Below are 115343 nucleotides of genomic sequence, written 5' to 3'. Positions count from 1 at the left end.
CTGCGTCGGCGGCGAACGGTCCGACGAGCAGGCGGCCCGCGAACTGCGCGACGCCATCGTGGCCGCGGTCGTCTCCGGTGAGCTGCCCGAGGAACGCCTGGCCGAGGCGGCCAAGCGCGTCGGCCAACTCGCCGCCTGGACGATGGCCGCCCGCACCACCGGCCTGGCCGGAGCACGCGACGCCGCCGACGTCGGGCTCGTCGCCGCCCGTCGGGCCGTCCGGATCACCGCCACCGGGACCGCGCCGGACGCGCTGCCGTTGACCCGCGCGGCGCACGTCGTCGAGTTCGAGCCGATGCGCAACATCGCCATCGGCGCGGAGACCCCGTGGGGCATCGGCGCACCGCTGGGCGAGCTGCTGCCCGGCACGAGCACGGTCCGCTACGCCGAACCCGACGTGCCGGCCGACCCGGCTGCCGGGGCGGGGACCCGCCCGCTGGTCCTGGTGGTCCGTGATCTGCACCGGCACGAGTGGATGCGATCCGCCGTGCAACGCGCCCTCGCCGCCCGGCCGGACGCGGTCGTGGTCGAGCTGGGCGTGCCCGAGGTGGTCACCGGGGCGGTGCACCTGGCCACCCACGGCGCCACCCGGGCCAGTGGCCGGGCCGCCGCCGAGGTGTTGACCGGAGCCCGCTGAGCCGACCGGCCCGCCTACGGCAGGTCGGCGACCAGGTCGGCGTACTCGGGGTGCTTGTCGATGAACGCGGCCATGAACGGGCACTGCGGCACCACCGTGCCGCCTCGGGCGCGGACCTGGTCCAGGGTGCCCCGGATCAACGCGCCGCCCACGCCCCTGCCCTGGAAGCCCCGGTCCACCTCGGTGTGCGTGAAGACCAGGACCTCCCCGCGCATCAGGTACGCGGTGAAGCCGGCCAGCGCGTCGTCGACCAGGATCTCGAAGCGGTGCTTCGCCGGGTTGTCCTCGACCAGGGTGCTCATCCGGCCATTCTCCCCGCGCCGGCGGCCACCGCGTCCAGTTCGCCGAGCAACAGGTCCACCTCGTCGGCGGTGTTGTAGTGGTAGATGCTGGCCCGCACCGCGCCGCCGCTGTCGCGCAGGCCCATCAGCTGGAAGTACTCGTAGGCGTAGTAGTCGCCGACGGAGAGGCAGAACCCGGCGGCGCCCAGCGCCTCCTGGGTGGCCGCCGGTGACACCCCGGCGACGCGGAACGACACCGTCGGGCAGCGCCGGGCCGGCGAGCCGTAGACGGTGATCGCCGGGCGTTGCGCCAGCCCGGCGAGCAGCCGGTCCAGCAGCGCCTCCTCGTGCGCCTGGGCGGCGGCCAGCCCGGCGCGCAGCCGCGCCCGCCGGTCGCCGACCGCGTCCGGGTCCAGCCCCGCCAGGTGGTCCACCGCGGCGGTCACGCCGGCCAGCAGCGGGAAGCTGGGGGTGCCGTACTCGAACCGGTCCGGCACCGCGTCGGAGGACGGCACCAGCTTCGCCGGGCGCAGCGCCGCCCACCGGGCCGGGTCGGCCACCATCGCCGCCAGGTGCGGACCGGACCACTTGTACGCGCTGGTGACCAGCACGTCGGCGCCGAGCGAGGCCAGGTCGGTCGGCCCGTGCGGAACCGAGTGCACCCCGTCGACGCAGACCAGCGCGCCGACCGCGTGCGCGATCTTGGCGATCGCCGGCACGTCCGGCACGGTGCCGATGGCGTTGCTGCCGGCGGTCACCGCGACCAGCCGGGTCCGCTCGCCGACCAGGTCGGTGTACTGGGCGGCGGGCAGCTCGCCGGTGTGCCGGTCGACCTCGGCCCAGCGCACGGTCGCGCCGGCCGCCTCGGCCGCCTGCACCCACGGCCGGACGTTCGCGTCGTGGTCGAGCCGGGAGACCACCACCTCGTCACCGGGGCGCCAGGTCGCGCCGAGCGTGCGGGCCAGCGTGTACGTCAGCGCGGTGGCACTCGGGCCGAGCACCACCCCGGCCGGGTCGGCGCCGAGCAGGTCGGCCACCGCCGAGCGGGCCTCGGCCACCAGCTCCAACGACCGGCGACCCGCTACGTTGGCGGCAGTGCGGTTGCCGACCGCCGTCCGCATGGCGTCGGTGACCGCGTCGATCACACCGATCGCGGTCTGGGTGCCCCCGGCACCGTCGAAGTGGACGAAGCCCTCGGTCAGGGCGGGGTACGCGGCCCGGGTACGGGCGATGTCGAACGGCATGTCCCGGACCCTAGCCGGTGCTCCCGCTGCCCCCCTCGGCCGGCGGGTGGATCACCAGGGGGCGGGGCGTCGCGGATGTCTCGTACTCTTGGCGAGGTGACGAACCGACCCGCCACCATGCCCATTCCCCCCGTCCGTCGCGTCGCCGGTCTCTTCGCCGGTCTGGCGCTCGGCCTCGCCGTGCTCGCCGGGTGCAGCTCCCAGGGCGCCTCCACCGACTGCGGACTGGACGCCTGCACGGTCACCTTCGAGCGGGGCGTCGACGCGAGCGCCACCATCTTCGGCATCGAGGCCAAGCTGGTCGGCGCCGAGGGTGACCAGGTGACCGTCGAGGTCGCCGGTGAGCAGCTCACCCTCACCACCGGCCAGCAGGCCGCCGAGGCCGGTGGCTTCGCGGTCACCCTGGACAGCGTGACCGACCAGCAGGTCAAGATTCGCGTGTCGCGCAACCCGGGTAGCTGACCTGGCGGGTGGCGGTGGCCGACGTTTGGGAATCTTCGAAATCGGAGATTGTGACGCCATGTCACTCACCCGTAGCGCCGAAGCCACCGCCTCCCGTACGGCGGACAGCCGGTGGCTGGAAGTCCTCGCCCGGGCCGGCTTCGTCGGCTACGGCATCGTCCACCTCCTCTTCGCCTGGCTGGCGTTGCAGATCGCGTTCGGCACGTCGTCCGACGACGGCGACCAGTCCGGCGCGCTGCGCACCCTCTCCGAACAGCCCCTGGGCAAGTTCCTGGTGATCGCCGTCGCGGTCGGCCTGCTCGCCATGGCGATCTGGCAGGCGCTGGAGGCGGCGGTCGGGCACCGCGCCGAGCGTGGCAAGGAGCGGGTCACCGAGCGACTCGCCTCGGCCGGCCGGACGATCGTCTACCTCTACTTCGCCTGGACCGCCTTCAAGGTCTTCAAGGATGTCGGGTCGAACAGCGCCGACCAGCAGGAGGCGTTGACCGGCAAGTTGATGACCTCCAGCGGCGGCCGTTGGCTGGTCGGCCTGGCCGGGCTGGTGCTCGCCGCGATCGGTGTCGGACTGGTGATCTACGGGGCGGTCAAGCGGTTCGAGAAGCACCTGAAGACCGGCGAGATGAGCGCCAAGACCCGTACGCTGGCCCGTCGGCTGGGCATGGCCGGCTACATCGCCAAGGGCGTCGCGTACGGCATCGCCGGTCTGCTGATCATCGTGGCGGCGGTCAACTACGACCCGGAGAAGGCCCGTGGTCTGGACGCCGCCCTGCACCTGCTGCGCGAGCAGTCGTACGGCGTGTTCCTGCTGACCCTCGTCGCCTTGGGCATCGCCGCCTTCGGCGTCTTCTGCTTCCTCCAGTCCCGGTACCGCAAGGTCTGAGCTGGTCGATATCCGGGTTGTCGGGCACTCTTGGGCTTTTGCCCGGAGTGCCCGACGCCTGGTCGAAGGGAAGCATCCAAGCCGTGCAGAACTATCTCGAAACGGCCGTCGCCGCGCTCGTCGCGGCGGCGGTCGCCCTGTTCCTGGTGGAGATCGTCCACCGACTCACCCGGCGGTTCGGCCGCCGGTCACTGCTGTTGACCGAGTTGACCGATCACTCGCACCGCCCGTTCCAGGTCGCCGGCGTGGTCGTCGCCGTGCAGTTCGCCGTCCGCTTCAGCACCGGGTACGCGGTCGGCGAGAGCTGGCGGCGGCTGCTGCTGCACCTGCTCATCCTCGGCGTCATCGCCACCACGGCGTGGCTCGTCGCCTCCTTGCTGGTCGTCGTGGAGGACACCGCGCTGGCCCGGTTCCGGGTCGACGTACCGGACAATCGGCACGCCCGGCGGGTCCGGACCCAGGTGGTGATGCTGCGCCGGCTGACCATCGCGGTGATCGTCATCCTGACCGTCGGCGTGATGCTGATGACCTTCCCCGCCGTGCGGGGCATCGGCGCCGGTGTGCTGACCTCCGCCGGGGTGGTGGGTGTGGTGGCCGCGCTCGCCGCGCAGAGCCTGCTCGGCAACGTCTTCGCCGGCCTCCAACTCGCCTTCAGCGACGCCGTCCGGCTCGACGACGTGGTCGTCGTCGAGGGGGAGTGGGGTCGGATCGAGGAGTTGACCCTCAGCTACGTCGTGGTGCAGATCTGGGACGACCGCCGGTTGATCCTGCCCACCTCGTACTTCACCAGCAAGCCCTTCCAGAACTGGACCCGTACCGAGGCGGCGGTGCTCGGCACCGCCGAGTTCGACGTCGACTGGGCGGTGCCGGTGCAGACCATGCGCGAGGAACTGCGCCGGCTGGTCGAGGGCACCGACCTGTGGGACGGGCGGGTCTGCGTCCTGCAGGTCACCGACGCCACCGGCGGGATGGTCCGGATGCGGGCTCTGGTCAGCGCCGCCGACGCGGGCAGTCTGTGGGACCTGCGCTGCCTCGTCCGGGAGCACCTGGTCGGCTGGATCCGGGACAACCGCCCGACGGCCATGCCCCGGGTACGCACCGAGCTGGGCGACGCCACCAGCAACCTGCCCTGGCAGTGGGTGCAGCCGAGGCGACCGGCACGCCGCCCGGCCGACACCGAGGCGCCTGACGACGCCCGCGTCTTCGGCGGCAGCGACGACGGCGACGCCCGCAGCGAGGCCTTCGTGGGTCCCGAGGAAGCCCGCACCTGACCGCGAGGTTTGGTCGGGCTTGGGCGGGGGATGTGCTGCCGGACGTCTCTGGCGTGATCGGTTGAGCCGACTCTTCGGCGCGGCGTCCGGACAACGGGAACGGTGGGCCGCTCGTCGCGTTTTAGGATTGACGGGCGGCAACTCCGGGCATACAGCGCGGTGATAGGGAAAGGAGGACAGCATGGCTGACGTGGCGAACGCCCGCACATCCCACAACGGGAGCGAGCCCTCCACCGCCGAGTTGGTGCAGCGGGCCACCGAGCAGATCTCCCGTCTGGTACGGGACGAACTGACGCTGGCCCGGGCGGAGTTGACCCAGAAGGGCAAACACGCGGGCATCGGGATCGGCCTGTTCGGCGGCGGTGGCGCGCTGGCGTTCTTCGGCCTGGGCGCGCTTGTCGCCACGGCGATCCTGCTGCTCGACCTGGTGCTGCCCGCCTGGGCCGCCGCGCTGATCGTGGCGGTGGCCTGCTTCCTGGTGGCCGGCATTCTCGCCCTGGTGGGCAAGAAGCAGGTCAGTCGGGCCGTTCCGCCGATGCCGGCGGCCACGGTCCGCAGCCTCCGGGCCGACGTGGACACCGTCACCGCCGCGGTGAAGGACAGGGGGCGGCAATGACGGGCAACGGGACCGGGGACACGGAGGCCCTCCGCGAGGAGATCCGTCGTACCCGGGTCGAGTTGGGCGAGACGATGGAGGCGTTGGCCGCCAAGGCCGACGTCAAGGCCCGCCTGAAGGAGTCCGCCGAGCAGGCGAAGGAGCGGATGCGCGAGCAGGCGGCGCAGACCGTCGCCCGGGTTCGCGGGCAGGCCGTGCGGGGCGCCGGGATGGCGCGGGCACAGGCCTACGAGAAGGGCGGGTTGGTGCGCGCGCAGGCGTACGACAAGGGCGAGTTGGTACGCCGCAACCCGATGCCGTGGGCGGTCGTCGCCGCGGGTGCGGTGGCCACCGTGGTGGTGTTGATGATCGTGCGGGGGAGGCGTCGGTGAGCAAGAAAATCGGCAGGGTCGCGTACCGGCCGGTCGGCGTGCTGTTGGGTATCGCCGCGGGCACGGTGGCCGGGGCGATCTTCCGGCAGGTCTGGAAGGTCACCGCGGGCGATGGTGAGGCGCCCAACGCCACCGACGAGGATCGCGGCTGGGGCGAGATCCTCGCAGCCGCGGCGTTGCAGGGGGCCATCTTCGCGGTCGTCCGGGCCGCTGTGGACCGGGGCGGTGCGGTCGGCGTCCGCCGGATGACCGGCAGCTGGCCGGACTGACCACCCGGTGACGTCAGCCCTCTTCCCGCATCGATGGGAAGGGGGCTTTCGCATGGCTTCGGACGCCGCCCAGCGCAACTGAGGCATCCGTCAGGTCACATGTCGGAGAAATTCGTCGGAGAGGTCGTGACAGACTTTTTGCCTCCGTGATTTGCTGGTCCACGCTGTTGCGAGATGGCGTGGGTTGAGAGAAGTCTCCTTCGTGGGGCCGCCTCAGACGCCGCTGCTCGAAAACGGCCAAATGGCCGGACGGCGTGCACGGCCACCAGTTTTTAGAAGGAGATACACATGGCTCAGGGAACCGTGAAGTGGTTCAACGCTGACAAGGGCTTCGGCTTCATCACCGTCGATGGTGGGGGTGCTGACGTGTTCGTCCACTTCTCGGCCATCCAGACCAGCGGCTACCGCTCGCTGGAGGAGAACCAGCGGGTGGAGTTCGAGATTGCACAGGGTCAGAAGGGCCCGCAGGCCGAGCAGGTCCGTCCCATCTGAGTGAGCTGGTCGGCTCCGGCCGGCCAGGGGGACGATCCGGTCCGGGTCGTTTGCGAAGCCCCGTATCCCGTCCGGGATACGGGGCTTCGTCCTTGCTGCGGTCGGACGCCAGTGTGGACCGGTGGGTCAGTTCCGGCGGCGTGAGCGCAGGCCGAGCCAGAGCACCACCAGCCCGGCCAACGTCACCAGCGGACCGATCACCGCCCAGATCTTCTCGTCGGTCATGACGCTGCCGCTGACGTAGCCGAGGCCCTGCACCGTCCACACCGCACCGATCACCACGGCCAACAGGCCGAGGGTGAGCGGAAGCCAACCCCTCATCGCATCCCCTCTCCGCCGCCCGGAGCGGCGCGTCGTCCTCCAGCATCGCCGCTCGGACTGCGCGGCGCGAGCCCGGGCGTGCCAGTCACCAGCGGTCGTGCACCTGCGGGCGGATCAGCTCGTCGTAGATCTCGCGGACGGCGGCCAGTTGGCCGTCGGTGAGCGGCGACAGGGCCGCCGTCTGGGCGTTGCGCCGGGCCTGCTCCGCGTCGCGGGCGCCGGGGATGACGACGGTGACGCCCGGCTGGTCCAGCACCCAGCGCAGGGCGAACTGCGCCATCGTGCGGTCCGCGTCGACGAGCGGCGCCAGCCGGCGTACGGCGGCCAGGCCCCGCTCGTAGTCGACCCCGGAGAACGTCTCCCCGACGTCGAAGGCCGCGCCGTGCCGGTTGTAGTTGCGGTGGTCGTCGGCGGGGAACTCGGTGTGCTCGTCGTAGCGGCCGGAGAGCAGGCCGCTGGCCAGCGGCACCCGGGCGATGATGCCCACGCCGGCCGCGGCGGCCGCCGGGAGGACACGCTCCAGGGGCTTGTGGCGGACCGCGTTGAGGATGATCTGCACGCTCGCCACCCCTGGCCGGGCGATCGCGGTGAGGGCCTGGTCGCAGGTCTCGACGCTGACGCCGTACCCGGCGATGGCCTTCTCGGCGACGAGGGTGTCCAGGCCGTCGAAGACCTCGTCGGAGGAGAAGACGGCGGTGGGTGGGCAGTGCAGCTGGACCAGGTCCAGGGTGTCCACGCCCAGGTTGGCTCGGGACCGGTCGGTCCACTGCCGGAAGTTGTCCAGGGTGTACGCCTCCGGCCGCTGCTCGACGCGACGGCCCATCTTGGTGGCGACGGTCAGCCCGGCGTCGGGTCGGGTGCGCAGGAAGCGGCCGATCAGCTGCTCGCTGCGGCCGTCGCCGTACACGTCGGCGGTGTCGAGGAAGGTGACCCCGTCGTCCACGGCGGCGGCGAGCACCGCCATCGCGTCGGCCTCGCTGACGGTGCCCCAGTCTGCGCCGAGTTGCCAGGCGCCCAGGCCGACCGCTCCGACGGTCCGGCCGAGCCGGTTGAAGCTGCGCTGTTCCATACCCCGAGCCTAGTGATCGGGTTGCCGGCCTGCCACGGGAGCCGTACGCTAACAAGACGGACGTACGGTTTGGGAGGCAGTGATGTGGGACCCGACGACCTACCTGCGCTACGGCGACGAGCGATCCCGGCCGTTCCACGACCTGGTCGCGCGGATCCCGGCCGACCGGCCCCGGACGATCGTCGACCTCGGCTGCGGCCCCGGCCAGCTCACCGCCACCCTCGCCGAACGCTGGCCGGCGAGCCGGGTACGCGGCCTGGACTCCTCGCCCGAGATGATCGACCGAGCCGCCGCCCTCGGCGCCCCCGTCGACTTCGCCGTCGCCGACCTGCGCGACTGGCGGCCCACCGGTGACGAGGACGTGGTGGTCAGCAACGCGGCGCTCCAGTGGGTGCCCGGCCACCAGGAGCTGCTGCGTCGCTGGGCCACCGAGCTGCCCGCCGGCGCGTGGCTCGCCATGCAGGTCCCCGGCAACTTCACCGCCGCCTCCCACCGGGCGTTGCGCCAGGTCGCCGACGGGCCGGCCTGGCGGGCCGAGATCGCCCCGCTGCTGCGCGCCGACCCGGTCGACGACCCGGCCGACTACGCGGCACTGCTGACCGCCGCCGGGTGCGCGGTGGACGCCTGGGAGACTACCTACGTGCACCTGCTGCCCGCCCGGCCCGCCGCCGACCACCCGGTGCTGGCCTGGATGGAAGGCACCGCGCTGCGTCCGGTCCGGGCCGCGCTGGACGCCGCCGGCTGGTCGGCCTTCCGGGCCGAGCTGGGGGTACGCCTCGCCGCCGCCTACCCGGTCCGGCAGGGTCAGGTGTACTTCCCGTTCCGCCGCGTCTTCGTCGTCGCCCGCACCGGCGACCGTGCAGAGGAGAGTCCGTGACCGACCCGTCCGCCTTCATCGCCGGCCTGCCCAAGGTGGAGCTGCACGTGCACCACGTCGGCTCCGCCTCGCCCCGGATCGTCGCCGAGCTGGCCGCCCGCCACGAGGGACGCACCCCCGTGCCGGCCGACCCGGAGGCGCTCGCCGACTACTTCAAGTTCCGCGACTTCGCGCACTTCATCGAGGTCTACCTGAGCGTCGTGGACCTCATCCGGGACCCGGAGGACGTCTGGATCCTCACCCACGAGGTGGCCCGGGAGCTGGCCCGCCAACAGGTCCGCTACGCGGAGCTGACGATCACCCCGTACTCGCACGTGCGGCGGGGCATCCCCGCGCCGGCGTTCTGCGAGGCGATCGAGGACGCCCGCAAGCGCGCGACGGCCGACTTCGGCATCGAGCTGCGCTGGTGCTTCGACATCCCGGGCGAGGCGGGCCTGCCCGCGGCCGAGGAGACGCTGCGCATCGCCCTTCAGGAGCGCCCGGACGGGCTGGTCAGCTTCGGTCTGGGTGGCCCGGAGATCGGGGTACCCCGGCCGCAGTTCCGGCCCTACTTCGACCAGGCCCGCGCCGCCGGGCTGCGTTCGGTGCCGCACGCGGGGGAGACCACCGGCCCGCAGACCGTCTGGGACGCGCTGCACGAGCTGGGCGCCGAGCGGATCGGGCACGGCATCTCCGCCGCGCAGGACCCGGAGCTGCTCGCGTACCTGGCCGAGCGGCAGATCGGCATGGAGATCTGTCCGACGTCGAACGTCCGGACCCGCGCGGTGGCCACCCTCGACGAGCACCCCCTGCCAAAGCTGGTCGAGGCGGGGCTGCTGGTCACCATCAACTCCGACGACCCGCCGATGTTCGGCACCACCCTGAACGACGAGTACGCGGTGGCGGCCCGCCTGCTCGGGGTCGGCCCCGAGGGGCTGGCCGGACTGGCCCGCAACGCGGTGACCGCGTCCTTCCTCGACCCCGACGGCAAGCAGCGGATCACGGCCGAGATCGACGCGTACCTCGCCGCCGGCTGAGCGAGGGGGCGGGTCGGGAGGAGCGGGGCGCGCGGCGGGAGCGTGGGTGTGGGGGGACCTGAGACTCCCGCCGCGCGCGCGGCTTCACCGGTCGTGGGTGCACGGAGGCGCGCTACGACCGGTGAAACTGGTGGGTTCGTGTACTGATCCTGTCAGCTGGTGGCCGGTCCAGCCCGGTCGTTAACCGCGATCTAAGGAAGACTTGCGACGGCCCACAACCCGGTCAGTCGTCGGTGGGACGCTGACGCGGCCAGCGCCGTCCCGCACCCTTGGTGTCCCGGGCGTCGCGGGCCATCCGTCCGACCAGACCGAAGCGGCTGACCTGCCGCGGCGTCGCCTCCGGATCGGCGAGGAGCATCACCACGCTGGCCCCGCCCAGCCGGGCCCGGTCGATGCTCACCGACCCGTTGGCCTGCAACGCCACCCGCTTGGCGATGTCCAGGCCGAGCCCGGTCGAGCCCTGGTCACTGGTGCCCCGTCGCAGCGCCCGGTCCGGGTTGGCGATGCCGGGGCCGGCGTCGTCGATCCGGATCGCCACGTAACCGTCGCGCCGCGACACGGCCACCTCGAACGCCGTGCCCTGCGGGGTGTACCGGAAGACGTTGCCGATCACCGCGTCCAGCGCGGCGGCCAACTCGGCCCGGGGCACCGGCGCGGGGATGCGCAGTTGCGCGCCGTTCACCCGGTGTGGTCGGTTCTGGTCGCCAGCGAGGGCCGCCCAGAACACCATCCGGTCCCGGACCACCTCGCTGACGTCACACATCGCCGGCCCGGCCTCGTGCGCCACCGACTTGCGGGTCGTCTTGATCAGCACGTCGATCTCACCCTCCAGGGTGACGATCGCCTGCCGGATCCGCCGGATGCCGCGCAGCCGGTCCAGCTCCGCCGGGCTGAACGACCCCACGCTCGTGTCGTCGGACTCCAACGCCTCCGCGTCCAGGCGCAGCACGGTCAACGGGGTACGCAGACGATGCGACAGATCAGCCACCAGCTCCCGCTCGTCGGTGCGGGCCGCGTCCAGCCGGTCGGCCATCCGGTTGAAGGCGTACCCGGCCTCGGCCAGCTCGCGCGGACCGGTCGGCTCGACGCGCACCCCCAGGTCGCCGTCGCCGATGGACAGCGCGGCCCGGACCAGACCTCGGGTCGAGTCCACCGCGCGGGCGGCGACCCGGTCGACCACCAGCACCGCCGCGCCGGCCATCGCCGCGCCGACCGCGAACAGCAGCAGCCAGGTGCCACCGGCACCCTCGCCCAGCGTCGACTCCGGAAGGAACACCTCGACCACGGCCGTGCGGTCACCGAGAACGACCGGGTCGAGCCGGATCACGCCCCCGTCCACGTCGACGACCCGCGACCGTCGGTCGGCCCGGGCCCGGTCCAGGTCGCCGCCGGTGGCTCGACCGGCCGACTCGTCCAGACCCAGACCGTGCACCACGGGCCGGGTCGGCGCGCCCTCGGCGCTCGCCACCACGGCCCGCTCGACGACCGCCGGGTCGGTGCTCACCGCCAGCGCGCCGGTGACCAACGCGCTGCGTCGGGCCGCGTCGGCGATCGCCTCGTCCCGGCTCTGCTCCCGCAGGCTGAGCCCGAGCGGGATCAGGAACGCGAGCGCGACGAGACTGCACATGCTGGCCGTGAGCAGGGCCAGCGCCGTCCTCAGTCCGGTGCCACCAGCCGGAATCCGACCCCCCGCACGGTGCGCAGGTAGCGCGGCTTCGCCGCGGACTCGCCCATCTTTCTGCGGAGCCAGTACAGGTGAACGTCGATGGTCTGATCCTCGCCGACCGATGGCTGCCGCCATACCTCCTCCAAGAGTTCCCGGCGGGACACTACCCGCCCAGGTCGTGCGGCGAGATACGCCAACAGGTCGAATTCCTTGCGGGTCAGCGCCAGCGGCTCCCCGTCGAGTTGGGCGCTGCGCTCGCCCACGTCCACCCGCAGCCCGCCGACGCTGTGCACCGCGGGCTGCACCGTCCGGCTGGCCCGTCCGGCCCGCCGCAGCACGGTGGTGATCCGCGCGTCCAGGTGCGCCCCGGTGAACGGCTTGACCATGTAGTCGTCGGCACCGGCACGCAGCAGTTTGACCACCGACTGCTCGTCGTCGCGGGCGGTCGCGATGATGATCGGGACGTCGGTGATGCCGCGCAGCATCCGCAGCGCGTCCGAGCCGTCCAGATCGGGCAGGCCGAGGTCGAGCACCACCAGGTCGGGTGTCTCCGCGGCGACCCGACGCAGAGCGTCCAACGCCGTGCCCACGGCGTGCACGGCGTGCCCCCGGTCGGTGAGGGACCGCAGCATCGCGCCGCGTACGACGTGATCGTCTTCGACCAGGAGCACGGAGGCCACGACAAGACCGTACTTGGCCTGGCAAGTTGATCGCATTGCGGCGTGCCCGGCGAGCGGGCAAGCTGGTACGACGATGTCGTTCACCCTGTTCGTCGATGCCCGTCTGGCGCTCGCCCGGGACAGCCTCGCCGGTCTCTCGACCGGCGACGCGCTCGGCGCGCAGTACTTCGCGCCGGGGGCGGCGCCCTCGGACATCACCGCGGACGCGCTGCCGCCGGCCCCCTGGGAGTGGACCGACGACACCGAGATGGCCTGCTCGGTCCTCGCCGAGCTGGACCACTCCGGTGGCGTCGACCGCGACCGACTGGCCCTGTCCTTCGCCGAGCGGTGTGCTCCACGCCGGGGCTACGGGGTTGGCGCGATGGCGATCCTGGAGCTGATCCGCACCGGCACCCCCTGGCCACTGGCCGCCGCGTCCGCCTTCGACGGCCAGGGCTCCTGCGGCAACGGCGCGGCGATGCGCGTCGGTCCGCTGGGCGCGTACTTCGCCGACTCCACCGCTCGTGCCGCGGCGCAGGCCCGCGCCTCGGCCGAGGTGACCCACGCGCACCCCGAGGGCATCGCCGGCGCCGTCGCGGTGGCCGTGGCCGCCGCGCTGGCCGCCCGGGGCCGCCTCGACGGGCACCGGCCGGCACCGGACCGCCTGCTCGCCGGGATCGCCGCCGCGCTGGACCCGGGCACCGAGGTGCACCGGAGCGTGAGCCGGGCGGCTGGGCTGCTCGGCCGACCGGCGGAACGGGTGGTGGCGGAACTCGGCAACGGCTCCCGGGTGACGGCGCAGGACACCGTCGGATTCACCCTCTGGGTCGCCGCGACCCACCTCGACGACTACCCGACGGCGATCCGGACGTGTGTCCGGGCCGGCGGTGACATGGACACCACGGCCGCCATCGTCGGAGCGATCGTGGCCGCGTACACGGGTGTCGGCACCCCGGGCGGGGTGCCCGAGTCGTGGCTGGCCGCCCGCGAGCCGCTACCTACCTGGCTTCCCTGACAAAGGGGGTCGCTCCGCGCCTGGTGGGCGGCCTGCGCCTGGTGGGCGGCCTGCGCCTGGTGGGCGGCCTGCGCCTGCGGGTTGGCCTGCCGCCCTGCGGGCTGGCCTGCGTCGGCGCGGGCTGCCCTGGCCACGATCAACTCGGCTTCCTGCAACTCGGTGCTTCCGCGCGGCGTGGATGGCACGGTTTCCGGAAAGCCGAGTGGATCACCGCTAAATCGGGCTGTCCGTGCGGCCTGGATGCCGCGGTTTTCGGTAACCGGAGTGGATCACCGCGCCGCTGCGGGCACAGCGGCCTGGGGATCGGCGGGCTGGGGACCAGCGGGCTGGAGATCGCCGGGCTGGGGGTCGGTGGGCGCGGCGATGTCGTTCGCGCGGCCGGTGACCTCGGTGGGCGCGGCGATGTTGTCCGCGCGGTCGGTGATCTCGGCGGGTGCGGCGGTCTCGTTCGTGCGGCCGGTGATCTCGGCCAGGGTCGCGGCCTCGTCGGGCTTCGCGGCCTCGTCGGGCTTCGCGGCCTCGTCCGGGTCGCCGGTCACCTCGGCGAGCGCCGTGGCCTCGTCCGGGTCGCGTCGGCGCCACCGGCTGACCAGCCAACCGATCGCCGCGCCGCCACCCAGCCCGGCCAGCAGACCGGCGGCCAACATCCCGTCGGCGCTGCCCTCGTCGGCACCGCCCGACCGGGCCGGCGGCGCGGCGTCGGCACCGTTGTCCGCGGCAGCCGGACCGCCCGCCGCCGGACCGCCGTGCCCGCCGTGTGCGGCCGGACCCGCCGCGCCGGGCGCCGCCGGCAGCAGGGTGAGCGCCGGCGCCCGGTGCGGGCCGGCGGCGTCCGCCCACCGGACCACCGTGCCGTCGGCGTACGTCTGGACGACCTCGAAGGTGAGCCGCTCCGCCTGCGGCATCGGCCCCATCGACAGCGCCAGCCGGGCCGGGCCGGGCCCGCTCTCGCCCACCCGGACCCAGGTCACCGCCGTGGTCACCGTGCTCACTCCGGAGGAGTGGATGCCGGCCACCGGCTTGTCCAGGGTGCGGGAGCTGATCCGGGGCGCCCAACCGTTCACCGACATGGGGTAGACCTCGGCGATCGGCGCGTCGGCCGGCAACCGGACCTCGATCTGGTTGGTCTTCGTGCCGGCCCGCTCCTCGGGGACGGTGAACTCCAGGCGTACGGCGTCGCCCTGTCGGGCCTCGCTCGGAGTGGTCGTCACGTCCACCGCGCGTGCCGCGCCGGGCCAGAGCAGCAGCCCGGCGGCGGTCACCGCGGTCACCGCCGCGATCCGCCGCCGACGTCCACCACCGTGCGTGCTCGCCATCTCGTGTCCCCATCCCTGTCGACGCGACCGGCACCGGTTTCCGGCCACACCTTCTAGTTCGGCTCCGGGGCGCGAAAGGTTCAACGCCGGCGGTAAGGAAGGTGCCGTTCCCGGTCGGGGGCGGGCCGACCGATAGCATCGGCAGGAGCCGAGGATCGGCACCGTTTCGTACCACTTGGAGGAGTCACCGTGTCCGCACCCCGTACCCCCGCCGTGGCCGACCCCGTCGTCGTCGCCGCCGGGACCACGGCGGCCGACGCGGTGGCCGCGGCCGGACTGCCCGCGAACGGCCCCAAGGCGATCGTCGTGGTCCGCGACCCGCAGGGTCAGCTCCGCGACCTGGACTGGGCGCCGGCCGAGGAGACCGTCGTCGAGCCGGTCAGCCTGGACTCGCCCGACGGGCTGAACGTGCTGCGCCACTCCACCGCGCACGTGCTCGCCCAGGCCGTGCAGGACATCTTCCCCGAGGCCAAGCTGGGCATCGGCCCGCCCATCGAGAACGGCTTCTACTACGACTTCGACGTCGACAAGCCGTTCCAGCCCGATGACCTCAGCAAGCTCGAGAAGCGCATGCAGGAGATCATCAAGTCCGGGCAGCGGTTCCGTCGCCGCCGCTTCGGCAGCCTGGACGAGGCGCGCTCCGAGCTGGCCGACGAGCCGTTCAAGCTGGAGCTGATCGAGGTCAAGGGCGAGGGCCTGGACACCGACGAGGTGATGGAGGTGGGCGGCGGCGAGCTGACCATCTACGACAACCTCGACGCCAAGGAGGACAAGGTCTGCTGGTCGGACCTGTGCCGGGGCCCGCACCTGCCGACCACCCGCCTGATCGGCGCGTTCAAGCTGATGCGCTCGGCCGCCGCGTACTGGCGGGGGTCGGAGAAGAACCCCCAACTACAGCGGGTGTACGGCACGGCGTGGCCGACCCGCGACGAGCTCAAGGCGTACCTGAAGCTGTTGGAGGAGGCCGCCCGGCGCGACCACCGCAAGCTCGGCGCGGACCTCGACCTGTTCAGCTTCCCCGACGAGATCGGCTCCGGCCTGGCGGTCTTCCACCCCAAGGGCGGCATCATCCGCCGCGAGATGGAGCACTACTCGCGCCAGCGGCACGAGGCGGCGGGGTACGAGTTCGTCAACACCCCACACATCACCAAGGCGCAGCTGTTCCAGACGTCCGGTCACCTGCCGTACTACGCGGACACCATGTTCCCGCCCATGCAGCTGGAGGGCGCGGACTACTACCTCAAGGCGATGAACTGCCCGATGCACAACCTGATCTTCAGGTCGCGCGGGCGGTCGTACCGGGAGTTGCCGCTGCGGATGTTCGAGTTCGGCACGGTCTACCGGTACGAGAAGTCCGGCGTCGTGCACGGCCTCACCCGGGTCCGCGGTCTGACCCAGGACGACTCGCACATCTACTGCACCCGCGAGCAGATGGCCGGGGAGCTGTCCGCGCTGCTCAGCTTCGTGCTGGACCTGCTGCGCGACTACGGCCTGGACGACTTCTACCTGGAGCTGTCAACCCGCGACGACTCGCCCAAGTTCATCGGGGCCGAGGAGGACTGGGCGGAGGCGACCGAGGCGCTGCGGACCGCCGCCGCGACCTCCGGCCTGGACCTGGTGCCCGACCCGGGCGGCGCGGCGTTCTACGGGCCGAAGATCTCCGTGCAGGCCCGCGACGCGATCGGCCGGACGTGGCAGATGTCGACCATCCAGGTCGACTTCAACCAGCCGGAGCGGTTCGGGTTGGAGTACCAGGCCGCCGACGGCACCCGCCAGCGGCCCGTGATGATCCACCGGGCGCTGTTCGGGTCGATCGAGCGGTTCTTCGGGGTGCTCACCGAGCACTACGCGGGCGCGTTCCCGGCCTGGCTGGCCCCGGTGCAGGTGGTCGGCATCCCGATCCGCGAGGACCACACCGACTACCTGCACGGCTTCGTCGCGGCGCTGCGCGCCGAGGGCATCCGGGCGCAGGTGGACGCGGGCGACGACCGGATGCAGAAGAAGATCCGTACGGCGCAGCAGCAGAAGATCCCGTTCATGGTGATCGCCGGCGACGACGACGTGGCCGCCGGCACGGTCTCCTTCCGTTACCGCGACGGCTCCCAGCGCAACGGGGTGCCGGTCGCCGAGGCGGTGACCCACATCCTGGACGTGGTCAGCTCGCGGACGAACATCGGCCCGTCCGCCGCCGCCGCCGAGTAACGGAACCGCCGCGGCCCGCGTCCCGCTCGCGGCCCGCCCGCGTCCCGCATGATCGCGCTCGATCCGGGATGTAGTGGCCTCCTCGCCGAGGGAGGCCACTACATCCACGTTCGAGCGCGATCTTCCCCGGGACGTAGCGCCCGGACGCGGCGTGGGTGTCAGATACCGCAGGTCGGTGCGGACCAGCCGCCGACGGCCGCTACGTGGGTGTGGTCGTTGTGGTCCGGGTAGCCGGGGCCGAGGATCTGCCCGAAGCCGTGGTAGCGGGCCTGCTGGGCCAGTCGGCAGAGCGACGGTGACCCGACGAGGTCCACCGCGTCTCCGTACAGGTGCCGGCTGTTGGACGCCCCGCCGACCGCGCTGTTGCAGGCGTAGCTGCGGAAGCTGCTGCTGATCGAGATGGCCACGCCGCCGAGGGCGTGCCGCAGGGCTTGGAGCTTCCACATCGAGACGAGCGCGTTGGCTCGCGCGGTGCTCGCCGCGACCGCACCGCCGGACCAGTCGCTGTTGCACCTGTTCAGCTCGGGATAGCTGAAGTTGGCGGGTGTGCAGTCGTCGTCCTGGAGGGCGTAGAGCCGGTTGAACGTCTGTGGGCCGGCGATGCCGTCCGCGGGCAGCCCGTACGCCTGCTGGAAGCGGATCACCGCCGACCGGGTGGCCGGGCCGAACGCGCCGTCGATGGTGAGCACCGCACCGTAGCCGGGGTAGCCGGCGACCCGGATCTGGAGTTGCCGGACGTCGTCGCCGGACGCCCCCTGGGACAGGGTGCGACCCCAGGTGTAACAGCCGTCCGCCTGTGCGGCGCCGGCGGTGAGGGTGATGCCGGCCACTGTGGTGGCGGCGGTCAGGGCGAGTGCCGCGAGGAGCCGGCCGAGCCGTCGGATCATGGGTGACCCTCCATCGATACATGCACGGGTCTGGATGTATGGAATCTTCAGGGCTTGGCATTGATCCGTCAAGAATGTGCAGCACCCGGGTTTCCCGGCGACGGGTGTCGCGGTCCGACGGGACGGCTCCGTAGGATCGGCTCGTGACAGGGGCGGAACGGCACACGGACATCGACGGCATGGCGGACGGTCTGGATCGGCTCTGGACGCCGCACCGGATGACCTACATCTCCGGCGAGGACCGCCCGGCCGAGGGCTACGAGAAGCCCACCGGCTGCCCCTTCTGCCGGGCACCCAAGCTGCCGCCGGAGGACAGCCTGGTGGTGGCCCGTGGTGAGCACGTGTTCGTGGTGCTCAACCTCTATCCGTACAATCCAGGGCACCTGCTGGTCTGCCCCTACCGGCACGTCGCCGACTACACCGACCTGGACCTGCCGGAGACCACCGAGCTGGCGTCGTACACCCAGACCGCCATGCGGGTGATCCGCAAGGTGAGCAACGCGCACGGCTTCAACCTGGGCATGAACCAGGGCGGGGTGGCCGGCGCCGGCATCGCCGCGCACCTGCACCAGCACGTGGTGCCGCGCTGGGGCGGCGACGCCAACTTCATGCCGGTGATCGGCCGTACCAAGGTCCTGCCGCAACTGCTCGGCGACACCCGCGACCTCCTCGCCCGCGCCTGGCCGTCCTGACCGCCGGCCGCGCGACGGCCGGGCACGCGGCCGTCCGCCCCGGGCGCGGTCAGTCGCCGCGCCGATCATGCCGCACCCGGACCGTCTCCGTGGGCCCGCGTATCCGCCCGCGGATCTGCTCGTCCCGACCAGGTGAAGGTGGCACGATCGGCCGATGGCAGTCACGACGCGGACGTTGGGACGCAGCGGCATCGAGGTCAGCGCCCTCGGCATGGGGTGCTGGGCGATCGGCGGCCCCTGGGCGGAGGGCACGCAACCGCTGGGCTGGGGCGCGGTCGACGACGACGAGTCCGTGCGGGCGGTCCGCCGGGCGCTCGAGGAGGGCATCACCCTCTTCGACACCGCCGACACGTACGGCGCCGGGCACGGCGAGCGGGTCCTCGGCCGCGCGCTCGCGGGCCGCCGGGACGAGGCGGTGATCGCCACCAAGTGGGGTTACACCTTCGACGAGGCGAGCCGGCAGGCCACCGGGGAGGACGCGTCGCCGACGTACCTGCGCCGGGCCGTGACGGACTCGCTGCGGCGGTTGGGCACCGACCGGATCGACCTCTACCAGTTGCACCTGGCCGACCTGTCGGTGCCGCGGGCGCAGGCGCTGGTCGGCACCTGCGAGGACCTGGTCGCCGAGGGCCTGATCCGGGCATACGGGTGGAGCACCGACCGGGTCGACCGGGCCACCGCCTTCGGTCACGGCGCCGCCGGTGCCACCGCCGTGCAGCACACCCTGTCGGTGCTGCGGGACGCCCCCGAGTTGCTCGCGGTCTGCGACAAGTACGACCTGGCCAGCGTCAACCGGGGACCGCTGGGGATGGGCCTGCTCACCGGCAAGTACTCGGCCGGGTCGGTGCTGCCCCGCGACGACGTACGCGGGTTGACCCCCGGGTGGTTGGAGTGGTTCCGCGGTGGCCGGCCCGCACCGGAGTGGCTGCGCCGGGTCGGGGCGGTCCGCGCGGCGCTCACCGCCGATGGGCGCACCCTCGCCCAGGGGGCGCTGGGCTGGATCTGGGCGCGCAGCGGCCGCACCATCCCGATCCCCGGCTGCCGTACGGTCGCCCAGGTCGAGGAGAACGCCGCCGCGCTGCACCGGGGTCCGTTGCCGGCGGACCAGTTCGTCGAGGTGGAGCGCCAGTTGGCGGCCCTGCGCACCGCCGCCCTGCTGGACGCCGACCGCCCCCACCGGCCCCCTCCCGCGCACCCCACCGTCCACCCCTGAGGCGGGGCGAGGGTCAGGGGGTGTGTTCCTTGCGGATCTGGTCGGCCAGGTGGGCGGGCATGGGGTCGTGGCGGACGTACTGACGGCGGAAGGTGCCGGTGCCAGCCGTCAGGGAGCGCAACTCGACGGCGTAGCGCAGCAACTCGGTGGCCGGCACCTCGGCGCGCACGAGGGTGCGGCCCTCGGTGTCCGGGTCCGGTTCGGTGCCGAGCACCCGACCGCGCCGGCTGGACAGGTCGCCCAGCACCGCGCCCACCGAGCCGTCCGGCACCCGGATGGTGACCTCGTCGATCGGCTCCAGTAGCGCGGGCTGACCACGGTCGGCGGCGTCCCGCAGGGCCAGCGCGCCGGCGGTCTGGAAGGCCGCGTCGGAGGAGTCGACGCTGTGCGCCTTGCCGTCGACCAGGGTCACCCGCAGGTCCACCACCGGGTGGCCGGCGACCAGGCCGCGCTCCAGTTGGGCGCGGACGCCCTTCTCCACCGACGGGATGTAGTTGTGCGGCACCGCGCCGCCGACGACCCGGTCGACGAACTCGACGCCGCTGCCCGGGGGCAGGGGCTCGACCTCGATGTCGCAGACCGCGTACTGGCCGTGCCCACCGGACTGCTTGACGTGCCGGCCGTGCCCCGTCGCGGGCACGGTGAGCGTCTCGCGCAGCGACACCGTGACCGGCTCGGTGTCCAGCTCGACACCGCCGGCGCGCAGCCGGTCGAGCACCACGTCGGCGTGGGCCTCGCCCATGCACCAGAGCACCAGCTGGTGGGTCTCCGGGTTGCGCTCCAGCCGCAGCGTGGGGTCGCCGGCGACCAGGCGGGCGAGGTTGCGGGCCAGGGCGTCCTCGTCGGCGCGGCGGTGGGCGACGACCGCCACCGGCAGCAGCGGCTCCGGCATCTCCCAGGGGGCGATCAGCAGCGGTTCGTCCCGGGCGGAGATGGTGTCGCCGGTCTCGGCGCTGCCCGACTTGGTGATCGCGCAGATGTCGCCGGCCACGCAGAGCGGCACCTCCCGCAGGGTGGCGCCCAGCGGGGTGAAGATGTGCCCGACCCGCTCGTCGGCGTCGTGGTCGGGGTGCCCGCGTTCGGCCATGCCGTGACCGGACACGTGCATGGTCTGGTCGGGGCGCAGCGTGCCGGAGAAGACCCGGACCAGCGAGACCCGGCCGACGTGGCGGTCGATGGTGGTCTTGACGACCTCCGCGACGAGCGGCCCGGCCGGGTCGCAGGTCAGCGGCGGACGCGGCGAGCCGTCGACGCCGGTCACCGCCGGCAACTCGTGCTCCAACGGCGACGGGAACGCGGCGGTGAGCACCTCCAGCAGCACGTCCAGCCCCACCCCGGTCTCGGCGCAGACCGGTACCACCGGGTAGAAGTGCCCCCGCGCGACGGCCTTCTCCAGGTCGTCGATGAGCACCTCGGTGCTGATCTCCTCGCCGTCGAGGTAGCGGTCCATGAGGGTCTCGTCCTCGCTCTCGGCGATGATCCCCTCGATCAGCTCGTCGCGGGACTCGTCGATGGCCCGCTGGTGCTCCGGGTCTGGGTCGCGGACGTCGGCGGGCAGTCCGGCGGAGTAGTCGAATACCCGGCGGGTGATCAGGCCGAGCAGACCCTCGGTGGACACGCCGTCGTCGCCGAGCATCGGCAGGTAGAGGGGCATCACGTTGTCGCCGAAGAGGCGCTGGCAGAGCGCCACCGTCTCGTCGACGTCGGCGCGGGGCTGGTCCAGTCGGGAGACCGCGACCGCGCGGGGCAGGTCGACCGCCGCGCACTCCTCCCACAGCGCGACGGTGGCCGCGTCCATGCCGCCCGCCGCGGAGACGACGAAGAGGGCGGCGTCGGCGGCCCGCAGCCCGGCGCGCAGTTCGCCCACGAAGTCGGCGTACCCGGGGGTGTCCAGCAGGTTGACCTTGATGCCGTTGTGCAGCAGCGGCGCGCAGGACAGGCTGACCGACCGCTGTTGGCGGACCGCGGCGGGGTCGTGGTCGCCGACCGTCGTGCCGTCGACCACGGCGCCGGCCCGGCCGATCGTGCCGGTGGCCGCGAGCAGGGCCTCGACAAGCGTCGTCTTGCCCGCGCCGGAATGCCCGACGAGCACCACGTTGCGAACCCGCGCGGGCTCGGTCACCACCGGCGCGCCGCCGGTGGAACCCTTCTCATGCTTCTGCGCCATGGGGCGCACCTCCCTCAGCCGGTGGTGGGTGGCGACCGCCGCGCGACGGTAAGCGGCCCGGGGCGAGTGCGCGGCAGTATCCTCCGGTGGTCTCGTGCACAGCGGGAACGGGACGGGTGGGCGGGTGAGCTGGCTCACCCTCCGCCTCGATCTCACACCCGTTGCCGGGTAGGCACAAGCCTCTCCCGGGCGGGTCGGAGGGGCGGCCGTATCGGCGGACCTGGGCGGACCGTTATCGTGGGGACCGCCATGGCGAAGATCTTCCAAGTGTCGGCCCGCGCGGGGATGACCCGCGTCGTCGAGCCGATTGCCCGTGCCCTGCTGCGCGCGGGCGTCACCCCCAATGCCGTCACCGTCGCGGGCACCGTTGGTGTGCTCGTCGGCGCGCTCGGCCTCGGTGCCCGCGGCCATCTGGTCGCGGGCGCGTTGATCGTCACCCTGTTCGCGCTCACCGACCTGCTCGACGGGACGATGGCCCGGATGAGCGGCGGCTCCACCAGGTTCGGCGCGTTCCTCGACTCAAGCATGGACCGGGTCGCCGACAGCGCCGTCTTCGGTGCCGTCGCGTACTGGCTGGCCACCCAGGGCAACTACTCCGGGGTGGCCGCCGCGTTGGTCTGCCTGGCCGCCGGCAGCCTGGTCTCCTACGTCAAGGCACGCGCCGAGGGGCTCGGCATGACCTGCAACGTGGGCATCGCCGAGCGCACCGAGCGGCTGCTGATCGTCGGGGTCGGCGGCATCCTCACCGGCCTGGACGTGAAGCCGGCGCTGGAGATCGCGCTCTGGCTGCTCGCCGCCGTGTCGATCTTCACGGTGGGGCAGCGGATGGCGCACGTCTACCGCCAGGCCCAGCAGCTTCAGCCGGACGGCCAGGCGTGAGCGGCGCGTCCACGGCCCCGCGCCGGGCGACCGGCGGCCGGGCCGCGTGAACCTCACCGAGCTGGGCTACGTCGCCGGCTGGCGGGTGGTCCGCGCGCTACCCCGGCCGCTGGTGGCGGCGGCGTTCCAGGCGGGCGCGGACCGCGCCCACCGCCGCGGCGGAGGGGGTACGGCCCGACTGCGCGCGAACCTGCGCCGGGTGGTCGGCCCGGAGCTGCCCGAGGCCGAGCTGGACGATCTCGTGAAGCGGGGGCTCCGCTCGTACGCCAGGTACTGGATGGAGGCGTTCCGGCTGCCCGCGTTGAGTCGGGCGCAGATCCTGTCCGGCTTCCGACTCGACGGCGCCGAGCTGCTCGCCGCCGACGTGGCCGCGGGCCGGGGCGCCGTGGTGGCCCTTCCCCACGCCGGCAACTACGACGCCGCGGGCGCCTGGGTGGCGGCCACCGGCTGGCCGATCACCACGGTGATGGAACGGCTCAAGCCGGAGGGCGTGTACAAGCGTTTCGTGGCCTTCCGGGGGAGCGTGGGCATGGAGATCCTGCCCACCCACGGGGGGTCGCGTCCGGCGTTCGACGTGCTGCTGGACCGGGTGCGTGCCGGTGCCGTGGTGCCGTTGCTCGCCGACCGGGACCTCTCCGCCCGGGGGGTGGAGGTGGACTTCTTCGGCGGTAGGACCCGGATGCCGGCCGGGCCGGCGCTGCTCGCGTTGCACACCGGAGCGCCGCTGTACGTGGCCTCGATGTGGTACGAATCGGATGCGGCGTGCGCGTCGCTCGCCGGCCCGCTGCCGGTGCCGGGGCCCGAGGCGGGGCCCCTGGACCAGCGGGTCCGGTCGCTGACCCAGCTGATCGCCGACGGTCTGGCGGCGGGTATCGCCCGGCATCCGGAAGACTGGCACATGTTGCAGCGGATGTGGCTGGACCAGCGGGGGTCGGGGGACGGCACGGCGCTGCCCTCCTCGGCCGCCGGTCCGGCCTGAGGAGGTGGTGGGCACGGTGGGACGGTGTGCCGCGGTCGTGGGCGGGGGGCGCTGACGCATGCGGATCGGCATCGTGTGCCCGTACTCCTTCGACGTCCCCGGCGGGGTGCAGAACCACGTGATGGACCTGGCCGAGGCGTTGATCGCGCTCGGCCACGAGGTCAGCGTGCTCGCCCCGGCCGACGAGGATTCGCCGCTGCCGGCGTACGTGGTGTCCGCCGGTCGTGCCGTGCCGCTGCCGTACAACGGTTCGGTGGCCCGGATCGCGTTCGGCCCGGTCTCCACCGCCCGGGTCCGGCGTTGGATCATCAACGGCGACTTCGACGTGCTGCACGTGCACGAGCCGCTCACGCTGAGCCTGTCGCTGCTGGCCGTGCTCTCCGCGCGCGGCCCGGTGGTGGCGACCTTCCACACCGCGATGACCCGGTCCCGGGTGCTGGCCGCCGCGCAGGGTGTGTTGCAGATCGTGTTGGAGCGGATCACCGCCCGGATCGCGGTCAGTGCGCTGGCCCGCAAGGTGCAGGTCGAGCACATGGACGGCGGGGCGGTGGAGATCCCCAACGGGGTGGCCGTGGCGAAGTTCGCCGACGTCGAGCCGTTGCCGGGCTGGCCGGGGGAGTGCGCCCCGGGCACCGGCGGCACCCTGGGCTTCCTGGGCCGGTTCACCGAGGCGCGCAAGGGCTTCCCGGTGCTGCGCGACGCGTTCGTGGCGTTGGCCGCGACCCGGCCGGGGCTGCGGTTGCTGGTCGCCGGCCCGGGCGACCCCGACGACCTGTACGACCAGTTCCCGGCCGACCTGCACGAGCGGGTCACGTTCCTGGGGCTGGTCACCGAACCGGACAAGGCGCGGATGTTGCGCAGTGTGCACCTCTACGTGGCACCGAACACCGGCGGCGAGTCGTTCGGCATGATCCTCACCGAGGCGTTGGCCGCGGGTACCACGGTGGTGGCCAGCGACCTGGACGCGTTCCGGCGGGTGCTCGACGGCGGGCGGGCCGGTCGGCTCTTTCCCACGGGCGACCCGGTGGGGTTGCGCGACGCGGTGACCGAGTTGCTGGACGACCAGGCCGCACGGGCCGCGTTGAGCGCGTGCGGCGATCAGGTCGTGGCGAATTTCGACTGGCCGGTGGTTGCTCGCCGCGTTGTGGAGGTATACGCAGCGGCGATCGAGGCAACCGACGGGCGGGTCATCGACCAGGAATGGGTGGGGCTGGGCTGAGCCGGTGGGACGGATGGTGCGGACGACGACCGGGGTGACCGGTGTGGCCGCGCCCAATCGGAGGCGAAACGGAGCAGCACTACGATGCCGCACATGTGGTGGGTGGTGGCCGCGATCGTGGTCCTGGGGCTGGTCGTGGCGTACCTCGTCTGGACCGCCGGTCGGGTGCAGCGGTTGCAGGGCCGCGCGGAACTGGCGGCGCGGGCACTCGACGCCCACCTGCTGCGCCGGGCCGCGGCGGCCGCCGTGTTGGCCGAGCGGCGCTTCGGTGTCGAGTTGTACGCGGCGGCCCGGATCGCCCTGGACGCCAGCCCGGACGAGCGGGAGGCGGCGGAGAACGACCTGACCCGGCAGTTGCGGGGTGTCCAGTTGGATCCGGGTGATCCGGACTGTGGGTCGGTCATCGCCGCCAGTCGCCGGCTCGCGCTGTCCCGGCAGGTGCACACGGACCTGGTCCGGGACGCCCGCTCGGCGCGGAGTCGCCCGTTGGTGCGGTTGTTGCGGATGGGACGGGGCCGGGAGTGGCCGCGTTACTTCGACATCGACGACCCGACCCTCACCGTCCCGGCGGACGTTCCCGCGAGCTGACCCGGGCGGTCGCCGGGGAGCCGGTGACCAGGGCCACAGGGCAGGCCACCGGGGGTCTGATTGGCTGTCGGTACGGCGTTGACCCGCGCGTAGCATTTTTGCTGCCCCCGCCAGAGCCCGTCCAAGGAGCGATGACCCGTGCCCGAGAACACCGCGTCGAACGCCGGTACCGCCCCCGTCGTCGGAACGGCCCGCGTGAAGCGTGGCATGGCCGAGATGCTCAAGGGCGGCGTGATCATGGATGTGGTCAACGCCGAGCAGGCCAAGATCGCTGAGGACGCGGGCGCGGTCGCGGTGATGGCCCTGGAGCGGGTGCCCGCCGACATCCGCGCGCAGGGCGGGGTGTCCCGGATGAGCGACCCCGACATGATCGACGGGATCATCGGGGCGGTCTCCATCCCGGTGATGGCCAAGGCCCGCATCGGCCACTTCGTGGAGGCGCGGATCCTCCAGTCGCTCGGGGTGGACTACGTCGACGAGTCCGAGGTGCTGACCCCGGCCGACTACGCCAACCACATCGACAAGTGGGCGTTCACGGTGCCCTTCGTCTGTGGCGCGACCAACCTGGGCGAGGCGCTGCGGCGGATCACCGAGGGGGCGGCCATGATCCGCTCCAAGGGTGAGGCGGGCACCGGCGACGTCTCCAACGCCACCACCCACATGCGGAAGATCCGTCAGGAGATCGCCCGGCTGTCGTCGCTGCCGGCCGACGAGCTGTACGTCGCGGCCAAGGAGTTGCAGGCCCCGTACGAGCTGGTCAAGGAGGTCGCCGAGAGCGGCAAGCTGCCGGTGGTGCTGTTCACCGCCGGCGGGATCGCCACCCCGGCCGACGCGGCGATGATGATGCAGCTCGGCGCGGAGGGCGTGTTCGTCGGTTCCGGCATCTTCAAGGCGGGCAACCCGGCTCAGCGGGCCGCCGCGATCGTCAAGGCCACCACCTTCCACGACGACCCGGACGTGCTGGCGAAGGTCTCCCGTGGTCTGGGCGAGGCCATGGTCGGCATCAACGTCGACGAGATCCCGCAGCCGCACCGCCTGGCCGAGCGGGGTTGGTAGGCATGGGCGCACCCACCATCGGTGTGCTCGCGCTCCAGGGCGATGTCCGGGAGCACCTGGCGGCGTTGGCCGCGGCGGGCGCGGACGCCCGCGCGGTCCGCCGTCCGACGGAACTGGACGCGGTGGACGGCCTGGTCGTCCCCGGCGGTGAGTCCACCACCATCAGCAAACTCGCCGACATCTTCGAGATGCGCGAGCCGATCGACAAGCGCGTCGCCGACGGCATGCCGGTCTACGGCTCCTGCGCGGGCATGATCATGTTGGCGACCGAGGTGCTCGACGGTCGACCCGACCAGCGGGGCTTCGCCGGTATCGACATGACCGTGCGGCGCAACGCGTTCGGCCGGCAGGTCGACTCGTTCGAGGCGCCGGTGACCATCACCGGGGTGGCGGGTGAGCCGTTCCACGCGGTCTTCATCCGGGCGCCGTGGGTCGAGCGGGTCGGCGCCGGGGTGCAGGTGATCGGGTCGGTGACCGGTGGGCCGGCGGCCGACCGGATCGTGGCGGTCCGCCAGGGCAACCTGCTGGCCACCTCGTTCCACCCGGAGCTGACCGGTGACCTGCGCGTGCACGCGTACTTCGTGGATCTGGTCCGCACCGCTTCGGCGTGACCCGTCGCTCAGCCGGCGACCGCGCGCAGGTGCCCCGGGCGGCGGCCCGCCAACTCGTCGAGCGCGGTCGCCGTGGCGGCGTCGGCGGGCAACTGCACCACCAGTCGCTGCGGGTCGGCCTCGGCCAGCTCCAGCGTCTCGACGTCGAGGCGGAGCAGCCCCGCGTCCGGGTGGCGCACCGTCAGCAGGCCGGCCCGTGCGGCGGTCACCGGTCGCCGCCGCCAGCGGTCGGTGAACGGCGCTCCCACGGTCCGGGCCAGCCGCTCGGCGAACGCGTCGCTGGCCGGGTCGCCGCGGCGCAGCAGGTGCAGCTGCGCGACCTGCTGGTCGGCCACCGCCGACCACTGCGGGTAGTGCTCGCGGGCCCGCTCGTCGGTCAGCACGAACCACACCAGGTTCGGTTGCGATCCGTCCAGCAGGCCGAGCGGGCGGGCCAGCCGGTCGAACGGTTCGTTCCAGGCCAGCACGTCGCCGAGTCGGTTGAGCACGTACGCCGGGGTGTCGCGTAGCGCGTCGAGCATGGCGCGGACCGTTGGCCGTACGGTGCGGGACACCGTCGGCCGGTCGCCCGAGCAGAGGTGCCGGGCGTGCTGGGCCGAGGCGAGCTGCCGCAGGTGTTCCCGGTCGGCGCTGTCCAGGCGCAGCGCGTCGGCGAGCGCGGCGAGGATCTCCGGCGACGGCCGGGTGTCGCGGCCCTGCTCCAGCCGGGTCAGGTACTCCACACTGACCTGCGCCAACGTCGCCAGCTCGGCCCGGCGCAGCCCCGGGGTGCGTCGGCGCGGCCCCTCGGCGAGACCGACCTCGGCCGGTTGCCGCGCCTCGCGGCGACTGCGCAGGAACGCGCCCAGCTCTCCGTCCATCACCGACCCAGTCTGGCAGCCGGCGCTGGCCGATGGGTGTCCCTGGCAGGGCCATCCTCGCGGCGGTCTCCCCGGCCCGTCCCGTCGCGCACAGGATCGTGGTCATGACAAACGCACAGAGCCCAGGACCGCTGCGGATCGGTCTGATCGTGGGCAGCACCCGTCCCGGCCGGCGCGGCGCGGCGATCGCCCGGTGGGCCATGGAGGTCACCGAGCGGCACGAGGCGGTCCGCGCCGGGGACGCCGTCTGCACGCTCGTCGACCTCGCGGAGCAGGAGTTGCCACTGCTCGACGAGCCGGTGCCGGCACTGTTCGGCGACTACCGGCACCCGCACACCCGGCGGTGGGCGGCGGTGGTGGACGCCTGCGACGCCTTCGTCTTCGTCACCCCGGACTACAACCGCTCGATCCCGGCCGCACTCAAGAACGGCATCGACTACCTGTACGCGGAGTGGACCGACAAGGTGGCCGGGGTGCTGAGCTACGGCGTGCAGGGCGGTAACCGGGCAGCCGACCACCTGCGGGCGATTCTGACCGAGGTACGGACGGTGGTGGTGCCGACCGGAGTGGCCCTGTCGATCTTCACCGACTTCGACTCCACGGGGGCCGACCCGGGTGACCCGACCGCCGGTCGGTTCGCGCCGGGTGACGGCCGGGAGGCAGAGTTGTCCGCCATGCTCGCCGAGGTCGTGACCTGGTCCCGAGCGCGGCGTTCGGTCGACCCGGCACGGGTGGCGGCCGGTGCCGCGGAGCTGGTGGGCTGAGATGGAGACCATGCTGATCCGGTACCGGGTGCGTCCCGAGCACCTGGCCGAACATCTGCGGCTGCTCGGGGCCGTCCACGAGGAGTTGGCCCGGACCAACCCCGCCGGCCTGCGCTACCTGACGTTGCGGCTCGACGGTGGCCGGAGTTTCGTCGAGGTCGTGCTGGGTCCGGACCTGCCCGGTCCGCTGCCCGCAATGGAGTCGTTCCGGCGCTACCGGGCCGGGCTGGATGATCGGTGCGACGAACGGTCGATGGTCGAGTGCACGGTGACGGGGTCGTACGGATTCGGGATGTGACTCCGTTTTCCCCACGTCTGCCCGATTCGGGCGGGCGTGGGGAGGTCGCCGCGCGCGGTGCATGACAGCGACCCGGGGGACGTCGGTAGGATTGCGGAGATTCGGCAGGGCCATCTGCCCGCCACGGCTTCCACCAGAGCTGACCGGCACCTCCGCGTGCGCCGGCGGGAGCGGGGCGTGAGCGGTGCGGTCGATGCAGCCGGCGGCTAGCAACGGAGGTAGAAGATGTCCGGCCACTCAAAGTGGGCGACGACCAAGCACAAGAAGGCCGTCATCGACGCCAAGCGCGGCAAGATGTTCGCCAAGCTGATCAAGAACGTCGAGGTGGCCGCACGGATCGGCGGCGGCGACCCCACCGGCAACCCGACGCTCTTCGACGCCATCCAGAAGGCGAAGAAGAGTTCGGTCCCGAACGACAACATCGACCGCGCGGTCAAGCGGGGCTCCGGCCTGGAGGCAGGCGGCGCCGACTGGCAGACGATCATGTATGAGGGCTACGGGCCCAACGGCGTCGCCCTGCTGATCGAGTGCCTCACCGACAACCGCAACCGGGCGGCGACCGAGGTGCGTACCGCGCTGACCCGCAACGGCGGCTCGCTCGCCGACGCCGGCTCGGTGTCGTACATGTTCTCCCGCAAGGGCGTGGTGATCGTGCCGAAGGAGGCCACGTCCGAGGAGGACGTGATGATGGCCGTCCTCGACGCCGGCGCCGAGGAGGTCAACGACCTCGGTGAGGCGTACGAGGTGGTCTCCGAGCCGACCGACCTCGTCGGAGTGCGCACCGCGTTGCAGGACGCCGGCATCGAGTACGAGTCGGCCGAGTCCTCTCTCGTCCCCAGCATGAACGTGCCGCTGGACGAGGACGGCGCCCGCAAGATCTTCAAGCTGATCGACGTCCTGGAAGACTGCGACGACGTGCAGAACGTCTACGCGAACTTCGACGTCAGCGACGACGTGATGGCCGCGGTCGACGCCTGACCCACGTACGGTCGCGCTGATTCCCGCCGGGCCACCCGTCGCCCGGCGGGAGTCAGCGGCCCGACCTGCTCCGCCGTCGACCCGGGCGGAGCGTCCGCGCCGCCCGGCGCCCCGCGACTCGGTACGATCCGTCGGTGAGCGAGGACGTGCTGGCGGAGTTGGTGCTGGACCGGTTCGCGCCGGGCGACGTGGTCGTGCGGCGTGAGATCCTGCGCGGCGAGGTGTGGTTCGGCTGCCCGACGATCGTCGTCGAGGATTCGCCCGACCTGCTCGCCCTCTACCTTCCGCCGGGCGCCGAGTTCGGCTTCCCCACCGCTGGCGTCTTCCCGTGTGGGCGTCACCCGTGGGAGACCGCCGGGCACCGCTCCTGGTCGGGGCACGGCAAGCTGATGCTGCAACGCCCCGGTGAGGCGCACTCCGTCGACGTCTTCTGGACCGGCCCCGGGCGCGACTTCGCCGGTTGGTACTTCAACCTCCAGGACCCGGTCCGGCGTACGCCGATCGGGGTGGACACGCTGGACCACGAGTTGGACCTGTGGTGGGGCGCGGACGCCGACTCCTACGTCTGGAAGGACGTGGAGATCTTCGCCCAGCGTCTCGTCGAGGGCCGCTATCCGGGCATGGGGGATGCCATCCAGGCCGAGGGTGACCGGATCGCGGCGCTGCTCGACGCGGGGCAGCGCTGGTGGGATCCGGCGTGGGCGGCGTGGCAGCCCGACCCGGCCTGGTCGGCGTCGCCGCTGCCCGCCGGCTGGGATCGGGTGCCGCCGGCCCGCTGAGCGGCCGTCGATCCACCGGAGTCGTCAGCCTCCCGGCAGGCCGTCGACCAGGAACATCTGGTCCGCGCCGTTGGTGCACCGCTCGACGAGCGCCTCGGCCGACACCTCGGTGTCGTCGTCGCGGAGCCCGACGCACAGGTCCGAACTGGTCAGCCGGATGCGGTACGAGGCCGGCGCGGCCGCGGTCGGCTCGAAGCGGAACAGTTGGAACGGGTCGGTCGTGCTGCACCTCTGCGTTGGTTCGAGCAGGTTCTGGCCGGGGTTGCCGTCGATGACGCTCAGGCAGCCCGTCCCGTGCTCCGGGTGGTCCCACTTGATGAAGTACAGCCCGCCGGCCGCCGGCTCCAGGTAGGTGTCGGGTGGGGTGGCGTCCGCGCAGGGACGCTGCACCATCACCTCGCTCCGATAGCGGCCGGTGCGGTCGTGCCCCTCGCTGAGGCAGAGCTGCGGGCTGCGGGCTGGGCGGATCTGGCTCAGGCGTGCGTTCGGCCCGATCGTCGGACTGGTGTCGACGTCCGGGGTGGCCGAGGGACCGTCGGATGTCGAACTGGCCGGTGCGCCGCGCTGGCCGGTGTCCTGGTCGTCGTCGGGGCGCTGGATCCAGAAGCCCAGACCGAGCACCGCCAGCAGGGCCCCGACGACGACGAGCGTCAGCGGCGTACGCCGGGCGAACCAGCGCGCCCGGTCCGGGGTTTCGCGCTCCACCACGGGTGCGGTGCTGCCGCTCGGCCGGCCCTCGGCAGTGCTGCTGGTCGACGGCGACGGGTCCGAGGTGGTGTCGTCGTCGGTCGGCTGCTGGTCCGGCCCGGTCGGTGTGTACGCACCCACCGCGAGACGGTGCCGCGCCCGTAGCCATGTCTCGACCTGATCCTCGGCACCGCAGGCGCGAACGAACGCGGCCACCACCTCCGGTCGCGGCAATGTGGAGCGGCGCAGGATGTCCGCCGCGGTGCTGCGAGCCAGCACGTCACCCGCCGCCGAGGCGCGCTGCTCCAGTTGCCGGTACGTGAGTCGCGACCGGTCCTTGAGCTGACGCAGCATCTCGATGAACTCGGTCGGGTCGGCCGCCTCGTCCGGTCGAAGTTCCCCCGTGGTCATCGTCCAATTCTCCTGATATCGGCGGGTCGGTGGCAAGTCAACGTCGAGCGACTGTCCGAGATGGTCGGACAAGACCCGGACAAGCCGCCCTGAGCTGCCTGGACATCGCAGCCCCTCGAGCAGGGCATTGTTCTCGTGGAAGGGCTTATCTAGCGTCTTTTCTCGATGGCCGTGCCGCTGGTCGCGGATGGCCGGTGGGCTCGGACCCGCACCGGTCCGAGCCGGACGAATCGACAACACGGGGGGACTTGATGGATGACGCTGCCCGGGATCCGGTGCCACAGGTGGCCACGGCGAGCGAGTACGTGGCGTTGCTCAGGGACGTGCGACGGCGCTCCGGCCTGACCTATCGGGAGATCGCCCGACGCGCCTCGGCGGCGGGACACTGGCTGCCGCCGAGCACCCTCGCCTCGATGCTGGGGCGGACAACGCTGCCTCGGGAGCGTATCGTCCTGTCGCTGCTGGTGGCCTGCGGCATGACGGCGGCCGAGGTCGACCGATGGGTGGAGATGCGGAGGGGCCTCGAGGCGCGCCTCAGCGAGCGGGATCGGTCAGAGAGCCACGCGGCACCGACCGACGTCGCCCCGTCCGCGACCGCCCAGGTGGGCGTCGGCCCCAGCGTCGGACCGGCAACGCCGCGACCCGGGGCGCCCTGGCCGTCCCGTCGCTGGCTCCGTCTGGCGACGCTCGCGGTGCTCGGCGTGCTGACGGTCGGGATCTCCGGTGCGCTGCTACCCGGTGCGGCGGGCTGGAGGTGCCGGCGGACGGCTGGTTCGGCTCGGACACCACCAGCCGGGTGATCGCCTTCCAGGCGCTGGGTGGCCTGCCGGTGAGTGGGACAGTGGATGGGCGGGTGCTGGACGCATTGTCGGGCGAGCCGATCGTGCCGGCGACCTGGCCGGAGGACCGGATCGGCAAGCACCTACGGCGGGTGGGTGACGCTCCCCGTTCGGCCCGTGGACCGGACGGGGAGCGTCCCCCCGTTCACACCGACTGACGGCTCACGGCCGCAGGCGGTTGGCGTAGACGTACGCCCCGACGGCGTCGCCGGTGGCGATCCCGGCTTCGGCGTCGAATCGGTAGTGCACGCCCAGGTAGATCCGGCTTAGCGCGTTCTCCTCGGCGGCATGACCGAAGCCGCTCATACGCCGGACGACGCCCTCTGCGTGCGGATCGTCGGTGGTGGCGTCGAAGGCGATCGCGTCGGTGCCGAAGAACCTGCGCATCACCGCCGCCCAGGCCCCGGCGAAGGTGGCGTGCCCGGAGACGTAGGCCGGGAAGGCCGGCGAGAACGAGACGCCGTTCGTGTCCTGCGACAGCGGCTGCCATCCGCCGCCGATCGCGCTCTCCGGCCGCCACAGGTCGATCTCGGTCAGGTACTTGGCGTCCCAGGCGGCGATGGCGGCGTCGGCGAGTGCCAGGGCGACCAGCCCGAAGAGCCGAGCGTTGGCCAGGATGCCGAGTTTCCGCTGCTTGGCAACGATCTGGGTGTGCTCGAAGAGTTGGCCCGGTGGCCGGTAGGTGGCCGCGAGGTCGTTGGCCCAGAAGAACGCGATCTGCGTCTGGTCGGAGGTGCGCAGAGACTGTCCCTTGGCGCCGTATGCGCGGACCTCCTCGACCTGGTCGACGTACTCCTGCTTGCCGAGCAGGTCCTCGTAGTCGACGGCGTCGGCGGGTAGGTCCGGCCGGAACTGGTCGCCGGAGGTCAGCGCGAACGGGGTGACCAGGCCCCACTTCGGGCTGATCGCGTCCTCGCCGTCGGTGGGTCGCCACGACCCCGGCACCCCCTCCACCTGGTACGGATCCTCGTTGTCGGAGCCGTCGTTGGTGCGGGCCTGAAGGTTCGCGGCGGCGGCTGCGGCGCCGACCGTGTTGCCTCGCGTGACCTCTGCGCCATTCACGCCGGACGGCCGGCGGGCAACGGCCCGATCCATGGCCGAGGAGAAGGAGCGGTCGTACAGAGCGGTCAGCACGTCGTGCGCCGCCTGGTCGATGGCCGCGTGCAGGGACGGTGCCACGACGTTGTCCATGGTGCCCGGGTAGCTGACCGGCACCCGTACCCGGTAGGGATTGCCGACCCCGGTGACCGAGACGGCGGCGTCGTGCATCGCCGCGTGCAGGATGGCCGCCTGTCGGGACAGGGCGGTGGGCGGTAAAGGCAGACCCTTGAAGGTGTCCAGCAGGATGCCGTTCCAGTACAGGACAGGGTCGGTGTTCGGGTCGACGGCCAACGGTGTGAGCGAGATGTTGTCCAACCGGACCGTCGAGGCGGCATGCCCGCCGAAGTGGAACAGGAGCACCGCTCTGGGGTCACCGAACGGCGAGGCGAAGTCGAAGGTGAACCGGCGCATCGTGGACGTCAGCGTGACGTTCTGGTCGACCGCGGAGGTGAAGGGCGTGTTCGCCCGGGAGACCGAGACGCGCAGCGGGCGGCTGACGTCGGCGGAGGCGTCAAACTGCAGCCGGTACGGCTGCGCGGCCGTCACCCCGAACTCGAAGTGGCCGACCAGGTCCTCGTAGGTGGGGTCGTCGACTGTCGCGCTGGTGCGGATGCGCAGCTGCCCGGCGTTGACCGTCGTGCTGGTCGAGGCGAGGCGGGTCCACCAGGGCTGGGTGCTGCCGTTGTCGAACGTGCCGTTGAGGATGAGGTCGCCCGGGGCGGCGGCGGCCGGCGCGGGCCGGACGAGGGCCGCGAGGGTGCTGGCGAGGACGACTGCGAGCAGCATGCTGAGCAGGCGACGGAGTTGCCGTCCGTGGTTGTGGTGCCGCGGGTCGATCGGTGGGTTCATCGAGAGCCTTTCCGGTCCGGGACCGGCGACGACGAGGTCGTTGCCGTGAGGATCGGCTCACCGTAGGAGCGTTCGCCCTGTTCACGGCCTGCGAACAACGGTCGGAACGCTGCCGCACACAGCGGGCGCCGGTGTCCCTTGAGGACACCGACGCCCGCTGGGCGAACCCAAGACTCAGCCGATCGTCTCCCGCTCCCGCCACGCGGTCCGCAGGGAGGTGCGGCCGTTGGTGCGCAGCAGCGATCCCTCGTACACCCGGGCGCCGGCGAGCAGGAACGCGCCGGTGGCGAGCAGCAGGACGACAAGCGAGACGAACGGCTCCCAACCGGCCGCGTCGCCGGTGAACAGCCGCAACGGCATGGCCGTGGGCGACGAGAACGGCAGGTACGACAGCACCCGCATCGCTGTCGCGTTGTCGTTCAGGAAGATCACCGCGAAGAACGGCAGCATGACGGCGAGCTGCACGGGTGTCGACACGGCGGCGAGGTCCTCCTGCCGGTTGGCGAGCGCTCCGGCTGCCGCCCACATCGCGGCGAGCAGCACGAAACCGAACAGGAAGAACGGCACGAACCAGCCGATCGCCGGGGCGAGCAGGCTGAGCAGGTCGCCGCTGTCGCCGATCTGCATGCCGATCACCGCCACCACGGCGATGAGCGCGATCTGTGCGAACGCCAGGATGCCGCCGGCCACCACCTTGCCGGCCAGCAACGCCCGTACCGGCACCGCCGCGACGAGGATCTCCACGATGCGGGTCTGCTTCTCCTCGGTGACGCTCTGCGCGATCTGCAGGCCGAAGGTCTGCGAGGTGATGAAGAAGACGAACGCGAAGACGAACGGCACCAGGAACGCCACCACCGGGTCGACCGCGTCCGGGTCGAGCAACTGCACCGGCGGCGAGCTGCTCAGCGCCTGGACCACGTCGGTGGGGGACTCGTCCATCGCGAGAACCTTCGGACCGGCGACCACCGCCGCGTCCACGTCACCGTCGCGGACGGCCTGCTCGGCGGCCCGGTCGTCGGCCACCACCCGGACGTCGAGTCCGGCGTCCCGCAGCGGCCCGGCCGCCTTCTGGGTGACGGCCACCGTGTCCGGACCGCCGGAGAGCAGCGGCGGCAGGATGGTGCCCGCCGCGGCGATCAGCAGGAAGAAGAGCGTGCCGAACAGGAAGGTACGGTCGCGCAGCTTGACGCGGATCTCCCGTTCGGCGACCAGCCGGGTGGCCTGGGTGATGTTCACTGGGTGACCTCTCGGAAGATCTCGGTGAGCGAGGGGCTGACCGGGCGGAAGGCGCGCACCGGGCCGCGCGCGAGGGCCGCCTGCAACACGGGCTGTTCGTCGGCGTCGGCCGGCAGGTCGAAGACCACCCGCGGGCCGTCCAGCTCGACCAGGGTCACCCCGGGTTGGTCGCGTACCCAACCGGCGTCGGTCGCCACCACCAACTCGTAGCGGGGCACGGTGTAGGACTCGCGCAGCTGCTGTCGGCTGCCGGCGGCCCGGATCGTCCCGTCCCCGATGATCACCAGGTCGTCGCAGAGGCGTTCCACGACGTCGAGCTGGTGGCTGGAGAACAGCACCGGCACGCCGGCCGAGGCCCGTTCCCGCAGCACGGTGACGACGGTGTCGACGGCGAGGGGGTCGAGGCCGGAGAACGGCTCGTCGAGCACCAGCACCTCGGGGTCGTGCACCAGGGCGGCCGCGATCTGCGCGCGTTGCTGGTTGCCCAGCGACAGCGTCTCCAGCAGGTCGTCACCGCGTTCACCGAGGCCGACCCGGTCCAGCAGCGCGTCGGTGGCCCGCCGGGCGGCGGGCGCGTCCAGGCCGTGCAGCCGGCCCAGGTACGTCACCTGCTCCCGGGTGGTCATCTTGGGGTAGAGGCCCCGCTCCTCCGGCATGTAGCCGAAGCGCCGCCGGTCCCGCGGGGTCAACGTGCTGCCGCCCCAGCTCACCTCACCGGCGTCGGGGGCGAGCACACCCAGGATGATGCGCATGGTGGTGGTCTTGCCGGCGCCGTTGGCGCCCACGAAGCCGGTCATCCGGCCGGCGGCCACCTCGAAGGACACGTTCTTGAGCACCTGCCGGTCGCCGAAGCTACGGTCGACGCCGTCGAGGCGAAGCGTTCTGGTCACCAGTCCACGCTAGATCGAACACCCCGCCCCGCCGTCCGCCCGGTGGGTGAGCGGGCGGTCCGTCGCGCGGCGGATGGCGGTCACCCGCCGGGCCGGACCACCCCGTTCTCGTACGCGAACACCACCGCCTGCACCCGGTCGCGCAGGCCGAGTTTGGCCAGCACCCGACTGACGTGGGTCTTCACGGTCGCCTCGCCCAGGTGGATGGCAGCGGCGATCTCCGCGTTGCTCGATCCGGCGGCGAGCAGCACCAGCACCTCCCGTTCCCGTGGGGTCAGCCCGGCCAGCGCGGCGTCCGCCTCCGGCCCCCGGTGGGCGGTGCCCGCCGGGTCTCCCGGACGGGCGAACGTGGAGATCACCCGGCGGGTGATCTCCGGGGCGAGCAGGCCGTCGCCCCTGGCCAGCACCTGGATCGCCTCGATCAGCTCCTCCGGTGTGCCGTTCTTCAACAGGAAACCGCTGGCCCCGGCACGCAGCGCGGCGAACAGGTAGTCGTCGCGGTCGAAGGTCGTGAGGATCAGCACGGCCGGCCCACCGGGTCCGTCGGCGGTGATCTGCCGGGTGGCCTCCAGGCCGTCCATCCCGGGCATCTCCACGTCCATGAGTACGACGTCGGGGCGGGTGGCCCGGGTCATGGCGACGGCCCGTTCGCCGTCGGCGGCCTCGCCGACCACCTCGATGTCGTCCTCCACCTCCAGGATGACCCGGAAGCCGGTGCGGACGAGGTGCTGGTCGTCGGCGAGCAGCACCCGGATGGTCCGATCCGGTCCCGACCTCTCGTGGGCTGGCGCGGCACTCATGCCGTCACCTCCGTGTCGACGGCCGGCTGGTGTTCGTCGTGCGGCTCCCGCTGCGCGCCGACCGGTGGGTCGGTCGCCGCCAGCGGGAAGCGGGCGCGTACCCGCCATCCGCCGCCGGCACGCGGTCCGGCCTCCAGGTCGCCGTCGTGCGCGGTGACCCGTTCGCGCATCCCGATCAGGCCCAGCCCGACGGCGTCGACCCGGCCGCCGGCTCGCCCGTTGTCGGTCACGTCGACCTCCACCTCCCGGGCCAGGTAGCGGACCCGCACGTCCAGCAGGTCCGCACCGGCGTGCTTCAGGGTGTTGGTCACCGCCTCCTGCGTCACCCGATACAGCGCCTGCGATACCGATTCGGGCAGCGCGACCGGGTCGCCGTACACCCCGAGGGTTGCCGTCAGGCCCGCGGCCCGAGCCCGCTCGACCAGCTCACCGATCCGGTCGACGTCGCCGCCGGCCGGCGGCGCGGCGTCGGCCGTGCCGGTGGTCCGCAGCACCCCCAGCATCCGGCGTAGCTCGTCGACCGCGGTGCGGGCGCTCTGCTCGATGGCGGTGAGCGCGGTGCGGGCCTTGGCGGGGTCACGGTCGAACACCCGGCGGCAGGCGGACGCCTGCACTCCCATCACCGACACGTGGTGGGCGACCACGTCGTGCAGTTCCCGGGCGATCCGGACCCGTTCGCCGAGCACCGCCCGTTCCCGGGACTCGGTCTGCGACCGGCGCAGGTCCTCGGCCTGGGTCCGCAGCTCGTGTTCGCGACGAGCGGCCACCCAGGCGGTCTCACCGAAGAAGTACGCGAAGCCGAAGACCAGCACGTTGAGCAGGACACCGGTGACCATCGCGGCGAGCACGGGTGGCACCGGCCCGGCCGCGTCGTCGAAGGCCCCGGGTGGAATCTGGTCGATCGTGATCGCGTAGTAGATCCCCAGCCAGGCGAACATCGTGGTGATCACGCCGATGCGCAGCCGCCGGGCGAGGCGACGGTCCTGCCCCCAGGCGCCGACGGTGTAGAGGGCGCAGAACAACGCCCAGGAGGAGAACTGGGTCTCCGGGGCCGATCGGGCCTGCGCGGCGATGAACCCCACCGAGACGATCAGCAGGGTCGTCACCGGCCAGCGCCGCCGCCAGATCAGCGGCACCGTCACCGCGACGGTCCAGAACAGTTGCTCCGCCCCGGACGGCGGCGAGCCCAGCAGGAACGCCCCGGTGCTGTGGGCCAGGGTGAGGCTGACCAGCGCCAGCACGGTCATCCCCAGGCCGAGCCACAGGTCCTTGCGGCGCTGCTGGGTGGTCGGACCCGGTCGGCGCCATTCGTCTCGCGGTGCCACGGTCATCCGGGAACGATGCCACGTCGCCCGCCACGCCCGTCCAGTGGGCGGACCGGTGCCGTCGGACCCGGGCCACGGGCGGCGGCCCGACGCGAGGTACGCGCCGGGCCGCCGGAGATGGGCTCTCACTCACGCCGTCTGACGGCGCGTCTTCAGAGCGGTGTCGATCAGGTCCCAGACCAGGATCGCCGCCGTGCCCACCGCGATGGCGACCCCGATGGTGTTGCGGTTGTCCGCGTCCGCCAGCCAGCTCAGCCGCTCGCCGAGGGCGGGGTTGAGCAGCCGGTCGGACAGCGCCAGCGATACCACCGGCACCGAGAACGCGAGGTTGACAAGCGCCTTGGTCCCGAACAGCGCCCAGGTCCAATGCCCGATCCGGTACTTGACGATCTCGAACACCAGGCTGCCGAGCAGGACGACGATCAGTGCCGGCAGCCAGAAGGACCACAGCGCCGGGTCGAGGACCGGGATGTTGTCGCCGTCGGTGTCGCGGACCCAGGAGTGGTAGTGCTGCAACGGCAGGTAACCGATCGTGGCCACCAGAAAGACCGCCGACGCGATGGTGTCGGCGAGGGACACGTCACGGTGCGCCGGGACGTCGGGCAGTTGGTCGACAGTCCACTCCGGCACGTGCACGGCCGTCTGGGTGCGCTCGATGATGGCGAAGGTCAGGGTGAGCCAGAAGGCGATCTGCACGGCCACCTGCATGGCCACGACGATGCCCGGCCCGATGGCCCCGAAACCCTTTCCTTCGGCCGCGTCGACCACGGTGACGATCGTGCCGACGAGCGCCGGGATGAAGCTGAGCAGCAGCTTCAACAGCCGCAGCCAGAGCAGGTAGTAGGTCGGGCCGATCAGCTGGAGCCGACGGTCGGCGTACCGGGCGGCCAGCACGTCCGGGTTGCCCAGCTCGGTGAGCACCGCCCGCTCGGCGGTGACCGGGTCCGCGCCACCGTCGGTCCGGCCCTCGATCATGTCGTCGATGGAGGCCCGCAGCTCGGTGGCGATCTCGTCACGACGCGGGGCGGGCACCGAGCGCAGGGTGGCGGCGAGGTAGCGGTTGGTCAGGGTGTTCATCGGTCCACTCCTTGGATCAGCCCGGTGATGGAGGCCTGCACGGCGGCGAGGTCGTCGAGCAGCCGGTTCAGCATCGACTCGCCCTCGTCGCTGGTTCGGTAGAACTTGCGCGGTCGGCTCTCCTCGGTGTTCCACTCGCTGGTCAGCAGCCCCTGGTCCTCCAGGCGGCGCAGCAGCGGGTAGAGCGTGTTGGCGTCCACCGGGAAGCCGTGGTCGGTGAGCCGTTGCAGCAGTGCGTAGCCGTAGTCCGGTCGGCGCAGCGCGACCAGGCTGGCCACCACGACGGTGCCTCGACGCAACTCCTGTAGGTGCGTCCGTAGAACGTCCTCGCTAACCATGTGTCACACCATACTGTGTGCCACACAGTGTTGTCTACCGGGACATCATCGTGTCGCTCGCAGACTGGTGTGCCGGGCAGCACGCGGGGCGCCCGGCAGAAACCGGGCGCCCCGACGGTTGACGCAGTTCAGCAGGCCGGACCCGCCCGGAAGTTCCGCTCGACGAAGCTGGCCGGACCGACCTGGAAGTAGCCCACGCCCGGCCGGATCGGGTGCCCGGTGAATAGCTCCACCCGCGAGCCGACCCGCACGAGGTACGCCTCGGCGGCCCCCGCGTCGTTGCGGATCAACGAACCCCGCCGGCCGTAGATCGCCTCCAACTCGTCGAACGACATACCGACCGTGGCGCCGGCGGGAGACTGCGGCGGTGCGGTGGCCGTACCGACCTCCACCAGTCGCCCGTCGCGGAAGGCCAGCACGAACACGCCGGCCCAGGAACCGGTCGATCCCGCGTGCACCACCCCGCCGCAGGCAGGAGCGGTCCAGCCGATGTGCCCGTTCGCGGTCAGCGTGCTCAGGCTGGCGCCGATCCGGTACACACCGGCGCCGGCGACGCTGAGCACCTGCGGGTGGCTGTGCTCGACAGCGGCGGCGAGCGGGCCGCGCGCCGAGGCGGATGCGGTGCCGCCGGTCCGGGGCGCTGCCGCCGCCGGGCCGGCGACGGCCACCGGGACGAGCGTGCCGAACGCCAGCGCGGCGGTGGTGAGGAGGATCGTGGGACGGTTCATGGTGGCTCCTTCGGTGATGGGTCTCCTGCCCTGTTAGTCACCGCGCCGGGGCCAACGGTTCGTCGGGTTTGCGACCGACCCGGTCTACTCTCCAAGGAAACGCCGGCCGGGGGTGACGCGGTGACGGCTCCACTGCGGATCGGGCCCTACGCCATCGAGCGACTGCTCGGCGTCGGATCGTTCGCGACCGTCTGGCTGGGCTACGACCGGGCGCTCGACGCGCACGTGGCGATCAAGGTGCTGGCCGAGAACTGGAGCCACGACCTGCGGGTCCGGGAACGCTTCCGCGACGAGGCCCGGCTGCTGCGCCGGCTGGAGCACGAGCGGCTGATCCGGGTGCACGCCGTCGGTGAGTTGCCCGACGGCCGGCCGTACGCGGTCCTGGCCTGGGCGGACGGGGGGAGCCTGCGGGACCGCCTGGCCGCCGGTGAGATCCCCACGCCCACGGCGTTGCGGCTGCTCGGCGAGATCTGCGCGGGGGTTGCCGTGCTGCACCGGCACGGCGTCGTGCACCGTGATCTCACCCCGGGCAACATCCTGTTCCACTCCGCCGGTCCGGACGACCCCGACACCGAGAAGGTGCTGATCGCCGACCTCGGCCTGGCCAAGGCGCTCGCCGCCGCCTCCGGGCTGACCGCCCGAGCCGGTACCCCGGGTTACATGGCCCCCGAGCAGGACAACCCGGGGGCGGTGATCGACACCCGCGCCGACGTGTACGGGCTCGGCCGGCTCGGCATCCGGCTGCTGGGCGCCGACCCGCCCGGGTACGCCCCGGAGATCCGACTGCGGGCAGACGTGCCGCCAGCGGTCGCGGCGGTGCTCGCCCAGGCCACCGCCCACCACCCTGCCGACCGCTATCCCGACGCCGCGGCCCTGCACACCGCGCTGACCCGCGTGAGCGACCAGGTGGGGCTGGCTGTGGCGACCGGTCCCGTGCGCCGTCGGTACTGGCTGCTGCGGGTGGCCGGGGCCGCTGTCGTGGCAGTCCTGGTGGGTGCGGTGGGTGCCGAGCCGGGTGGAGTCGGGTCGGCGCGGCCGGTCGGCGGCACGTACACGACCGGGCCGCTGACCGTGGTGTTGCCACCCGGCTGGTCCGCCACCGGGGCGACCTGGGCCGGTCAGTACGGTGCCGACGGCCAACCCGAACCGGCGCTGGTGATGTCACCCCAACCCCGCCGGTGGGCCGCCGACCCTCGTCTGCCCGGCGCGTTCGTGGGCCTCTCCGCCACCACGGCGGCACGCGCCACGCCGGCCGGGTTCCTGGCCGAGCGCACCCACGGTGACTGCGCGCCCGCGCCGTCCCGGCTCATCCGGCCGGCGGGTGTCGAGTGGACGGTGGTGGCGTACCGCTGCGACCGAGGTCGGCCGCAGATCATCGAGTCGGCCGCCACGCACCCGGGCCGGCCCGCCTTGGTGTACGTGCAGATAAGCCCGCCCGCGGGCAGCGGACCCGACTTCGTGGACACCCTGCTCGCTGGCGTACGCCTGCGGTAGGCGCGCTAGCGGACCACCACGGTGATGGTGTGCTCCCGGCCGTCCTTGGGGATCGTCACAGCGACGGTGCCGGGGCGGACGAAGCGGATGTCCACCACGCCCGCCTCGTACTGCTGCGAGACCAACTCTGGACGGTCCACGGTGACGAGCCCCGGCCCGATGCCCTGGATCCGCAACACCGCACCGGTGGCGAAGCAGAGCGATCGCAGCAACTCGATCTCGGTCTCGGCGAGCGGCAGGTCGTAGCGGACCGCGCCCTGGCAGGCCGGCGTCGCGTCGACCGGCGGGGGAGTCGTGCGGGGCGTACCCCTTGTCCGGGTGGGTGCGGGCGGTGCCGGGACCGGGCGCGCGCTGGTCGGCGGCGGTCGCGTCGGCGACCCGGCGGTCGCGGGGGTCGCGGGGGTCGCGAGGGTCGTGGCGGGCATGGTGGTCGCGGCGGGGGTGGCGGGTGTCGGCGTCGAACGGCTCGGGCCCGGCGGTTGGACGGGCAGGGGCGAGACGGCGTCGGCGCCGCAGGCGGCGACCCCCGCGGTGGCCGCGAGGACGACGACGAGCCGGCGCAACGACGCCGCGTTCACTCGGCGCCGAGCCGTTGCCGGACCTGTCGGCGGGCCAGGTGCAGACGGGACTTCACGGTGCCCACCGGCATGTCGAGCAGGGCCGCGATCTCGGGATAACTCAGCCCGAGGACGTCGCGCAGGGCCACCACCTCGGCGAGGTCGGGATGGACCGAGTCGAAGGCGTCCAGCAGGTCGAGGCGGGTGCCCGCGACCACGCTGGTCCGCCGCGGGTCGGCCCGGTCGGGCAGCGGTACGCCGCCGGCCTCCAGCCGCCAGCGGCGGCGCAGCGTGCGGTAGGTCGAGCGGGACCGGTTGGCGGTCAGCCGGTGCAGCCAGGTGCGGAACGAGGAGCGCCCCTCGAACCGGGCGATGCCGTTGGCCAGCGCCAGCAGCGTGTCCTGGCAGGCCTCCTCGGCGTCCTCCCGGTTGGGCAGGAACCGGGCGCACAGCCGCAGCACCTCGGGGCGCACCGCCACCAGCAGGGCGTCCAGCGCCGCCGGGTCGCCGTGCGCGGCGGACCGGGCCAGGGCGTCGATGTCGTCCGCGTCGGGCATGCCGGGTGTCCAATGCTCGCCGGTGCCGATCCCCGAGCGTACGACCGGCGACACCGGCGTGGCCCGGTACGGTCCGGCACCCGACGCGTTTACTCGAAGCGCGACACGTCCCCGGCACCCCGACGCAGGATCTCCGGCTCGGGGCCGGACAGGTCGATCACGGTCGTCGGCTCCTTACCGCAGTCGCCGGCGTCGAGGACCGCGTCGAGCTGGTGGTCGAGCCGTTCCTTGATCTCCCACCCCTGGGTCATCGGCTCGTCGTCGCCGGGCAGGACCAGGGTGCTCGACACCAGTGGTTCGGCCAGCTCGGCCAGCAGCGCCTGGGTGACGGTGTGCCGGGGTACGCGGACACCGACGGTGCGCTTCTTCGGGTGCAACATCCGGCGCGGCACCTCCTTGGTGGCCGGCAGGATGAAGGTGTAGCTGCCCGGGGTGGACGCCTTCACCAGACGGAAGACCGAGTTGCTGATCTGCACGAACTGGCCGAGCTGCGCGAAGTCCCGGCAGACCAGCGTGAAGTGGTGCCGGTCGTCGAGGTGGCGGATCTGGCGGATCCGGTCCAGCCCGTCCGCGTTGCCCAGCTGGACGCCGAGCGCGTAGCAGGAGTCCGTCGGGTAGGCGACCAGCCCACCACCTCGGATCAGGTCGGCGACCTGGCCGATGATTCGGGGCTGGGGGTTCTCCGGGTGCACGTCGTAGTACCTCGCCATGCTGATGAGCCTAGGCGCTCCCACTCGCCGGCCCGGTCTGCGCCGTCACCTTGTCCGCGATCCTGGGCCAACGCGTATTCCTTGATCGGTAGGTGAACCGGAGCCGTCGGCCGGGGCGTCGATCGGGCGGTCTGGGCAGGTGCGCCGACGCCGTCGTGGTGGCCCGGGTTCGACTGAGAGGCAGGTGTGCCCGATGCTTGGTTGCTGGCGGAGCGGCGGATTAATTGTTGCGTGCGTAGCGGTGTCAAAGCTGTCAATAATGCGTCGAGTTGCTTCCGGGTAACGAATTGGTGCGCTCGGCCATTATCCGCAACAAGATCCGAGAATCGCGGAAAGTGACGGGCTCGCGACGCTTCCATCGCCCCCGGCCGGTCTTGTTGGTGGTAACGGTGGGTGCCGGCGGGCGGAAAGCGCCCTGTTCAGGCCCCTTTCAGGGATTACCCAAAGTAGCGCTGGGTGGTGCGTTTGACACAGCCCGTCAGCGGTCCTTACCTTCATCCCACTTGGAGGACGGGGGAGGACGTGCTGGGTAACGCTGTGCAGATAGCCATCTACCAGCGACTTAGGCGCACTGGTGATGATCAGGTCGGGCGGGATGTGAGCCGTCGGGCTTCGTCGTCAGCTAATGGGCGGACCGGCAAGCTGCCATTCCACTGAGTTTCTCGGCGGTGGTGCGCCCGGCTTTGGTCGGCCGCGTTGTCATTCGGAACGCCTCAATTCTGAAATGCTGTGGTCGGCTCGTGTCGAAAAGCTGCGCCCGCGCCGCCTCAGCCACGTAATCGTCTGACTGTTCCGACGCGCCGACCGGCGTCGTCGGCAGTCCAGCCGCCGTCGAAGGCGGCCTTTTCTTCGTGCCTCCACGCAATTTCTCCGTGGGTGAACCCTGCGGCGAGCCCTCATCACTTTTACTCAGGAGAATTCGAGTGCAAGAACCGCACACAGCCGCTGTCGCCCCTTGGCGCCGGCTGGGGATCACGGTGGTGGCCACCGCTTTGGCCATGTCCACCGTCTCCCTCCTGCCTCCGCCGGCCGGCGCGCAGGAACCCACCCCGCCGGGGGCCGACAGTGCGATCACCGGCCTCTCCGAGCCTGACGCGATCGCGGCTGCCGCGCGGTCGGGTCGAGCCGTCGAAGCGTCCCGGTCGAGGTCGGAGAGTTCCCGTGTGGTGGCGACGCCCCAGGGAACGCTGATCCTGGAGTCGTACGCCACTCCGCGCTGGACAAAGAAGCCCGATGGCGGTGGGTGGCGGGACATCGACACCCACCTGCGGCAGAACGCGGACGGGACGGTCGCCCCGGTGGCGACGTTGGCCGACGTGCGGTTCTCGGCGGGCGGTGCGGCTCCCGCGGTTCGCCTGCCGGTCGGCCCCGGCGAGGTCTCGCTGACGTGGCCGGGCGCGCTGCCGGCACCCCGGATCGAGGGCGACACCGCGATCTACGAGTCGGTGCTGCCGGAGGTGGACCTCCGGCTACGGGCGCTGGTCGACGGATTCACCTGGGTGCTGGTGGTGAGGTCACCGCAGGCGGCGGCGAACCCGGCCCTGGAAGCGTTGCGGTTCCGCCTCGACACGCCGGGGCTGACCAAGCGGGAGCGCGCCGGCGGGGGCTTCGAGGTCGTGGACGGCTCGGGCCAGCTCCGGCTCTCCGCCGGTAGCGCCCTGATGTGGGACTCCTCCGGTGTCACCTCATCGAAAGCGGCGGCGAAGGCGGGCGGCACGGCGTCGGCGCTTCAGGCGAACCGGGACGTCGTACGGTCGGCACCGGATCTGGCGCGCAAGGCGGAGCTGCCGGCGAGGATCCAGGGCAGCGATCTCGTGATCCGGCCGGATCTGTCGCTGCTGCGCAACAAGAACGCCGTGTTCCCCGTCGTGATCGACCCGTGGTCGACGATCAACAAGCTGCGCTGGGGTTACACCGGTTCGGAGAACGCGACCCGGGACGACGGCGTCGCTCGGGTCGGAGCCGATCCAGCAGGCAGTGGAACCTTCCGATCCTTCTTCGCCTTCAACCTCTCCTCCCTCGCGGGGAAGACCGTCCGGTCGGCGAAGTTCCTGACCGAGATGACCCACTCCTGGGACTGCGCGAACACGCCGGTCAACCTCTGGCGGTCGGCCGACCTGACCAGCGCCGGCAAGCAGAGCTGGGACGGTCCCAACCTGGCGCTGTGGCTGGAGGAGCGGTCCGGGCACGCGCACAAGCCGTCGGGCGGGGCGGGCTGCTCCAACGATCCGCAGCCGGACCTGCCCATGGAGTTCTCGGGCAGCAAGCTGGGCACGGACGTGTCCGCCGCGCGCGGCGAGAGCAACTACACGCTGGCCCTGTCCACCCGGCAGTCGGACGGTTCCTCGGAGTCGACGAGCAACTGGTGGAAGAAGTTCGACCCGGGTGTCACCAAGCTGTCGGTCGAGTACAACACCAACCCGAACACGCCCACCGCGGCCCAGTTGTCGACGCACGCCGACTTCACCGCCCCCGCGCAGGCCTGCGTCACGGGAACCTCGCGGCCCATGGTGCGCTCGGACTATCCGTGGCTGAAGGCGATCCTCACCGATCCCGATGGCAGCAACGGCGGGTCGCTGAGTGGGGCCTTCACCCTGCAGAAGCTGGTCAGTGGGGCCTGGACCGGCGTGTCCGGTTGGCCGAAGACGGATTCCGGCGTGGCCACGGGGGCGAGGGCGGAGGTGCAGCTGACCACCAAGACCGCCGACGGTGAGGTCTACCGGTGGCAGGTGCAGACCAAGGACACCCTCGGGGGCGCGTCCCTGGGCTCACCGTGGTGCGAGTTCTACATCGACTATTCGGCCCCGGCACAGAAGCCCAAGGTGACGGTGGCCGGTGACGTCCCCTACCTCGAGTCGCCCCCCTTCGGCACCAACCAGGACTTCCACGGGTCGATCGGCCTGTCCGGCAAGTTCACCCTCTCCGCGAACGGTGTCGCCGACGTCTACGACTACGTCTACCAGCTCCAGGGCGGACAGCAGATGACGGTGAGGGCGGCCACGCTGGGCGGCCAGGCCGAGGTGTGGGTGACGCCGAAGGTAATGGGCGAGAACGTGCTCAGCGTGCGCAGTCGGGACCAGGCCGGCAACTCGTCGGCCCCCTACGACTACACGTTCCTGGTCGACAACTACTCGGCGCCGAAGGCCATCTGGAAGATGGACGAGGGGGCGGGCACCACGGCCGCCACCACCCCGGCAGGTGGCCCCAACCTCACCCTCACCAGCAATGTGGGCTGGACGGGAAGTTGGACGTACGGCACCCGGAAGAACACGACACCCGATCGCGCGTTGGGTTTCGGTACCAACAAGGGCTGGGCGGCGACCTCAACGGCACCTCCGATCGATTCGTCGCGCAGCTTCAGCGTGGCGGCGTGGGCGCGCATCACCAGCACGAGCACCTTCGGTTCGGTGGTGGCCGTGAGCGGCACCAACAACGGCGCCTGGCAGTTGCAGCGGGACAAGGGCGGCAGTTGGTACTTCCACACCTTCTCCGGCGACAGCCCCACCCACACCCGTACCTCGGTCGTCTCGAAGGAATGGGCGCCGATCGGCACCTGGCAGCACATCGCCGGGGTGTACGACGCAGGCGCGAAGGAGATCCGGATCTTCGTCAACGGTGAGAAGGTCGGCACCCAGCCGTTGAGTTCCCTCTGGAAGTCCACCGGCATCATGCAGATCGGCCGGGTGCGCTACAACGCCGTCGAGGGCAACTACTTCGACGGCGACATCGACGACGTCCGGCTGTGGGACCGGGTCGTCGACGAGAGGGACCTCGAGGAGATCGTCACGCCCAAACTCACCGGCGAGTGGCTCCTGGATGACCCGGACCTGGCCACGATCCAGCAGCAGGGCGACTCCTCGGGCTACAACCGGCCGGTCGGCCTCACCGCTGCCCCGAGCGCGACCGTCTGTGAGAACGCCGGCCCGAACGGCGCCTACGCACTCTGCCTGGACGGGATCAGCGGCACCGCGAAGACGCAGGGTCAGGTGCTGCGCACCGAGGGGTCGTGGACCGTCTCGGCGTGGGTGAAGCCGTCGGCGTTCACCGGCTTCCACACGGTGGTCTCCCAGTGCGGGACGTTGCGCTGTGCCTTCTACCTGCAACGCCAGGCCGGGTCCACGCCAGGTTGGGCCATCGTGGTGCCGGACCGGGACCAATCCGAGCCGAACGTTGCCTACACCACGGTCAAGTGGAGCGGCACGCCGGTCCTCAACCAGGGGGTCCACCTCGCCGCGACCTACGAGTCGGGCACCAGGACGCTCAGGCTCTACGTCGACGGTGCTCTCGTCGGTGAGAAGAAGACCATCCCGCCGCCCTTCGCCACCACCGGGTCGCTTCGCATCGGCTCGTCCGACTCCGGGGACTACGTGAAGGGCGCCATCAGCCGGGTCAGGGTGTGGCAGGGCGCCCTCTCCTCTGCGGAGATCCTCTCCCTCGCCAATGAGGTGTAGCGCTCCCTGAATGAAACCGCTCCGGGGCCGGCGGCCTGCCCGCCGGCCCCGGAACAGGCCCCTCGTCATCCCCCTGAACCGCAGAACAGGAGTCCGCAGTGACCTTCTCTCGTGCGCATATCCGCACCCGTTCGCGAAAATGGGGGTACGCACTCCTGGCGGCGGCGATCGCCGTGGCTGGCGTCGCCTCCGCTCCGCATCGGGTGCGAGCCGAACCGGCGGAACCCGGGCCTGATGCTCGCCCGACGACCGCCGCACTGTCCGAAGCCGAGGCTCTCGCCGCCGCGAAACGATCCGGTCGCGCCGTCGAGGTCACGACGCTGAAGTCGGAGAACTCCCGTGTCCTGGCATCCCCGAAGGGGTCCCTGGTCATGGAGTCGTACCCCGTTCCGCAGTGGGTGAACCGGCGGGACGGAGGTGGCTGGCGGACCATCGACACGTCGCTGGTGACGGGGGCGGACGGGTCTGTCGCGCCGGTGGCGACGGTGGCGGACGTGTCGTTCTCCGCTGGCGGCACCGCCGCGGTCGTGCGCCTTCCGGTCGAGGGTGGGGAGGTGTCCCTCTCCTGGCCCAGCACTTTGCCCGCCCCCCGTCTTGAGGGCGACACGGCGATCTACGAGTCGGTGTTACCTGACGTCGACCTGCGGATGCGTGCGCTGCGCGACGGGTTCAGCTGGGTGCTCGTGGTGAAGTCGGCAAGCGCGGCGACGAACCCCGCGTTGGAGACTCTGCGGTTCCGCCTCGACACCCCCGGTCTGTCCAGCAGAGCGCGCGCCGGCGGCGGCTTCCAGGTCGTCAACGGCGCGGGACGGGAAGTCCTCTCCGCCGGGAACGCGTTGATGTGGGACTCGTCCGGCCTCACGACGACGGCCCAGGCGAAGAGCAGCAAGGCATTGTCGGCCTTCGCGGCCCAGGAGAAGCGCGACGCGCTGCGGATGGTGCCGGACCGGGCGCGCACGGCCGAGTTGGCGACCGACGTGCGGGACGGTGACCTCGTCATCCGTCCGGATCTCACGCTGCTCCGTGGCCCGAAGACCGCGTATCCGGTGGCCATCGACCCGTGGACGACGGTCAACAAGGCGCTGTGGGGATACGCCGGCTCGACGGACGCGACCCGCGACGACGGGGTGGCCCGGGTGGGCAGGAACCCGGACGGTTCCGGGAACTTCCGCTCGTTCTTCCGGTTCAACCTCTCGGCGCTGTCGGGCAAGACGATCCGCTCGGCCAAGTTCCTGACCGAGATGACCCACTCCTGGTCGTGTGCCTCCACGCCGGTGAACCTCTACCGGACCGCCGAGCTGGGCAGCTCCGGCAAGCAGACGTGGGACGGCAGCCCGAAGCTCATCACCTGGTTGGAGGAGCGGTCCGGGCACGCGCACAAGCCGCCGGCCGCGCCGAACTGCTCGAACGACCCGCAGCCGGACCTGCCGATGGAGTTCGCCAAGCTGAAGGACGACGTTTCCAGCAACCGCGGGAATGCCAAATACACCCTCGCCCTGGCCGCCCGACAGGCCGACGGTACGTCGGAATCCGAGTCGACCTGGTGGAAGAAGTTCGACCCGGCGATGACCAAGCTGTCGGTCGAGTACAACAGCAACCCGAACACCCCGACGGCGGCCCAGTTGTCCACCCACGCCGACTACACCGCCGGGGCACAGGCGTGCGTGAGCGGCGCGACCCGCCCGATGGTGCGGTCGGACTACCCGTGGTTGAAGGCGACCCTGAGCGATCCCGACGGCAGTAACGGCGGCAGCCTGTCCGGCGTGTTCACCCTGCAGAAGCAGGTGAACGGCACCTGGACCACGGCGACCGGCTTTCCCAAGACCGATGCCGGGGTCGCACCGGGGGCCAGGGCCGAGGTGCAGCTGACCACCAAGACCGCAAGCGGCGACGTGTACCGGTGGCAGGTGCAGACCAAGGACGGCCTCGATGGCATCTCGGGCCTGTCGCCCTGGTGCGAGTTCTACGTCGACTACGCCGCGCCCACGTCGAAGCCGAAGGTGACGCCGGAAGACGCTCTCTACCTGGAGTCGCCGCCGCTGGGCACGAACCAGGACGTGCGCGGCTCGGTCGGCTACTCCGGACGGTTCACCTTCTCCGCCAACGGCGCCGCCGACGTCTACGACTACCTCTACCGGGTCGATGGCGGCGCGGAGCAGGTGGTGCGGGCAGCGACGCTGGGTGGCACGGCCACGGTCTGGGTCACCCCGAACTCGATCGGCGAGAACGTGCTGAGCGTCAAGAGCCGCGACCAGGCCGGCAACACCACCGAGGCGTACGACTACGTCTTCCTCGTCGACAGCCCCTCGGCACCGAGGGCACACTGGGCGATCGACGAGGGCACCGGCACCACCCTGACGAACCGGATCGACGGCGGGCAGTCCGCCACCCTGACCCCCAACCCCTCCTGGTCCGACTCCCGCCTGCGCGGTACGCACAAGAACCGGGGCAAGGACTGGGCGGTCAAGTTCCGCGGCGCCTCGGACTACGCAGGCACCTCCAGTGCGGTGGTCGACACCGCGCGCAGTTTCTCGATCTCTGCCTGGGTTCGCGCCGACGCGGTCGGCGGAGTCGTCGTGTCGCAGCCGGGCACCAAGAAGAGCCCCTTTGAGCTGCAGTATTTCCCGGCGAAGGAACGCTGGTGCTTCGTCACCTACGTGGCGGACCTCTCGAACGCGGGCGCGACGGCAGCCCCCGCCTGCACGGCCGAACCCGTTCAGGTCGGAGTCTGGGTGCACCTGACCGGCGTGTACGACGCCGGCTCGGCCAACCAGCTGTCCCTCTACGTGAACGGGGTCCGCAAGGGCACCGGATCCACCGCGCCGGTGTGGTCCTCCGGCGGTCCGCTGCTGATCGGCGTCGCCCGCGCCGGCATCCTCACCGGCTGGTTCAACGGCCTGGTCAGCGAGGTCCGGATCTGGGACCGCGTCGTGGACCCGGAAATCGATCTTCGACCGCTGGTCGAGCCCGTGCTGGTGGGCCAGTGGGAGATGGAGGACTTCGACTACGACGCGCCACGACAGGAGGCGGACGGCTCCGGCTACCAGCGCCCCCTCACGCTGACCAACGCTCCCGCGGCCGACTGGTCGGCCAACGCCGGCTACAACTTCTCCAGCGGTCTGGCCGTGGACGGAGTTTCGGGCCACGCGGCTACCGACGCTCCGGTCCTGCGCACCGACCAGTCGTACACGGTGTCCGGGTGGGCGCGCTGGAATGGTGGGGCCGGCCCGCGCACGGTGTTCGCCCAGGATGGCGGCCAGATCTCCGGCTTCTTCCTGACGTGTCGAAACGACCCGACCGGCCGTCCCAAGTGGTCACTGATGAACCGGACGGCCGACTCGACGTCGAGCTCCTCCCGAACGGTCTACGGCAGCGACTGCGTCGCGAACAACTGGGCCCATCTCACCGCCGTGCAGGACGTCACGGCCCAGAAACTCAGCCTCTACGTCAACGGCCAACTGTCCGGCGCCGTCAGTGTCCCGGCGCCGTGGAGCGCCGAGGGCGCCTTCACCGTCGGCCGCGGGAAGTACGTGGTGCTCGCGGACCACTTCCCGGGCGACATCGACCGGGTCCGTGCCTGGCAGGGCGCCCTCTCCGACGCCGACATCGCGGCGTTGTTCGCGGAGGCGTAACCGCAGCCGGTGGGTCGGGGTGCCGTGGCGTCGCCGCCATCCCGACCCACCCCCTCGTCCACCACGCCGCACAACCCCCTGGCGGCGTGTTGTCACCCCCTGGAAAGGAAACGATGAACACGGTCAGATCCAGTCGATCACGCCGCCCCTGGCGGCCCAGACCGACATTCGGCGCCGCGGATGCGAAGGGCCGGAAGATCATCGCTGCCGGCCTGCTCGCGGTGCTCGCCAGCACGCTCATCGGGCAGGTGCCCGCACAGGCACAGCAGGTCGCGGAGGCCAAGCGGCTCGAGGCGCAGCGCTACGAATCCGTACCCGTGCAGCCCGTCAAGGCCACGAAGCCCGGCCCCGAGCCGGAGGAGGAGGCGGCCAAGGTCCGGCGCCCGGCGCCGGCGTGGCCGGCCGCCGGTGCCGCCGAGGTGAGCCTGCCCGCCGCCACGGGTGCCCGCACCACCGGGGACGCCGCAGCCGTCCGCGCCGGCGCACTGCCGGTGACGGTACGGCCGGTGACCACAGCGGCTTCCGCCCGGGCCGGGGCGACCCCACCGGGCAAGGTACGCGTCGAGGTGCTGCCGAGGGCAGAGGCGGAGGCGGCCGGTGTGCGCGGCGGTCTGCTGCTGCGCGTCGGGCGTACGGACGGGGAGACGTCGGCCGGTCCGGTCGAGGTGGGCGTGGACTACTCCGGGTTCGCCTCGGCGTACGGCGCGGACTGGTCGTCGCGCCTGCGCCTCGTGCAGGTGCCGGAGTGTGCCCTGACCACGCCCGGCACGAAGGGTTGTGAGCTGTCGCCGTTGGAGTCGCGCAACGATGTGCGAACCCAGACGGCATCAGCCTCGGTGGCGGCGGCGGCATTCAGGCCGGCGATGTCGACGACGGACGCGAAGCGACTGGGTCTGGGGTCCGCCACGGCCATGGCCGGCACCATGGTCGCCCTGGTCGCGGGCAGTCAGGGTGGTGCGGGCAACTACTCCGCCTCCAGTCTCGCTCCCGCCTCGTCCTGGGAGCACAGTGGCTCCACCGGCAGCTTCCAGTGGTCCTATCCGATGAGCGTGCCCCCTGGTCCGGGAGGTCCCTCTCCGAGCCTCGGCCTCTCCTACTCGTCGCAGTCGGTGGACGGTCGGCAGGCGGCGACGAACAACCAGCCCGGCGCCATCGGCGAAGGCTTCGACTACCAGCCGGGCTTCGTCGAGCGTCGGTACAAGACCTGCCTCGACGACATGGGCGGAAACGCCAACAACACCACCGAGACGAGCGATCTCTGCTGGGGTCCGGAGAACGCGGTTCTCTCCCTGGGCGGCTCGTCCATGGAACTGCTCAAGGACAGCGACGGGAGGTGGCACCCTCGCAAGGAGGACGGCTCGAAGATCGAGTTGTTGAAGTCGCCCGCCTACGGCAATGGCGACGACGACAACGAGTACTGGAAGGTCACCAGCGTCGACGGGACGCAGTACTGGTTCGGACGGCACCAACTGCCCGGTTGGAGCACCGACCGTCCGGTCACCAACTCCACCCTGACCGTGCCGGTGTTTGGCAACAACCCCAACGAACCGTGCCACGCCGCGAGCTTCGCGTCGTCCGACTGCGGCGGCAAGAAGCAGGCGTGGCGGTGGAATCTGGACTACGTCCAGGACGTCCACGGCAACACGATGTCTCTCTGGTGGACCAAGGAGACCAACTACTACGCCAAGAACCAGAACCGAACGTCACCCGTGTCGTACGACCGGGCGGGATACCTCACGAGAATCGACTACGGCACCGACAGCCGGGACGGCACCGAGTACTCCTCGACCAGCCCGTACGTCCAGAACGCCCCGGGTCGAGTGGAGTTCACAAACGTCGATCGGTGTCTGTCCAACTGCACCACGAAGGACGCCACCACCTGGCCCGATACTCCCTGGGACCAGGAGTGCACGGCGACGACCAACCCCTGCCTGTTCGGGGCTCCCACCTTCTGGTCGGCGAAGCGGACGACGGTGGTCACCACCAAGGCGTGGAAGGCCGCCACCTCGTCGTACCAGCCCGTTGACTCGTGGACGTTGCGACAGAGCTTCCCCGACCCGGGCGACGGCACCCGTGCCGGCCTCTGGTTGGACGGGATCACGCACCGGGGTCTCAACGGAACGACGGTGACGGCTCCGGAGGTCACCTTCAGCGGTAAGCAGATGCAGAACCGGGTCGACGCCACCGGTAGTGACTGGGCGCTCGCCATGAACTGGTGGCGTGTCAACTCCATCAGGTTGGAGACCGGCGGCGAGATCTACGTGACCTACAGCCCGCCGCAGTGCGCCAAGGGCGGCACGATGCCAACCGCCCTCGACAACAACGGCCTGCGCTGCTACCCGGTCAGGTGGATCCCGCAGGGCAAGGTCGACCCGCTCACCGACTACTTCCACAAGTACGTGGTGACCGAGGTCCAGCAGATCGACCACACCGGTGGCGCCCGCCCGCTGCGGACCGCCTACGAGTACGACACCAAGAGCCAGCCGCTGTGGCACTACGACGACGATGACGGGCTCAGCCCGGACGACCGGAAGACCTGGTCCCAGTGGCGGGGCTATCCCACGGTGATCACCTACATTGGCGAGGGTGCCGAGCGGGTCAAGTCCGAGACGCTCTACTTCCGCGGCATGTACGGCGACAAGCTCGCCGCCGGCGGCACTCGTACCACCCAGGTCGAAGGCCTGGAGGGTGGTAAGGCCAACGACTACGACCACTATTCGGGCACGCCACGGGAGCAGATCACCTGGCTCGGCTCGACGGTCCTCGCCGCCTCGGTCAACGAGATGTGGCGCTCTGACCCGCCGACCGCGACCCGCGCCGGAACGCCGGTCGCGGAGGCCCGCTACGCACGGGTCGCGGTTGTCAAGAGCCGTACCAAGACCGACACCGGAACTCGCCGGTCCACCACCACCACGACCTTCGACGGCTACGGCATGCCGACGAGCGTGCAGGATGGCGGCGACGACGCCACGACCGGCGACGAGGGGTGCGTGCAGACCGAGTACGCCCGCAACACCGCCGACTGGTTGTTGACCCCGGTCAAGCGGACGCACGGCTGGGCGGGGCCGTGTGCCACTGCCCCGACCGCGGAGAACCAGATCACCGCCGACACGAGGTTCAGCTTCGACTCACTCGGCTACGGCAGCGCCCCGACCGACGGTCTGATAACCGCGATTGAGACGATCAAGAGCTTCACCGGCGGCGTCCGTGGTTACCAGCAGGTCTCCACTGCCAAGTACGACGCCTTCGGCCGGGTCATCGAGTCCACGGACATCGCCGGTGAGAAGTCGACGACGGCATACACGCCGGCTACCGGCGGCCCGGTCACCAAGGTTGTCTCGACCAACCCGTTGCTCTGGACCGACACCGCCGAGATCGACCCGGCCACCGGGCTGACGATCAAGAGCACCGACGCCAACAGCCGGGTCACCGAGGTGGCCTACGACGCCATGGGGCGGACCACGGCGGTGTGGATCCCGGGACGGGACAGGGCGACCTTCCCGTTGGACCCGTCCTCCAGCTTCAGCTACGACCTGTCCAAGTCGGCACCCTCGTCGGTCACGTCCCGGTCGGTGAACGCCAGAGGCGGGTACAACACCTCGTACGAGCTGATGGACGCGCTCGGCCGTCCCCGGCAGACGCAGGAGGCCGGTTATGGTGGCGGTCGCATCCTGACCGACACCTTCTACGACGCGGCGGGCCGGATCTACAAGGCCAATGCCGCCTATCACAACAGCGCGGCACCGGGTACGACGCTCTACTCCGGGCTGGACCGGGACGTCCCGAGCCAGACCAGGACGCTGTTCGACGGTGCGGGCCGTCCCGCGCACTCGCTGCTGTTGGCGTCCGAGTCGAGCGTGCAGGTGGAGAAGGCGCGAACGTCGACCACCTTCCACGGCGATCACACGACCGTCGTGCCCTCGGCCGGTGAGTCGGCGACGACCGCGTGGACCGACCCGCACGGCCGGATGGAGAAGCTGTGGCAGTACCACGGCCGAACTGCGACCGGCACGTACGACGAGACCAAGTACACCTACCACCCGGTGGGCCAGTTGGCATCGGTGCAGGACGCCTCGGGCAACTCCTGGTCGTACACCTACGACATCCAGGGTCGAATGACCTCGTCGACGGACCCGGACGCCGGGACCACGACTCTCACCTACAACAGCCGGGGTGAGGTGGAGCAGACCAGCGATTCTCGGCCGACCACCCCTGACCTGTACTACACCTACGACCGTCTGGGTCGCCCGGAGACCGTCCGCGAGACCAGTCTGACGGGCCAGAAGCGCATCGAGAACACCTACGACCTGCCGCTCAAGGGTCTGACCAAGTCGTCTTCCCGCTGGATCGGCACGGACGAGTACCGCACCGAGACGGTCACCGTGGACGCCCTGTACCGGCCGACGCAGACCAAACTGACCCTGCCGCCCTCGCAGGCGAGCTTCTGTGGTGCCGCCGCTACCACCTGCAGTTTCACCGCAAAGGCCAGCTACCTGGCCGACGGTTCGCCCAATACGGTCACTCTTCCGGCGGTCGGTGGACTCGACCAGGAGGTGTTGACCTACAAGTACGACCAGACATACGCGATGGCCGACCAGTTGGCAACCAACTACGGCGACGTCAGCTACTACGCCATCCAGTCGGGCTATACCAACCTGTACGAGCTGAGCACTCTGACCCGGTCGACGGAGCTGACCGGGGCCAAGTTCGTGCAGACGACCGACCGTTACGACGAGGCCACCGGCCGGGTCAAGAGCAGCGCCATCCTCCGGTCGGCATCGCCCTCGTACATCGCCAACGTCTTCTACGACTACGACGAGAGCGGCAACCTTCTCAAGATCGACGACAACTCGGGTGCCCGGCCGCGGGACACCCAGTGCTTCACCTACGACCACCAGCGGCGGCTCACCGAGGCGTGGACTCCATCGTCCTCGAGCTGCAACAGCGCTCCGGCTGCGGAGTCTGAGCTGGGTGGTCCGGCGCCGTACTGGCAGAAGTGGTCGTTCGGCGCGCCGGACGACCCCAAGGGTCGGATCGGTAACCGGCTGACGCAGACCGAGCGGGGCACCCCGACCGGCACGGTGACCACCAGCTACTCGTACCCCGCCGCGAAAGCTGCCCAGCCGCACCGTCTGGACGGCTGGAGCAGGACCGACAACGCGGGCACGACCACCGGTTCCTACACCTACGACGAGGCCGGCAACACGAAGACGCGGCCCGGCCCGGCTGGCCAGCAGGCGTTGGCCTGGGACGTCGAGGGGCGGTTGGCGACGCTCACCGACAGCGCCGGCACGAACTCCTACATCTACGACGCTTCCGGCAACCGGCTCATCGCCAAGGATGCGACCGGCAGCACGCTGTTCCTCGGAGACCAGGAGCTGCGGCGCAACAACAACGGCCAGCTCGACGCCACCCGGTACTACTCCTTCAACGGTGAGGCGATCGCCCAGCGGAAGACCACCGGGATCACCTGGCTCGCGAGCGACCACCAGGGGACAGCGCAGGTCAGCGTTGCCACGGACGCCAACCAGACGATCACCCAACGGCGGCAGACACCGTACGGGGCGTCGCGTGGCGCGGCGGTCTCGTGGCCGAACAAGCAGGGTTTCCTGGGCGGTTACCAGGACCCGACGGGGCTGACCCACCTGGGTGCCCGAGAGTACGACCCGACGGCTGGTCGGTTCATCTCGGTCGACCCCGTCAACGATCCCGGTAATCCACAGCAGATGCCGGCCTATACGTACGCGGCGAACAACCCGACCACGTACAGCGATCCCAGTGGCAGGATCATCGCCGAATACGCCGGAGTCGACGTCCCCACTACTCCGGGGTGGAACTACGACTGCGCCCACGGCATCAGTGGATACCAGTGCCAGCAGATCATCGAGGGTGGGGAGAAGCCGCTCTCGACCCGCCGCGACAAGGGCATGTTCAACAACAAGGTCATCCACGACACGCTGGATGGCGCCGCGGTTATTCCTGGTCTGGGATCCGCAGCCGATGGCCTGAACACTGCCTTCTACATCTATGAAGAAGATTACGGCAGTGCCGCCGAGGCGTTGATGCCCGGCCCGTCGGTCTGCGCGGCAGCCCGGAACACGTGCAAGAAGGCGCGCAAGGAACTCGCCGACAAGGCCCAGAAGGCGATCGGTCGGGCGACCAAGGGCGGCACGCCGAAGATCAACCCGGCCCGGGAAGCCCAAGAGATGGCCCAGATCAAGGCCGAGGCACGGGCCAAGGACCTGTCGCCGAAACCGAAGCCGGCCACCCCGCCCGGTAAGAAGCCGGACCCGGGCACCAAGGGCAAGCCGAACAAGAACAGCAGTGGCACGACGACGAAGAAGGAGGGCTGCCTCCACAGCTTCGACCCGGCGACCCAGGTCCTCATGGCCGACGGGTCCGCTCGGCCGATCGCCGAGGTGGCCGAGGGCGACGAGGTCCTGGCGCATGACCCGGAGACGGGGGTCACCTCTGCCGAGTCGGTGGAGGCGCTGCACGTCAACCAGGACGAGGACCTGACGGACCTGTCCGTCCGGACCGAGGATGGCACGTTCACCACCCTCAAGACGACTCAGCACCACCCGTTCTGGAGCGAGAGTCGGCAGAAGTGGGTCGACGCCGCAGATCTCCAGCTGACGGAGTGGCTCAAGAGCGCATCGGGCGAGTTGGTGACCGTTGCGAAGGTGCTCAACTTCAGCGGCAGCAAGGTCATGCGTGACCTCACGGTCTCGAAAGTGCACACGTACTATGTGCTTGCAGGCATCACTCCGGTCCTTGTGCATAACTGTGATCCAATCGTCATCTACAGAACACCGAAGTCCGCCGACAAAGATTTCGAGTTGAAGCACGGTCCAAACCCGGAAATGCAGAACCAAGAGGGCAGTAACGGATATTTCTACCTCGGCGAAAAGAGCGTGGCGGCCGAGTATCAGGGCCGTGGTCCTTACGCACCCGGAATGATTAGGTACGAGATGGAAGCTTCATTCCTGGAAAGCTTCTTCGGTACTGGCAAACGTTATGACTGGCAGGGGCCCGGTGGTACCGCGCGTATCGAGTTCGAGATACCGTTCGGGCGACTCGAGGAATTCAATTCGCTTACTCGGGGCAGGACTTGGGTGCCCATGAAGAAAGAGTGACAGGCGTGCATCATCTTCTGCATCAGGAATACGACGTAACGGTAATCGCGGGTCGGCCCTGGGGGTTGGAGGTTGAGTTCGAGGACGGGACGCGAGGGCTGATCGACAACACTAAGGATCCCGCCTGGACTGCTGATGACCGTTCGTCTGCCGTCGGCGACGTGCTTCACGTCGTCGTGATCGATGACCAGCGCGAGCCACTTCGGCTCAGTGGACTCGATGTCGACCTAAAGATTGCCCGGAAGAAGAGGTCCACGATGGGCGGGTAGTCAGCCTATCGAGCCGGGAGGCCCCGCCGAGATCGTTACCGTTCTCTGCGGGGCCTCCTGGTGCTCCGGAGGCACCTCGATGATTCGCCTGGCGAGGTGAGTTGGCGGCGATGTCGTGCTTGACCCAAGGTCATCGCGGATCGGTTCGGTGGGGCGCGGGGTGTCTGCCCCCGGCGAGGCGCCAATGGCTGCCGCGCGACGAGACGCGGGCCACGGCCGCCGGCGCGGACGGTGGAGCCGTCGAGATCACCTCGGTAGGGTAGGTCCCGGTCGGCTCCGACCAACAAGATCCACACCGCCGGGGGGCGCCAGGCATGGCCGATTCGTTCGCGCATCTGCACGTGCACACCGAATACTCGATGCTCGACGGAGCGGCCCGGCTGAAGGACCTGTTCGCCGAGGCCAACCGGCTGGGCATGCCGGCGGTGGCGATCACCGACCACGGCAACATGCACGGGGCGAACGACTTCTACAACCAGGCGATGGCCGCCGGGATCACCCCGATCCTGGGCGTCGAGGCGTACGTGGCGCCGGAGTCGCGCTACCACAAGGCGCGGGTCAAGTGGGGTCGGCCGGAGCAGAAGAGCGACGACGTCTCGGGTAACGGCGCGATCACCCACAAGACGATGTGGGCGAAGAACGCGCAGGGCCTGAAGAACCTGTTCACGCTCAACTCGCGCGCGTCCATGGAGGGGCACTACGTCAAGTGGCCCCGGATGGACATGGAGTTGATCGCCGAGCACGCCGAGGGGATCATGGCCACCACCGGCTGCCCGTCCGGCGCGGTGCAGACCCGGCTGCGGCTGGGCCAGTTCGACGAGGCGCTCAAGGTCGCGGCGAGCTACCAGGACATCTTCGGCAAGGACAACTACTTCCTGGAGATCATGGATCACGGCCTCTCCATCGAGAGCCGGGTCCGCGAGGGGCTCACCGAGATCGCCCGCAAGCTGGACATCCCGCCGGTGGTCACCAACGACTCGCACTACACCCACGAGGCGCAGGCCACCGCCCACGACGTGCTGCTCTGCGTGCAGACCGGCAGCAACATCGACGACCCCAACCGGTTCCGCTTCGAGGGTGGCGGCTACTTCGTCAAGAGCGCCGACCAGATGCGCGCGGTGGACTCGTCCGAGCTGTGGCAGCAGGGGTGCCGCAACACGCTGCTGGTCGCCGAGAAGGTCGACCCGAAGGGCATGTTCGAGTTCCACAACCTGATGCCGCGCTTCCCGGTGCCCGACGGGGAGACCGAGGAGTCCTGGTTCCGCAAGGAGACGTTCGCCGGCCTGGGCCGCCGCTACCCGAACGGCATCCCGGAGGGGCACGTCGTCCAGGCCGAGTACGAGCTGGGCGTCATCAACCAGATGGGCTTCCCGTCGTACTTCCTCGTGGTCGCCGACTTCATCCAGTGGGCCAAGAGCCAGGGCATCTCGGTCGGTCCGGGTCGTGGTTCGGCCGCCGGCTCGCTCGTCGCGTACGCGCTGGGCATCACCGACCTGGACCCGATCCAGCACGGCCTGATCTTCGAGCGGTTCCTCAACCCCGAGCGCGTGTCGATGCCGGATGTCGACATCGACTTCGACGAGCGTCGGCGCGGTGAGGTGATCAAGTACGTCACCGACAAGTGGGGTGAGGACAAGGTCGCCCAGATCGCCACGTTCGGCACGATCAAGGCGAAGGCCGCGATCAAGGACTCGGCCCGGGTGCTTGGTTTCCCGTACGCGGTCGGCGACCGGATCACCAAGGCGATGCCGCCGGCAGTGATGGGCAAGGACATCCCGCTCACCGGCATCTTCGACACCAAGCACCCCCGCTACGCCGAGGCCGGCGAGATCCGCGGCCTGTACGACTCCGACCCGGACGTCCGCAAGGTGATCGACACCGCGAAGGGCATCGAGGGGCTGATCCGGCAGACCGGTGTGCACGCCGCCGGCGTCATCATGTCCGCCGAGCCGATCATCGAGCACATCCCGTTGACGCGCCGCGACGCCGACGGGGCGATCATCACGCAGTTCGACTACCCGACCTGCGAGTCGCTCGGGCTGCTGAAGATGGACTTCCTCGGCCTGCGCAACCTGACGATCATCGACGACGCCGTCAAGAACATCGAACTCAACCACGGCCTCAAGCTCGACCTGCTGGCCCTGCCGCTGGACGACCCGGCCGCGTACGAGCTGCTGGCCCGCGGTGACACCCTGGGCGTGTTCCAGCTCGACGGTGGGCCGATGCGGTCCCTGCTGCGGTTGATGAAGCCGGACAACTTCGAGGACATCTCCGCGGTCCTGGCCCTGTACCGACCCGGCCCGATGGGCGTCGACTCGCACACCAACTACGCGCTGCGCAAGAACGGCCTCCAGGAGATCACCCCGATCCACCCGGAGCTGGAGGAGCCGCTGCGGGAGATCCTGGCACCCACCCACGGCCTGATCGTCTACCAGGAGCAGGTGCAGCGCGCCGCGCAGATCCTCGCCGGCTACACCCTCGGTCAGGCGGACCTGCTGCGCCGGGCCATGGGTAAGAAGAAGAAGGAGATCCTCGACAAGGAGTTCATCCCGTTCCGGGACGGCTGCCGCGAGCGCGGCTACTCCGACGAGGCGATCCAGGCCGTGTGGGACGTCCTGGTGCCGTTCGCCGGGTACGCCTTCAACAAGGCGCACTCCGCCGCGTACGGCCTGGTGTCCTACTGGACCGCGTACCTCAAGGCGCACTACCCGGCCGAGTACATGGCCGGGCTGCTGACGTCCGTCGGTGACGACAAGGACAAGATGGCGCTCTACCTGTCCGAGTGTCGCCGGATGCGGATCCAGGTGCTGCCACCGGACGTGAACACCTCGGCCGGACCGTTCACCCCGGTCGGCAAGGACATCCGCTTCGGTCTGGCCGCGGTGCGCAACGTCGGCGCGAACGTGGTCGCCTCGATCATGCGGTGCCGGGAGGAGAAGGGCGACTACGCCGACTTCTACGACTTCCTGTCCAAGGTGGACGCGGTGGTCTGCAACAAGAAGACAATCGAATCGCTGATCAAGGCCGGCGCGTTCGACTCCCTCGAGCACCCCCGCAAGGGCCTGCTCGCGGTGCACGCGGACGCCATCGACGCGTACGCCGACGTGAAGCGCAAGGAGGCGGTCGGCCAGTACGACCTGTTCGGCGCCGGCTTCGGCGACGCCGACACCGGCAGCACGACGGTGATGCCGGTCATCAGCGAGAGCGAGTGGGACAAGCGCGACAAGCTGGCGTTCGAGCGCGAGATGCTCGGCCTGTACGTCTCCGACCACCCACTGTTCGGCCTGGAGCACGTCCTCGGCGCGGCGGCGGACACCACGATCGCCTCCCTGGCCGAGGAGGGCGCGGTGCCCGACGGCGCGGTGGTCACCCTCGCCGGCATCCTGTCCGGAGTGCAGCGCCGGGTCACCAAGCAGGGCCGGGCCTGGGCCTCGGCCACCCTGGAGGACCTGGCCGGTGGGGTCGAGACGCTGTTCTTCCCCAACACCTACGAGGTGATCGGGCAGTACATCGCCGAGGACGCCATCGTGGTGGTCAAGGGTCGGGTGGACCGCCGCGACGACACCCCACGGATCATGGCGATGGACATGTCCATGCCGGACGTCAGCACCAGCGCCACCAACAAGCCGGTCACCCTCACCATTCCGGTGCACCGCTGCACACCGCCGCTGGTGGAGAAACTGAAGGAGACCCTGGTGCTGCATCCCGGCGACACCGAGGTGCACGTCAAACTCCAGAACGGCGGCCGCACCACCACCCTGCGGCTGGGTCCGTTCCGGGTGGCGGCGACGACCGCGCTGATGGGTGACCTGAAGAGCGTCCTCGGCCCGGCCAACGTGAGCTGACGGGTCCGCGGCCCGGCCGGCGTACATCCGGCCGGGCCGCGGACGGCCGGGCTCAGTCCCGGTCGGGGGCCGCGATCTCCCGCAGCTGGCCGTCGGCCAGCCGCAACCACCGCTGCACGCCGACCTCGGCGAGGAACCGTTCGTCGTGGCTGACCACGACAAACGCCCCCTGGTACGCGGACAGCGCACTCTCCAACTGGGCGACGCTGACCAGGTCCAGGTTGTTCGTCGGCTCGTCGAGCAGCAGCAGTTGCGGCGCCGGCTCGGCGCAGAGCACACACGCGAGGGTGGCGCGCAGCCGCTCACCGCCGGAGAGCACCCCGACGGGCAGGTTCACCCGGGAGCCCCGGAACAGGAACCGGGCCAGCAGGTTCATCCGCCGGGCATCCGGCAGGCTCGGCGCGTACGCGGCGAAGTTCTCCGCCACCGTGCGGTCGAGGTCCAGCAGGTCCAGCCGCTGCGACAGGTACGCGATCCGCCCGTCGCCGCGCTTCAGCTCGCCGCCCGTCGGTTCCAGGTCGCCGTTGACGAGGCGCAGCAGGGTCGACTTGCCGACGCCGTTCGCCCCGGTGAGCGCGATCCGCTCCGGCCCCCGGATCACCAGGTCGGCGCCGTCGCCGCCGAACAGTTCCCGATCGTCGAAGCGGGCCCGCATCCCCTGGCCGGAGAAGACGGTGCGCCCGCCGGGGACGGTGGTGTCCGGCAGGTCGACGGTGATGGTGTCCTCGTCGCGTACCGCCCGGCCGGCCTCGTCGAGGCGGGCCTTGGCCTCGCCGAGCCGGGCCGAGTGCGTCCCCTGCGCCTTGCCCGCCGACTCCTGCGCGCTGCGCTTGAGCCCACCGGCCACGATCCGGGCCAGTCCGGCGTTCTTCAGGTTCTTGGAGGCGTTGCTGGCCCGCCGGTCGGCCCGCTCCCGGGCCTGCTGCATCTCCCGCTTCTCCCGCTTGACCTCCTGCTCGGCGTTGCGCAGGTTGCTCTCGGCCACCTCCCGCGCCGCCTGCACCGCCTCGGTGTACGCGGTGAAGTTGCCCCCGTACCAGTTGATCTCACCGCGCTCCAGCTCGGCGATGCGGTCCATCCGGTCCAGCAGCTCCCGGTCGTGGCTGACCAGCAGCAGGCACCCCGACCAGTCGGACAGCACGTCGTAGAGCTTGTGCCGCGCCTCCACGTCCAGGTTGTTCGTCGGTTCGTCGAGCAGCAGCACGTCCGGGCGGCGCAGCAGTTGCGCCGCCAGGCCGAGGGAGACCACCTGGCCGCCGCTGAGGGTGTGCAGCCGCCGGTCGAGCGCCAGGTCACCGAGGCCGAGCCGGTCCAGTTCGGCGCGGGTGCGCTCCTCGATGTCCCAGTCGTCGCCGATGGTGGCGAAGTGTGCCTCGCTGGCGTCGCCGGCCTCGATGGCGTGCAGCGCCGCGATCCGCTCGGCGACGCCGAGCACCTGCGCCACGGTCAGGTCGCCGACCATCGGCAGGGTCTGCGGAAGGTAGCCGAGCAGGCCGTCGACGGTGACGCTGCCACCGCTGGGCGGCAGCTCCCCGGCGATCAGCCGCAGCAGGGTGCTCTTGCCGGCGCCGTTGGGCGCGACCAGGCCGGTGCGCCCTCCCGGGACGGTGAAGGACAACTCCGAGAAGACCGGGGTGTCGTCCGGCCAGGAGAAGGAAAGGTTCGAGCAGACGATGAACGCATCAGACATGAGAGTGACCTCAAAGGGTGGGGTGGGCGCGCCTAGGTCGCCCGACGACACGGGACCGGTGGAACGACGACATGGCCTCGGCGGCTGCGCCTACGCGCGCCGAACCGATGGCCGAACACGTCCGGTCTCACCCGGAGATGTCGTCGTCACCCGCCATGTCTGGTCTCCCTGGTCGTGTCACCAACCCAACTCGCCAAGTCTAACAACGGATCTTCACCCCGCCACCGGGTTCCCGACCAGGCGGTGCTCCGGCGTGGGGCACGTGGCCCCAAGATCGTGCTCGAACCTGGATGTAGTGGTGTCGGGCGTCCCGGATGCCACTACAACCAGGATATTGCGCGATCTTGCGGCGGGGCACTCACCGGGAGGCACGGCTCGAGAGACCTACCGGCTCGGCGCGGAAGCACGGTCACCTTGGGCGGTACTCGACCTCGGGGCGGCCGGGGGTGCCGTAGCGGGGGCTGCGGACCGCGCGGTCGACGGTCACCAGGTATTCGAGGTAGCGGCGTGCGGTCACCCGGGAGATGCCGGTCAGCCCGCTCACCTCGGTCGCGGACAGTCCCGCCTGTGGGCCGGTCCCGTCGGTGAGCGCCGCGCGTACCCGATTGAGGGTCTGCGCGTCGAGCCCCTTGGGCAGGCTGTGCCCGGCGGTGCCGCGCAGGGTGGCGAACATGTGGTCCACCTCGTGCTGGGCGGCGACCTCGCCGTCGGCGAGCGCCTGGGCGCGATAGTCGGCGTAGCGTTCCAGCTTGTCGCGGAACGCCGCGAACGTGAACGGTTTGAGCAGGTAGTGGGTCACCCCGAGGGACACCGCGGTGCGTACCACCGCCAGGTCCCGGGCGGAGGTCACCGCGAGCACGTCGACGTTGCTGCCGGCGGCCCGCAGCGCCCGGCAGACGTCCAGGCCGTGCAGGTCGGGCAGCCGAAAATCCAGGAGTACGAGGTCCACGTCGCCGCCGTCGCCCGCGCGCAACGCCGCCATCGCGGCCCGCGCGGTGTGCGCCACCCCGACCACCACGAAACCGGGAACCCGTTCGGTGTACGCGGTGTGCGCCTCGGCCAGCAGCGGCTCGTCCTCGACGACCAGCACCCGGATGTCGGTCATCGCGGGGCACCGCCGACCGGTAGGTGGACCGTGAACAGGCTGCCCCCGTCGTCCGAGCGGGTCACCTCGTAGCGGCCACCGTGGCGGCGGACCACCTGCCCGATCAGCGCCAGACCGAGACCCCGTCCGGTGCTCTTCGTGGACCAGCCGCGCCGGAACGCGTCCGCCACCCGGTCCGCGGCCAGCCCGGGTCCGCTGTCGGCGACCCGGACCACCAGTTCGTCGTCGACGGCGCCGACGAAGACCCGTACCGTGCGCGGCGGGGGCGTGCCGGCGACCGCCTCCAGGGCGTTGTCGATCAGGTTGCCGACGACAGTGAGCAGGTCGTTGGTGGGCAGTGGGCTGTCGTCGAGGCGGCAGTCCGGCTCGATGACCAGGTCCACGCCGCGCTCGCCGGCCTGTGCCGACTTGCCGAGCAGCAGCGCGGCCAGGGCCGGCTCGGTGACCGCGTCGACCACCCGGTCGGTCAGCTGTTGCGCCAGGGCCAGGTCCCGGGTGCCGAGCCGGACCGCCTCGTCAGTTCGGCCCAGCTCTACCAGCGTCAGGACCGTGTGCAACCGGTTGGCCGACTCGTGGGTCTGCGCCTGCAACGCCTCGGTCAGCGCACGGACCGAGTCCAACTCGCTGGCCAGCGTGCGTAGCTCGGTCTGGTCGCGCAGGGTCAGCACGGTGCCGAGGGGCGCCCCCTCGAAGCGGGCGGTCCGCTGGTTGGCCACCAGCACCCGGTCACCGGCCAGCATGGGCTCGTCGAGGGCGTCGCGGCCGGAGTCGAGCAGCTCGGCCACCGCGGGCGGCAGGTCGATCCCGGCCACCGGCCGGTCGGTGACCGGCTCGTCGGCGTCGAGGCCCAGCAGGCGCCGACCCTCGTCGTTGATCAGCGCCACCCGCCGATCGGTGGTCAGCACCACGAGACCCTCGCGTACCGAGTGCAGGACCGCGTCGTAGTACTCGTACATCCGGGTCATCTGCGTCGGTCCCAGGCCGTGGGTCTGCCGGCGTAGCCGGCGGCTGAGCAGCCACGAACCGGTCGCGGCGAGGGCGAGCGCCGGCGTCGCGACGCCCAGCAGCACGGGAAGTTGGCGCAGCAGCTTGCGGTTGATGGCCCGGGTGGTGATGCCCACCGACACCAGGCCGACGATGCGCTTCTGCTCGTCGTACACCGGCACCACCGCGCGCACCGACTCGCCGAGCGTCCCGACGTTGGTGGTGGTGAACGCGCGGCCCGCCAGGGCGGGCCCGATGTCGCCGACGAACGGCTCGCCGATGCGGTCCCGGGTCGGGTGCGAGAAACGGGTGCGGTCGGGGGCCATCACCACCACGAAGTCGGTGCCCGTGGCCCGCCAGGTCGATTCGGCGTACGGCTGAAGGATGCTGGCCGGGTCGGCGGTCGTGAGGGCCGCGCGGACGTCGGGGGAGCCGGCCACGGTCTGCGCCACCGCGAGCACCTTCTCCTGCGCGGCCTGGCGGGAGTCGACGCGGGCCAGCCAGGCCGCGCCCGCCGCGCCGGCCAGCACGAGCAGCGTCACCACCATCGCCTGGAGGGCGAAGAGTTGCCCCGCGATGCTCCACTGCCGTCGAGCCACCTTCACCACCTCCTCGTCGCGCCGCTGCCGTTGTCGAGTCAGCGGTGAACAGAATGACCGCAAGGCTGTCAACGGGTGAGACACGGTTCACATTGTCGACATGGACACCACCACATCCGCCACCACACCGGCACCGGCGGTCCGCCGGGACCGTACCCGCTACCTGTACCTCGCCGTCATCGTGGCCGTGCTCGCCGGCATCGTGGTCGGCCTGGTCGCCCCCGATTTCGGCAAGGAACTCAAGCCGGTCGGCACCGGTTTCGTCAACCTGATCAAGATGATGATCAGCCCGGTCATCTTCTGCACGATCGTGCTCGGCGTCGGCTCCGTCCGGCAGGCCGCGAAGGTCGGCAAGGTCGGCGGCCTGGCGCTGGGCTACTTCCTGACCATGTCGACGGTCGCGCTCGCCATCGGCCTGGTCGTCGGCAACCTCATCCACCCCGGCTCCGGCCTGGACCTCGGCCAGGACCTCGCGGGCGCGGGCAAGGCCGCCGCCGGAGACGAGGCCGGCGGTACGACGGAATTCCTGCTCGGGATCATCCCGACCACGCTGTTCTCCGCCCTCACCGAGGGGGAGGTGCTCCAGACGCTGCTGGTGGCGCTGCTCGTCGGCTTCGCCGTGCAGGCGATGGGCCGGCGCGGTGAGCCCGTGCTCGGCGCGATCGCCGTCATCCAGCGGGTCGTCTTCAAGGTCCTCGCCATGATCATGTGGCTGGCGCCGGTCGGCGCGTTCGGTGCCATGGCCGCCGTCGTCGGCGCGACAGGCGTGGACGCCCTCAAGAGCCTCGCCCAGATCATGCTCGGCTTCTACGCCACCTGTCTGATCTTCGTGCTGGTCATCCTGGGCGCGCTGCTCTGGTTCGTGGCCCGGATCTCGATCTTCTCGCTGCTGCGGTACCTGGGCCGGGAGTTCCTGCTGATCCTGTCGACCTCCTCGTCGGAGTCGGCGCTGCCGCGGCTCATCGCGAAGATGGAGCACTTCGGCGTGAGCAAGCCGGTCGTGGGCATCACGGTGCCGACCGGGTACTCCTTCAACCTGGACGGCACGGCGATCTACCTGACCATGGCGTCGCTGTTCATCGCCGACGCGCTGGGCAACCCGCTCTCCATCGGCGAGCAGATCTCGCTGCTGCTGTTCATGATCATTGCTTCGAAGGGCGCGGCGGGCGTCACCGGCGCCGGCATCGCGACCCTGGCCGGCGGGCTCCAGTCGCACCGGCCCGACCTGGTGGACGGGGTCGGCCTGATCGTCGGCATCGACCGGTTCATGTCGGAGGCCCGCGCGCTCACCAACTTCGCCGGCAACGCGGTGGCGACCGTGCTGGTCGGCACCTGGACCGGCGAGTTCGACCGGGACCGGGCGGTCGGAGTGCTCAAGGGCGACGACCCGTTCGACGAGGCCACGATGCTCGACGAGCACGACGACGATTCGGCGGCACGCCCCGACGAAGCCACCACGCCGGCCGGCGTCCCCGCCTGACCGTCCCGCCTGTTGGTCCACGGCGATGATCGACACGGGATCGGCAATATCGGGGTGTCCGAGCGCGTAGGAGACCCCGATATCGCTGACCTCGTGTCGATCACCACCGAAAGGCGCCGGGGTCGGGGCCGCGGGCGGGGGCGTGTGCGGGTTCCTGGGCGGCGCGCCGGTCGGTAGCGTGGGGCGTGGCGGCGGACGGGCCGGTACGACGTCCCGCGCCACGAGGAGGTTCGGGATGGATTCCCTGCCGGAGCTGACGTTCGGTCAGCGGCTCAAGGTCTACCGCGAGCGTTCGGGCAAGACTCGTGCCGTACTCGGCGGCCTGGTGGGTCGCAGCGCCGAGTGGGTCAAGGCAGTGGAGACCGACCGCATTCTGCCGCCGCGCGTCCACATGCTCGACCGGATCGCGCGTGCCCTCAAGGTCGACCTGTCGGTCCTGGTCGGGGAGTTGAGCGACCGCTCCGCGATCGTGAACGGGCCGGAACATCCGGCGCTCGCCTCGGTTCGGGACGCCGTGAACCGCTACACGTTCTCCGGCGACGCCACGCCTGAGCCGTTGGGTCGGCTCGGAAACCGTCTCGCTGCGGCCTGGCGGGCACGCCATCAGGCGCCGGACCATCGCACGGTGCTGGGCGCCCTCCTGCCGGACCTGCTCCGCGACGTCCAACGCGCGGCGTTGACCTACGAGGGTGACGAGCGTCGACGAGCCCAGGCGCTCTTGGGCGAGGCGCTCGGGCTCGCGCAGATGTTCCTCGCCTACCAGCCGGCCGCCGAGATTCTGTGGCGCGTCGCCGACCGCGCGATGGTGGCCGCGCAGGAGTCCGGTGATCCCGAGGCGCTGGCCTGCGCGGGGTGGTTTCTGTGCCAGGTGCACCGGGACGCGGGCGACTGGGACACCGCCATGGCGGTGACGCTAGACGTCCTCTCCGCCCTGGAGGCGCGTGCGTCCGACGCGAACACCAACCTCCTGGCCCTCTTCGGCGCGCTCCACTTCGAAGCCGCTTACACCGCTGCCCGAGCAGGTGAGGAGGGTCGTGCCTGGCGGTACTGGGACCACGCCGATCGGATCGCGCAGCGCCTGCCGCAGGGCTTCTACCAGCCGCAGACGTCGTTCTCCCGCGTCATCATGGGTGCCCACGCCGTCACCGTGGCCGTCGAGTTGCAGAAGTCCGGCGAAGCGGTGCGGCAGGCACGGCGCCACGACGCAGCAGCCATTCCGTCGCGACCCCGCCGCGCGCGACACCTCGTCGAGGTCGCCCGGGCCCATTACGGCAAGGGCGACAGTGACACCGCCATGGCGAACCTTCGCCAGGCGCACGAGTCGGCCCCGGAGACGGTCCGCTTCAACGGCTACGCCCGACAGATCACTCTGGACCTGCTCAGCGGGCCGCCGTCCAGCCGCGAGGACGCCCGAGATCTCGCACTGAAGGTCGGTCTCGTCTCTTGATCTAGGGGTACGAACTCTACCCACGATGCCCCGAAACCCTCCGTAACGTCCCCGCCACGGGATGCGGCGGGCGGTGCGGACTTCGCCTGGTCGCCGCGTCCCCCTCAACCTCAGGGGTGGCTGGCCGCCCTCGCCAAGACGGGGAGGACGCGTGCGACGCGTCTCGTACGACGAATACCTCGCGGTGGTCGCACTGACCCTGGCCCGTAGGCACCGGCCTGTCTGGTCCTGGCGGCATTGGCGACGAATCTGCTGTTGCGGAACCGACCTGCCGTGCCGAAGCCGTCATCGTCTCCCAATCAACCGCGACCACTGGCCCGCCCAGGGCACGTCGTGACGACCCTCCATCAGCCGACCTCACCGCTCTGGAACTGCGGGTACTGTGCTGCCGACTGGCCCTGCGAGCCGGGGCGCTTTCTCGGCTGGGTGCGGTGAGCATCATTCGGGCCGGAGACGAGAAGTTCCACTACAGCGACGGGTCACACAGGTGGATCCCGCCCAGCCCTGACTACGACCAGGAGGTCTGGGACGAGCAGGTCCGCCAGCACAAGCAGAGCCACCTGCGGAACGAGCACCCGAAGGTCCGCATCCAACGTCTCGTGTGACGCGCCGACCCGTGTCAGCTCGTTGCCCCGAAGCCGCCGTGCAGGGTGAGCGGCGACCATGACGCCCATCGGCCGGCGTGGCGCGATTGGCCATCCTGGTCGGCCTGACCCGATGACAGTGATGAGTTTCGGCGCCCCTGCCCGTCATACCTGCGACAGGACCTGACGAGGCGGAAGGATCACGTGATGAGTGCGGATACGCGGCTGAATGAGTTGGGCGTGAGCGGTTTTGGTGAGGTCGCCGAGCCGGCGGTGCACGTGCGCGGCTACCGGATGCTCGGGTCCGGCGCGGGCCCGGCACCGGGCCGGACCACCCGTGGGCTTGTCGGCACCGGCCTCGTCGCCGCGCTCGCAGCGGTGGTGGCCACCACCCTCGGCGCTGCGCTCGCCCAGGCCGTCGGCGTCGACTTCGAGGTCCCCGATGGTGGCGAGACGATCCCGTTGGCCGGGTTCGCCGTGGTGACCGGCTTCTTCACGGTCGTGGGCATCGTCATCGCCGCCGCGTTTCGTCGGTGGAGCGCTCGTCCCGCCAAGCGATTCGTGTGGACGACGGTGTCGCTGACCGCGATCTCGTTGGTCCCGCCGGTCATCTCCGGGGCAAGCGCCGCGACCATCGCCGCCCTCGTCGGGCTGCACCTGGTGCCTGCGGCGGTGACGATTCCCGTCCTCGCGCGGAGCCTCCGCACCCGAACCGACTGACCGGTCTCGTCAGCGACGCCGACCGGGCGCCGAGGGGGCGTTGCGGAAAGCTCGGGGGGACATGCCGAAGGCGGCGGTGAACACCCTGCTGAAGTGGGCCTGGGAGGGAAAGCCCCAGCGGGCGGCGACGGTGTGGATGGCCCGCCCGCGTTGCAGGGGATCGCGCAGGTCGCGCGCGCACCGGTCCAGTCGCCTCGTCCGGATGATGTCGGCGACGGTCTGGTCCTCAGCCTCGAACGCCCGGTGCAGGCTGCGGAGCGAGACGTGGTGCGCGGCCGCCACGGTGCCGGGGGAGAGATCCGGGTCGCCGAGGTGCTCGTCGATGAATGCCTTGACGCGCACGCGCAGGCTGTGCCCGCGTACCTCGGTCGGCAGGGCTTCGGTGAGGTCCAGGCGCTGGGCCAGTGTCGCGGAGATGAGGTCTCGGGCGACGATGCCCAGGAGTGGAACGTCGCGCTCCTGGTACTGCTCCGGGTGGCCCAACACCTGGTGTACGAAGTTGCTGAGCAGCGCGCCCATTCCCTCGACGGCGGAGATGTTGGTGCCGAGGAGCTGCGCGATCTTGTCGGGATGCAGCGGTACGAGACCGTGCGGCACGAGGATCGTCAGGGTGGTCAACAGACCCTCGTGCCGCGACCGCCCCTGGTGCGACGACCGATGCGGTCGCGACGTGTCGACGACGGCGAACTGCCCCGGCGTGAAGAGGTTGGTCCGCCGCTCCTGTTCCACCCCGCCGTGCCCGGACAACGGCAGCGCGAACTCGTACATCTCCGGGTCGCTGCGGCGGATGAACGTGCTGGTCCGCTGCATGTCCAGGGACGGGTACCGCCAGGACGACAGGACGATCTCACCCAGACTGATGACCTCGGCCCGGGCCTGGAAGTTTGCCGCGTGGGCACTGTGGATCCGCATCGGGACCGATTCACGCGCCACCAGGTCGTGCCAGTAACCGAACCGCTCACTCGCGGGCACCGCGGTCGTGTCCGCCGAGCCTACGGTGAGCACTGGCTACCTCGAATTCTGTCGATGTCGGCGACGGGTGACGGCAGCGCCGCCGACCGGAATGAGAAAATCACCTTAACTCCGGCTCAGGTTCGGCGCGTCGTCGTCGCCTCATGTTCGTAGAGCGCCCAGACACCGGGCCATCACCCGGTACGGGATGGCCTGGCCCCTGGTCTGGTCGACGGTGCCCACCAGGTGCAGGTCGAGCTGTGGACAGTGGAAGAGCCACGTCCCGGTGACTCCGGAATGGCCGACGAGCGTGACCGGGCGGCGGCCCGACGACATGAGCCGGCCGACCGTGAAGAACATGGTGCCCAGCCCGTACCTGAGGACGGGGATGTTGCGCAGCCGGTTGCGCCGCTCGGTGAGCAGCTGCCCTGAGCGGGTGTCCCGGAAGAGGGCACCACCAAGGAGCGCTCGCTGAAAGGTGAGGAGATCGGCGGTGGTGCTGAACAGGTCGTTGCAGGATCCGATCATCGAGGGCACCTCCACCCTGCGCTGCTTCGCGTAGAGCGGCGAGGGCGGTGCGGACGCCGCAGGTGGCGGAGGGTCCCCGGGGAGCCAGGTCTGCGTCAGGTCGAGCGGGCCGAGGATCCGTTCGGTCAGCAGGTCGGCGATCGACCGACCGGTCACCGTCTCCATGATGTGGATCAGCAGCTGGAAGCCGGTGTCGGAGTAGCGGGCCTTCTGTCGTATGGCACTGAGGTCCTGCGGCGTGAAGTGCGGGCGCTGCTGCTCGCGCGTGGTCCGCACGGTGTCCTCGAAGGTCCAGGCCAGATCCTGCCCGGTAGCCAGGCGCTCATTCAGGCTGGGGCCTTCCCGACGCTTCTCGAAGTGGTCGGGCAGGCCGGACGTGTGACTGGCGAGGTGGCGCACCGTGATCGCCGACGTCCGGTCGATTCCTCCGAGGACATGCAGGCCGGTCGTCGTCTCCGCCGGCAGGTAGCTGGTGATCGGCGCGGACAGGTCGAGTTCACCGCGTTCGTGCGCCTGCAGAACCAGCGCGATGATGAACCGCTTGGTGACGCTGGCGATGAAGAACGGGGTGTCGGGACGCACCGGTTGATCGTGGGCGCCGACCGGCCCGCAGGCAGCCGACCAGCGCAGCGTCCCGTCGCCGCTGGCGACGGCGAGGTTGGCGTGGTGTACGCCGCGGTGCGCGACGAGATTCTCCAGCAAGCCCCTCAGTCGCGCGTCGACACCGGCGGGAACGTGATTGTCGTGAGCGGTGATTGTGGTCAGTGACGATCTCACCAGCATATGTCTACTAGACATGTCTCTGAGAGGCAACAACCTAGACTCGGCCAATGGCCCACGTGATCCTTGGTCTGCTCCTGATCACCCCGCAGACCTTCTACGACCTCATCAAGGGATTCGAGGCCGGCGTCGCGCTCTTCTACAGCGCCAGTTCCGGAAGCATCAAACGGGCGCTGGACACCCTGCTCACCCGAGGGCTCATCGAGGTGGCCAGCACCGAAGCCGGCGGGCGGGGACGGAAGGTGTACCGCGTCACCGACGCCGGCCGGCAGGAGTTCCACGCGTGGATGACCGGAGAGCTGACCGGGTCCGATCTGGAAACCGCGGCGCTGTCCCGGCTCTACTTCCTCGGTCTGCTGAAGCCAGACGAACGCGTACCGGCGCTGCGCGGTGTCACGGGTCGCATCGAGAACGACCTCGCCAGGCTCTCGGCCCTCGCCACGCACCTCCGAGACCTGGAGGTGCCCGAGGAGCACCGCGACCTCGCCACCCATCAACGCGCAACGCTCGACTACGGCATCGCCGCACACCGCTTCACGCTCGACTGGTTCCGCGATCACATCAACCGACACGAGCCGGGCCACCTGCGCGACGAGGATCCGAAGGTCCGCATCCGGCGCCTCGGGTGACGCGCCGACCCGTGTCAGCTCGTCGCACCCAGAGCCGCCGCGCAGAACTCGGCTGGTGGCAGGTATTCGTGGACGGAGACGTAGTGGAGCAGGAGCTGAGGTGCGGCGTACACGACGCCGTCGCCCTGGACCTGGAACTCGGCGCTCTCGCGGGCGATCATGCCCAGCCGAATGGCTTCTCTGGCGTCACCGCCGATGTCCCGGATGCAGATCTCGCAGAAGTGGTATCCGCGTGTCTGGCGGACCCGCACCGTGGCCAGCTTCGTCAGGGCTGGCATCAGGCCGTCCGGGGGAGCGCCGGTCGGGAACGGATGCGCGGCGTCCAGCCAACCGACGTTGAGCAGCGGCAGGTCCGGCCACGGCTCGTCGGTTAACCCTGGCTCGTCCTCACGCCGCTCCAGGTACGTGTACGGCGTCAGGTCCGCGAAATAGGTCACGACCCATACGTACCATCGGCGCACCTGGCTCCGATCGGCGGGCCGGCGGGCCGGCGGCCGGCGGCCGGCGGTGACTGTCCGTCACCTCCGTAGGGGCGGATGCGGTGGTGAGCGGTATGACCCAGAGTCATATTTATGACCTTGAGTCATACCGCTCGACAGCACATCGACATGGCGGGCAGCCAAGCGCCGGGCGACTGGCTGCCGTGCTCGTCTAGCGAACCAACGCGCCGACCAACGTCGCGATGGCTGCCACGAAGGCAGTGACTACCGGGCCAAGGGTGCGGATGTACGCCAGGACGATGCCATGGCGCCGTGTCCGGCTGCCGTCGTCCTCCGTGATCCGCTGCCCTTCGATGTCTGGCCCCTGAGGGGTTAGAGTCAAGGCGGCTCCTTCCGTTGCGTGCGGTCGAGTCGATTGCGGCGTCCGGTTGCACCCGGGCGCCGCTTTGTTTGGGCGGCGCTGAGCCGTTCGATCGATGCAGCATCCCATGCAGGGCACGAGATCTGCACTTTCGCCTTACTGTTGTCACGAACGTGACGTCTTCGGATCATCAATCGATACTGTTGTCACGAACGTGACGTCTTCGGATCATCAATCGATCGGAATCCGGCCCGGGTGCTCGGGCCATGCCGGGCGCTTGGTGTGCCGCGTGATGGCAGCAGGCAGTGCTTCGCCGCCTGCCGGCTGACGCCGGTGCCTTCCAGGATCGGCGGGCCGACGGTGCGTGCCGAGGTCGCCCGACCGCTGCCGCACTTGACAGTCGATGTGTGAGCGTTAACATCGACAAGCACCACTGTCTGTCGGGAGGTCCGATGACGCTCGTCCTCGCGCGTTCCACCGCACGTCGGATGGCCGGGCTCACGGCTCTGGTCGTGCTGCTCGCCGTCGGCCTCACCGTCATCTCCCCGAAGCCGGCCGCGGCCTGGGACAACGGCACGGCGGACACCCCGCCGATGGGCTGGAACAGCTACGACTCGTTCAACTGGCGCGTCACCGAGTCCGACGTCCGGGCCAACGCCGACTACATGCGCGACAACCTGCGCCAGCACGGTTGGCAGTACGTCGTCATCGACTGGGCCTGGTACTACCCCGGCCAGCACAACAACAGCCCCAACCAGGACGCCAGCCTCAACCCCCGGCTACGGATGGACGCCAACGGGCGGCTGCTGCCGGACACCACGCGGTTCCCCTCGGCGGCGGGCGACAACGGGTTCAAGCCCCTCGCCGACTACGTGCACACCCAGGGGTTGAAGTTCGGCGTCCACCTGATGCGCGGCATCCCCCGGCAGGCGGTGGCCGACAACGTGCCCATCCTCGGCACCAACTGTCGAGCCAACCAGATCAACAACAGCACCACCGCGGCCTGGCTCAACCTGATGTGGGGCCTGAACATGTCCAACGCCTGCGCGCAGGCGTACCTGGACTCGGTGTTCCAACTCCTGGCCGGCTGGGGCGTCGACTACGTGAAGGTGGACGACATCGCGGCCCCGACGTACCGGCAGTCCGAGGTCGAGGGTTACCGGACGGCGATCCAGCGCAGCGGTCGGCCGATGGTGCTGAGCCTCTCGCCCGGCGCGACACCACTGGCCAGCGGCGGGCACGTGCGGGACAACGCGCACATGTGGCGCATCGTCAACGACCTGTGGGACAACTGGTCGTCGCTCGACGCGCTCTTCGACCAGTTGCGCAACTGGACGCCGTACCGAACGACCGGTGCCTGGCCTGATCCGGACATGATCCCGATCGGGCGGCTGTCGAAGTACGGCCCGGTCGGCGCACCCCGCTACTCCGCGCTCACCACCGACGAGCAGCGCACGCTGATGACCCTGTGGGCGATCAACCGGGCGCCGCTGATGTGGGGCGGCAACCTGGTCGAGAACCGCGCCGCCGAGCTGGCGTTGATGACGAACGCGGCGGTGCTCGCCGTCGACCAGAACAGCGCCAACAACCGGCAGCTCGTCGGCGGCACCCGGCAGGTGTGGACCGCCGACGTGCCGGGCACCGACCACCGGTACGTGGCCCTGTTCAACCGTGAGAGCGCCACCGCGAACGTCTCGCTGAACCTGGCCGACCTGGGCATCGGCTCCGCCACCGTCACCGATCTGTGGTCCGGCGCCGGCCTCGGCACCGCCACCGTCACCCTCACCCGGTCCATCCCCGCCCACGGGAGCGGGCTGTACCGGCTGGCGCCGCTGACCACCACCCCCACGCCGACCACCTCCACCGTGGCCGCGCGGCACAGCGGGAAGCTCCTCGACGTCTCCAACGCGTCCACCGCGGACGGCGCGAACGTCGTGCAGTGGGGCGCGAACGGGCAGGCCAACCAGCGGTGGCGGTTCCAGGACACCGGTGGTGGCTATTCCACGGTGACAAGCGTCAGCAGCGGCAAGTGCCTCGACGTGTACGGCGGCGCGAGTGCCACCGCCGACGGCGTCCGGGTCATCCAGTGGGCGTGCAACGGCGGCACCAACCAGCAGTGGCGCGTCGAGGATCTCGGCACCGGCTACGTCCGGCTCGTCGCCCGGCACAGCGGAAAGTGCCTGGACGTGCTGAACGCCGCCACCGCGGACGGCGCCCAGACCGTGCAGTGGACCTGCGGCACCGGCACCAGCCAACAGTGGCGACGCACCACCGTGTAGCGCTCAGCGGCGCGCCCGCCACATCGCGCTGATTCGTCGCGAAACGCGCCGCCACCAGCAGGTCCCGGGGCGAGAATGAGGGGTGCCGCGACGATCCGGGGGAGCAGGCGTGCGGGCAACCGGCCTCCTCGGCCGGCTCCGCCGCCGCGACCCGGGCGATGCCGTCCTGCGGCGGGCGGCACGACTGACACTCGTCGCGTCCGTCGTCTTCTACGGCTGCCGCTACGGCGCGGGCAGTTCGGTGCTCGCCACCTACGGCCTGTTCGGCACGATCGCCGCCGGATCGTTCGCGCAGTTGCCCGGTCCGGCGCCGCAACGGGCGCGGATCCTCGTCACCGCACTGCCGGCGGTGTGGGCGCTGATCGCCGTGGGGTCGTTGCTGGCGTGGAGCACATGGTCGGCCGCCGGTGGCATGGTGGTCATCGGGTTCGTCGTGGCGTTCGCCGGGGTCGGCAACCCGCGCCTGGTGGGGTTGGCCAGCGCGTTCCAACTCTTCTACATCCTGGCGTCGTTCCCGCCGTACCAGCCGGGCACCCTGCCGGAGCGACTCGGCGGCGTCACGTTCGCCATCGTGCTGCTCGCCGCGGCGGAGGTGCTCCTCTGGCCCGATCCGGTGCCGGTCTCCTACCGGCAGCGCCTCGCCGTCGCGGCGGACCGCGTCGCGGCGTTCCTCGACGTCACCGCCGAGCGGTTGACCGACCCGCCCACCGGTCCGGGTGCTCGGGACCCGCGGCGCGAGCGCGCGTACGACTCGGTGGCCGCCATCGAACTGGGCCGCAACCCCCCGGAGTGGGCGCCGAGCGCGGCGGGCGCCCAGGATCGGGCGTTGCGGATCTGCGCGTCCGCGCTCCGCGAGGCGCTCGCCGAGGCGGACCGGTTGGCCGTGGACGCGCCAGCCGTACCGATTGGGGATCTGGCGGCGGCGAGTCTGCTGCGCTCGTGCGCGGTGACGACCCGCGCCGCCGGCCGGACCCTGACACCGGGCGCCCCGCCGGTGGGTCTCGACGACCTGGACGCCGCGATCGGGCGAGCCGAGACGGCGTACCTCGCCGGAGAGGGCGACGGCCACGACCCGCCGGACGCGTCCCGGTTGTGCCGGGACGCGACGGCACTGGCCGTCGCCGACCAGACCCGGGTCTTCGCCGTGGGCGTCCGGGTGGCCACCGGGTCGCGGCCCGACGGCGAGGACGCCCCCGGAGGGCTCTTCGCGTACGCGCGGCACAGCCCGTGGCGGCTGTACTGGTGGCAGTTCCGCTCCCACCTGGCACCCCGCTCGGCCCACCTGCACAGCTCGCTTCGGGTGGCCGTGGCGCTCGCCGTCGCCCGGATCGCCGCCGGGGCGCTGCACCTGACCCACGGCTTCTGGGTGCTGCTGGCCACCCTCACCGTCCTGCGTACCTCGGCCGCCGACACCCGCACCGCCCTGCGCCCGGCCGTGCTGGGCACGATCGTCGGTGCCGTCGTCAGCGGCGGGCTGATGCTCGTCATCGACAAGCCGATCGTGTACGCCATCGTCCTGCCGGTGACCCTGCTGCTGGCCTTCGGCGTCGGTCGCCTGCTCGGCCCGGTGTGGCAGCAGGCGCTGTTCACCGTGCTGCTGACCGTCGTCTTCGCCCAGCTCAGCCCGGAAGGGTGGCGGCTCGCCGAGACCCGCCTCGTCGACGTGCTGCTCGGCGCGGTGATCGGCGTGCTCGCCGGCGTGGCGATGTGGCCGCGCGGCGCGAGCCACGATCTGCGGCACAACGCGACGGGCTACCTGAGGGCCAGCGCGGACGCCGTCGAGCAGACCGTGCTGGCGATCGTCGGCGGCGCTCCACCTCCCGACCGTGCCCTCGACCGGGTCCGGCGCCGAATGATCCTTGTCGACTCGTCGTACTGCCAGTACCACTCGGAGCGACACCATCCGCACCGGCAGCAGGTGAACTGGGACGCGGTCCTGAGCGCCGGGCACCACGTGGTGCCCGGCGCGGAGTCGCTGTTGCGCCGCAACCCGCCCGGCTGCCTCGCCGGCTGGCCGGCGGCGGCGGCCCTGCTGCGGGACTCCGCCGCGCATCTGCGCTCGGCGTACGACGACGTCGCCCGCGAGGTGGCGCACGACCGCGCCGCGGGTCCGACGGCCGACCCGGCCGGCTGCGGCGACGATCTGGACCGGGTTCGTCCACTGCTCAGCGGGCCGGACCCGCGGTCGGTCCGGCACCTCGTGGAGGTCGACAGGTGGCTCACCGGCCTCTCGGCCAGCCTCGCCCGAATCCGTCCACCGGCTGGCGATTCGGCCCCGATGTGACCGATCCGGTGCCCCAACCAGTCATGGAGTGTGGGAGTCCACCGGAGCACGGGAGTGAATCATGGATCAGAACCTGCGGATGCTCTTCGACCGGGCGATCGTCGACGAGCCCGCACTGCCGTCGACCGACCTGGCCGGCGCGGCGATGGCAGCCGGCACCAGCCTGCGCCGACGTCGACAGCGCCTGGTGACGGCGGGCACGGCAGCCGTGGCCGCCATCGCGGCGGTCGGGGTGGTGAACGTGGTGGCACCGCCGCAACGGTCGGCCCCGGAACCGACGACCGTGCCGGCGGCGTTCGGCATGCTGGTGAACAGGGCGTGCGAGGCCCCCGCCCAGACGACCGCGACCGATGCTTCGATCTTCCTCACCGACGACATCACCAATAGGCAGCGCGACGCGGTCAACCGCGCGCTGGACGTGGATCCGGCGGTCGGGACCCTGGTGTTCGTGAGTCGCGAACAGGCGTTGATCAACTTCAGGAAGATGTACGAGGACGCGCCCGAACTCGCCGCCAGCGTGAAGGCCAGCCAATTTCCGGAGTCGTACCGGATCACGCTCGTCGCGCGGGAGCAGTTCGCGACGTTGAAGGGCCTGGTCAAACGCATGCCCGGAGTCGAAGAGATCATCGGCATCGACTGCCCGGCCGGCACGAACGCGTCGGCGGTCGACTGATGGCGGGTGTGCGCTGGGGCGCGGCCCGACGGCGCGAGCAGACCGCCCGGCAGGCGGAGTTCACCGCCTTCGTCGAGACCACCGCGCCGCGACTGCGCCGGACCGCCTACCTGATGTGCCACGACTGGCACCTGGCGCAGGACCTGACCCAGACCACCTTCGCGAAGATGTACGCGAACTGGAGCCGGATCCGGCACACCACGAACCTCGACGCGTACAGCCGGCGGGTGCTGATGAACGTCGTCTTCGACCACGCGAAGCGGCATAGCGCCACCGAGCTGGTGCTGGCCGAGCTGCCCGAGGCGGCGCCCCGACGGCTCGACGACACCGCGGAGGTGCACGTCACCCTGCTTCGGGCGCTTGCCACCCTGCCCCTTCGGGACCAGGCCATCGTCGTGCTCCGGCACTGGGAGGACCAGAGCGTCGAGGCCGTCGCCAGCACCCTCGGCGTCTCCGTCTCGGTGGTCAAGACGCAGAACGCCCGCGCACTGACCAGGTTGCGGACGGTGCTCGGCCAGGACTTCGTCCGGATCTGACAGGCCGCCGATCGCCGATTGGTCCTGCCCGTTCGACGCCGCCTCGCCTAACGTCGGCGAGATGGAGATCGAGCAGGCGCAGAAGCTGTGGCAGCCGGAGCCCGGCTGGTTGAACACCGCCTCCTACGGGTTGCCGCCCGAGCCGGCGTGGACGGCACTACAGGACGCCCTGGGCGCGTGGCGCGTCGGCCGCACGTCGTGGGAGGGCTGGGGCGAGGCGGTGCACTCGTCCCGTACCGCGTTCGCCGCCCTGATCGGGGTGCCGGCCGGTGACGTCGCGGTCGGCGCGGCCGTGTCGCAGATCCTCGCGCCGGTCGCGGCGGCCCTGCCGGCCGGGGCGACGGTGGTGGTCCCCGAGGTCGAGTTCACCTCCAACCTGTTTCCGTGGCTGGTGCAGGAGGAGCGCGGGGTCAAGGTCCGTACGGTGCCGCTGCCTGGCCTGGTCGACGCGATCGACAGCGACACCGATGTGGTCGCGTTCAGCCTGGTGCAGTCGGCCGACGGGGCGGTGGCGGCGTACGACGAGATCGTGGCCGCGGCCCGCGCGCACGGCGCGTTGGTGGTGGTGGACGCGACCCAGGCGTGCGGCTGGCTGCCGTTCGACGGGAGCGGGGCCGACGTGGTGGCCGTCGGTGGCTACAAGTGGCTGATGAACCCGCGCGGCACCGCCTACGCCTACCTGGCCCCGGCGCTGCGCGAGCGGTTGCGCCCGGACGCCGCCGGCTGGTACGCGGGCCGCGACCCGCACGCCTCCTACTACGGCGCGCCGCTGCGGCTGGCCGACGACGCCCGCCGGTTCGACATCTCCCCGGCCTGGTTCAGCTGGGTCGGCGCGGCGCCGGCGCTGGAGTTGGTCGCCGAGATCGGCGTGCCGGCGATCCGGGAGCACAACGTGGCGTTGGCCAACCGGTTCCTGGCCGGGCTGGGCCGGCCGCCGGGGGAGAGCGCCATCGTCAGCGTCGACGTGCCGGACGCGGAGCAGCGGCTGGCGGCGGCCGGCATCCGGGCGGCGGTCCGCGCCGGACGGGTCCGCGCCTCCTTCCACGTCTACTCCACCGAGGCCGACGTGGACGCGGCGTTGGAGGCGTTGACGGGGTGACTCCGCTCAGGCGAGGTGACCGCCGATCTTCGTGTAGCCGCGCAGCAGGTCCCGGGAGATGATCAGCCGCTGCATCTCGTCGGTGCCCTCGAAGATCCGGTAGAGCCGGACCTGCCGGTACCACCGCTCGATGGGCAGCTCCCGGGTGTAGCCCATGCCGCCGTGGATCTGGAGCACCCGGTCGACCACCCGGTTGACCATGCCGGCGCCGTAGAGCTTGCCCATCGACGACGCGTGCCGGGGATCCAGGCCCTGGTCGACGGTCCACGCCGAACGCAGCACCAGCCACCGGGCCGCCTCCAGTTCGGTCTCCGAGTCGGCGATCATCCACTGGATGGCCTGGTTGGTGCCGATCTTCGCGCCGAACGTCTCGCGGGTGTTGGCGTAGTCGATCGCCATCTGCAGCACCCGTTCGGCGATGCCGATGGCGTGCGACGGGATGGTGTAGCGGCCCTTGCCGATCCACTCCATGCCCAGCGTGAAGCCCTGCCCGATCTCGCCGAGGATGTTGCGGTGCGGCACGCGGACGCCGTCGAAGATGAGCGATGCGGGGCCACCCTCGCCCATGGTCTGGATGAACTCCGAGCGCCAACCCATCGTCCGGTCGACCAGGAAGGCGGTGGCCCCACCGTTGCGGGCGCCCTTGTCCCGATCCGTCACCGCGACCACGATGGCGAAGTCCGCGTCGTGCCCGCCGGTGATGAAGGTCTTCTCGCCGTCCAGGACCCAGTCGTCGCCGTCGCGGCGCGCCGAGAGCCGGATGTTCGCGGCGTCCGAGCCCGCCCCCGGCTCGGTGATCGCGAAGCAGGAGCGCCGCTCGCCCTCGATGGTCGGGAGAAGGAACTCCCGCTTCTGCTCCTCGGTGGCGTGGAACAGGATGTTGTCGGCCTCCCCGCCGAAGCGGAACGGCACGAACGTGCGGCCCAACTCCGTCCAGATCAAGGACTGGAGTACGGCCGGCAGGTTCATGCCGCCGTACTCCTCGGGGGTGGCCAGGCCCCAGAAGCCGAACTTGCGGGCCTTGAGTTGCAGCTCGCGCACCTCGGAGTGGTCCAGGCCCGGCTGGTGCGCCCGCTCCCGGCGGAGCACCTCGGCTTCCAGGGGCAGCACCTCGCGGCTGATGAACGACCGGACGGTGTCCCGCACCGCCCGCTCCTCGTCGGTCAGCGAAAAGTCCACGGTGGTCCTCCTGGCGTCGGAGCTGCCGGTCACCATTAAACTAGCGGTGCAAGTTTTGCCGCGTCCAGACCCCCACCGCCGAGACCCGCGAGGAGCGCAGTGCCCCGACCCCGCCAGCCCCGCCTCACCCGGCAGCTGATCGTCGAGACCGCCACCGCGCTCATCGACGCCGAGGGCCTGCCCGCCTTCTCCACCCGCCGGCTCGCCGCCGAGTTGGGCGTCCGCGGCCCGTCGCTCTACAACCACTTCGCCACCAAGGACGAGATCCTCGACGCCGTCGCGGACACGGTCACCGGCGCCGTCGACACCAGCGGCTTCGCCAGCCGGGACTGGGCCGCCGCGCTGCGCGACTGGGCCTGGTCGTACCGGCGGGCGCTCACCGCGCACCCGAACATCGTGCCGTACCTGGCGCAGGGGCCGGGCCGCCGACCGGCCGCCCTCGCCATGGCCGACGCCGTCTACGGCGGGCTGGTACGCGCCGGCTGGCCGCCGGCCCGCGCCACCCACATCGGCGCCGCGCTGCGCTACTTCGTGGCCGGGTCGGCGCTCGGCTCGTTCGCCCGCGGCTTCGTCGAGGACCCGGAGCTGTACGCCGCGCACTACCCGCACCTGCGGCAGGCACACCGGCTCGCCGAGCACCAGCAGAGCGTGGACGAGGGCGCCTTCGCCCTCGGCCTGGACGCGCTGCTGCACGGTCTGGCCGCCGAGTACACCCGCAGCGTCGGCACGGTGGAGTCCGGGCGGCCCAGCGGGTAGCGTCCAAACTCCCAGCGCTAGTTTCATCGCCCCGTCGCCATCACCCGCCGCGACCCCGTCGCCATCGCCCGTCGACCACCCCCCGAAGGGACGCCATGGACCTCGCCGCCCCGCCGTCGCAGCTGCCCGACACCCTGCGCCTCCGACGTCACCTGCACATCGGCGGCGAGTGGACCTCTCCCGCCGGCACCGACCTGCTCGAGGTGGAGAATCCGAGCACCGGCGAGCCGATCGGGCAGGTGCCCGCCGGCACCCCGGCCGATGTGGATCGCGCCGTCGCCGCGGCCCGCGCCGCCTTCCCCGGCTGGGCGGCCACCGCCCCCGGCGAGCGTGCCGCCCACCTCGACCGGCTGCACACCGCACTCGCCGCCCGCGCCGACGACCTCACCCGCACCATCGCCGTGGAGCTGGGCTCGCCGCTGAGGTTCGCCACCCGCGTCCAGGTCGGGCTGCCGTTGACCGTGCTGCGCGACCACGTCGCGCTCGCCGCCCGACCACCCGTCGAGGAGAGCATCGGCAACTCGCTCGTCGTCCGCGAGCCGATCGGCGTGGTCGGCGCGATCACCCCCTGGAACTACCCGCTGCACCAGGTGCTGGCCAAGCTGGCGCCCGCGCTGGCCGCCGGCTGCACGGTGGTCCTCAAGCCCAGCGAGTTGACCCCGTTGACCGCGTACCTGCTGTTCGACGCCGTCACCGAGGCCGGCCTGCCGCCGGGGGTCCTCAACCTGGTCCCCGGCACCGGACCGGTGGTCGGCGAGGCCCTGGCCGGGCACCCCGACGTCGACCTGGTCTCGTTCACCGGCTCCACCGCCACCGGCGCGCGGATCATGCGGGTCGCCGCCGACCGGATCGCCCGGGTCGCGCTGGAGCTGGGCGGCAAGTCCGCGAACGTGCTCCTCCGCGACGCCGACCTGGCCGGCGCGGTCAAGGTGGGCGTCGGCAACGCCCTGCTCAACTCCGGGCAGACCTGCACCGCGTGGACCCGGATGCTGGTGCACCGCGACCGGTACGCCGAAGCACTCGACCTGGTCGCCGCGGCGGTGGCTGGCTACCGGCTCGGCGATCCGTTCGATCCGGCCACGCGGCTCGGCCCGCTGGTCTCCGCCGCCCAGGTCGAGCGGGTCCGTGGCCACGTCGACCGGGCGCTCGCCGACGGCGCCCGGCTGGTCGCCGGCGGACCGGACGCTCCGGTGCCGGCCCAGGGGCACTTCGTCGCCCCGACCGTCTTCGCCGACGTGCACCCGGACAGCGCGCTCGCCCAGGAGGAGGTCTTCGGCCCGGTCCTCGCCGTCCTCCCGTTCGACGACACCGACGAGGCGGTCGCCATCGCCAACAACTCGCGGTACGGGCTGGCCGGCGCGGTCTGGTCCGCCGACACCGAGGCGGCGCTCGCGGTGGCCCGGCGGCTGCGGACCGGCGCGGTCGACATCAACGGCGCCCCGTTCAATCCGCTCGCCCCGTTCGGCGGCTACAAGCAGTCCGGCCTGGGCCGGGAGTTGGGCGTGCACGGGCTCGCCGAGTTCTGCGAGCTGAAGGCGATCCAGCGATGAGCGGCCCCGAGCCGTCCCCGGCCGCGCCGGGCCGCGGCGAGCCGGTCATCGTCCGCGCGCTTGTCGCGCGCGGGGCCGGCGCCGAGCTGCGCGTCGAGCGGATACGCCTGCCCGCGCCCGGTCCGGGCGAGGTACGGGTGACGATCCGAGCCGCCGGCGTCTGCCACTCCGACCTGTCCATGGTGAACGGCACCATCGCCGCGAGGTTCCCGCTGGCGCTCGGGCACGAGGCGACCGGCGTTATCGCCGAGGCCGGGCCGGGCAGCACCCTGCGGGTCGGCACCCCGGTGGTGCTCAACTGGGCACCGGCCTGTCGGGCCTGCTGGTGGTGCCGCAACGGCGAACCGTGGCTCTGCGCCGACACCACCGCCCCGACCGTGCCGCGCGGCGAGACCGACGACGGCCTCCCGCTGCACCTGACCCTCGGCCTCGGCGCGCTCGCCGAGGCGGTGGTGGTGCCCGAGAACGCCGTCATCCCGATCCCGGCGGGCCTGCCGCCGGAGCGGGCCGCGTTGCTCGGCTGCGCGGTGCTCACCGGTGTCGGCGCGGTCCACAACACCGCCCGGGTGGCTGCCGGCGAGTCGGTCGCGGTGATCGGACTCGGCGGGGTCGGGCTCGCCGTGCTCACCGCTGCCCGCCAGGCCGGCGCAACGACGATCCTCGCGGTCGACGTCGCCGAGGCCAAACGGGACCTGGCGCTCGCCGCCGGGGCGACCGACTTCCTGCTCTCCGACGACCGGCTCTCCAAGGAGGTACGGGCGCGCACCGAGGGCCGGGGCGTCGACCACGCCTTCGAGTGCGTCGGCCGCGCCACCACCATCCGCGCCGCCTGGCGGCTGACCCGGCGCGGGGGAGTGGTGACAGTGGTCGGCATGGGCGCCAAGGACGACATGGTCAGTCTCGGCGCGCTCGACATCTTCCACTCCGCCCGCACCCTGCGCTCCTCGGTGTACGGCTCGTCCGACCCGGAGCGGGAGGTGCCGGCGCTGGCTGCCAAGCTGGCCGACGGCGCGCTGGATCTGCGCGTGCTGGTCAGTGGCACAGTCCCGCTGGACGACGCGCCCACGGCATTCGCCCGACTGGCGCGAGGCGAGGGCGCTCGCTGGGTGGTCACCCTGGACTGAGCCGAGTGGGTCGGCCACTGCCGCTCACCCGGACGCGTGTCACATCCGCGCCCGCAGCACGTCGACCTCGCAGCCTGGCGACGAGGGGTCGAAGCCGTGCTGGACGAGCCAGCGGATCGCCAGCAGGCTGCGCATCGACCACCACGCCCGGATCACGTCGAGGTCGACGTCGACGCCGTAGCCGGCCACGACGTCGTCGAGGTGCTCCTCGTGCCCGAGCGTCAACGTGGCGAGGTCGAAGAGGGCATCGCCCCGGCACGCCTCGGACCAGTCGAGCACACCGGTGATCTCGTCACCGTCGACGAACACATGAGCGATCTGCAGGTCGCCGTGGGTGAACACCGGTGTCCACGGCCGGAGCGCGGCCTCGGCGACGTGGCGGTTGCGGATGACCAGGTCGGTGGGGAGAACGTCGTTGCTGACGAGCCACTCGCATTCGACGTCGAGCCGTGCGGCCAACTCGTCGCGGCTGCGGCCGGGCCAGGGCGGCAGCGGCGCGTCGTGCAGCGTACGAGCGGCGGCGCCCGCCGCGGCCCACGCCGCCGGCGACGCGGTCGACGGCTCGCCGAGGCGACCGAGCGCGGTTCCGGGCAGGGCGGCGAGCGCGAGTACCGGCGGCCGGTGCCAGAGGACCTCGGGAGTCGGGATCGGTGCGATCGCCATCGCCTCGACCTCGACGTCGGCGCGTACCGGATCGGCGTCGATCTTCAGGAACGTGTCGCCGACGCGCAGGGTCGCGCGTTCGCGATGGGCGACGACGACTTCGACTTCCTGCACGGCAGGCATTATCGCGACCCGACCACCGGTTTCCCAGGGATTGTCGGCGACGAGGGGCGTGCCTGGCCCGGTGCCCTGGGCTGGCTCCGGACGGGCCAACCCTGGGCGCCCGGGCGACAAAGCCGGGCGACAGATCAGAAGGGTGGGGCGTCCTCGCCCATCAGCGCCAGCACGACGCCACCCTTGCCGCTCTTGAGGCCCTGGACCACGACTTTGCCGGTGCTGCCGTCGGGCAGCTCCAGGGTGAAGGTCTTTCCGATCGCGTTCTTGGGGCCGTTGCCGGCGCTGTTGGCGGGGCGGAAGTCGCCCGCCCAGGGTGCGATACCGCCCCTACGGGCCGGCTCGGCGAAGAGCGCGGCGGTGCCGGGGGTGCGGGTGCCGTCGGAGGAAAGGAGCACTGAGGCGCTGCGAAAGGTAGCCATATGCGCCAAGGCTAACCCGGCCGTGCCGGTTCGGGGCACCACAGCTGCCCGTAACGGCGATTTGGTCGTCGCCCCTTGCGGGTGGAGCAATACCTAGCAGTACGATGCATCGTACTTCTAGGGTTAGGGGTGAGAGGCTTCATGAAAGTCGCCAAGGATCTGGTCGCCGCCTCGGCGACACCGATGGTGCTCGGCATCCTGGCCGAGGGCGAGAGCTACGGATACGCCATCCTCCGGCGGATCAACGAGCTGTCCGGGGGAGAGCTGGACTGGACCGAGGGGCTGCTCTACCCGCTGCTGCACCGGCTCGAACGGCTCGCCTATCTGGAGTCGAGCTGGCAGGCGGTCGCCGGTGAGCGCAAGCGCAAGTACTACCGCATCACCGACCGGGGCCTGGCCGAGCTGGCCGAGCAGCGCCGGCAGTGGGACACCGTCGTCGGTGCGCTCAAGGAGATCTGGCACGACCGCGCGCCACTGACGGCGTACCCGCTGGAGGGCCTCGCATGACAAGGCACGGTGGGCCCGAGGAGCTGGAAGAGCAGTTCGCGCAGTGGCGTCGGTACGTGCTGCGCCGCAGGGAGCTGCAGGCGGTGGACGCGGACGAGCTGGAAGACCACCTTCGCGGCTCCGTCGACGAGCTCGTCGCCGCCGGCCTGAGCCCGGACGAGGCGTTCCTGGTCGCGGTGAAACGGATGGGCAGCCTCGACGATCTCTCCCGCGAGTTCGCCCGGGAACATTCGGAACGTCTGTGGAAGCAGTTGGTGCTGACCGGCGACTCCGGTGGTCCGGTCGCCGGCACACGCTCCCGCCGGGACCTGTGGGTCCTGCTCGGCTGCGCGGCGGGTGCGGTGGTGTCCGTCAAGGCGCCCGCGCTGTTCGGGCTGAGCCTCGACGACGACGGCTCGTTCTACGCGCGCAACGCCACCCTGTTCGCGCTGCCCTGGCTGGCGGGGTTCCTGGCCTGGCGGCGGCAGGCCCGGCCGGCGGTGCTCGCGGTGCTGGTGGCGCTGTTCGCGCTCGGCGTCGCGGCGGCCAACGCCTACCCACTGGCGGACGACTCGCAGTCCGTGGTCGTCACCGGCGTCCACCTGCCCATCGCTCTCTGGCTCGTGGTCGGTCTGGCCTACGTCGCCGACGACTGGCGCTCGTCTCGTCGACGCATGGACTTCATCCGCTTCACCGGCGAGTGGTTCATCTACTTCGTGCTGATGGCCCTCGGCGGCGGCGTGCTCGCCGCGTTCCTGTTCAACACCTTCGCGGCCATCGGCATCGTCCCGGAGGCGTTCGTCTCGCAGTGGCTCCTGCCCTGCGGCGCCGCGGCCGCGGTCGTGGTGGCCGGCTGGCTGGTCGAGGCCAAGCAGAGTGTCGTGGAGAACATCGCGCCGGTCCTCACCCGACTGTTCACGCCGCTCTTCACGGCCGCCCTGCTCGCCTTCCTCGTCGCGGTGGTCTGGACCAGCCACGGCATCGACGTCGAGCGCGAGGCGCTGATCCTGTTCGACCTCCTGCTGGTCGTGGTGCTGGGGCTGCTGCTCTACTCACTCTCGGCCCGTGATCCGCTGGCCCCGGCCGGAGCGTTCGACAAACTTCAACTCGCGCTCGTGGTCAGTGCGTTGGCCATCGACGTGCTGGTGCTGTTGGAGATCACCGGGCGCATCACCGACGAGTACGGCAGCACGCCCAACCGGGCGGCCGCGCTCGGCGAGAACGTGATCCTGCTGGTCAATCTCGCGTGGTCGGCGTGGCTCCTGCTGACCTTCATCCGCCGGCGCACGCCGTTCGCCACGCTGGAACGGTGGCAGACCGGCTACCTGCCGGTGTACGCGGCGTGGGCCTGGATCGTGGTCCTCGTCTTTCCCCCGTTGTTCAGCTACGCCTAGGGCGCGCTCGGCGGTGTGGGCACCTCCCGGCCGGGATCGGGAGGTGCCCACCAACCAGGTGGTTGACACCTGGTCACACAGATGCTGAACTATCAACCAACCGCTTGGTTGAGGATGGGTGGGAATGACTGAACAGCTCGACCGCCGGCAGGCCCTGGTGCACGCGGCGTTCTCGGCGATCGCCGAGAACGGCTTCGAGGGGTTCCGGCTGCGACCGATCGCTGCCGCGGCAGGCATCGACCACTCCACCCTGCACCACTACTTCCGGACCAAGGCCGATCTGATCGCCGCGGTGCTCGAGCACGTGACCAGCCAATTCGAGGCGACGATGCACACCGACCTGGAACCCGCCGCCCGGTTGCGGCAACACCTCAGCGAGATCGCCACCGCCGTCGCGGAACGGCCCGAGTTGTTCGTCGTACTCGATGAGCTTGATCTTCGCGCTCGACGTGACGCGTCCACCGAGGCCGATATCGAGCGCGACGAACAGGGGTGGCGCGACGCCCTCGCGGCGATCTTCAGCGAGGGCGTCGCGCACCACGTCTGGTCGGTGAACCTCAACGTCGCCGCCAGCGTCGAGCTGGTGATCGCCACCGTCAAGGGCATCCGTCTGCGTCCCGACAAGGCCGAGTCGGTTGTCAACCAACTGTGCGACCTCTTCGCACCGGAAGGACTCACCCATGATTGACGTCCTCATCGTCGGCGGTGGCATCGGCGGTCTCGCGCTCGCCCAGGGTCTGCGTAAACACGGCCTCGACGCCGCCGTGTACGAGCGTGACCGGTGCCGCGACGACCGGGTGGACCGCTACCGGCTCGCCATCAACCCGGCGGGCAGCCGGTCGCTGCGTGCCTGCCTGCCCGACCGGCAGTGGCAGGCGTTCACGGACACCGCGGGCCGCCCCGGCGGCGGTTTCGGCTTCCTGGGCACGGACCTGCGCACGCTCGTCCTCGTCGAGGACGCGCTCATGCATCCCGACGATCCCGACCCCGCGGAACGGGCCTACCCGGTCGACCGTCAGACACTGCGCGGCGTCCTCCTCGACGGACTCGACGACGCCGTCCACTACGACAGGACGTTCGAACGCTACGAGCTCGCCGCCGACGGTCGGCCCACCGCGCACTTCGCCGACGGCACGTCCGTCAGCTGCGACGTCCTGGTCGGCGCCGACGGGATCAACTCCCGGGTACGCGCGCAGTACCTGCCGACCGCAACCCAGCGCGACACCGGCGCGGTGGGCGTCGGGCTCAAGTTGCCGCTGAACGACGACACCCGAGCCTGGTTACCCGCCCGGCTGGCGGACGGCATGAACCTCGTCCTGACCGGTGCGCCGTACTTCCTGTTCACCTCCGTGTTCGAACGCCAGCAGCCGGTCGGGGACGACTATCTGCTCTGCGCGTTCGTCGGCCGCAACGAACTGTTTCCCTCGCGTCCGGAGCGCCTCGACGGCGCACAGTTGAAGGCCTACGTCGCCGGGCTGATCACGGGCTGGCACCCGGCGCTCCGCCGGCTGATCGACGAGTGTCCACCGGGGGACGTGAGCGCGTTTCCGTTCCAGGCGTCCGATCGCCCGGCGCCCTGGGCGCCGTCGCGCGTCACCGTCCTCGGCGACGCCGTGCACGGCATGCCGCCGGCCGGCGGTAACGGCGCCAACACCGCACTGCGCGACTCCGCCCTGCTCACCCGCCAGTTGTCCCTGGCCGGCACCGGCCACCTGCCGCTGCTGGACGCGATCGGCGAGTACGAGACCGAGATGCGCGAGTACGGATTCCAAGCCGTCGACCTGGCCCTGCGGACCCTCCACCAGGGCATGATGAGCAACCCGCTGAACGTGGGCCTGACCCGTCGCTGGTTCAGCCTCTGCGACATCGTGCCACCGCTGCGCCGGATGACCTTCGGCGCGAGCTGGGCCAAGGTCAGCGCTCCCCGTGCCTGGGAGCGGGCCGCCGCGCGCTGACGAGCGCCGACCCGCTCGGCGTCGGTCACTTGCCGGTGACGATGCCCGGGTTGATGCACAGACCCGGGTTGGCGCCGTTCTTCTCGGCGATCTCCAGACAACGGGTCACCTTGTCGACCTTCGCGTTGGTCTCGGTGATCTGCTTGGAGATCTCGGCGTTCTTGCGGTCCTGCTCCAGGTTGCGGGTCTGGGCCAGCTTGTCCTGGAACGCCTTGATGTTGCCCTCGGTCTTGTCGTCGTGGTTCACCCGGGTGATCGTCACCGAGAGGATGTCCACGTCGGTGGTGAGCCGGGCTTCCGCGCTGGTCTTGATGTTCGCCGCGAACGGCTTCAGGTCGACGTTAAGGTCACCGGTCTGGGCGTCGATCTTCTCAAGGGGGTTGTACGCGGCGAAGGCGTCGTTGACCGCGCTGTCCAACTGCACTCCCACCCGCTGACCCCGGAAGCTGTTGAAGTCGCCCTTGTAGTCCATGAACTGCTTCGGCGCGTTCTCCGGCTTGACCTGCCACTCGATGAGGACCTCGACGCAGGCGTCGGCGAGCGTGCCGGTGCGGACCCGTACGCAGTTGTTGCCGCCGATGTGGTCGTACTTCTGCCGGCCGGCGTCCCACTCGCCGACCTTCTGCCAGGGCGCCACCCACTTCAGGCCGGAACCGGTCACCTCGCCGGTGGGCTTGCCGAAGCTGGTGACGATGCCGACCGAGCGGATGGGCACCGAGTGGGCGCTGGAGGTGATCCCGACCAGCAGGGTGAGGGCCAGGAAGCCGAGGGCCGCGAGAGCGGCCACCCGCTTCAGTGGCCGCGCGCGGGTGACGAGGGCCAGGACGGCGCTGACCGCCAGGGCGGCGGTGAAGACGATCGCCGTGGTGAAGCCGACAGGCATGGGTGGGGACCTTCCGCGGGGCTGGGTAGATCATCAACCTAGGAGGTCCGGTCAAGGTCGCCGCCGGCAAATCCCGCGCCGGCGCATCCACCGCCCGCCGTTCCAGCGAACCCCCGGGTAGGGAACGTCTATCCGGGGGTACGTCTGGTGCTGACCGAGCCGATGCCGGCGCGGACCGTGGAGATCGCGTACAAGCAGGTCTCGCTGGCTGCCGAGGACCTGGACGGCAATGCCGTCGCCACGCTGGTGCTGGAGGTGGCCGAGGCCTGGGGCGTGCCGGCGCTCTGGGAGCAGGTCTGTCGTCCGTTGTTGGCCCGGCTGCGGGGACGTTCCGCCGCCGAGGTCGCCGTCGAACACGCCCTCTCCGAGGGCGTCCGGGTCGGGTTGGACGTGTACCGCCGGGAGCCGGGCCGGTCACTGCCCGCCGGCGGGTTGCTGCTGGCCGGCGCCGAGAAGGAGGCGCACTGCCTTGGTCTGCACGCGCTCGCCGCCGCGCTGCGCGAGCAGGGGCGCGGGTGTCTGCACCTGGGGCCCGCGCTGCCCTGGTCGGCGCTGGCCAGCGCGGTGTACCGGGCCCGCCCGCACACCGTCGTGCTCTGGTCGCAGACGCCGGTCACCGGCCGCGCGTACCGTCTGGTGCGCTTTGCCCGGGACTTCCCACGCCTGCGGGTGTACGGCGCGGGACCGGGCTGGATCGAGCCACTCACCGCGCCGGCGGACCGCCTCGACTCGCTGCCGACCGCCGTCGCCGCCTGCCTGGCCGTTGCTACTCGGCGTGATGCCCACCACATACGATACGGATCGGTGCCGTATCGTTAATGCACGCCGTAGGCTGACCCGCGTTACGAGTCTGACCCGTATCGTATTGCGGCGCGGGGAAAGCGTGGGGGGAAACCAGGCATGGAGCTGCACAACAACACCGGCCACCCGAGGAGGTGGGCGATCCTGGGGGTGCTGGTGATCAGCCTCCTCGTGGTCGTCCTCGACAACACGATCCTGAACGTCGCCCTGCGCACCCTGGCCGACCCGGTGCACGGCCTCGGCGCCAGCCAGGGCGAGCTGGAGTGGTCCATCAACTCCTACACGCTCGTCTTCGCCGGACTGCTGTTCACCTTCGGGGTGCTCGGCGACCGCGCCGGCCGCAAGCGCTTCCTGATGATCGGTCTGGTGCTGTTCGGCCTGGCGTCGCTGCTCTCCGCGTACGCCCAGAGCCCCGGCCAGCTCGTCGCGGCCCGCGCACTGATGGGGGTCGGCGGCGCGGCCATCATGCCGGTGACGCTCTCGATCATCTCCAACGTCTTCGACCCGCGCGAGCGTGGCCGGGCCATCGGTGTCTGGGCCGGCGCCGTCGGCCTCGCCGTGGCCATCGGCCCGATCCTCGGCGGCGCGCTGCTGGAGCACTTCTGGTGGGGTTCGGTCTTCCTGATCAACGTGCCGGTGGTCATCGCCGGCGTGGTGCTGGTGGGGCTGCTGGTCCCGGAGTCGCGTGACCCGCGACCGGGCCGGATCGACGTATTCGGCGTGCTGCTCTCCGTGGTCGGCCTGGTCGCCCTCTCCTACGGCATCATCGACGGCGGCGAGCACGGCTTCGACCGCCCGATCGCCTGGGGTTCGATCCTGATCGGCGTCGCGGTGCTCGCCTGGTTCGTCCGGCACGAGCGGCGCAGCGACCACCCGTCGCTGGACGTCCGGCTGTTCAAGGTGCCCCGCTTCGCCGCGCCGGTCGCCATCGTCGGCCTGGTGTTCTTCGCCGCGATGGGCTCGATGTTCTTCGGCTCGTTCTACCTGCAACTCGTACGCGACTACAGCCCGTTGCAGACCGGTCTGCTCTTCCTGCCCTTCGCCGGTGCCCAGCTGATCTTCGCGCCGCGCAGCGCCGCGATGGTCCGCCGCTACGGCGGTAAGGCCGTCGCCACCGTCGGCCTGGCGCTGACCGTGGTGTCCCTCGGCGCCTTCCTCTTCATCGGCGCCTCCACCCCGATCTGGATCGTGCTGCTCGTCTTCCTCATCCAGGGCGCGGGAATGGCCAACATCATGCCGCCCGCCACGGAGTCGATCATGTCGGCGCTGCCCCGGGAGAAGGCCGGCGTGGGCTCCGCGGTCAGCAACACCATCCGCCAGGTGGCCGGCGCGCTCGGCGTGGCCGTCCTCGGCTCGGTGCTCTCCGCGGTCTACCGCAGCGACATCGGTGACGCGCTGACCGGCCTGCCCACGCAGGCCCGCGACGCGGCCAACGAGTCGATCTCCGGCGCGTACGCGGCGGCGGGCCAGCTCGGCCCGGCGGGCCCGTCGCTGATCTCGGCGGCCAACGACGCCTTCGTCACCGCCATGCACTGGGCGGCCGGGCTCTCCGCGGTGATCGCCGCGCTCGGGATCATCGTGGTGCTGCGCTGGATGCCGGGTCGGGAGGAGACCAGCGTCGCTCCGGCGGCCCCGGTTGCCGAGCCCGAGTTGGCCGGTACGGCATAGGTGCGGGAAGATGTCTGCCATGACGTCCACCGCTGATGCTCCGCGGTCGCCCGGGCGACCGCGGAGCATCCGTGCCGACGAGGCGATCATCGAGGCCACCCTCGACCTGCTTGCCGAGGGCAGCACCATCGAGGCGCTCTCGATCGAGGCGATCGCCGCTCGCGCCGGGGTCGGCAAGGCCACCATCTACCGCCGCTGGGCGGGCAAGGACGCCCTGCTGCTGGACGCGCTACGTCGCCTCAAGGGCGTCCTGGCGCAGCCCGCCGGGCACTCGGTCCGCGACGACCTGGTGCTGCTGGTCGGCGCGATCGGCAAGAACGTCGACCCGCGTGCGCCGAAGATCATGCCCTGTCTCGCGTCCGCCGTGAACCGCGACTCGGATCAGTTCCAGCTCTACCAGAACATCATCGCGCCCCGCCGGCAGCTGATGCGCGAGGTGCTGCGGCGCGGCATCGACGAGGGAGTGCTCCGGGGCGACATCGACATCGAGGTGACGATGGCGCTGCTCACCGGGCCGATGCTGATCCAGCGGGTGCTCCAGTGGAACCCGGACCTGGACGAGCAGACACTGCCCGAGCGGGTCGTCGACGCCGTGCTGCGGGGCATCCAGGTCCGCTGAGCAGGCCGCTGGTCCGCGAGCCGGCGGCTGCTCAGGGCGGTCGCCGGCTGACCTCGGTCGATCAGTCGGCCGATGCGCGCAGCCGGTGCAGGCGCAGCGCGAGCTGCACCTCCAACGCCCGCTCGGGCCGCTGCCAGTCCGCGCCGAGCAGCTGCCCGACCCGCTCCAACCGCTGGGTCACCGTGTTCACGTGCACGTGCAGCTGCTCGGCGGCGCGGGCCAGACTGCCACCCACCCCGAAGTACGCCTCCAACGTCCGCACCAGAGCCGTGCCCCGCCGGGCGTCGTAGTCGACCACCGGCCCGACCGTGGTGCGGAGGAACTGGGCCACGTCCGTCTCGCCCCGGTCACCGACCGTGCCCAGCAGTAACCCGACGAAGCCCAGCTCGGCGGTGCTCGCCCCCTGGCCGGTCCGGCCCAACGCGCCAAGCGCCGTCAGGCACCGGTCGGCCTCGTGGAAGGTCCCGGCCAGCGCCGCCGGCCCGTTCGACGGGCCGCTCGCCCCGGCGGTCACCGGTCGGCCGGTCACCCGGGACAGGTCCCTTGCCACCGCGCGGGCGCTGCCGCCCGCGTCCAACCCCGGCAGCATCAGCACCACCCGACCGTCGCGAGCCGCGGCCAGCCCACCGCGCGCCGAGGCGTACGTGGTGGCCCAGGAGAGCACCCGCTGCCGGGCCGAGCCGGTCGCCGCGATCGCGTCGTCGCCCACCGCCACCAGCACGTGCGGTGCGTCCAGGTCCACCCCGAGCCGGCGAGCACGACTGCGCAACGCGTCGGTGTCGCGCAGCGGACGGGCGATCAGGTCGTCCAGCAACTCGCCACGCACCCGCCCCTCCGCCTCCGCGACCGTCCGGCGGAACAGCAGCAGCAGCGCGGTCACCAGGGCGGCCCGCTCCAGAATCCGCTGGTCGGCGTCGACCAACTCGTCGTCCGGACGCAGCACCAGGGCGCCCAGGTTCTCCGCGCCCGCCACCACCGCCGCGTACCAGAGGGGACCCCGGCGCACACTTCGCCCCTCGGTCCGCGACGCCGCCACCGCCTCCACGATGTCCGCCCGGTCCGGCTCGTCGATCTCACCCACCCGGGCCAGCAGGCGGCCCTCGGCGTCCAACGCCAGCAGCGCACCACCCAGCACCTCGGTCACCGCCGCCGCCACGTCCTCCACCCCGCCGCCGCGCAGCACCAGCGCCGTCATCCGATCGTGCGCCGCCGCGGCCCGCTCCACCGAGCTGCTGTGCGCCCGGATGGTGGTGTTCGCGGCCGACAACTCGGCCAACGCCGAGCGGGTCTCGGTCAGCAGCCGGGCGGTGTCGATCGCCACCGCGGCGTGCGCGGCCAACGAGACCAGCAGCGCCACCTCCTCCCGGACGAACGGCCGAGCCGAACGGTTGGCCGCGTAGAGCACACCGATCGAGGTGGAACCGAGCCGCAGCGGCACCCCGAGGATCGCCACCAGACCCTCCTCGCCCACCCCGGCGTCGATCTCACCGGTGTGGTGGAAGCGCGCGTCCTCGCCGTAGTTGCCGGTGACGTACGGCGCGCCGGACTGGGCCACCAGGCCACCGAGACCGGCGCCCATCGGCAACCGCAACCGCTGGAAACGGGCCGACACCGACCCGTCGGTCACCCGCATGTACGTGTCGCCACGCTCGTCGTCGTTGAGCGTCATGTAGGCCACGTCCGCGCCGAGCAGGTTACGAGCCCGGTGCACGATCGCCCGCAGCACGTCGTCCAGGTCGCGCAGCCCGGCCAGGTCGCTGACCGTGTCGTACAGGCCGGACAGCTCGGACTCCCGGCGACGGCGACGCTCCAGCAGCGCGCGGACCCGCAACGCCACCGACCTGGCCTGCTCCAGCTCGGCCAGCCGCTCCGGCGGCAGCCCCGCGGCCCGCGCGGCCACCAACGGTCCCTCGAACTCGACCGCCGCGGCCTCACGGGCGAGCAGCTCCAGGAACTCCACCGGCGATGACATGGTCGACATTGTGCTCAGCCCCACTAGTTGGCCGTCCAGCCCCCGTCGAGGGCGATCGACGCGCCGGTGATGAACGCCGCCGGCGGCGAGCAGAGGTACGCCAACAGCTCGGCGACCTCCTCCGGTTCGATCAGGCGCTTGATCGCGGCCCGGGCCAGCATGATCTTCTCGATCACCTCGGCCTCGTCGATGCCGTGGCTGGCCGCCTGGTCGGCGATCTGGCTCTCCACCAGCGCGGTGCGCACGTACGCCGGGTTGATGCAGTTGGCGGTCACCCCGTGCGCGGCGCCCTCCAACGCCACCACCTTCGACAGCCCCTCCAGCGCGTGCTTCGCCGAGACGTAGGCCGCCTTGTACGGCGACGCGCGCAACCCGTGCACCGAGGAGATGTTGACGATCCGACCCCAGCCCCGGGCGTACATGTGCGGCAGCGCGCGACGGATCAGCAGGAACGGCGCCTCCACCATCACCCGCTGGATGTACTCGAAGCGCTCGACGGGAAAGTCCTGCAGCGGCGCGACGTGCTGAAGGCCGGCGTTGTTCACCACGATGTCCACGTCCACGTCGAGGCGGTCCACCGCCGCGGCGTCGGACAGGTCCACACCCTCTGCCCGGCCGCCGACCTCCGCGGCCACCGCCTTGGCCGCCTCCAGGTCGCGATCCACCACGAGCACCGTGGCGCCGGCCGCGCCCAGCCGCAGGGCACACGCCCGCCCGATGCCGCCACCGCCCCCGGTGACCAGGGCGGTCCGACCGGCGAGGTCGAGCTGTACGACGTGGGGGACCGCCACGGGTTCTGCCGTCATGGCGCAAGAAGTTACGAGCTGTGTGCTCCCCGGCACATGGGCCAGCGACACATACTCCGTACCAAAGCTGTGTGGCCCACCCGCCCTCGCCGCCGCAGATCGCGCAGCATCTGGGATGTAGTGGTGTCCGGGTGCTTCGTTGCCACTACATCCCGGATCGAGCGTGACCTTGCGGCTGGCGCCCCGGACCTCCGCTCCCGGCCGGTCGAGCGTGGGGCGCGCGGGGCGCGGGGCGTGTCCCGTGGGGCTGGTGGGAAGGGCGCCGGTTAGGGTGTCGAACACACGTACTGCTGACGGCTGGGGAGGGGGCGGTGTGCGGGTGCTGGGGGTCGACCCGGGGCTGACCCGGTGCGGGGTGGGTGTGGTCGAGGGTGTGCCCGGACGTCCCTGCACTCTGATCGCCTACTACGTGGTCTACACCGACCCGGCCGACGACCTGGCGCTGCGCCTGTTGCACCTGGACCGGTCGCTCAACAAGTTGGTCGCCGAGCACCAGCCGGAGAGCGTCGCCGTCGAGCGGGTGTTCAGTCAGCACAACGTGCGTACGGTGATGGGCACCGCGCAGGCCAGCGGCATCGCCGTGCTGGCCGGGGCGCGCGCCGGACTGCCGGTGCAGACGTACACGCCGAGCGAGGTGAAGGCGGCCGTGACCGGGTCCGGTCAGGCGGACAAGGCGCAGATGACCGCGATGGTCACCCGGCTGTTGCGGCTGGCCGAGCCGCCGAAGCCGGCCGACGCCGCCGACGCGCTCGCCCTGGCCATCTGCCACGTGTGGCGCGGCGGGACCCGCTCGAAGCTGGCCGCGGCAGCCGACCGGGCACGACGAGGAGGAGCACGATGATCGCCAGCGTGCGCGGCACGGTGACCGCGACGGGTCCGGACCAGGCCGTGATCGAGGTTGGCGGTGTCGGTCTCGCCGTGCACTGCGCCCCCGGCACCCTCGCGGAGCTGCGGGTCGGCCAGGTCGCCCGGCTCGCCACCAGCCTGATCGTGCGGGAGGATTCGCTGACCCTCTACGGCTTCGCCGACGACGACGCCAAGTCGCTGTTCGAGTTGCTCCAGACCGCCAGCGGGGTGGGTCCGCGACTGGCCCAGGCGGTACTTGCCGTGCACAGCCCGGACGCGGTGCGCAAGGCCATCGCCAACGCCGACACGGCCGCCCTGACCCGGGTGCCCGGGATCGGCAAGAAGGGCGCCGAGCGCCTGGTGCTGGAACTGCGCGACCGGATCGGCCCGGTGCCGATCGGCGTCGACGGGGTGACCGGGGTGACCCGCGGTAGCTGGTCGGACCAGGTCCGGCAGGCGCTGGTCGGACTGGGTTGGACGGCTGGCCAGGCCGATCAGGCGGTGGCCGCGGTGGCCGAGTCGATCGAGGGTGAGACGCCGCCGGTGCCGGTCCTGCTCAAGCAGGCCATCCGCCTGCTGGGTCGGACCCGGTGAGCGCCCGCGCGGTGTGCGCGAGGAGTCAGCCGGGGTTGCGAGCCCCGCAGTCGCGAGTGAAGAGGGCACGGTGAGCGAGACCGACGGGCTTGTCTCGGCGTACGTCAGTGACGCCGACCGGGACGCGGAGGCCACGGTCCGGCCGAGGCGGTTGGCCGAGTTCATCGCCCAGGACCGGGTGCGTGATCAGCTCGACCTGTTGTTGCAGGGCGCGATGCGGCGGGGGTCGCCACCGGACCACATCCTGCTCTCCGGCCCGCCCGGTCTGGGCAAGACGAGTCTGGCCAACATCGTCGCCGCCGAGTTGGGCGCGGGTATCCGGGTGACGAGTGGCCCGGCCATCGAGCGTTCCGGGGACCTGGCGGCGATCCTGACCAGTCTCACCGAGGGCGATGTGCTCTTCATCGACGAGATTCACCGTATCGCGCGTCCGGCCGAGGAGTTGCTGTACAGCGCGATGGAGGACTTCCGGGTCGACGTGGTGGTCGGCAAGGGGCCGGGGGCGACGGCGATCCCGCTGGATGTCGAGCCGTTCACCCTGGTGGGCGCGACGACCCGCTCGGGTCTGTTGACCGGTCCGATGCGGGACCGGTTCGGGTTCGTCGCCCACCTCGACTTCTACGCTCCGGCGGATCTGGAGACGCTGCTGCACCGTTCGGCGCGGATCCTGGGTGTGCCGATCACCCCGGAGGGTGCGACCGAGATCGCCGGTCGGTCCCGGGGCACGCCGCGGATCGCCAACCGGCTGCTGCGCCGGGTCCGCGACTACGCCGAGGTGCGGGCCGACGGCGTGGTCGATGTCGACACCGCCCGTGCGGCGCTGATCGTGTACGACGTGGACGCGCTCGGGTTGGACCGGTTGGACCGTGCGGTGCTGACCGCGTTGGTCGACTCGTTCCGGGGTGGGCCGGTGGGTCTGTCCACCCTTGCCGTGGCGGTGGGGGAGCAGCCGGACACGGTCGAGGAGGTCTGCGAGCCGTTTCTGGTCCGTGCTGGTCTGTTGGCGCGTACGCCGCGGGGGCGGGTGGCCACGGAGGCCGCCTGGCGGCATCTGGGGCGCACTCCGCCGAATGGTACCTTTGGTATGGATAGTCCGCCTGTGCCCGATCTGTTCTCGATGGATACCGATCAGCCGTGATGTGAACGTGATCTGTGCCGCATTCGGTGTTCTCAGGTGCAGGGTTTAGACTTCGCCGCGGTCTGTACAGGACGTGAGATTCCGCCTCCGCTCCGGCACCCAGGTGCCGGGCCGGTGGCCAGTGGGAAGGTCAGTAACCGTGAATTACATAGCAGCGGGCCCCTCAGGTGGCGGTATCACGCCGATCCTGATGATCGTCCTGCTCTTCGGTGTCATGTACTTCATGATGATCCGACCCCAGCAGAAGCGCCGCCGCGAGGCTGAGTCGATGCAGTCCGGGCTCGGCCCGGGCGACGAGGTCGTCACCATCGGCGGGCTCTACGGCACGGTCACCGGCATCGAGGACGACACCGTCCTGATCGAGGTGGCCCCTGGTGTGCAGACCCGCTACGCGCGGGCCGCCATCGCCCGGGTGGTCACCCGCGCGGAGCTGCCGAGCGAGCCGGTCAGCGGGGACGCCGACGTCATCAAGGAATGACGTCTTCTCCGGGGGTGGCGAGTCCGGCGTACGGCCGGTCGACCGGCTTCCGGGCCACCGCGCCCGACGGGGCAGCGGACCAGACGTGAAAACTGGATAGTTGGGTCGACGTCGGGCGTCGGCACGTACCCGTGACCATCGGCGTTCCGCGCTGGGTGTCCGGACCACGTGTCGGCATCTCGTCGGCTCAGGTCAGCCCGTCAGCCGGGACCCCCGGCCCGACACCGCCGCCGCTGCGCACAGCGGCGCCACCGCACAGGGAGACAGGACAGCCGTGGCACCACCTCAGGGACAGATGCGCCCCGGGCGGCAGCTCGCCGTGCTCGGGTTCATCTTCGTCGTCCTCTATCTTCTGGTGTTCTTCTCGGGTGCCAGCGGCAGCCTGAAGGATCGGCTCGAGCCTCGGCTCGGTCTGGACCTCATCGGCGGCACCCGGGTGACGTTGGAGGCGAGAAACAGCATCGGCGGCAAGGCGCCGACGGCGGAGAATCTCGAGGAGGCTCGGCAGATCATCGAGAGCCGGGTCAACGCGTTCGGCGTGGCCGAGGCCGAGGTGGTCACCGAGGGCAACCGGAACATCGTCATCTCCCTGCCCGGTGAGAACCGGGACCTCAGAGACGTGGGCAACGCCGCCGAGCTGCGCTTCCGCAAGGTGCTCAAGGGTGCCGACGGCAGCGGGACGGCCGCCGTGCCGCCGCCGGCCGCGCCCACCCCGTCCGGCAGCGCCGTTCCCAACCCGTCCGGCAGCGCGACGCCGTCCGGCGGCGCCACCCCGACCCCGTCGGGCAGCGGCGCGCCGAAGATAAGCCCGTCGCCCAGCGGCGGTCAGGGTGGGATGGCCCCGGCGCCCAGCGCCACGCCGACTCCGTCCGCGTCCGCCTCGGCGAGTGCCGCGGCGCCCAGTGCCAGTGCCAGCGCGGAGCCGGTGCCGGCCAGCATCGAGGAGCAGCGCAAGGCCGTCGAGCAGAAGGTCGGCGCCGCCGCCTGGCAGGCCGCCAACGGTCTGCAGGCCCCGGCCGACCTGACCGCCGACCCGTCGCTCGCCGACAAGCTCAAGCCGTTCGGCGAGCTGTCGCCGCAAGAGGTCGCCGTGCTGTCGGCGCAGATGCAGTTCAACGTGCCGACCATCGGCTGCAAGCAGCTCGACGAGCGCCCCCCGGCGTCGATCTCCGAGCCGAAGCAGCAGGTCGTCTCCTGCGAGGACGGCGCCTCGAAGTACCTGCTCGACCAGGCCAAGGTGCTGGGCACCGACGTGTCCGACGCCGACGCGGTGCTCGACCAGACCAACGCCTGGGTGGTCAGCCTCGACTTCAAGAGCGACGGTCAGGGCAAGTGGACCGACCTCACCCGTGAGTCGTTCAACAACGAGGGCCAGGCCTGCGACGCGACCGCACTCGGCCAGGACGGCAAGTGCCGGGTCGCCGTGGTCCTGGACAACGAGATCGTCTCCTCGCCGGAGATCCAGGGCGTGCTGACCGGCAACTCCCAGATCACCGGCAACTTCAACCAGAAGGACGCGAGCGCGCTCGCCGGCCAGCTGCGCTTCGGCGCGCTTCCGGTGACGTTCAAGCAGCAGGAGGCGCAGAACGTCACCGCGACGCTGGGTGCCAGCCACCTGCGTGCCGGTCTGCTCGCGGCCGGCATCGGCATGCTGCTGGTCATCATCTACGCGTTCTTCTACTACCGGCTGCTCGGCTCGGTGATCTTCCTGAGCCTGATCCTCTCCGCGCTGCTGGTCTTCGGCGCGCTCGTGGTGCTCGGCCGGCAGATCGGCTTCACGCTCACCCTCGCCGGCATCGCCGGCATGATCGTCTCGCTCGGTGTGGCGGCGGACTCGTTCGTCATCTACTTCGAACGGTTGAAGGACGAGATCCGGGAGGGGCGCAGCCCGCGTAGCGCGGTGCCGCGCGCCTGGATGCGGGCTCGTCGCACGATCATCTCGGCCAACGCGATCACCCTGCTCTCCGCCGTGGTGCTCTACGTGGTCTCGGTCGGCACGGTCAAGGGCTTCGCGTTCGCCCTCGGTCTGGCCACCGTGCTGGACCTGGTCGTGGTCTTCCTCTTCCGGCACCCGATCATGACGATGTTCGCCCGGACCCGGGCGTTCCTGTCCCCGCGGGTCAGCGGCCTGGGCCGGGCACTGCCGGCCCGCAGCCAGCAGACTCAGCCCCGCAACCCGCGCGCCAAGGAGGCCTGAGATGGCTGAAAACGGTCTGGCGAGCCGCCTCTACAACGGCGAGGCCGGTCTCAACGTCGTCGGCCGCCGCAAGCTCTGGTTCGGCGTCGCCGGTGTCCTGATCCTGATCGCGCTGCTCAGCTTCGGGCTGCGTGGGTTCAGCCTCGGCATCGAGTTCGCCGGCGGCAACTCGTTCCAGGTGCCGGCCAGTGTCGGCACCCTGGAAGACGCCGAGCGGGAGGTCAACTCGGCCCTTGCCGCGGAGAACACCGGCATCAAGGTGGCCACCGCACAGAAGGTCGGCGGCACCGGTGGTGACACCTACGAGCTGCGTACGCCGCAGCTCAGCGCCGAGCAGACGAACGCGGTCAAGGGTCAGATCGCCGAGGATCTGGGGATCAACGCGGACCAGATCAGCGGTAACCAGGTCAGCGAGGCGTGGGGCAGTCAGGTGACCCAGCGGGCCGTACTCGGTCTGGTCATCTTCATCGCGCTGGTGATGGTCTACCTGATCCTGCGCTTCGAGTGGCGGATGGCCGTCGCGGCGGTCGCGTCGCTGTTCACCAACCTGATCCTCACCGCCGGCATCTACTCGCTCGTCGGCTTCGAGGTCACCCCGTCGACGATCATCGGGTTCCTCACGATCCTGGGCTTCGCGCTCTACGACGTGGTGGTGGTCTTCGACAAGGTCCAGGAGAACACCCGCGGCATCACCGCCAACAACAACCAGACGTACGCCGAGGCGGCCAACCTGGCCGTCAACCAGAGCCTGATGCGGTCGCTGAACACCTCGGTGGTCGCCCTGCTGCCGGTCGGCGGTCTGCTCTTCATCGGTGCCGGTCTGCTCGGCGCCGGCACGTTGAAGGACCTCGGCCTGGTGCTGTTCGTCGGTATGGCGGTGGCGTTCCTGACCTCCATCCTGGTGGCCACGCCGCTGCTGGCCCTGCTGAAGAACTACGACCCGCGGATCCAGGCGCACAACAAGCGCGTCCTGGCCCGGCGCAGCGGGCTCGCCCGGGGCGAGGTCACCGGCAAGGGTGCGGTGAGCCCGACCCAGGGTCAGGTGACCGAGGAGTCGCTCGACCCGGACGCTGCCGCGCTGGCCGGCGCCGCGCCCAAGGTGGGCGCTCGCCCGGCGGGCAAGCGGCCGACCGGTGCCCGGGGCGGTCGCCCCGGTGGTGGCGGCAACCGGCCGGGTGGCGCCAAACGGCGCTGACCCGCCACGACACAACCGAACGGCGTCCGGCATGCTGTGCGAGCAGCACTGCCGGACGCCGTCGTCGTTGAAGGAGAGCGGAACAGCCATGACGGAGACCCACAGCACCGCGGCGCGCGGGGACAGCGGCCCGGAGGCCGCCCGACTGGTCGCCAGCCGGGTGCTGGACGTGCCCGACTTCCCCAAGCCCGGCGTCATGTTCAAGGACCTGATGCCGCTGTTCGCCGACGGGAAGGCGTTCCGTGAGGTGATCGACGGGATCGTCGCGTACCACGGTCGGGACGCCTTCGACGTGGTGGTCGGCATCGAGGCACGCGGGTTCGTCGTCGCCGCGGCCGTGGCGTACGCCGCCGGGGTCGGCGTGGTGCCGGTCCGGAAGGCCGGCAAGCTCCCCCGCCCGGCGCACTCGGTCTCCTACGCGCTCGAATACGGCGAGGCCACCCTCGAGGTGCACGAGGACGCCTTCACCGCCGGGCACCGGGTGCTGGTGGTCGACGACGTGTTGGCGACCGGCGGTACCGCCGAGGCGACGTTGGACCTGGTGGAGCGGGCCGGCGGCACCGTCACCGGTTTCACCGTGCTGCTGGAACTCGGTTTCCTGGGTGGGCGGGAGCGGTTGGCGCCGCGTCCCGTCCATGCCCTGCTGACCGTTTGAGTCGTTCGGTGGCGGGCTGACCGTTTGATGGTGGACTGGTCGGGCGGAGCCTGTGCCGACCGTCCGGCGGAGCGGCAGCGGACCGTGCGTGCGGGTAGCATTGCCCATTGCTGACGCCGGCGGTACGCCGTCCGGCGGCGCGAGACCAGGCCGGCCGATTGTTCGGCAGGTGTTTTCCCGGCGAGCGGTGAGGAGGCCGGTGTCCCACGATGTCGTCCCTCCGGCGGAGGGCACGGTGCACCCGACAGGCGACGCTGACGGCACGGTGACTGACCGGGCAGGCGACGCGCCAGCCCGGGTCACGGGCGCCGGCAGCGGCTCTGGCCGGGCTGCGGGCGAGAGCGCGGCACGACCGATCAGCGGCCCGCCGAGCGTCGAGGCGTCTCCCGGCGCCGACGGGGTGGTGGTGCCGTTCCCGGGTGACGCCGGCGTCGACCCGTCGCCGAGCGGTGGCTTCGGGCTGTCCAACGCGCCCACCGGGCGGCGGGTGCGGGCCCGGCTGGCCCGGTTCAACGCGCCCTGGCAGACCTCCCAGGTCAGCGAGGTGCTGGAGCCGCTCATCGCGAGCCACCGGGACAACCATCCCAAGGCCGATGCCCGGCTGCTCCAGCGCGCCTTCGACACGGCCGCGCGGTGGCACTCCGGGCAGTACCGCAAGTCCGGTGACCCGTACATCACGCACCCGCTCGCGGTGGCGACGATCCTCGGCAATCTGGGGATGGACACCACCACGCTCGTCGCCGCGCTGCTGCACGACACCATCGAGGACACCGAGTACACCCTCGACGCGATGCGTGCCGACTTCGGCGGCGAGGTCGCCCTGCTGGTCGACGGCGTCACCAAGCTGGACAAGGTCAAGCTGGGTGACGCGGCGAAGGCCGAGACGATCCGCAAGATGGTCGTGGCGATGGCCAAGGACCCGCGGGTGCTGGTGATCAAGTTGGCCGACCGACTGCACAACATGCGCACCCTGACCTTCCTGCCCCGCCCCAAGCAGGAGCAAAAGGCCAAGGAGACGTTGGAGATCCTGGCGCCGCTGGCGCACCGGCTCGGTATGAACACGATCAAGTGGGAGCTGGAGGACCTGTCCTTCGGCACGTTGTTCCCGAAGCGCTACGAGGAGATCAACCGGCTGATCGGGGAGCACCAGCCGCAGCGCGAGACGCTGTTGCGGCAGGTCACCCAGAAGGTCGGCACCGACCTCAAGGCCGCCAAGATCAAGGCGGAGACCACCGGACGGCCGAAGCACCTCTACTCGATCTACCAGAAGATGATCGTGCGGGGTCGTGACTTCAACGACATCTACGACCTGGTCGGGGTGCGGATCCTGGTCGACACGGTTCGGGACTGCTACGCGGCGCTGGGCGTCATCCACGCCAACTGGCAGCCGGTTCCGGGCCGGTTCAAGGACTACATCGCGATGCCCAAGTTCAACATGTACCAGTCGTTGCACACGACTGTCATCGGGCCCACCGGCAAGCCGGTGGAGATGCAGATCCGCACGTACGCGATGCACCGCACCGCGGAGTTCGGCATCGCCGCGCACTGGAAGTACAAGGAGCACAAGGGCACCCAGATCGTCGGCCCGCCGGCGCACATCGACGAGATGACCTGGCTGCGGCAGTTGCTCGACTGGCAGCGGGAGGCGGCGGACCCGAGCGAGTTCCTGGACGCGCTGCGCTTCGACCTGTCCAGCCAGGAGGTGTACGTCTTCACCCCGAAGGGTGACGTCATCCCGCTGCCGACCGGGTCGACGCCGGTGGACTTCGCGTACGCGGTGCACACCGAGGTGGGGCACAAGTGCATCGGGGCGCGGGTCAACGGCAAGTTGGTGCCGCTGGAGTCGACGCTGTCCAACGGCGACGTGATCGAGATCTTCACCTCGAAGTCCGAGACCGCCGGCCCGACGCAGGACTGGCTGGGCTTCGTGAAGAGCCCGCGGGCGCGTACGAAGATCCGCCAGTACTTCAACAAGGAGCGGCGCGAGGAGGCGATCGAGGCCGGCAAGGACGCGATCGTCAAGGCGATGCGCAAGCAGGGCATGCCGTTGCAGCGGATGCTCACCTCCGACGCGCTCATGTCGATCGCGCGGGACCTGCACCTGGCCGACGTGGCGTCGCTCTACGCGGCGGTCGGTGACAGCCAGGTCTCCGCCCAGTCGGTGGTGCAGAAGCTGATGGCCGCGTACGGCGGCGAGGAGGGCGCGGCGGAGGACATCGCCGAGACCGCCGTCGCCACCCGGCCACCGCGCAGCCGCCAGAGCAGCAACGACCCCGGTGTCGTGGTCCGCGGCGTCAGCGACGTCTGGATCAAGCTGGCCCGCTGCTGCACCCCGGTCCCACCGGACTCGGTGTTCGGTTTCGTCACCCGCTCCGGCGGGGTGAGCGTGCACCGCGACGACTGCGCCAACGCCGAGGACCTGCGGGCCCAGAGCGAGCGGGTGGTCGAGGTGAGTTGGAAGCTCACCTCCGCCTCGACCTTCCTGGTCGCCATCCAGGTCGAGGCACTGGACCGGCACAAGCTGCTGGCCGACGTCACCCGGGTGCTCTCCGACGAGCGGGTCAACATCCTCTCCGCCACCGTCACCACCACCCGCGACCGGGTGGCGGTGAGCCGGTTCAGCTTCGAGATGGCCGACCCGAAGCACCTGGGCCACCTGCTGGCCACGGTCCGCAAGGTGGATGGCGTCTTCGACGCGTACCGGGTCACCTCCGGCGCCTGACGCGTACCCCGGACACACAGGCGCCCGCCGGCTCAGCCGGCGGGCGCCTGGTCGTCAGCGCGGGGGTCAGCCCTGCGGCGGGCTCATCGCGAGGTCCTTGATGATGACCTCCTTCTTCGGGTGGCCACCACCGGCCTGCTGGGCGAACGCGCCGTCGTCACCGGCCTTGGCCACGTCCTTGACGAGGTCCATGCCGCCGGTGATGGTGCCCAGCACCGTGTACGCCGGGTCCAGCGGCGAGTCGCCGTAGACGATGAAGAACTGGCTGCCGGTGCTGCCCGGATCCTGCGACTTGGCCATCGCGATGACACCCTCCGGGTACGGCGGGCGCTTGTCGGTGGGCAGGTTCTCCTCGGCCATGCGGTAGCTCGGGCCGCCCTGGCCGTCGGTGGGGCGCCAGCCGTTGCCGGTGGCGCTCGGGTCGCCGCACTGCAACACCTTGATGCCCTCGCTCACGAGGCGGTGGCACTTGGTGTTGTCGAAGAAGTTCTTCTCCGCGAGATAGCTGAAGCTGCCCGCCGTGCACGGCACCTTCGACCGGTCGACCTTGGCCGTGATCGGGCCCAGGTTGGTGTCGATCGTCATGGTCTGCACGCCGGTGGCGGACTGCTGGTTGCTCGGCAGCCCGACGTCCTTGATCTGCGGGGGACGCTGTTCCTTCGGCAGCTCGTTGAAGGCGCACTCCGCCGCGCCGGCCGGCGCGGCGGTGTTCTTCTTGTCGTCGTCGCCGCCGCCGAGGCTCACCGCCAGCCAGACGGTGCCGGCAACCACGAGCACCAGCGCGCCTGCCGCGCTGACGATCGCCCGCGTCTGCCGGCGCTTGCGGGCCTTGGCCGCCCGCTCGGCCATCTCCTTCTCGAGCCGGGCGCGTGCCGCCGCGCGCTGCCGCTCTCTGGTGGACGTCACGCCTGGATCCTCCTGGCTGTCTGCTGCTGGGGTGCCGCTGGGGTGTGGGTGGTGGCGGCCGGTCAGCCGGCGCTGGGGCTGCTGGACGGCGCGCCGGAGGCCGACGGCATCGGCGCCGCCGCGGTGACCGGCTCACCGACGGTGAGGCTCTGGATCGTCACGTCGGTGCTGGGCTTGACCTTGGCCCCGGTCCCATTGTCCACGGTCGGGAGGGCACCGATCTTCTCCACCACGTCCAGCCCGGCGGTCACCCGTCCGATCACCGGAAACTTCGGCTCGGCGGTGGTGAAGTCCTTGAAGAAGATCAGGAACTGGCTGCCGTTGCTGCCCGGCGGGTTGGCGATCATCGCCACGGTGCCCTTCGGGTACGTCGGCGGCTGGCCGGAAGCGGGGCTGGCCGACGGCACGGTCGGCAGCTCCTCGTCGTAGAACGAGTAGGTCGGGCCGCCGAGGCCGGTGCCGCTCGGGTCACCGCAGCGCAGCGCGCCGTCGGCGGTGATCTCGTGGCACTTGGTGTTGTCGTAGAACGACCGGCTCGCCAGGTGCGCGATGCTCGCCGCCGCGCAGGGCGAGTTGGTCAGGCTGAGCTCCGCGGTGATCGGCCCGCCCTGGTTGGTGGTCACCGTCATCGCCCGGGTGCCTTCGGTGGGCAGACCCTTGCTCTCCGGCGTGCCGACGTCCTTGAGGTTGGCGTTGGCCGAGGCGTCCTGCGGCGTCCAGAGGCAGGTGTCCTCGTTTGCCGTGTTCTGCTTGGAGTCGGAGTCGAACGCTCCGAGTGCCCAGGCGGAGCCGGCCACGACCAGCACGAGGATCAGGGCGGCGCCGACGCCGGCCTGGATCTGCCGACGCCGCCGCGTGGCGGCGGCCCGGCGGGCCAACTGCCGGTCGAGCTTGGCCCGCGCCATTTTGCGCTGCCGGTCCCTGCTGGAAGCCACCGGTGCTCCCCTTTCCTCTACCTGGTCGTCGCCGGCGACCGGGCGTCCCGGCCCGTCCGGGCGTCACGTGTGCCGCGCCACACGCCCGCCAGAGTGTACGGCTAGTGACTGGGAAAGTGGTGTACGAGGTCCACCCCGTTCCGAGCAGCGCTTATCGGGCGGTGTCACTGTGTCCCGCGGGGCGCGCGGGACGGACGCGGCAAACTCACTCGGCGCGCCCGTTAGGCTGCTGGGCAGGACGACAGCCGTTCGACGAAAGGACAGCGCCCGTGCTCGTGGCCGGCTTTCCCGCGGACGCCTTCGGCACCAACTGCTACGTGGTTGCCACCGCGCCGGGGGAGCAGTGCGTGGTGGTCGACCCCGGCATCGGGGTGCTCGACCAGCTCGACGCGCTGCTCGCCGAACACCGCCTGCATCCGGCCGCTGTCCTGCTCACCCACGGCCACCTCGACCACACGTTCTCGGTCGCGCCGGTCTGCGGTGCGCGGGGCATCACCGCCTACGTGCACCCCGGCGACCGGGAGATGCTTGCCGACCCGGCCAAGGGCCTCTCCGCCGACCTGACGTCGCTGTTCGGCGGCCGACTGAGCTACACCGAGCCGGATGAGGTGGCCGAGCTGACCGACGGCGCCACCCTCACCCTCGCCGGCCTGGAGATCGCCGTCGACCACGCCCCGGGCCATACCGGCGGGTCGGTGCTGTTCAGGTTGCCCGGCGCGGGCTCGGGCTGGGAGGCGGACGAGATCTGCCTGTCCGGCGACGTCCTCTTCGCCGGGTCGATCGGCCGCACCGACCTGCCGGGCGGGAGCATGCCGGCCATGCTCACCAGCCTGCGCGACAAGATCCTTCCGCTGGCCGACGACACCGTCGTGCTGCCCGGCCACGGCCCCGCCACCACCATCGGCCGCGAGCGCGCCAGCAACCCGTACCTCGTCGAGGTGGCCGGCACGACGCCGGCCGCTCCCACCCGGGGCCTCTAGATCTTTCGTCCGCGCCGCGGCGCGGACCCACGACACCACCGCGCCGCGGGCGCGGCACCGCAAGGAGTACGCCGATGAGCAAGCCCACGCCCATCTCCGGTTTCCCGGAGTGGACCCCCGGTCAGCGGATGATCGAGCAGTTCGTGCTCGACAAGATCCGGGCCACGTTCGAGCTGTACGGCTTCGCGCCGCTGGAGACCCGCGCGGTGGAGCCGCTGGACCAGCTGCTGCGCAAGGGCGAGACCTCGAAGGAGGTCTACGTGATCCGGCGGTTGCACGCCGACGCCGAGGGCGCGGGCGGCGACGACCAGCTCGGCCTGCACTTCGATCTGACCGTGCCGTTCGCCCGCTACGTGCTGGAGAACGCCGGCAAGCTGACCTTCCCGTTCCGTCGCTACCAGATCCAGAAGGTGTGGCGGGGGGAGCGGCCGCAGGAGGGGCGCTACCGGGAGTTCGTCCAGGCCGACATCGACATCGTCGACCGGGACACCCTGGCCCCGCACCACGAGGCGGAGATGCCGCTGGTCATCGGGGACGCGCTGCGGTCGCTGCCGATCCCGCCGGTGACCATCCAGGTCAACAACCGCAAGATCCCCGAGGGCTTCTACCGGGGTATCGGGCTCACCGACCCGGAGGCGGCGCTGCGGGCGATCGACAAGCTCGACAAGATCGGTCCGGCGAAGGTGGCCGAGCTGCTGGCCCAGACCGCCGGGGCGAGCGAGGCGCAGGCCAAGGCGTGCCTGGCGCTGGCCGAGATCTCCGCGCCGGACGCGTCGTTCGCCGACGCCGTGCGGGCGCTCGGGGTGAGTGACCCGCTGCTCGACGAGGGCATCGAGGAGCTGGTCCGGGTGGTGCAGACCGCCGCCGAGCACTCACCCGGCCTCTGCGTCGCGGACCTGCGCATCGCCCGCGGCCTGGACTACTACACGGGCACCGTCTACGAGACCCAGCTGCGCGGCTACGAGCGGTTCGGCTCGATCTGCTCCGGCGGCCGGTACGACAACCTGGCCAGCGCCGGCGCTGTCTCGTACCCCGGGGTGGGTATCTCGATCGGGGTGACCCGGCTGCTCGGGTTGCTGTTCGGCGCGGGGGACCTGTCGGTGTCCCGCTCGGTGCCCACCTGTGTCCTGGTGGCGTTGGCCGACGAGGAGCACCGGCCGGCCAGTGGCCGGATCGCGGCGGCGCTGCGGTCCCGCGGCATCGCCACCGAGGTCTCGCCGAGCGCGGCGAAGTTCGGCAAGCAGATCCGTTACGCCGAGCGGCGCGGCATCCCGTACGTGTGGTTCCCGGGTGCCGACGGAGCGCCGGACGAGGTGAAGGACATCCGTTCGGGTGAGCAGGTCACGGCCGGTGCGGGGGAGTGGATGCCACCCCTGGCGGACCGCAAACCGACGGTCAGCTGAGTCTCACCACTGGCGCTCCTGGCCGCGGGGACCTACGGTAGCGTAAGTTACGCCACCGTAGGGAGCTTCTCGTGACCGTCAGCACCACAGTCAGTCAGACCGCACTGCTCGTCGAGTTGGAGCCGGTGGTTGCCCGCAACCTCGACCGCCACCTCTCGCTCGCCAAGGAGTGGTTCCCGCACGAGTACGTGCCGTGGAGCGAAGGGCGGACCTTCGACGGGCCGCTCGGCGGCGAGGCGTGGTCACCGACCGACTCCACCATCCCGGACGTGGCCCGCACGGCGCTGATCGTGAACCTGCTGACCGAGGACAACCTGCCCTCGTACCACCACGAGATCGCCACCCTGTTCGGCCGGGACGGCGCGTGGGGCACCTGGGTGCACCGGTGGACCGCGGAGGAGGGTCGGCACGGGGTCGCGATCCGCGACTACCTGACCGTCACCCGGGCGGTCGACCCGGTGGCGTTGGAGCGGGCCCGGATGACGCACATGTCGGAGGGCTACACCAACGCCCACGGCGACGAGGTGCTGCACTCGCTGGCGTACGTCTCGTTCCAGGAGTTGGCCACCCGCATCTCGCACCGCAACACCGGCAAGGCCACCGGCGACCCCGCCTGTGAGGCGCTGCTGGCCCGGGTGGCCGCCGACGAGAACCTGCACATGGTCTTCTACCGCAACCTGCTCGCCGCCGCGTTCGAGCTGGCCCCGAGTCAGGCCATGCGGGCCGTCGCCGACGTGGTGGCCGACTTCCAGATGCCGGGCGCCGGCATCGACGGTTTCGCCCGCAAGTCGGTGGCGATCGCCCTGGCGGGCATCTACGACCTGCGCCAGCACCGCGACGAGGTGCTCCAGCCGGTGCTGCGTCAGTGGGACGTCTTCAACGTGACAGGTCTCGACGCCGACGGCGAGGCGGCCCGCGAGCAGCTCGCCGCCCAACTGGACAACCTGGACAAGGCAGCAAACCGCTTCGAGGAAAAGCGCGACGCAAGAGCCGCCCGCCTAGCCCTCCGCTAACCCCCACCCCCCAGACACCCGTGTTGATCAAGAGGTTTGCGTCACCGGGAGCCCGTTTCCTGACGCGAACCTCTTGATCAACCATCCAGGGGCGGGGTCAGGGTTGGGGGAGGAGGAGGCAGGTGCTGGTGGCGTGGGCTGTCAGGCGGCCGTTGGCGTCGGTGATGCGGGCCTCGGCCAGGGCCGTCCGGCGGCCGCTCTGCAGCACCGTGCCCTCGCAGCGCAGCGTGCCGCTCGCGACGGTGACCGGGCGGAGGAACTTCACGTTGAGGTCCAGCGAGGTGTAGCCGACGCCGGCCGGCAGGGTGCTGTGCACGGCGCAGCCCGCGGCCGTGTCCAGCAGTGTCGAGAGGACACCACCGTGGACGGTGCCGAGCGGGTTGTAGTGGAACTCCTGCGGGGTCAGCTCGACGACCACCACGCCCTCGTCGGCCACCATCCGGGTCATGTCGATGAGGTGCATCACCGGTGGTGCGGCCAGCTCGCCGGCGATCATCGCCCGGAGCATGTCGAGGCCACTGCGTCGACCGATCTGAGCGGCGTTGACCGCCGGGTCCGCCCAGGTGAAGGTACGGCTGCGCGCCGGTTCCTGCGTCTGCGTCATGGACGCAGCCTGGCAGCAGGTTGCTGAGTCTGTCAACGAGACCTAGCCTGGTTGGATGCGACCCGCAGCGCTGGACTGGTCGGTGGAGAACTGCACCATCGCCCGTGCCATGGAGATCCTCGGTGAGCGGTGGACCCTTGTGGTGCTCCGCGAGGTGTTCACCGGCGTCCGCCGCTTCGACGACATGCGGGTACGCACCGGCATCCCACGGCAGGTGCTGACCAACCGGCTGACCGGCCTGGTCGAGCAGGGCGTGCTGCGCCGCGAGCCGTACCGGGAGCCGGGGAGCCGGCTGCGCCACGAGTACCTGTTGACGGAGAAGGGCCTGGATCTCTGGCCCGTCCTGGTGGCCGTGCTCGGGTGGGGTGACCGGTACCTTGCCGACGCCGAGGGCTCGCCGCTGACCGTCACTCACCGTGACTGCGGCGCCCTCGTGCACGCCGAGTTGCGCTGCGCCGACGGACACGATGTGGGGCGGGTGCGTGACGTGGTTCCCCGCCCCGGCCCCGGTGCCCGCCGCCGTACGCCCTGACGGGCGGACCCGCGCCGG

Annotated in this window: 101 protein-coding genes (1 of these 101 only partly in view); 64 read left to right on the top strand and 37 right to left on the bottom strand. The window is 71.1% G+C overall.

Translation table 11 applies throughout. The features are described from left to right. On the top strand, positions 1 to 637 hold the end of the coding sequence (locus AB0O48_RS10690; protein WP_357569898.1) for a glycoside hydrolase family 3 N-terminal domain-containing protein. Its footprint begins 854 nt before the window's first position; only the last 637 of its 1491 coding nucleotides appear in the window; the start codon falls outside the window, past its left edge; its stop codon occupies positions 635 to 637. A 14-nt stretch (positions 638 to 651) separates the two neighbouring features. Here AB0O48_RS10690 and AB0O48_RS10685 read toward each other — a convergent pair whose 3' ends face one another. After that, entirely contained in the window at positions 652 to 939 is a 288-nt protein-coding gene (locus AB0O48_RS10685; protein WP_357245410.1) for a GNAT family N-acetyltransferase, read from the bottom strand. Beyond that, a complete protein-coding gene (locus tag AB0O48_RS10680; RefSeq protein ID WP_357245408.1) occupies positions 936 to 2162 on the bottom strand; it encodes a cysteine desulfurase-like protein in 1227 nt (408 codons plus the stop codon). Before AB0O48_RS10680 ends, AB0O48_RS10685 begins: the two co-directional genes overlap by 4 nt. Positions 2163 to 2279: 117 nt before the next feature. Between AB0O48_RS10680 and AB0O48_RS10675 the strand changes: the two genes are divergently transcribed. The 7 genes from AB0O48_RS10675 to AB0O48_RS10645 all read left to right on the top strand — a co-directional run bounded on the left by AB0O48_RS10675 (position 2280) and on the right by AB0O48_RS10645 (position 6523). Continuing rightward, complete coding sequence (locus tag AB0O48_RS10675) at positions 2280 to 2624, top strand: hypothetical protein (RefSeq protein WP_357246159.1); 345 nt, start codon at positions 2280 to 2282, stop codon at positions 2622 to 2624. A 58-nt stretch (positions 2625 to 2682) separates the two neighbouring features. Next, positions 2683 to 3504 carry a DUF1206 domain-containing protein gene (locus AB0O48_RS10670; protein ID WP_357245406.1) on the top strand — a complete coding sequence of 274 codons (822 nt, stop codon included), beginning with the start codon at positions 2683 to 2685 and terminating at the stop codon, positions 3502 to 3504. A gap of 83 nt (positions 3505 to 3587) precedes the next feature. Next, complete coding sequence (locus AB0O48_RS10665; protein WP_357245404.1) at positions 3588 to 4775, top strand: mechanosensitive ion channel domain-containing protein; 1188 nt, start codon at positions 3588 to 3590, stop codon at positions 4773 to 4775. Between the two features lie 181 nt (positions 4776 to 4956). Beyond that, entirely contained in the window at positions 4957 to 5391 is a 435-nt protein-coding gene (locus tag AB0O48_RS10660) for a phage holin family protein (protein WP_357245402.1), read from the top strand. Then, on the top strand, positions 5388 to 5762 hold the full coding sequence (locus AB0O48_RS10655) for a DUF3618 domain-containing protein (RefSeq protein WP_357245400.1): 375 nt from the start codon (positions 5388 to 5390) through the stop codon (positions 5760 to 5762). Before AB0O48_RS10660 ends, AB0O48_RS10655 begins: the two co-directional genes overlap by 4 nt. Continuing rightward, a complete protein-coding gene (locus AB0O48_RS10650; protein ID WP_357202603.1) occupies positions 5759 to 6031 on the top strand; it encodes a DUF4235 domain-containing protein in 273 nt (90 codons plus the stop codon). Before AB0O48_RS10655 ends, AB0O48_RS10650 begins: the two co-directional genes overlap by 4 nt. Before the next feature lie 288 nt (positions 6032 to 6319). Continuing rightward, a complete protein-coding gene (locus tag AB0O48_RS10645) occupies positions 6320 to 6523 on the top strand; it encodes a cold-shock protein (protein ID WP_030338233.1) in 204 nt (67 codons plus the stop codon). A gap of 126 nt (positions 6524 to 6649) precedes the next feature. On the opposite strand, the gene AB0O48_RS10640 is transcribed toward AB0O48_RS10645, so the two are convergent. Continuing rightward, entirely contained in the window at positions 6650 to 6844 is a 195-nt protein-coding gene (locus AB0O48_RS10640) for a hypothetical protein (protein WP_357569897.1), read from the bottom strand. Between the two features lie 85 nt (positions 6845 to 6929). Continuing rightward, positions 6930 to 7913, bottom strand: coding sequence for an aldo/keto reductase (locus tag AB0O48_RS10635; RefSeq protein WP_357245396.1), 984 nt, complete (start codon positions 7911 to 7913; stop codon positions 6930 to 6932). An 82-nt stretch (positions 7914 to 7995) separates the two neighbouring features. Between AB0O48_RS10635 and AB0O48_RS10630 the strand changes: the two genes are divergently transcribed. Then, complete coding sequence (locus AB0O48_RS10630) at positions 7996 to 8790, top strand: trans-aconitate 2-methyltransferase (RefSeq protein ID WP_357569896.1); 795 nt, start codon at positions 7996 to 7998, stop codon at positions 8788 to 8790. After that, positions 8787 to 9806 (top strand): adenosine deaminase, encoded by a 1020-nt coding sequence (locus tag AB0O48_RS10625; protein WP_357569895.1) that lies wholly within the window; start codon positions 8787 to 8789, stop codon positions 9804 to 9806. Before AB0O48_RS10630 ends, AB0O48_RS10625 begins: the two co-directional genes overlap by 4 nt. Positions 9807 to 10029: 223 nt before the next feature. On the opposite strand, the gene AB0O48_RS10620 is transcribed toward AB0O48_RS10625, so the two are convergent. Beyond that, positions 10030 to 11433: a HAMP domain-containing sensor histidine kinase gene (locus tag AB0O48_RS10620; protein WP_357245390.1), complete on the bottom strand. Its 1404-nt coding sequence runs from the start codon at positions 11431 to 11433 to the stop codon at positions 10030 to 10032. Between the two features lie 29 nt (positions 11434 to 11462). After that, positions 11463 to 12152, bottom strand: coding sequence for a response regulator transcription factor (locus AB0O48_RS10615; RefSeq protein ID WP_030489108.1), 690 nt, complete (start codon positions 12150 to 12152; stop codon positions 11463 to 11465). 73 nt (positions 12153 to 12225) lie between these two features. On the opposite strand from AB0O48_RS10615, the gene AB0O48_RS10610 reads away from it, so the two are divergent. Next, positions 12226 to 13146, top strand: coding sequence for an ADP-ribosylglycohydrolase family protein (locus AB0O48_RS10610; protein WP_365064678.1), 921 nt, complete (start codon positions 12226 to 12228; stop codon positions 13144 to 13146). A gap of 269 nt (positions 13147 to 13415) precedes the next feature. On the opposite strand, the gene AB0O48_RS10605 is transcribed toward AB0O48_RS10610, so the two are convergent. Beyond that, positions 13416 to 14462, bottom strand: a complete 1047-nt coding sequence (locus tag AB0O48_RS10605) for a DUF1775 domain-containing protein (protein WP_365064675.1) — start codon at positions 14460 to 14462, stop codon at positions 13416 to 13418. A 189-nt stretch (positions 14463 to 14651) separates the two neighbouring features. Between AB0O48_RS10605 and thrS the strand changes: the two genes are divergently transcribed. Continuing rightward, the gene (gene thrS / locus AB0O48_RS10600; RefSeq protein WP_357245384.1) at positions 14652 to 16664 is read left to right on the top strand and encodes a threonine--tRNA ligase; all 2013 of its coding nucleotides are present in this window, start codon (positions 14652 to 14654) and stop codon (positions 16662 to 16664) included. A 158-nt stretch (positions 16665 to 16822) separates the two neighbouring features. On the opposite strand, the gene AB0O48_RS10595 is transcribed toward thrS, so the two are convergent. Further along, entirely contained in the window at positions 16823 to 17551 is a 729-nt protein-coding gene (locus AB0O48_RS10595; protein WP_357245382.1) for a D-Ala-D-Ala carboxypeptidase family metallohydrolase, read from the bottom strand. Positions 17552 to 17730: 179 nt separating this feature from the next. On the opposite strand from AB0O48_RS10595, the gene AB0O48_RS10590 reads away from it, so the two are divergent. Further along, on the top strand, positions 17731 to 18243 hold the full coding sequence (locus AB0O48_RS10590; RefSeq protein WP_357570243.1) for an HIT domain-containing protein: 513 nt from the start codon (positions 17731 to 17733) through the stop codon (positions 18241 to 18243). Between the two features lie 154 nt (positions 18244 to 18397). Further along, the gene (locus AB0O48_RS10585) at positions 18398 to 19456 is read left to right on the top strand and encodes an aldo/keto reductase (protein WP_357245380.1); all 1059 of its coding nucleotides are present in this window, start codon (positions 18398 to 18400) and stop codon (positions 19454 to 19456) included. A gap of 13 nt (positions 19457 to 19469) precedes the next feature. On the opposite strand, the gene AB0O48_RS10580 is transcribed toward AB0O48_RS10585, so the two are convergent. Beyond that, positions 19470 to 21623 (bottom strand): elongation factor G-like protein EF-G2, encoded by a 2154-nt coding sequence (locus tag AB0O48_RS10580; protein WP_357569893.1) that lies wholly within the window; start codon positions 21621 to 21623, stop codon positions 19470 to 19472. Positions 21624 to 21872: 249 nt separating this feature from the next. Here AB0O48_RS10580 and pgsA point away from each other — a divergent pair, with 249 nt between their 5' ends. The 6 genes from pgsA to pdxT all read left to right on the top strand — a co-directional run bounded on the left by pgsA (position 21873) and on the right by pdxT (position 26955). Continuing rightward, positions 21873 to 22502: a phosphatidylinositol phosphate synthase gene (gene pgsA / locus AB0O48_RS10575; RefSeq protein ID WP_357245376.1), complete on the top strand. Its 630-nt coding sequence runs from the start codon at positions 21873 to 21875 to the stop codon at positions 22500 to 22502. A gap of 46 nt (positions 22503 to 22548) precedes the next feature. Next, a complete protein-coding gene (locus tag AB0O48_RS10570) occupies positions 22549 to 23481 on the top strand; it encodes a phosphatidylinositol mannoside acyltransferase (RefSeq protein ID WP_357245374.1) in 933 nt (310 codons plus the stop codon). A gap of 58 nt (positions 23482 to 23539) precedes the next feature. Beyond that, positions 23540 to 24700, top strand: a complete 1161-nt coding sequence (locus AB0O48_RS10565; RefSeq protein WP_365064666.1) for a glycosyltransferase family 4 protein — start codon at positions 23540 to 23542, stop codon at positions 24698 to 24700. A gap of 84 nt (positions 24701 to 24784) precedes the next feature. Beyond that, positions 24785 to 25288 carry a hypothetical protein gene (locus tag AB0O48_RS10560; protein ID WP_357245370.1) on the top strand — a complete coding sequence of 168 codons (504 nt, stop codon included), beginning with the start codon at positions 24785 to 24787 and terminating at the stop codon, positions 25286 to 25288. A gap of 138 nt (positions 25289 to 25426) precedes the next feature. After that, positions 25427 to 26344: a pyridoxal 5'-phosphate synthase lyase subunit PdxS gene (gene pdxS / locus AB0O48_RS10555; protein WP_357245368.1), complete on the top strand. Its 918-nt coding sequence runs from the start codon at positions 25427 to 25429 to the stop codon at positions 26342 to 26344. Between the two features lie 2 nt (positions 26345 to 26346). Further along, positions 26347 to 26955, top strand: coding sequence for a pyridoxal 5'-phosphate synthase glutaminase subunit PdxT (pdxT, locus tag AB0O48_RS10550; protein ID WP_357245366.1), 609 nt, complete (start codon positions 26347 to 26349; stop codon positions 26953 to 26955). An 8-nt stretch (positions 26956 to 26963) separates the two neighbouring features. Here pdxT and AB0O48_RS10545 read toward each other — a convergent pair whose 3' ends face one another. Then, the gene (locus tag AB0O48_RS10545; protein WP_357246153.1) at positions 26964 to 27815 is read right to left on the bottom strand and encodes a helix-turn-helix transcriptional regulator; all 852 of its coding nucleotides are present in this window, start codon (positions 27813 to 27815) and stop codon (positions 26964 to 26966) included. Between the two features lie 104 nt (positions 27816 to 27919). On the opposite strand from AB0O48_RS10545, the gene AB0O48_RS10540 reads away from it, so the two are divergent. From AB0O48_RS10540 to AB0O48_RS10525, 4 genes are all read left to right on the top strand, one after another. Continuing rightward, positions 27920 to 28579 carry an NADPH-dependent FMN reductase gene (locus AB0O48_RS10540; protein ID WP_365064660.1) on the top strand — a complete coding sequence of 220 codons (660 nt, stop codon included), beginning with the start codon at positions 27920 to 27922 and terminating at the stop codon, positions 28577 to 28579. A gap of 1 nt (position 28580) precedes the next feature. Further along, positions 28581 to 28877, top strand: a complete 297-nt coding sequence (locus AB0O48_RS10535; RefSeq protein WP_357245362.1) for a hypothetical protein — start codon at positions 28581 to 28583, stop codon at positions 28875 to 28877. Positions 28878 to 29102: 225 nt separating this feature from the next. Then, positions 29103 to 29855, top strand: coding sequence for a YebC/PmpR family DNA-binding transcriptional regulator (locus tag AB0O48_RS10530; protein ID WP_357245360.1), 753 nt, complete (start codon positions 29103 to 29105; stop codon positions 29853 to 29855). Positions 29856 to 29989: 134 nt separating this feature from the next. Next, a complete protein-coding gene (locus AB0O48_RS10525) occupies positions 29990 to 30634 on the top strand; it encodes a DUF402 domain-containing protein (protein ID WP_357245358.1) in 645 nt (214 codons plus the stop codon). 24 nt (positions 30635 to 30658) lie between these two features. On the opposite strand, the gene AB0O48_RS10520 is transcribed toward AB0O48_RS10525, so the two are convergent. Continuing rightward, positions 30659 to 31732, bottom strand: coding sequence for a helix-turn-helix domain-containing protein (locus AB0O48_RS10520; protein WP_357569889.1), 1074 nt, complete (start codon positions 31730 to 31732; stop codon positions 30659 to 30661). 251 nt (positions 31733 to 31983) lie between these two features. Here AB0O48_RS10520 and AB0O48_RS10515 point away from each other — a divergent pair, with 251 nt between their 5' ends. Both AB0O48_RS10515 and AB0O48_RS10510 read left to right on the top strand, forming a co-directional pair. Further along, on the top strand, positions 31984 to 32532 hold the full coding sequence (locus AB0O48_RS10515; protein WP_357569888.1) for a helix-turn-helix transcriptional regulator: 549 nt from the start codon (positions 31984 to 31986) through the stop codon (positions 32530 to 32532). Then, positions 32529 to 32729 carry a hypothetical protein gene (locus AB0O48_RS10510; RefSeq protein ID WP_357245353.1) on the top strand — a complete coding sequence of 67 codons (201 nt, stop codon included), beginning with the start codon at positions 32529 to 32531 and terminating at the stop codon, positions 32727 to 32729. Before AB0O48_RS10515 ends, AB0O48_RS10510 begins: the two co-directional genes overlap by 4 nt. A 4-nt stretch (positions 32730 to 32733) precedes the next feature. Here AB0O48_RS10510 and AB0O48_RS10505 read toward each other — a convergent pair whose 3' ends face one another. The 8 genes from AB0O48_RS10505 to AB0O48_RS10470 all read right to left on the bottom strand — a co-directional run bounded on the left by AB0O48_RS10505 (position 32734) and on the right by AB0O48_RS10470 (position 40915). Then, positions 32734 to 34521 (bottom strand): carbohydrate binding domain-containing protein, encoded by a 1788-nt coding sequence (locus AB0O48_RS10505; protein ID WP_357245351.1) that lies wholly within the window; start codon positions 34519 to 34521, stop codon positions 32734 to 32736. A 174-nt stretch (positions 34522 to 34695) separates the two neighbouring features. Beyond that, a complete protein-coding gene (locus AB0O48_RS10500) occupies positions 34696 to 35757 on the bottom strand; it encodes an ABC transporter permease (protein ID WP_357569887.1) in 1062 nt (353 codons plus the stop codon). Continuing rightward, on the bottom strand, positions 35754 to 36647 hold the full coding sequence (locus AB0O48_RS10495) for an ATP-binding cassette domain-containing protein (RefSeq protein ID WP_357569886.1): 894 nt from the start codon (positions 36645 to 36647) through the stop codon (positions 35754 to 35756). Before AB0O48_RS10495 ends, AB0O48_RS10500 begins: the two co-directional genes overlap by 4 nt. Positions 36648 to 36727: 80 nt before the next feature. Continuing rightward, positions 36728 to 37447, bottom strand: a complete 720-nt coding sequence (locus AB0O48_RS10490; protein ID WP_357245345.1) for a response regulator transcription factor — start codon at positions 37445 to 37447, stop codon at positions 36728 to 36730. Then, positions 37444 to 38778, bottom strand: a complete 1335-nt coding sequence (locus tag AB0O48_RS10485; RefSeq protein ID WP_357245343.1) for a sensor histidine kinase — start codon at positions 38776 to 38778, stop codon at positions 37444 to 37446. The genes AB0O48_RS10490 and AB0O48_RS10485 overlap by 4 nt, the downstream gene beginning before the upstream one ends. Positions 38779 to 38901: 123 nt before the next feature. Continuing rightward, entirely contained in the window at positions 38902 to 39849 is a 948-nt protein-coding gene (locus AB0O48_RS10480) for a permease prefix domain 1-containing protein (protein WP_357245341.1), read from the bottom strand. Then, the gene (locus tag AB0O48_RS10475) at positions 39846 to 40187 is read right to left on the bottom strand and encodes a PadR family transcriptional regulator (protein ID WP_357245339.1); all 342 of its coding nucleotides are present in this window, start codon (positions 40185 to 40187) and stop codon (positions 39846 to 39848) included. Before AB0O48_RS10475 ends, AB0O48_RS10480 begins: the two co-directional genes overlap by 4 nt. Before the next feature lie 128 nt (positions 40188 to 40315). Beyond that, a complete protein-coding gene (locus tag AB0O48_RS10470; protein ID WP_365064646.1) occupies positions 40316 to 40915 on the bottom strand; it encodes a hypothetical protein in 600 nt (199 codons plus the stop codon). A gap of 120 nt (positions 40916 to 41035) precedes the next feature. On the opposite strand from AB0O48_RS10470, the gene AB0O48_RS10465 reads away from it, so the two are divergent. After that, positions 41036 to 42409, top strand: coding sequence for a serine/threonine-protein kinase (locus AB0O48_RS10465; protein WP_365064643.1), 1374 nt, complete (start codon positions 41036 to 41038; stop codon positions 42407 to 42409). A gap of 5 nt (positions 42410 to 42414) precedes the next feature. Here AB0O48_RS10465 and AB0O48_RS10460 read toward each other — a convergent pair whose 3' ends face one another. From AB0O48_RS10460 to AB0O48_RS10450, 3 genes are all read right to left on the bottom strand, one after another. After that, positions 42415 to 42987, bottom strand: a complete 573-nt coding sequence (locus AB0O48_RS10460; RefSeq protein ID WP_365064640.1) for a hypothetical protein — start codon at positions 42985 to 42987, stop codon at positions 42415 to 42417. Further along, a complete protein-coding gene (locus tag AB0O48_RS10455) occupies positions 42984 to 43523 on the bottom strand; it encodes an RNA polymerase sigma factor (RefSeq protein WP_365064637.1) in 540 nt (179 codons plus the stop codon). Before AB0O48_RS10455 ends, AB0O48_RS10460 begins: the two co-directional genes overlap by 4 nt. Before the next feature lie 89 nt (positions 43524 to 43612). Then, positions 43613 to 44233 (bottom strand): L-threonylcarbamoyladenylate synthase, encoded by a 621-nt coding sequence (locus tag AB0O48_RS10450; protein WP_357245328.1) that lies wholly within the window; start codon positions 44231 to 44233, stop codon positions 43613 to 43615. 1166 nt (positions 44234 to 45399) lie between these two features. On the opposite strand from AB0O48_RS10450, the gene AB0O48_RS10445 reads away from it, so the two are divergent. The 5 genes from AB0O48_RS10445 (at position 45400) to dnaE (ending at position 63566) form a co-directional block, all read left to right on the top strand. Beyond that, on the top strand, positions 45400 to 48684 hold the full coding sequence (locus AB0O48_RS10445; protein WP_365064633.1) for a LamG domain-containing protein: 3285 nt from the start codon (positions 45400 to 45402) through the stop codon (positions 48682 to 48684). Between the two features lie 371 nt (positions 48685 to 49055). After that, positions 49056 to 52316: a LamG-like jellyroll fold domain-containing protein gene (locus tag AB0O48_RS10440; RefSeq protein WP_365064630.1), complete on the top strand. Its 3261-nt coding sequence runs from the start codon at positions 49056 to 49058 to the stop codon at positions 52314 to 52316. A gap of 113 nt (positions 52317 to 52429) precedes the next feature. After that, positions 52430 to 59452, top strand: coding sequence for an RHS repeat-associated core domain-containing protein (locus AB0O48_RS10435; RefSeq protein ID WP_365064627.1), 7023 nt, complete (start codon positions 52430 to 52432; stop codon positions 59450 to 59452). Between the two features lie 5 nt (positions 59453 to 59457). Further along, on the top strand, positions 59458 to 59721 hold the full coding sequence (locus AB0O48_RS10430; protein WP_357569878.1) for a hypothetical protein: 264 nt from the start codon (positions 59458 to 59460) through the stop codon (positions 59719 to 59721). 314 nt (positions 59722 to 60035) lie between these two features. Next, entirely contained in the window at positions 60036 to 63566 is a 3531-nt protein-coding gene (dnaE, locus tag AB0O48_RS10425; protein ID WP_357569877.1) for a DNA polymerase III subunit alpha, read from the top strand. Between the two features lie 52 nt (positions 63567 to 63618). On the opposite strand, the gene abc-f is transcribed toward dnaE, so the two are convergent. From abc-f to AB0O48_RS10410, 3 genes are all read right to left on the bottom strand, one after another. Then, a complete protein-coding gene (gene abc-f, locus AB0O48_RS10420) occupies positions 63619 to 65256 on the bottom strand; it encodes a ribosomal protection-like ABC-F family protein (RefSeq protein WP_365064622.1) in 1638 nt (545 codons plus the stop codon). Between the two features lie 409 nt (positions 65257 to 65665). Then, positions 65666 to 66361 (bottom strand): response regulator, encoded by a 696-nt coding sequence (locus tag AB0O48_RS10415; protein ID WP_357245322.1) that lies wholly within the window; start codon positions 66359 to 66361, stop codon positions 65666 to 65668. After that, complete coding sequence (locus tag AB0O48_RS10410; RefSeq protein WP_365064618.1) at positions 66358 to 67944, bottom strand: sensor histidine kinase; 1587 nt, start codon at positions 67942 to 67944, stop codon at positions 66358 to 66360. Before AB0O48_RS10410 ends, AB0O48_RS10415 begins: the two co-directional genes overlap by 4 nt. Before the next feature lie 100 nt (positions 67945 to 68044). Between AB0O48_RS10410 and AB0O48_RS10405 the strand changes: the two genes are divergently transcribed. From AB0O48_RS10405 to AB0O48_RS10390, 4 genes are all read left to right on the top strand, one after another. Next, positions 68045 to 69424: a cation:dicarboxylase symporter family transporter gene (locus AB0O48_RS10405; RefSeq protein ID WP_357245318.1), complete on the top strand. Its 1380-nt coding sequence runs from the start codon at positions 68045 to 68047 to the stop codon at positions 69422 to 69424. A 235-nt stretch (positions 69425 to 69659) separates the two neighbouring features. Continuing rightward, positions 69660 to 70871 carry a transcriptional regulator gene (locus AB0O48_RS10400; RefSeq protein ID WP_357245316.1) on the top strand — a complete coding sequence of 404 codons (1212 nt, stop codon included), beginning with the start codon at positions 69660 to 69662 and terminating at the stop codon, positions 70869 to 70871. Between the two features lie 431 nt (positions 70872 to 71302). Beyond that, positions 71303 to 71476 carry a hypothetical protein gene (locus tag AB0O48_RS10395; RefSeq protein WP_357245314.1) on the top strand — a complete coding sequence of 58 codons (174 nt, stop codon included), beginning with the start codon at positions 71303 to 71305 and terminating at the stop codon, positions 71474 to 71476. Positions 71477 to 71662: 186 nt separating this feature from the next. After that, positions 71663 to 72175, top strand: a complete 513-nt coding sequence (locus AB0O48_RS10390; protein ID WP_365064613.1) for a DUF6069 family protein — start codon at positions 71663 to 71665, stop codon at positions 72173 to 72175. Between the two features lie 9 nt (positions 72176 to 72184). Here the strand turns inward: AB0O48_RS10390 and AB0O48_RS10385 are convergent, their stop codons facing one another. Next, positions 72185 to 73180 carry a helix-turn-helix domain-containing protein gene (locus tag AB0O48_RS10385; protein ID WP_365064610.1) on the bottom strand — a complete coding sequence of 332 codons (996 nt, stop codon included), beginning with the start codon at positions 73178 to 73180 and terminating at the stop codon, positions 72185 to 72187. A 108-nt stretch (positions 73181 to 73288) separates the two neighbouring features. Further along, entirely contained in the window at positions 73289 to 74431 is a 1143-nt protein-coding gene (locus AB0O48_RS10380; RefSeq protein WP_357569871.1) for a serine hydrolase domain-containing protein, read from the bottom strand. A 53-nt stretch (positions 74432 to 74484) separates the two neighbouring features. On the opposite strand from AB0O48_RS10380, the gene AB0O48_RS10375 reads away from it, so the two are divergent. Further along, positions 74485 to 75063 carry a helix-turn-helix transcriptional regulator gene (locus tag AB0O48_RS10375; RefSeq protein WP_357245306.1) on the top strand — a complete coding sequence of 193 codons (579 nt, stop codon included), beginning with the start codon at positions 74485 to 74487 and terminating at the stop codon, positions 75061 to 75063. 14 nt (positions 75064 to 75077) lie between these two features. Here the strand turns inward: AB0O48_RS10375 and AB0O48_RS10370 are convergent, their stop codons facing one another. Further along, positions 75078 to 75500, bottom strand: coding sequence for a hypothetical protein (locus tag AB0O48_RS10370; protein ID WP_357245304.1), 423 nt, complete (start codon positions 75498 to 75500; stop codon positions 75078 to 75080). 816 nt (positions 75501 to 76316) lie between these two features. Between AB0O48_RS10370 and AB0O48_RS10365 the strand changes: the two genes are divergently transcribed. The 5 genes from AB0O48_RS10365 (at position 76317) to AB0O48_RS10345 (ending at position 82735) form a co-directional block, all read left to right on the top strand. Beyond that, positions 76317 to 78143, top strand: coding sequence for an alpha-galactosidase (locus tag AB0O48_RS10365; RefSeq protein WP_365064605.1), 1827 nt, complete (start codon positions 76317 to 76319; stop codon positions 78141 to 78143). A gap of 109 nt (positions 78144 to 78252) precedes the next feature. Continuing rightward, positions 78253 to 80427, top strand: coding sequence for an FUSC family protein (locus AB0O48_RS10360; RefSeq protein ID WP_365064603.1), 2175 nt, complete (start codon positions 78253 to 78255; stop codon positions 80425 to 80427). Between the two features lie 61 nt (positions 80428 to 80488). Beyond that, positions 80489 to 81100, top strand: a complete 612-nt coding sequence (locus tag AB0O48_RS10355; protein ID WP_357569868.1) for a permease-like cell division protein FtsX — start codon at positions 80489 to 80491, stop codon at positions 81098 to 81100. Beyond that, positions 81100 to 81636, top strand: coding sequence for a SigE family RNA polymerase sigma factor (locus AB0O48_RS10350; RefSeq protein WP_365064599.1), 537 nt, complete (start codon positions 81100 to 81102; stop codon positions 81634 to 81636). Before AB0O48_RS10355 ends, AB0O48_RS10350 begins: the two co-directional genes overlap by 1 nt. 61 nt (positions 81637 to 81697) lie before the next feature. After that, entirely contained in the window at positions 81698 to 82735 is a 1038-nt protein-coding gene (locus AB0O48_RS10345; RefSeq protein WP_365064596.1) for an aminotransferase class V-fold PLP-dependent enzyme, read from the top strand. A gap of 6 nt (positions 82736 to 82741) precedes the next feature. On the opposite strand, the gene AB0O48_RS10340 is transcribed toward AB0O48_RS10345, so the two are convergent. Continuing rightward, on the bottom strand, positions 82742 to 83914 hold the full coding sequence (locus tag AB0O48_RS10340) for an acyl-CoA dehydrogenase family protein (RefSeq protein ID WP_357245292.1): 1173 nt from the start codon (positions 83912 to 83914) through the stop codon (positions 82742 to 82744). 99 nt (positions 83915 to 84013) lie between these two features. On the opposite strand from AB0O48_RS10340, the gene AB0O48_RS10335 reads away from it, so the two are divergent. The 3 genes from AB0O48_RS10335 to AB0O48_RS10325 all read left to right on the top strand — a co-directional run bounded on the left by AB0O48_RS10335 (position 84014) and on the right by AB0O48_RS10325 (position 87344). Then, positions 84014 to 84670: a TetR/AcrR family transcriptional regulator C-terminal domain-containing protein gene (locus AB0O48_RS10335; protein ID WP_357569865.1), complete on the top strand. Its 657-nt coding sequence runs from the start codon at positions 84014 to 84016 to the stop codon at positions 84668 to 84670. A gap of 95 nt (positions 84671 to 84765) precedes the next feature. Continuing rightward, positions 84766 to 86220, top strand: coding sequence for an aldehyde dehydrogenase family protein (locus AB0O48_RS10330; RefSeq protein WP_365064592.1), 1455 nt, complete (start codon positions 84766 to 84768; stop codon positions 86218 to 86220). Next, positions 86217 to 87344 (top strand): zinc-binding dehydrogenase, encoded by a 1128-nt coding sequence (locus AB0O48_RS10325; protein WP_365064590.1) that lies wholly within the window; start codon positions 86217 to 86219, stop codon positions 87342 to 87344. The genes AB0O48_RS10330 and AB0O48_RS10325 overlap by 4 nt, the downstream gene beginning before the upstream one ends. A 39-nt stretch (positions 87345 to 87383) precedes the next feature. Here AB0O48_RS10325 and AB0O48_RS10320 read toward each other — a convergent pair whose 3' ends face one another. Next, positions 87384 to 88130, bottom strand: coding sequence for a phosphotransferase (locus tag AB0O48_RS10320; RefSeq protein ID WP_357569862.1), 747 nt, complete (start codon positions 88128 to 88130; stop codon positions 87384 to 87386). A 125-nt stretch (positions 88131 to 88255) separates the two neighbouring features. Next, entirely contained in the window at positions 88256 to 88543 is a 288-nt protein-coding gene (locus AB0O48_RS10315) for a hypothetical protein (RefSeq protein ID WP_357569861.1), read from the bottom strand. 141 nt (positions 88544 to 88684) lie between these two features. Between AB0O48_RS10315 and AB0O48_RS10310 the strand changes: the two genes are divergently transcribed. The 4 genes from AB0O48_RS10310 to AB0O48_RS10295 all read left to right on the top strand — a co-directional run bounded on the left by AB0O48_RS10310 (position 88685) and on the right by AB0O48_RS10295 (position 92378). After that, positions 88685 to 89050 carry a PadR family transcriptional regulator gene (locus AB0O48_RS10310; protein ID WP_357245281.1) on the top strand — a complete coding sequence of 122 codons (366 nt, stop codon included), beginning with the start codon at positions 88685 to 88687 and terminating at the stop codon, positions 89048 to 89050. Beyond that, positions 89047 to 90423: a permease prefix domain 1-containing protein gene (locus AB0O48_RS10305; protein WP_357569860.1), complete on the top strand. Its 1377-nt coding sequence runs from the start codon at positions 89047 to 89049 to the stop codon at positions 90421 to 90423. Before AB0O48_RS10310 ends, AB0O48_RS10305 begins: the two co-directional genes overlap by 4 nt. A 124-nt stretch (positions 90424 to 90547) precedes the next feature. Next, positions 90548 to 91111 (top strand): TetR/AcrR family transcriptional regulator, encoded by a 564-nt coding sequence (locus AB0O48_RS10300; protein ID WP_365064584.1) that lies wholly within the window; start codon positions 90548 to 90550, stop codon positions 91109 to 91111. Continuing rightward, positions 91104 to 92378, top strand: coding sequence for an FAD-dependent monooxygenase (locus AB0O48_RS10295; RefSeq protein ID WP_365064581.1), 1275 nt, complete (start codon positions 91104 to 91106; stop codon positions 92376 to 92378). The genes AB0O48_RS10300 and AB0O48_RS10295 overlap by 8 nt, the downstream gene beginning before the upstream one ends. 25 nt (positions 92379 to 92403) lie before the next feature. Here AB0O48_RS10295 and AB0O48_RS10290 read toward each other — a convergent pair whose 3' ends face one another. Next, entirely contained in the window at positions 92404 to 93261 is an 858-nt protein-coding gene (locus AB0O48_RS10290; RefSeq protein ID WP_357245274.1) for an SPFH domain-containing protein, read from the bottom strand. Between the two features lie 147 nt (positions 93262 to 93408). Between AB0O48_RS10290 and AB0O48_RS10285 the strand changes: the two genes are divergently transcribed. From AB0O48_RS10285 to AB0O48_RS10275, 3 genes are all read left to right on the top strand, one after another. Continuing rightward, on the top strand, positions 93409 to 94080 hold the full coding sequence (locus AB0O48_RS10285; protein ID WP_357245272.1) for a transcriptional regulator: 672 nt from the start codon (positions 93409 to 93411) through the stop codon (positions 94078 to 94080). A gap of 81 nt (positions 94081 to 94161) precedes the next feature. Continuing rightward, positions 94162 to 95730 (top strand): MFS transporter, encoded by a 1569-nt coding sequence (locus tag AB0O48_RS10280; RefSeq protein WP_357245270.1) that lies wholly within the window; start codon positions 94162 to 94164, stop codon positions 95728 to 95730. A 10-nt stretch (positions 95731 to 95740) separates the two neighbouring features. Next, positions 95741 to 96349, top strand: coding sequence for a TetR/AcrR family transcriptional regulator (locus AB0O48_RS10275; RefSeq protein ID WP_357245268.1), 609 nt, complete (start codon positions 95741 to 95743; stop codon positions 96347 to 96349). 61 nt (positions 96350 to 96410) lie between these two features. Here AB0O48_RS10275 and AB0O48_RS10270 read toward each other — a convergent pair whose 3' ends face one another. Then, the gene (locus AB0O48_RS10270) at positions 96411 to 98330 is read right to left on the bottom strand and encodes a helix-turn-helix domain-containing protein (RefSeq protein ID WP_357245266.1); all 1920 of its coding nucleotides are present in this window, start codon (positions 98328 to 98330) and stop codon (positions 96411 to 96413) included. A 14-nt stretch (positions 98331 to 98344) separates the two neighbouring features. Then, positions 98345 to 99127, bottom strand: coding sequence for a 3-hydroxybutyrate dehydrogenase (locus AB0O48_RS10265; RefSeq protein ID WP_365064574.1), 783 nt, complete (start codon positions 99125 to 99127; stop codon positions 98345 to 98347). Positions 99128 to 99440: 313 nt separating this feature from the next. On the opposite strand from AB0O48_RS10265, the gene ruvC reads away from it, so the two are divergent. The 8 genes from ruvC (at position 99441) to AB0O48_RS10225 (ending at position 108952) form a co-directional block, all read left to right on the top strand. After that, on the top strand, positions 99441 to 99968 hold the full coding sequence (gene ruvC / locus AB0O48_RS10260; protein WP_357245262.1) for a crossover junction endodeoxyribonuclease RuvC: 528 nt from the start codon (positions 99441 to 99443) through the stop codon (positions 99966 to 99968). After that, a complete protein-coding gene (ruvA, locus tag AB0O48_RS10255; RefSeq protein ID WP_357245260.1) occupies positions 99965 to 100567 on the top strand; it encodes a Holliday junction branch migration protein RuvA in 603 nt (200 codons plus the stop codon). The genes ruvC and ruvA overlap by 4 nt, the downstream gene beginning before the upstream one ends. Before the next feature lie 70 nt (positions 100568 to 100637). After that, the gene (gene ruvB / locus AB0O48_RS10250) at positions 100638 to 101705 is read left to right on the top strand and encodes a Holliday junction branch migration DNA helicase RuvB (protein WP_357245258.1); all 1068 of its coding nucleotides are present in this window, start codon (positions 100638 to 100640) and stop codon (positions 101703 to 101705) included. A 139-nt stretch (positions 101706 to 101844) separates the two neighbouring features. Then, positions 101845 to 102183 (top strand): preprotein translocase subunit YajC, encoded by a 339-nt coding sequence (gene yajC / locus AB0O48_RS10245; RefSeq protein WP_357245256.1) that lies wholly within the window; start codon positions 101845 to 101847, stop codon positions 102181 to 102183. Positions 102184 to 102457: 274 nt separating this feature from the next. After that, positions 102458 to 104380 (top strand): protein translocase subunit SecD, encoded by a 1923-nt coding sequence (secD, locus tag AB0O48_RS10240; protein ID WP_357245254.1) that lies wholly within the window; start codon positions 102458 to 102460, stop codon positions 104378 to 104380. Between the two features lies 1 nt (position 104381). Further along, the gene (secF, locus tag AB0O48_RS10235; protein ID WP_357245252.1) at positions 104382 to 105575 is read left to right on the top strand and encodes a protein translocase subunit SecF; all 1194 of its coding nucleotides are present in this window, start codon (positions 104382 to 104384) and stop codon (positions 105573 to 105575) included. 88 nt (positions 105576 to 105663) lie between these two features. After that, a complete protein-coding gene (locus AB0O48_RS10230; protein ID WP_357245249.1) occupies positions 105664 to 106230 on the top strand; it encodes an adenine phosphoribosyltransferase in 567 nt (188 codons plus the stop codon). A 199-nt stretch (positions 106231 to 106429) separates the two neighbouring features. Continuing rightward, positions 106430 to 108952, top strand: coding sequence for a bifunctional (p)ppGpp synthetase/guanosine-3',5'-bis(diphosphate) 3'-pyrophosphohydrolase (locus AB0O48_RS10225; RefSeq protein ID WP_357245248.1), 2523 nt, complete (start codon positions 106430 to 106432; stop codon positions 108950 to 108952). A gap of 66 nt (positions 108953 to 109018) precedes the next feature. Here AB0O48_RS10225 and AB0O48_RS10220 read toward each other — a convergent pair whose 3' ends face one another. Together AB0O48_RS10220 and AB0O48_RS10215 are read right to left on the bottom strand one after the other, a co-directional pair. Further along, a complete protein-coding gene (locus AB0O48_RS10220; protein ID WP_357245246.1) occupies positions 109019 to 109858 on the bottom strand; it encodes a peptidylprolyl isomerase in 840 nt (279 codons plus the stop codon). A gap of 62 nt (positions 109859 to 109920) precedes the next feature. Next, a complete protein-coding gene (locus AB0O48_RS10215; protein WP_357245244.1) occupies positions 109921 to 110793 on the bottom strand; it encodes a peptidylprolyl isomerase in 873 nt (290 codons plus the stop codon). A gap of 269 nt (positions 110794 to 111062) precedes the next feature. Here AB0O48_RS10215 and AB0O48_RS10210 point away from each other — a divergent pair, with 269 nt between their 5' ends. From AB0O48_RS10210 to AB0O48_RS10200, 3 genes are all read left to right on the top strand, one after another. After that, positions 111063 to 111773 carry an MBL fold metallo-hydrolase gene (locus AB0O48_RS10210; RefSeq protein ID WP_357245243.1) on the top strand — a complete coding sequence of 237 codons (711 nt, stop codon included), beginning with the start codon at positions 111063 to 111065 and terminating at the stop codon, positions 111771 to 111773. Positions 111774 to 111847: 74 nt separating this feature from the next. Next, a complete protein-coding gene (hisS, locus tag AB0O48_RS10205) occupies positions 111848 to 113176 on the top strand; it encodes a histidine--tRNA ligase (protein ID WP_357245241.1) in 1329 nt (442 codons plus the stop codon). Between the two features lie 71 nt (positions 113177 to 113247). Beyond that, positions 113248 to 114189: an acyl-ACP desaturase gene (locus AB0O48_RS10200; RefSeq protein ID WP_357245239.1), complete on the top strand. Its 942-nt coding sequence runs from the start codon at positions 113248 to 113250 to the stop codon at positions 114187 to 114189. A 97-nt stretch (positions 114190 to 114286) separates the two neighbouring features. Here the strand turns inward: AB0O48_RS10200 and AB0O48_RS10195 are convergent, their stop codons facing one another. Continuing rightward, complete coding sequence (locus AB0O48_RS10195) at positions 114287 to 114793, bottom strand: PaaI family thioesterase (protein WP_365064563.1); 507 nt, start codon at positions 114791 to 114793, stop codon at positions 114287 to 114289. A gap of 55 nt (positions 114794 to 114848) precedes the next feature. Between AB0O48_RS10195 and AB0O48_RS10190 the strand changes: the two genes are divergently transcribed. Next, a complete protein-coding gene (locus tag AB0O48_RS10190) occupies positions 114849 to 115325 on the top strand; it encodes a helix-turn-helix domain-containing protein (RefSeq protein ID WP_365064560.1) in 477 nt (158 codons plus the stop codon). Positions 115326 to 115343: the final 18 nt, after the last annotated feature.

Origin of the sequence: Micromonospora sp. NPDC085948, from assembly GCF_040686315.1 — a bacterium.
Taxonomy (GTDB): domain Bacteria; phylum Actinomycetota; class Actinomycetes; order Mycobacteriales; family Micromonosporaceae; genus Micromonospora.
This window is presented reverse-complemented; position numbering and strand designations above follow the sequence as displayed.

Excerpts from the sequence above, each read along its gene's own strand:
- AB0O48_RS10455 (WP_365064637.1), bottom strand. The coding sequence starts at position 43,523 with ATGCCCGACGCGGACGACATCGACGCCCTGGCCCGGTCCGCCGCGCAC.
- AB0O48_RS10310 (WP_357245281.1), top strand. The coding sequence starts at position 88,685 with ATGAAAGTCGCCAAGGATCTGGTCGCCGCCTCGGCGACACCGATGGTG.
- AB0O48_RS10325 (WP_365064590.1), top strand. The coding sequence starts at position 86,217 with ATGAGCGGCCCCGAGCCGTCCCCGGCCGCGCCGGGCCGCGGCGAGCCG.
- AB0O48_RS10675 (WP_357246159.1), top strand. The coding sequence starts at position 2,280 with ATGCCCATTCCCCCCGTCCGTCGCGTCGCCGGTCTCTTCGCCGGTCTG.
- AB0O48_RS10320 (WP_357569862.1), bottom strand. The coding sequence starts at position 88,130 with ATGCCTGCCGTGCAGGAAGTCGAAGTCGTCGTCGCCCATCGCGAACGC.
- AB0O48_RS10645 (WP_030338233.1), top strand. The coding sequence starts at position 6,320 with ATGGCTCAGGGAACCGTGAAGTGGTTCAACGCTGACAAGGGCTTCGGC.
- AB0O48_RS10270 (WP_357245266.1), bottom strand. The coding sequence starts at position 98,330 with ATGTCGACCATGTCATCGCCGGTGGAGTTCCTGGAGCTGCTCGCCCGT.
- AB0O48_RS10440 (WP_365064630.1), top strand. The coding sequence starts at position 49,056 with ATGGAGTCGTACCCCGTTCCGCAGTGGGTGAACCGGCGGGACGGAGGT.
- AB0O48_RS10565 (WP_365064666.1), top strand. The coding sequence starts at position 23,540 with ATGCGGATCGGCATCGTGTGCCCGTACTCCTTCGACGTCCCCGGCGGG.
- AB0O48_RS10620 (WP_357245390.1), bottom strand. The coding sequence starts at position 11,433 with ATGTGCAGTCTCGTCGCGCTCGCGTTCCTGATCCCGCTCGGGCTCAGC.
- AB0O48_RS10470 (WP_365064646.1), bottom strand. The coding sequence starts at position 40,915 with ATGAACCGTCCCACGATCCTCCTCACCACCGCCGCGCTGGCGTTCGGC.
- AB0O48_RS10280 (WP_357245270.1), top strand. The coding sequence starts at position 94,162 with ATGGAGCTGCACAACAACACCGGCCACCCGAGGAGGTGGGCGATCCTG.
- AB0O48_RS10505 (WP_357245351.1), bottom strand. The coding sequence starts at position 34,521 with ATGAACCCACCGATCGACCCGCGGCACCACAACCACGGACGGCAACTC.
- pdxT (WP_357245366.1), top strand. The coding sequence starts at position 26,347 with ATGGGCGCACCCACCATCGGTGTGCTCGCGCTCCAGGGCGATGTCCGG.
- AB0O48_RS10295 (WP_365064581.1), top strand. The coding sequence starts at position 91,104 with ATGATTGACGTCCTCATCGTCGGCGGTGGCATCGGCGGTCTCGCGCTC.
- AB0O48_RS10535 (WP_357245362.1), top strand. The coding sequence starts at position 28,581 with ATGGAGACCATGCTGATCCGGTACCGGGTGCGTCCCGAGCACCTGGCC.
- AB0O48_RS10560 (WP_357245370.1), top strand. The coding sequence starts at position 24,785 with ATGCCGCACATGTGGTGGGTGGTGGCCGCGATCGTGGTCCTGGGGCTG.
- AB0O48_RS10670 (WP_357245406.1), top strand. The coding sequence starts at position 2,683 with ATGTCACTCACCCGTAGCGCCGAAGCCACCGCCTCCCGTACGGCGGAC.
- AB0O48_RS10450 (WP_357245328.1), bottom strand. The coding sequence starts at position 44,233 with ATGGCGAGGTACTACGACGTGCACCCGGAGAACCCCCAGCCCCGAATC.
- AB0O48_RS10685 (WP_357245410.1), bottom strand. The coding sequence starts at position 939 with ATGAGCACCCTGGTCGAGGACAACCCGGCGAAGCACCGCTTCGAGATC.
- AB0O48_RS10580 (WP_357569893.1), bottom strand. The coding sequence starts at position 21,623 with ATGGCGCAGAAGCATGAGAAGGGTTCCACCGGCGGCGCGCCGGTGGTG.
- AB0O48_RS10350 (WP_365064599.1), top strand. The coding sequence starts at position 81,100 with ATGGCGGGTGTGCGCTGGGGCGCGGCCCGACGGCGCGAGCAGACCGCC.
- AB0O48_RS10435 (WP_365064627.1), top strand. The coding sequence starts at position 52,430 with ATGAACACGGTCAGATCCAGTCGATCACGCCGCCCCTGGCGGCCCAGA.
- AB0O48_RS10300 (WP_365064584.1), top strand. The coding sequence starts at position 90,548 with ATGACTGAACAGCTCGACCGCCGGCAGGCCCTGGTGCACGCGGCGTTC.
- AB0O48_RS10490 (WP_357245345.1), bottom strand. The coding sequence starts at position 37,447 with ATGAGTGCCGCGCCAGCCCACGAGAGGTCGGGACCGGATCGGACCATC.
- AB0O48_RS10355 (WP_357569868.1), top strand. The coding sequence starts at position 80,489 with ATGGATCAGAACCTGCGGATGCTCTTCGACCGGGCGATCGTCGACGAG.
- AB0O48_RS10230 (WP_357245249.1), top strand. The coding sequence starts at position 105,664 with ATGACGGAGACCCACAGCACCGCGGCGCGCGGGGACAGCGGCCCGGAG.
- AB0O48_RS10190 (WP_365064560.1), top strand. The coding sequence starts at position 114,849 with ATGCGACCCGCAGCGCTGGACTGGTCGGTGGAGAACTGCACCATCGCC.
- AB0O48_RS10475 (WP_357245339.1), bottom strand. The coding sequence starts at position 40,187 with ATGGTTAGCGAGGACGTTCTACGGACGCACCTACAGGAGTTGCGTCGA.
- AB0O48_RS10480 (WP_357245341.1), bottom strand. The coding sequence starts at position 39,849 with ATGAACACCCTGACCAACCGCTACCTCGCCGCCACCCTGCGCTCGGTG.
- AB0O48_RS10390 (WP_365064613.1), top strand. The coding sequence starts at position 71,663 with ATGAGTGCGGATACGCGGCTGAATGAGTTGGGCGTGAGCGGTTTTGGT.
- AB0O48_RS10530 (WP_357245360.1), top strand. The coding sequence starts at position 29,103 with ATGTCCGGCCACTCAAAGTGGGCGACGACCAAGCACAAGAAGGCCGTC.
- abc-f (WP_365064622.1), bottom strand. The coding sequence starts at position 65,256 with ATGTCTGATGCGTTCATCGTCTGCTCGAACCTTTCCTTCTCCTGGCCG.
- AB0O48_RS10605 (WP_365064675.1), bottom strand. The coding sequence starts at position 14,462 with ATGGCGAGCACGCACGGTGGTGGACGTCGGCGGCGGATCGCGGCGGTG.
- AB0O48_RS10610 (WP_365064678.1), top strand. The coding sequence starts at position 12,226 with ATGTCGTTCACCCTGTTCGTCGATGCCCGTCTGGCGCTCGCCCGGGAC.
- AB0O48_RS10365 (WP_365064605.1), top strand. The coding sequence starts at position 76,317 with ATGACGCTCGTCCTCGCGCGTTCCACCGCACGTCGGATGGCCGGGCTC.
- AB0O48_RS10540 (WP_365064660.1), top strand. The coding sequence starts at position 27,920 with ATGACAAACGCACAGAGCCCAGGACCGCTGCGGATCGGTCTGATCGTG.
- AB0O48_RS10595 (WP_357245382.1), bottom strand. The coding sequence starts at position 17,551 with ATGATCCGACGGCTCGGCCGGCTCCTCGCGGCACTCGCCCTGACCGCC.
- AB0O48_RS10485 (WP_357245343.1), bottom strand. The coding sequence starts at position 38,778 with ATGACCGTGGCACCGCGAGACGAATGGCGCCGACCGGGTCCGACCACC.
- pgsA (WP_357245376.1), top strand. The coding sequence starts at position 21,873 with ATGGCGAAGATCTTCCAAGTGTCGGCCCGCGCGGGGATGACCCGCGTC.
- AB0O48_RS10400 (WP_357245316.1), top strand. The coding sequence starts at position 69,660 with ATGGATTCCCTGCCGGAGCTGACGTTCGGTCAGCGGCTCAAGGTCTAC.
- AB0O48_RS10590 (WP_357570243.1), top strand. The coding sequence starts at position 17,731 with ATGGCGGACGGTCTGGATCGGCTCTGGACGCCGCACCGGATGACCTAC.
- hisS (WP_357245241.1), top strand. The coding sequence starts at position 111,848 with ATGAGCAAGCCCACGCCCATCTCCGGTTTCCCGGAGTGGACCCCCGGT.
- AB0O48_RS10635 (WP_357245396.1), bottom strand. The coding sequence starts at position 7,913 with ATGGAACAGCGCAGCTTCAACCGGCTCGGCCGGACCGTCGGAGCGGTC.
- AB0O48_RS10640 (WP_357569897.1), bottom strand. The coding sequence starts at position 6,844 with ATGAGGGGTTGGCTTCCGCTCACCCTCGGCCTGTTGGCCGTGGTGATC.
- AB0O48_RS10680 (WP_357245408.1), bottom strand. The coding sequence starts at position 2,162 with ATGCCGTTCGACATCGCCCGTACCCGGGCCGCGTACCCCGCCCTGACC.
- dnaE (WP_357569877.1), top strand. The coding sequence starts at position 60,036 with ATGGCCGATTCGTTCGCGCATCTGCACGTGCACACCGAATACTCGATG.
- AB0O48_RS10275 (WP_357245268.1), top strand. The coding sequence starts at position 95,741 with ATGTCTGCCATGACGTCCACCGCTGATGCTCCGCGGTCGCCCGGGCGA.
- AB0O48_RS10655 (WP_357245400.1), top strand. The coding sequence starts at position 5,388 with ATGACGGGCAACGGGACCGGGGACACGGAGGCCCTCCGCGAGGAGATC.
- AB0O48_RS10345 (WP_365064596.1), top strand. The coding sequence starts at position 81,698 with ATGGAGATCGAGCAGGCGCAGAAGCTGTGGCAGCCGGAGCCCGGCTGG.
- AB0O48_RS10265 (WP_365064574.1), bottom strand. The coding sequence starts at position 99,127 with ATGACGGCAGAACCCGTGGCGGTCCCCCACGTCGTACAGCTCGACCTC.
- AB0O48_RS10520 (WP_357569889.1), bottom strand. The coding sequence starts at position 31,732 with ATGACCACGGGGGAACTTCGACCGGACGAGGCGGCCGACCCGACCGAG.
- AB0O48_RS10315 (WP_357569861.1), bottom strand. The coding sequence starts at position 88,543 with ATGGCTACCTTTCGCAGCGCCTCAGTGCTCCTTTCCTCCGACGGCACC.
- AB0O48_RS10375 (WP_357245306.1), top strand. The coding sequence starts at position 74,485 with ATGGCCCACGTGATCCTTGGTCTGCTCCTGATCACCCCGCAGACCTTC.
- AB0O48_RS10545 (WP_357246153.1), bottom strand. The coding sequence starts at position 27,815 with ATGGACGGAGAGCTGGGCGCGTTCCTGCGCAGTCGCCGCGAGGCGCGG.
- ruvA (WP_357245260.1), top strand. The coding sequence starts at position 99,965 with ATGATCGCCAGCGTGCGCGGCACGGTGACCGCGACGGGTCCGGACCAG.
- AB0O48_RS10195 (WP_365064563.1), bottom strand. The coding sequence starts at position 114,793 with ATGACGCAGACGCAGGAACCGGCGCGCAGCCGTACCTTCACCTGGGCG.
- AB0O48_RS10660 (WP_357245402.1), top strand. The coding sequence starts at position 4,957 with ATGGCTGACGTGGCGAACGCCCGCACATCCCACAACGGGAGCGAGCCC.
- AB0O48_RS10305 (WP_357569860.1), top strand. The coding sequence starts at position 89,047 with ATGACAAGGCACGGTGGGCCCGAGGAGCTGGAAGAGCAGTTCGCGCAG.
- AB0O48_RS10330 (WP_365064592.1), top strand. The coding sequence starts at position 84,766 with ATGGACCTCGCCGCCCCGCCGTCGCAGCTGCCCGACACCCTGCGCCTC.
- secF (WP_357245252.1), top strand. The coding sequence starts at position 104,382 with ATGGCTGAAAACGGTCTGGCGAGCCGCCTCTACAACGGCGAGGCCGGT.
- AB0O48_RS10585 (WP_357245380.1), top strand. The coding sequence starts at position 18,398 with ATGGCAGTCACGACGCGGACGTTGGGACGCAGCGGCATCGAGGTCAGC.
- AB0O48_RS10415 (WP_357245322.1), bottom strand. The coding sequence starts at position 66,361 with ATGACCGACATCCGGGTGCTGGTCGTCGAGGACGAGCCGCTGCTGGCC.
- AB0O48_RS10515 (WP_357569888.1), top strand. The coding sequence starts at position 31,984 with ATGGATGACGCTGCCCGGGATCCGGTGCCACAGGTGGCCACGGCGAGC.
- AB0O48_RS10405 (WP_357245318.1), top strand. The coding sequence starts at position 68,045 with ATGGACACCACCACATCCGCCACCACACCGGCACCGGCGGTCCGCCGG.
- AB0O48_RS10630 (WP_357569896.1), top strand. The coding sequence starts at position 7,996 with ATGTGGGACCCGACGACCTACCTGCGCTACGGCGACGAGCGATCCCGG.
- AB0O48_RS10290 (WP_357245274.1), bottom strand. The coding sequence starts at position 93,261 with ATGCCTGTCGGCTTCACCACGGCGATCGTCTTCACCGCCGCCCTGGCG.